The sequence below is a fragment of the Ruegeria sp. CDSC025 genome, assembly GCF_059610805.1.
In genome coordinates this window covers 511,501-624,357 of sequence record NZ_JBXWOJ010000001.1, presented here as the reverse complement: position 1 = coordinate 624,357, position 112,857 = coordinate 511,501, and the positions used below count along the sequence as shown (strand labels likewise).

At 56.0% G+C, this 112,857-nt stretch carries 109 protein-coding genes and 4 tRNA genes (2 of these 113 cut by a window edge); 64 read left to right on the top strand and 49 right to left on the bottom strand.

All coding sequences use genetic code 11. The annotated features are described in order from the left end of the window. A protein-coding gene (purN, locus tag AC2FH8_RS03130; RefSeq protein WP_142633582.1) for a phosphoribosylglycinamide formyltransferase crosses the window boundary here: on the top strand, positions 1-112 show its 3' end. Its footprint begins 485 nt before the window's first position; 112 of the gene's 597 nt are visible here — the last part of the coding sequence; its start codon lies off the left edge, out of view; it ends in the stop codon at positions 110-112. Positions 113-225: 113 nt separating this feature from the next. Then, complete coding sequence (gene rnd / locus AC2FH8_RS03125) at positions 226-1,383, top strand: ribonuclease D (RefSeq protein WP_496688199.1); 1,158 nt, start codon at positions 226-228, stop codon at positions 1,381-1,383. Between the two features lie 6 nt (positions 1,384-1,389). On the opposite strand, the gene AC2FH8_RS03120 is transcribed toward rnd, so the two are convergent. Then, positions 1,390-1,914 carry a hypothetical protein gene (locus tag AC2FH8_RS03120; protein WP_271947285.1) on the bottom strand — a complete coding sequence of 175 codons (525 nt, stop codon included), beginning with the start codon at positions 1,912-1,914 and terminating at the stop codon, positions 1,390-1,392. 139 nt (positions 1,915-2,053) lie between these two features. Here AC2FH8_RS03120 and AC2FH8_RS03115 point away from each other — a divergent pair, with 139 nt between their 5' ends. Next, positions 2,054-2,464 carry a SufE family protein gene (locus AC2FH8_RS03115; RefSeq protein WP_496688197.1) on the top strand — a complete coding sequence of 137 codons (411 nt, stop codon included), beginning with the start codon at positions 2,054-2,056 and terminating at the stop codon, positions 2,462-2,464. Here the strand turns inward: AC2FH8_RS03115 and AC2FH8_RS03110 are convergent. Beyond that, a complete protein-coding gene (locus tag AC2FH8_RS03110) occupies positions 2,461-3,123 on the bottom strand; it encodes a DUF1638 domain-containing protein (RefSeq protein ID WP_142633590.1) in 663 nt (220 codons plus the stop codon). The genes AC2FH8_RS03115 and AC2FH8_RS03110 overlap by 4 nt on opposite strands. A gap of 154 nt (positions 3,124-3,277) precedes the next feature. Further along, positions 3,278-3,976: a corrinoid protein gene (locus AC2FH8_RS03105; protein WP_271947279.1), complete on the bottom strand. Its 699-nt coding sequence runs from the start codon at positions 3,974-3,976 to the stop codon at positions 3,278-3,280. 280 nt (positions 3,977-4,256) lie between these two features. Here AC2FH8_RS03105 and AC2FH8_RS03100 point away from each other — a divergent pair, with 280 nt between their 5' ends. Further along, entirely contained in the window at positions 4,257-5,342 is a 1,086-nt protein-coding gene (locus AC2FH8_RS03100) for a PA0069 family radical SAM protein (protein ID WP_496688196.1), read from the top strand. A 53-nt stretch (positions 5,343-5,395) separates the two neighbouring features. Here the strand turns inward: AC2FH8_RS03100 and gltA are convergent, their stop codons facing one another. Continuing rightward, on the bottom strand, positions 5,396-6,691 hold the full coding sequence (gene gltA / locus AC2FH8_RS03095; RefSeq protein ID WP_142633596.1) for a citrate synthase: 1,296 nt from the start codon (positions 6,689-6,691) through the stop codon (positions 5,396-5,398). 121 nt (positions 6,692-6,812) lie between these two features. Then, positions 6,813-8,213 (bottom strand): glutamate--tRNA ligase, encoded by a 1,401-nt coding sequence (gene gltX / locus AC2FH8_RS03090; RefSeq protein WP_496688195.1) that lies wholly within the window; start codon positions 8,211-8,213, stop codon positions 6,813-6,815. Positions 8,214-8,291: 78 nt separating this feature from the next. Between gltX and AC2FH8_RS03085 the strand changes: the two genes are divergently transcribed. Beyond that, complete coding sequence (locus tag AC2FH8_RS03085) at positions 8,292-10,307, top strand: ComEC/Rec2 family competence protein (protein WP_496688193.1); 2,016 nt, start codon at positions 8,292-8,294, stop codon at positions 10,305-10,307. Positions 10,308-10,310: 3 nt separating this feature from the next. On the opposite strand, the gene lexA is transcribed toward AC2FH8_RS03085, so the two are convergent. The 6 genes from lexA to AC2FH8_RS03055 form a co-directional block, all read right to left on the bottom strand. Continuing rightward, positions 10,311-11,009 carry a transcriptional repressor LexA gene (gene lexA, locus AC2FH8_RS03080; protein WP_142633603.1) on the bottom strand — a complete coding sequence of 233 codons (699 nt, stop codon included), beginning with the start codon at positions 11,007-11,009 and terminating at the stop codon, positions 10,311-10,313. 77 nt (positions 11,010-11,086) lie between these two features. Continuing rightward, a complete protein-coding gene (locus tag AC2FH8_RS03075) occupies positions 11,087-12,259 on the bottom strand; it encodes a molybdopterin molybdotransferase MoeA (RefSeq protein ID WP_281994568.1) in 1,173 nt (390 codons plus the stop codon). Beyond that, positions 12,256-12,729, bottom strand: a complete 474-nt coding sequence (gene moaC / locus AC2FH8_RS03070) for a cyclic pyranopterin monophosphate synthase MoaC (protein WP_142633607.1) — start codon at positions 12,727-12,729, stop codon at positions 12,256-12,258. Before moaC ends, AC2FH8_RS03075 begins: the two co-directional genes overlap by 4 nt. Then, positions 12,729-13,541, bottom strand: coding sequence for an indole-3-glycerol phosphate synthase TrpC (gene trpC, locus AC2FH8_RS03065; protein ID WP_496688191.1), 813 nt, complete (start codon positions 13,539-13,541; stop codon positions 12,729-12,731). Before trpC ends, moaC begins: the two co-directional genes overlap by 1 nt. Next, complete coding sequence (gene trpD / locus AC2FH8_RS03060) at positions 13,538-14,557, bottom strand: anthranilate phosphoribosyltransferase (protein ID WP_142633610.1); 1,020 nt, start codon at positions 14,555-14,557, stop codon at positions 13,538-13,540. The genes trpC and trpD overlap by 4 nt, the downstream gene beginning before the upstream one ends. Beyond that, positions 14,554-15,135, bottom strand: a complete 582-nt coding sequence (locus AC2FH8_RS03055; protein WP_496688189.1) for an anthranilate synthase component II — start codon at positions 15,133-15,135, stop codon at positions 14,554-14,556. The genes trpD and AC2FH8_RS03055 overlap by 4 nt, the downstream gene beginning before the upstream one ends. 193 nt (positions 15,136-15,328) lie before the next feature. On the opposite strand from AC2FH8_RS03055, the gene AC2FH8_RS03050 reads away from it, so the two are divergent. Beyond that, positions 15,329-16,720, top strand: coding sequence for a divergent polysaccharide deacetylase family protein (locus AC2FH8_RS03050; protein WP_496688187.1), 1,392 nt, complete (start codon positions 15,329-15,331; stop codon positions 16,718-16,720). Between the two features lie 50 nt (positions 16,721-16,770). Here the strand turns inward: AC2FH8_RS03050 and trpE are convergent, their stop codons facing one another. The 5 genes from trpE to fabI form a co-directional block, all read right to left on the bottom strand. Beyond that, on the bottom strand, positions 16,771-18,282 hold the full coding sequence (gene trpE / locus AC2FH8_RS03045; RefSeq protein ID WP_142633617.1) for an anthranilate synthase component I: 1,512 nt from the start codon (positions 18,280-18,282) through the stop codon (positions 16,771-16,773). Positions 18,283-18,296: 14 nt separating this feature from the next. After that, on the bottom strand, positions 18,297-20,138 hold the full coding sequence (locus AC2FH8_RS03040) for a peptidylprolyl isomerase (protein WP_496688185.1): 1,842 nt from the start codon (positions 20,136-20,138) through the stop codon (positions 18,297-18,299). A gap of 81 nt (positions 20,139-20,219) precedes the next feature. Then, a complete protein-coding gene (locus tag AC2FH8_RS03035; RefSeq protein ID WP_496688183.1) occupies positions 20,220-21,395 on the bottom strand; it encodes an aminotransferase in 1,176 nt (391 codons plus the stop codon). A 36-nt stretch (positions 21,396-21,431) separates the two neighbouring features. Then, positions 21,432-21,941 carry a xanthine phosphoribosyltransferase gene (gene gpt, locus AC2FH8_RS03030; RefSeq protein ID WP_496688181.1) on the bottom strand — a complete coding sequence of 170 codons (510 nt, stop codon included), beginning with the start codon at positions 21,939-21,941 and terminating at the stop codon, positions 21,432-21,434. Positions 21,942-21,944: 3 nt separating this feature from the next. Continuing rightward, positions 21,945-22,751: an enoyl-ACP reductase FabI gene (gene fabI / locus AC2FH8_RS03025; protein ID WP_142633624.1), complete on the bottom strand. Its 807-nt coding sequence runs from the start codon at positions 22,749-22,751 to the stop codon at positions 21,945-21,947. Positions 22,752-22,886: 135 nt separating this feature from the next. Between fabI and pdxH the strand changes: the two genes are divergently transcribed. The 4 genes from pdxH to AC2FH8_RS03005 all read left to right on the top strand — a co-directional run bounded on the left by pdxH (position 22,887) and on the right by AC2FH8_RS03005 (position 24,735). Next, positions 22,887-23,492, top strand: a complete 606-nt coding sequence (gene pdxH / locus AC2FH8_RS03020) for a pyridoxamine 5'-phosphate oxidase (protein WP_496688179.1) — start codon at positions 22,887-22,889, stop codon at positions 23,490-23,492. 142 nt (positions 23,493-23,634) lie between these two features. Beyond that, positions 23,635-24,141 carry a cold-shock protein gene (locus AC2FH8_RS03015; RefSeq protein ID WP_282021219.1) on the top strand — a complete coding sequence of 169 codons (507 nt, stop codon included), beginning with the start codon at positions 23,635-23,637 and terminating at the stop codon, positions 24,139-24,141. Between the two features lie 6 nt (positions 24,142-24,147). Beyond that, entirely contained in the window at positions 24,148-24,615 is a 468-nt protein-coding gene (locus AC2FH8_RS03010; RefSeq protein WP_142633632.1) for a DUF192 domain-containing protein, read from the top strand. A gap of 43 nt (positions 24,616-24,658) precedes the next feature. Beyond that, a tRNA-Pro gene (locus AC2FH8_RS03005) sits at positions 24,659-24,735 on the top strand. Positions 24,736-24,747: 12 nt separating this feature from the next. On the opposite strand, the gene AC2FH8_RS03000 is transcribed toward AC2FH8_RS03005, so the two are convergent. After that, positions 24,748-25,182: a hypothetical protein gene (locus AC2FH8_RS03000; RefSeq protein ID WP_496675753.1), complete on the bottom strand. Its 435-nt coding sequence runs from the start codon at positions 25,180-25,182 to the stop codon at positions 24,748-24,750. A gap of 533 nt (positions 25,183-25,715) precedes the next feature. Between AC2FH8_RS03000 and AC2FH8_RS02995 the strand changes: the two genes are divergently transcribed. Together AC2FH8_RS02995 and AC2FH8_RS02990 are read left to right on the top strand one after the other, a co-directional pair. After that, positions 25,716-29,336: a vitamin B12-dependent ribonucleotide reductase gene (locus AC2FH8_RS02995; RefSeq protein WP_496688177.1), complete on the top strand. Its 3,621-nt coding sequence runs from the start codon at positions 25,716-25,718 to the stop codon at positions 29,334-29,336. A 539-nt stretch (positions 29,337-29,875) separates the two neighbouring features. Further along, a complete protein-coding gene (locus AC2FH8_RS02990) occupies positions 29,876-30,121 on the top strand; it encodes an EF-hand domain-containing protein (RefSeq protein ID WP_281972051.1) in 246 nt (81 codons plus the stop codon). A gap of 53 nt (positions 30,122-30,174) precedes the next feature. Here the strand turns inward: AC2FH8_RS02990 and AC2FH8_RS02985 are convergent, their stop codons facing one another. Then, the gene (locus AC2FH8_RS02985) at positions 30,175-31,719 is read right to left on the bottom strand and encodes a trimethylamine methyltransferase family protein (protein ID WP_142633641.1); all 1,545 of its coding nucleotides are present in this window, start codon (positions 31,717-31,719) and stop codon (positions 30,175-30,177) included. A gap of 394 nt (positions 31,720-32,113) precedes the next feature. On the opposite strand from AC2FH8_RS02985, the gene AC2FH8_RS02980 reads away from it, so the two are divergent. From AC2FH8_RS02980 to AC2FH8_RS02965, 4 genes are all read left to right on the top strand, one after another. Beyond that, positions 32,114-32,641: an outer membrane protein gene (locus tag AC2FH8_RS02980; protein WP_496688174.1), complete on the top strand. Its 528-nt coding sequence runs from the start codon at positions 32,114-32,116 to the stop codon at positions 32,639-32,641. 318 nt (positions 32,642-32,959) lie between these two features. Continuing rightward, positions 32,960-34,360 (top strand): cysteine--tRNA ligase, encoded by a 1,401-nt coding sequence (gene cysS, locus AC2FH8_RS02975; protein WP_496688172.1) that lies wholly within the window; start codon positions 32,960-32,962, stop codon positions 34,358-34,360. After that, positions 34,357-35,991, top strand: a complete 1,635-nt coding sequence (cimA, locus tag AC2FH8_RS02970) for a citramalate synthase (protein ID WP_496688170.1) — start codon at positions 34,357-34,359, stop codon at positions 35,989-35,991. The genes cysS and cimA overlap by 4 nt, the downstream gene beginning before the upstream one ends. 2 nt (positions 35,992-35,993) lie before the next feature. After that, positions 35,994-36,770, top strand: a complete 777-nt coding sequence (locus AC2FH8_RS02965; protein WP_282027478.1) for a squalene/phytoene synthase family protein — start codon at positions 35,994-35,996, stop codon at positions 36,768-36,770. A gap of 3 nt (positions 36,771-36,773) precedes the next feature. On the opposite strand, the gene AC2FH8_RS02960 is transcribed toward AC2FH8_RS02965, so the two are convergent. Then, positions 36,774-38,000 (bottom strand): MFS transporter, encoded by a 1,227-nt coding sequence (locus tag AC2FH8_RS02960; RefSeq protein WP_282027388.1) that lies wholly within the window; start codon positions 37,998-38,000, stop codon positions 36,774-36,776. A 96-nt stretch (positions 38,001-38,096) separates the two neighbouring features. Here AC2FH8_RS02960 and AC2FH8_RS02955 point away from each other — a divergent pair, with 96 nt between their 5' ends. Genes AC2FH8_RS02955 through AC2FH8_RS02940 form a run of 4 tightly spaced genes read left to right on the top strand, consistent with a single transcriptional unit; the run spans position 38,097 to position 40,194 of the window. Next, positions 38,097-38,729 (top strand): DNA-3-methyladenine glycosylase family protein, encoded by a 633-nt coding sequence (locus AC2FH8_RS02955; RefSeq protein WP_282021224.1) that lies wholly within the window; start codon positions 38,097-38,099, stop codon positions 38,727-38,729. After that, a complete protein-coding gene (locus tag AC2FH8_RS02950) occupies positions 38,726-39,391 on the top strand; it encodes an alpha/beta hydrolase (protein WP_142633653.1) in 666 nt (221 codons plus the stop codon). The genes AC2FH8_RS02955 and AC2FH8_RS02950 overlap by 4 nt, the downstream gene beginning before the upstream one ends. Before the next feature lie 3 nt (positions 39,392-39,394). After that, the gene (locus AC2FH8_RS02945) at positions 39,395-39,898 is read left to right on the top strand and encodes a GNAT family N-acetyltransferase (RefSeq protein WP_281972058.1); all 504 of its coding nucleotides are present in this window, start codon (positions 39,395-39,397) and stop codon (positions 39,896-39,898) included. Then, positions 39,892-40,194, top strand: coding sequence for a putative quinol monooxygenase (locus AC2FH8_RS02940; protein WP_496688167.1), 303 nt, complete (start codon positions 39,892-39,894; stop codon positions 40,192-40,194). Before AC2FH8_RS02945 ends, AC2FH8_RS02940 begins: the two co-directional genes overlap by 7 nt. Before the next feature lie 2 nt (positions 40,195-40,196). Here AC2FH8_RS02940 and AC2FH8_RS02935 read toward each other — a convergent pair whose 3' ends face one another. Then, a complete protein-coding gene (locus AC2FH8_RS02935) occupies positions 40,197-40,622 on the bottom strand; it encodes a VOC family protein (protein ID WP_281994582.1) in 426 nt (141 codons plus the stop codon). A 31-nt stretch (positions 40,623-40,653) separates the two neighbouring features. Beyond that, positions 40,654-41,259: a pseudouridine synthase gene (locus AC2FH8_RS02930; RefSeq protein WP_142633661.1), complete on the bottom strand. Its 606-nt coding sequence runs from the start codon at positions 41,257-41,259 to the stop codon at positions 40,654-40,656. Positions 41,260-41,469: 210 nt separating this feature from the next. On the opposite strand from AC2FH8_RS02930, the gene AC2FH8_RS02925 reads away from it, so the two are divergent. Further along, positions 41,470-42,057, top strand: a complete 588-nt coding sequence (locus tag AC2FH8_RS02925; RefSeq protein WP_142633663.1) for an HNH endonuclease — start codon at positions 41,470-41,472, stop codon at positions 42,055-42,057. On the opposite strand, the gene AC2FH8_RS02920 is transcribed toward AC2FH8_RS02925, so the two are convergent. Further along, entirely contained in the window at positions 42,054-42,521 is a 468-nt protein-coding gene (locus AC2FH8_RS02920) for a disulfide bond formation protein B (RefSeq protein WP_496688164.1), read from the bottom strand. The two genes, AC2FH8_RS02925 and AC2FH8_RS02920, sit on opposite strands and share 4 nt — an antisense overlap. Beyond that, on the bottom strand, positions 42,518-43,096 hold the full coding sequence (locus tag AC2FH8_RS02915) for a YqaA family protein (RefSeq protein ID WP_496688162.1): 579 nt from the start codon (positions 43,094-43,096) through the stop codon (positions 42,518-42,520). Before AC2FH8_RS02915 ends, AC2FH8_RS02920 begins: the two co-directional genes overlap by 4 nt. A gap of 145 nt (positions 43,097-43,241) precedes the next feature. Here AC2FH8_RS02915 and AC2FH8_RS02910 point away from each other — a divergent pair. From AC2FH8_RS02910 to AC2FH8_RS02895, 4 genes are all read left to right on the top strand, one after another. After that, a tRNA-Leu gene (locus tag AC2FH8_RS02910) sits at positions 43,242-43,327 on the top strand. Between the two features lie 398 nt (positions 43,328-43,725). Next, positions 43,726-44,694, top strand: a complete 969-nt coding sequence (locus AC2FH8_RS02905; RefSeq protein ID WP_281994583.1) for a TAXI family TRAP transporter solute-binding subunit — start codon at positions 43,726-43,728, stop codon at positions 44,692-44,694. Positions 44,695-44,795: 101 nt separating this feature from the next. After that, entirely contained in the window at positions 44,796-47,405 is a 2,610-nt protein-coding gene (locus tag AC2FH8_RS02900; protein ID WP_281972064.1) for a TRAP transporter permease, read from the top strand. Continuing rightward, positions 47,402-47,833: a universal stress protein gene (locus tag AC2FH8_RS02895; protein WP_142633674.1), complete on the top strand. Its 432-nt coding sequence runs from the start codon at positions 47,402-47,404 to the stop codon at positions 47,831-47,833. Before AC2FH8_RS02900 ends, AC2FH8_RS02895 begins: the two co-directional genes overlap by 4 nt. Before the next feature lies 1 nt (position 47,834). On the opposite strand, the gene AC2FH8_RS02890 is transcribed toward AC2FH8_RS02895, so the two are convergent. Genes AC2FH8_RS02890 through AC2FH8_RS02880 form a run of 3 tightly spaced genes read right to left on the bottom strand, consistent with a single transcriptional unit; the run spans position 47,835 to position 51,923 of the window. Further along, positions 47,835-48,875: a lipocalin-like domain-containing protein gene (locus tag AC2FH8_RS02890; RefSeq protein ID WP_142633676.1), complete on the bottom strand. Its 1,041-nt coding sequence runs from the start codon at positions 48,873-48,875 to the stop codon at positions 47,835-47,837. Further along, positions 48,865-51,279: an ABC transporter permease gene (locus AC2FH8_RS02885; RefSeq protein WP_496688159.1), complete on the bottom strand. Its 2,415-nt coding sequence runs from the start codon at positions 51,277-51,279 to the stop codon at positions 48,865-48,867. Before AC2FH8_RS02885 ends, AC2FH8_RS02890 begins: the two co-directional genes overlap by 11 nt. After that, positions 51,276-51,923, bottom strand: coding sequence for an ABC transporter ATP-binding protein (locus tag AC2FH8_RS02880; protein WP_496688157.1), 648 nt, complete (start codon positions 51,921-51,923; stop codon positions 51,276-51,278). The genes AC2FH8_RS02885 and AC2FH8_RS02880 overlap by 4 nt, the downstream gene beginning before the upstream one ends. 160 nt (positions 51,924-52,083) lie before the next feature. Here AC2FH8_RS02880 and AC2FH8_RS02875 point away from each other — a divergent pair, with 160 nt between their 5' ends. Further along, positions 52,084-52,518 (top strand): ion channel, encoded by a 435-nt coding sequence (locus AC2FH8_RS02875; RefSeq protein WP_142633682.1) that lies wholly within the window; start codon positions 52,084-52,086, stop codon positions 52,516-52,518. Here the strand turns inward: AC2FH8_RS02875 and cls are convergent. Then, complete coding sequence (gene cls / locus AC2FH8_RS02870; RefSeq protein ID WP_142633684.1) at positions 52,515-53,927, bottom strand: cardiolipin synthase; 1,413 nt, start codon at positions 53,925-53,927, stop codon at positions 52,515-52,517. The genes AC2FH8_RS02875 and cls overlap by 4 nt on opposite strands. A 59-nt stretch (positions 53,928-53,986) precedes the next feature. After that, positions 53,987-55,075 (bottom strand): AI-2E family transporter, encoded by a 1,089-nt coding sequence (locus AC2FH8_RS02865; RefSeq protein ID WP_142633686.1) that lies wholly within the window; start codon positions 55,073-55,075, stop codon positions 53,987-53,989. Between the two features lie 147 nt (positions 55,076-55,222). Here AC2FH8_RS02865 and AC2FH8_RS02860 point away from each other — a divergent pair, with 147 nt between their 5' ends. Beyond that, a complete protein-coding gene (locus AC2FH8_RS02860; RefSeq protein WP_142633688.1) occupies positions 55,223-56,086 on the top strand; it encodes a YihY/virulence factor BrkB family protein in 864 nt (287 codons plus the stop codon). Between the two features lie 121 nt (positions 56,087-56,207). Beyond that, positions 56,208-56,393, top strand: coding sequence for a hypothetical protein (locus tag AC2FH8_RS02855; RefSeq protein WP_142633690.1), 186 nt, complete (start codon positions 56,208-56,210; stop codon positions 56,391-56,393). A 2-nt stretch (positions 56,394-56,395) separates the two neighbouring features. Here the strand turns inward: AC2FH8_RS02855 and AC2FH8_RS02850 are convergent, their stop codons facing one another. Beyond that, positions 56,396-57,112: an RlmE family RNA methyltransferase gene (locus AC2FH8_RS02850; RefSeq protein ID WP_142633692.1), complete on the bottom strand. Its 717-nt coding sequence runs from the start codon at positions 57,110-57,112 to the stop codon at positions 56,396-56,398. Beyond that, positions 57,112-58,224 (bottom strand): Ppx/GppA phosphatase family protein, encoded by a 1,113-nt coding sequence (locus AC2FH8_RS02845; RefSeq protein WP_142633694.1) that lies wholly within the window; start codon positions 58,222-58,224, stop codon positions 57,112-57,114. The genes AC2FH8_RS02850 and AC2FH8_RS02845 overlap by 1 nt, the downstream gene beginning before the upstream one ends. Before the next feature lie 241 nt (positions 58,225-58,465). Between AC2FH8_RS02845 and AC2FH8_RS02840 the strand changes: the two genes are divergently transcribed. From AC2FH8_RS02840 to AC2FH8_RS02825, 4 genes are all read left to right on the top strand, one after another. Then, entirely contained in the window at positions 58,466-58,762 is a 297-nt protein-coding gene (locus AC2FH8_RS02840; protein ID WP_142633696.1) for a virulence factor, read from the top strand. A gap of 26 nt (positions 58,763-58,788) precedes the next feature. Next, complete coding sequence (locus AC2FH8_RS02835; protein ID WP_496688221.1) at positions 58,789-59,715, top strand: methylenetetrahydrofolate reductase; 927 nt, start codon at positions 58,789-58,791, stop codon at positions 59,713-59,715. Positions 59,716-59,724: 9 nt separating this feature from the next. Beyond that, a complete protein-coding gene (locus AC2FH8_RS02830; RefSeq protein ID WP_496688154.1) occupies positions 59,725-60,786 on the top strand; it encodes a methyltetrahydrofolate cobalamin methyltransferase in 1,062 nt (353 codons plus the stop codon). A gap of 132 nt (positions 60,787-60,918) precedes the next feature. Next, positions 60,919-60,992, top strand: a tRNA-Gly gene (locus AC2FH8_RS02825). A gap of 1 nt (position 60,993) precedes the next feature. Here the strand turns inward: AC2FH8_RS02825 and AC2FH8_RS02820 are convergent. Continuing rightward, on the bottom strand, positions 60,994-61,851 hold the full coding sequence (locus tag AC2FH8_RS02820) for a class I SAM-dependent methyltransferase (RefSeq protein WP_496688152.1): 858 nt from the start codon (positions 61,849-61,851) through the stop codon (positions 60,994-60,996). A gap of 24 nt (positions 61,852-61,875) precedes the next feature. After that, entirely contained in the window at positions 61,876-63,921 is a 2,046-nt protein-coding gene (locus AC2FH8_RS02815) for an ASKHA domain-containing protein (RefSeq protein WP_496688150.1), read from the bottom strand. A 217-nt stretch (positions 63,922-64,138) separates the two neighbouring features. Here AC2FH8_RS02815 and guaB point away from each other — a divergent pair, with 217 nt between their 5' ends. The 3 genes from guaB (at position 64,139) to AC2FH8_RS02800 (ending at position 69,221) form a co-directional block, all read left to right on the top strand. Then, positions 64,139-65,587, top strand: coding sequence for an IMP dehydrogenase (gene guaB, locus AC2FH8_RS02810; protein ID WP_496675678.1), 1,449 nt, complete (start codon positions 64,139-64,141; stop codon positions 65,585-65,587). Positions 65,588-65,665: 78 nt separating this feature from the next. Next, a complete protein-coding gene (locus tag AC2FH8_RS02805; RefSeq protein ID WP_496688148.1) occupies positions 65,666-66,823 on the top strand; it encodes an RsmB/NOP family class I SAM-dependent RNA methyltransferase in 1,158 nt (385 codons plus the stop codon). Positions 66,824-66,929: 106 nt separating this feature from the next. Then, entirely contained in the window at positions 66,930-69,221 is a 2,292-nt protein-coding gene (locus tag AC2FH8_RS02800; RefSeq protein WP_496688146.1) for a hybrid sensor histidine kinase/response regulator, read from the top strand. Between the two features lie 4 nt (positions 69,222-69,225). Here the strand turns inward: AC2FH8_RS02800 and AC2FH8_RS02795 are convergent, their stop codons facing one another. Beyond that, complete coding sequence (locus AC2FH8_RS02795; RefSeq protein WP_281994593.1) at positions 69,226-69,819, bottom strand: sulfotransferase family 2 domain-containing protein; 594 nt, start codon at positions 69,817-69,819, stop codon at positions 69,226-69,228. A gap of 192 nt (positions 69,820-70,011) precedes the next feature. Between AC2FH8_RS02795 and recA the strand changes: the two genes are divergently transcribed. The 6 genes from recA to AC2FH8_RS02765 all read left to right on the top strand — a co-directional run bounded on the left by recA (position 70,012) and on the right by AC2FH8_RS02765 (position 76,148). Then, the gene (gene recA / locus AC2FH8_RS02790; protein WP_142633714.1) at positions 70,012-71,076 is read left to right on the top strand and encodes a recombinase RecA; all 1,065 of its coding nucleotides are present in this window, start codon (positions 70,012-70,014) and stop codon (positions 71,074-71,076) included. 175 nt (positions 71,077-71,251) lie between these two features. Next, entirely contained in the window at positions 71,252-73,924 is a 2,673-nt protein-coding gene (gene alaS, locus AC2FH8_RS02785; protein WP_496688143.1) for an alanine--tRNA ligase, read from the top strand. A gap of 4 nt (positions 73,925-73,928) precedes the next feature. Next, positions 73,929-74,216, top strand: a complete 288-nt coding sequence (locus AC2FH8_RS02780) for a DUF1330 domain-containing protein (RefSeq protein WP_142633718.1) — start codon at positions 73,929-73,931, stop codon at positions 74,214-74,216. Between the two features lie 316 nt (positions 74,217-74,532). Continuing rightward, on the top strand, positions 74,533-75,207 hold the full coding sequence (locus tag AC2FH8_RS02775) for a transglutaminase-like cysteine peptidase (protein WP_496688141.1): 675 nt from the start codon (positions 74,533-74,535) through the stop codon (positions 75,205-75,207). Positions 75,208-75,331: 124 nt separating this feature from the next. Continuing rightward, positions 75,332-75,775, top strand: coding sequence for a hypothetical protein (locus tag AC2FH8_RS02770; protein ID WP_496688139.1), 444 nt, complete (start codon positions 75,332-75,334; stop codon positions 75,773-75,775). Between the two features lie 202 nt (positions 75,776-75,977). Next, a complete protein-coding gene (locus tag AC2FH8_RS02765; protein ID WP_185956608.1) occupies positions 75,978-76,148 on the top strand; it encodes a hypothetical protein in 171 nt (56 codons plus the stop codon). 190 nt (positions 76,149-76,338) lie between these two features. Here AC2FH8_RS02765 and typA read toward each other — a convergent pair whose 3' ends face one another. Both typA and AC2FH8_RS02755 read right to left on the bottom strand, forming a co-directional pair. After that, positions 76,339-78,156, bottom strand: a complete 1,818-nt coding sequence (gene typA / locus AC2FH8_RS02760) for a translational GTPase TypA (RefSeq protein WP_271947178.1) — start codon at positions 78,154-78,156, stop codon at positions 76,339-76,341. Positions 78,157-78,232: 76 nt separating this feature from the next. Continuing rightward, complete coding sequence (locus AC2FH8_RS02755; RefSeq protein ID WP_142633723.1) at positions 78,233-78,568, bottom strand: DMT family transporter; 336 nt, start codon at positions 78,566-78,568, stop codon at positions 78,233-78,235. Positions 78,569-78,743: 175 nt separating this feature from the next. Here AC2FH8_RS02755 and AC2FH8_RS02750 point away from each other — a divergent pair, with 175 nt between their 5' ends. Continuing rightward, entirely contained in the window at positions 78,744-78,875 is a 132-nt protein-coding gene (locus tag AC2FH8_RS02750; protein ID WP_271947174.1) for a hypothetical protein, read from the top strand. A 54-nt stretch (positions 78,876-78,929) separates the two neighbouring features. Here the strand turns inward: AC2FH8_RS02750 and AC2FH8_RS02745 are convergent, their stop codons facing one another. From AC2FH8_RS02745 to AC2FH8_RS02735, 3 genes are read right to left on the bottom strand one after another with little or no spacing between them, the layout of a single operon-like run. After that, the gene (locus AC2FH8_RS02745) at positions 78,930-80,087 is read right to left on the bottom strand and encodes an HD domain-containing protein (RefSeq protein ID WP_496688137.1); all 1,158 of its coding nucleotides are present in this window, start codon (positions 80,085-80,087) and stop codon (positions 78,930-78,932) included. Then, complete coding sequence (locus tag AC2FH8_RS02740) at positions 80,084-80,329, bottom strand: hypothetical protein (RefSeq protein ID WP_142633727.1); 246 nt, start codon at positions 80,327-80,329, stop codon at positions 80,084-80,086. Before AC2FH8_RS02740 ends, AC2FH8_RS02745 begins: the two co-directional genes overlap by 4 nt. Next, positions 80,329-80,982: an alpha/beta hydrolase gene (locus AC2FH8_RS02735; RefSeq protein ID WP_142633729.1), complete on the bottom strand. Its 654-nt coding sequence runs from the start codon at positions 80,980-80,982 to the stop codon at positions 80,329-80,331. The genes AC2FH8_RS02740 and AC2FH8_RS02735 overlap by 1 nt, the downstream gene beginning before the upstream one ends. Positions 80,983-81,160: 178 nt before the next feature. Here AC2FH8_RS02735 and iscR point away from each other — a divergent pair, with 178 nt between their 5' ends. The 9 genes from iscR to AC2FH8_RS02690 all read left to right on the top strand — a co-directional run bounded on the left by iscR (position 81,161) and on the right by AC2FH8_RS02690 (position 88,818). Further along, positions 81,161-81,619, top strand: coding sequence for a Fe-S cluster assembly transcriptional regulator IscR (iscR, locus tag AC2FH8_RS02730; RefSeq protein WP_142633731.1), 459 nt, complete (start codon positions 81,161-81,163; stop codon positions 81,617-81,619). Positions 81,620-81,667: 48 nt separating this feature from the next. Beyond that, entirely contained in the window at positions 81,668-82,747 is a 1,080-nt protein-coding gene (locus tag AC2FH8_RS02725) for a cysteine desulfurase family protein (RefSeq protein ID WP_271947168.1), read from the top strand. An 18-nt stretch (positions 82,748-82,765) separates the two neighbouring features. Further along, positions 82,766-84,286 carry a Fe-S cluster assembly protein SufB gene (gene sufB, locus AC2FH8_RS02720; protein ID WP_496688135.1) on the top strand — a complete coding sequence of 507 codons (1,521 nt, stop codon included), beginning with the start codon at positions 82,766-82,768 and terminating at the stop codon, positions 84,284-84,286. Between the two features lie 70 nt (positions 84,287-84,356). After that, the gene (gene sufC / locus AC2FH8_RS02715) at positions 84,357-85,112 is read left to right on the top strand and encodes a Fe-S cluster assembly ATPase SufC (RefSeq protein ID WP_142633737.1); all 756 of its coding nucleotides are present in this window, start codon (positions 84,357-84,359) and stop codon (positions 85,110-85,112) included. Then, entirely contained in the window at positions 85,112-86,392 is a 1,281-nt protein-coding gene (sufD, locus tag AC2FH8_RS02710; protein WP_282027396.1) for a Fe-S cluster assembly protein SufD, read from the top strand. Before sufC ends, sufD begins: the two co-directional genes overlap by 1 nt. Beyond that, the gene (locus tag AC2FH8_RS02705; RefSeq protein ID WP_282027397.1) at positions 86,392-86,877 is read left to right on the top strand and encodes a YIP1 family protein; all 486 of its coding nucleotides are present in this window, start codon (positions 86,392-86,394) and stop codon (positions 86,875-86,877) included. Before sufD ends, AC2FH8_RS02705 begins: the two co-directional genes overlap by 1 nt. After that, entirely contained in the window at positions 86,874-87,440 is a 567-nt protein-coding gene (locus AC2FH8_RS02700; RefSeq protein ID WP_142633743.1) for a YIP1 family protein, read from the top strand. Before AC2FH8_RS02705 ends, AC2FH8_RS02700 begins: the two co-directional genes overlap by 4 nt. A gap of 14 nt (positions 87,441-87,454) precedes the next feature. Beyond that, positions 87,455-88,675, top strand: coding sequence for a cysteine desulfurase (locus AC2FH8_RS02695; RefSeq protein WP_281972083.1), 1,221 nt, complete (start codon positions 87,455-87,457; stop codon positions 88,673-88,675). Between the two features lie 66 nt (positions 88,676-88,741). Next, positions 88,742-88,818 (top strand) — tRNA-Arg (locus tag AC2FH8_RS02690). 166 nt (positions 88,819-88,984) lie between these two features. Here the strand turns inward: AC2FH8_RS02690 and mepK are convergent. Then, entirely contained in the window at positions 88,985-89,554 is a 570-nt protein-coding gene (gene mepK / locus AC2FH8_RS02685; protein WP_142633747.1) for a peptidoglycan L,D-endopeptidase MepK, read from the bottom strand. Between the two features lie 355 nt (positions 89,555-89,909). Between mepK and AC2FH8_RS02680 the strand changes: the two genes are divergently transcribed. From AC2FH8_RS02680 to AC2FH8_RS02665, 4 genes are read left to right on the top strand one after another with little or no spacing between them, the layout of a single operon-like run. Then, positions 89,910-91,514, top strand: coding sequence for a L,D-transpeptidase family protein (locus tag AC2FH8_RS02680; RefSeq protein ID WP_496688131.1), 1,605 nt, complete (start codon positions 89,910-89,912; stop codon positions 91,512-91,514). A gap of 36 nt (positions 91,515-91,550) precedes the next feature. Beyond that, positions 91,551-92,642: a UDP-3-O-(3-hydroxymyristoyl)glucosamine N-acyltransferase gene (gene lpxD, locus AC2FH8_RS02675; RefSeq protein ID WP_271947158.1), complete on the top strand. Its 1,092-nt coding sequence runs from the start codon at positions 91,551-91,553 to the stop codon at positions 92,640-92,642. Positions 92,643-92,674: 32 nt separating this feature from the next. Beyond that, the gene (locus AC2FH8_RS02670; protein WP_142633752.1) at positions 92,675-92,932 is read left to right on the top strand and encodes an acyl carrier protein; all 258 of its coding nucleotides are present in this window, start codon (positions 92,675-92,677) and stop codon (positions 92,930-92,932) included. A 9-nt stretch (positions 92,933-92,941) separates the two neighbouring features. Then, positions 92,942-94,150, top strand: a complete 1,209-nt coding sequence (locus AC2FH8_RS02665; RefSeq protein ID WP_271947157.1) for a beta-ketoacyl-[acyl-carrier-protein] synthase family protein — start codon at positions 92,942-92,944, stop codon at positions 94,148-94,150. 40 nt (positions 94,151-94,190) lie between these two features. Here the strand turns inward: AC2FH8_RS02665 and AC2FH8_RS02660 are convergent, their stop codons facing one another. Further along, on the bottom strand, positions 94,191-94,808 hold the full coding sequence (locus AC2FH8_RS02660; protein WP_282027399.1) for an invasion associated locus B family protein: 618 nt from the start codon (positions 94,806-94,808) through the stop codon (positions 94,191-94,193). 433 nt (positions 94,809-95,241) lie between these two features. Between AC2FH8_RS02660 and AC2FH8_RS02655 the strand changes: the two genes are divergently transcribed. After that, positions 95,242-96,783 (top strand): helicase HerA-like domain-containing protein, encoded by a 1,542-nt coding sequence (locus AC2FH8_RS02655; protein ID WP_496688129.1) that lies wholly within the window; start codon positions 95,242-95,244, stop codon positions 96,781-96,783. Positions 96,784-96,819: 36 nt separating this feature from the next. Here the strand turns inward: AC2FH8_RS02655 and AC2FH8_RS02650 are convergent, their stop codons facing one another. The 7 genes from AC2FH8_RS02650 to AC2FH8_RS02620 all read right to left on the bottom strand — a co-directional run bounded on the left by AC2FH8_RS02650 (position 96,820) and on the right by AC2FH8_RS02620 (position 103,102). Further along, entirely contained in the window at positions 96,820-97,071 is a 252-nt protein-coding gene (locus AC2FH8_RS02650; RefSeq protein WP_142633761.1) for a hypothetical protein, read from the bottom strand. A gap of 176 nt (positions 97,072-97,247) precedes the next feature. Further along, positions 97,248-98,690, bottom strand: coding sequence for a branched-chain amino acid ABC transporter permease (locus AC2FH8_RS02645; RefSeq protein WP_496688127.1), 1,443 nt, complete (start codon positions 98,688-98,690; stop codon positions 97,248-97,250). Continuing rightward, positions 98,687-99,697 (bottom strand): branched-chain amino acid ABC transporter permease, encoded by a 1,011-nt coding sequence (locus AC2FH8_RS02640; RefSeq protein WP_496688125.1) that lies wholly within the window; start codon positions 99,695-99,697, stop codon positions 98,687-98,689. Before AC2FH8_RS02640 ends, AC2FH8_RS02645 begins: the two co-directional genes overlap by 4 nt. After that, positions 99,697-100,170, bottom strand: a complete 474-nt coding sequence (locus AC2FH8_RS02635; protein WP_496688123.1) for a hypothetical protein — start codon at positions 100,168-100,170, stop codon at positions 99,697-99,699. The genes AC2FH8_RS02640 and AC2FH8_RS02635 overlap by 1 nt, the downstream gene beginning before the upstream one ends. 4 nt (positions 100,171-100,174) lie before the next feature. Next, a complete protein-coding gene (locus AC2FH8_RS02630; protein WP_271947146.1) occupies positions 100,175-101,005 on the bottom strand; it encodes an ABC transporter ATP-binding protein in 831 nt (276 codons plus the stop codon). Then, a complete protein-coding gene (locus AC2FH8_RS02625) occupies positions 101,002-101,790 on the bottom strand; it encodes an ABC transporter ATP-binding protein (RefSeq protein ID WP_271947144.1) in 789 nt (262 codons plus the stop codon). The genes AC2FH8_RS02630 and AC2FH8_RS02625 overlap by 4 nt, the downstream gene beginning before the upstream one ends. Before the next feature lie 130 nt (positions 101,791-101,920). Next, positions 101,921-103,102 (bottom strand): ABC transporter substrate-binding protein, encoded by a 1,182-nt coding sequence (locus AC2FH8_RS02620; RefSeq protein WP_142633772.1) that lies wholly within the window; start codon positions 103,100-103,102, stop codon positions 101,921-101,923. A gap of 153 nt (positions 103,103-103,255) precedes the next feature. Between AC2FH8_RS02620 and AC2FH8_RS02615 the strand changes: the two genes are divergently transcribed. Continuing rightward, on the top strand, positions 103,256-104,353 hold the full coding sequence (locus AC2FH8_RS02615; protein ID WP_496688121.1) for a PQQ-dependent sugar dehydrogenase: 1,098 nt from the start codon (positions 103,256-103,258) through the stop codon (positions 104,351-104,353). Here AC2FH8_RS02615 and AC2FH8_RS02610 read toward each other — a convergent pair. Further along, positions 104,350-105,354, bottom strand: a complete 1,005-nt coding sequence (locus tag AC2FH8_RS02610; RefSeq protein WP_142633776.1) for a GlxA family transcriptional regulator — start codon at positions 105,352-105,354, stop codon at positions 104,350-104,352. The genes AC2FH8_RS02615 and AC2FH8_RS02610 overlap by 4 nt on opposite strands. Before the next feature lie 169 nt (positions 105,355-105,523). On the opposite strand from AC2FH8_RS02610, the gene AC2FH8_RS02605 reads away from it, so the two are divergent. Further along, the gene (locus AC2FH8_RS02605) at positions 105,524-106,894 is read left to right on the top strand and encodes a class II 3-deoxy-7-phosphoheptulonate synthase (RefSeq protein ID WP_142633778.1); all 1,371 of its coding nucleotides are present in this window, start codon (positions 105,524-105,526) and stop codon (positions 106,892-106,894) included. 73 nt (positions 106,895-106,967) lie between these two features. On the opposite strand, the gene AC2FH8_RS02600 is transcribed toward AC2FH8_RS02605, so the two are convergent. Then, positions 106,968-107,642, bottom strand: a complete 675-nt coding sequence (locus AC2FH8_RS02600) for a PAS domain-containing protein (protein ID WP_496688118.1) — start codon at positions 107,640-107,642, stop codon at positions 106,968-106,970. Positions 107,643-107,885: 243 nt separating this feature from the next. On the opposite strand from AC2FH8_RS02600, the gene AC2FH8_RS02595 reads away from it, so the two are divergent. The 6 genes from AC2FH8_RS02595 to pstC all read left to right on the top strand — a co-directional run. Then, on the top strand, positions 107,886-108,776 hold the full coding sequence (locus AC2FH8_RS02595; protein ID WP_142633782.1) for a YicC/YloC family endoribonuclease: 891 nt from the start codon (positions 107,886-107,888) through the stop codon (positions 108,774-108,776). A 16-nt stretch (positions 108,777-108,792) separates the two neighbouring features. Then, positions 108,793-109,434, top strand: a complete 642-nt coding sequence (gene gmk, locus AC2FH8_RS02590; protein ID WP_282027404.1) for a guanylate kinase — start codon at positions 108,793-108,795, stop codon at positions 109,432-109,434. Next, positions 109,431-109,955 carry a gamma carbonic anhydrase family protein gene (locus tag AC2FH8_RS02585; protein WP_282027405.1) on the top strand — a complete coding sequence of 175 codons (525 nt, stop codon included), beginning with the start codon at positions 109,431-109,433 and terminating at the stop codon, positions 109,953-109,955. The genes gmk and AC2FH8_RS02585 overlap by 4 nt, the downstream gene beginning before the upstream one ends. Positions 109,956-109,989: 34 nt before the next feature. Beyond that, a complete protein-coding gene (locus AC2FH8_RS02580) occupies positions 109,990-111,036 on the top strand; it encodes a sensor histidine kinase (RefSeq protein ID WP_282027406.1) in 1,047 nt (348 codons plus the stop codon). 195 nt (positions 111,037-111,231) lie between these two features. Further along, on the top strand, positions 111,232-112,272 hold the full coding sequence (locus AC2FH8_RS02575; RefSeq protein ID WP_282027407.1) for a substrate-binding domain-containing protein: 1,041 nt from the start codon (positions 111,232-111,234) through the stop codon (positions 112,270-112,272). Positions 112,273-112,350: 78 nt separating this feature from the next. Further along, on the top strand, positions 112,351-112,857 hold the start of the coding sequence (gene pstC / locus AC2FH8_RS02570) for a phosphate ABC transporter permease subunit PstC (protein ID WP_496688112.1). 966 nt of this gene lie beyond the right edge of the window; the window shows 507 of its 1,473 coding nt (coding positions 1-507); it begins with the start codon at positions 112,351-112,353; the stop codon falls past the right edge of the window.

Here is a 112,857-nt window from a genome sequence, read left to right as displayed (position 1 = left end):
AGACACTCCTGAGACTTTGGCGGCGCGCGTTCTGACCTACGAACACAGGCTTTATCCGGCCGTATTGCGCCGCTTTGCCGGAAATGACCGCACGCCGGTGCTTTTGCCGTGAATCCCGCGGGGTGATTTACACGCGGTTGCCATTCGGCCTATGGTTCGCCCGACGGCCCGGAAACGTGTAGGACTGACGGGTGATTAAAAACAAAAGCAAGAATAGCACCACGAATGAAAACCCTCACGACGACGCAAGAGCTGGCCGATTTCTGCAAAGCGGCTGCGGCCTTTGATTACGTAACCGTAGATACCGAGTTCCTGCGCGAACGGACCTACTATTCAAAACTTTGCCTGCTTCAACTGGCGGTCCCGTCGCCCGACGAAGACAGCGCCGTTTTGGTCGACCCGTTGGCCGAAGGGATGACTCTGGAGCCTTTGTACGAGCTCTTCGCCGATGAAAGCGTGGTCAAAGTATTTCACGCAGCCCGTCAGGATCTTGAGATTTTCTGGGTTGAGGCGGGTGTGTTCCCCAACCCTCTGTTCGACACGCAGGTCGCTGCTATGGTCTGCGGATTTGGCGAGCAGGTTGGCTATGAAACCCTGGTGCGCAAGATTTGTAAGGAAGGCGTGGACAAGACCTCTCGATTCACCGACTGGTCACGCCGTCCGCTGTCCGAGGCGCAAAAGACTTATGCGCTGGCGGATGTAACGCATCTGCGGAAAATCTATGAATATCTGGCGGCCGAGCTGACGAAAACCAAGCGCAGCCATTGGGTCGCGGAAGAGCTGCGCACGCTGACGCAATCCGGCACCTATGAGATCCAGCCCGAAAATGCGTGGAAGCGTATCAAAACCCGGACGAACTCGGCCAAGTTTTTGGCTGTTGTTCGCGAGTTGGCCGAGTTCCGCGAAGCCTATGCGCAGGAAAACAACGTACCGCGCAGCCGGGTGTTCAAAGATGACGCGCTGATCGAACTGGCATCGACCAAGCCGAAATCTTTCTCAGATTTGGGTGGATCGCGCCTGCTGCTGCGCGAGGCCCGCAAAGGGGTCATTGCGGATGGGATTCTGGCCGCCGTCAAAAAGGGTGTTAATTGCCCACCAGAAAAATTGCCCAAGATTGATACCAGCCGTGACAAGTTGAAGGTAAATCCTGCGCTTGCCGACCTATTGCGGGTGCTGCTGAAATCAAAAACGGAAAGCTCGGGCGTGGCCGCCAAACTGATTGCTACCAGTTCCGAACTGGATCAGATCGCAGCCGGTGAACGGGAGTTACCTGCAATGTCCGGTTGGCGGTTCGAGGTATTCGGCGAAGACGCCCTGAAACTGTGCGATGGCAAAATCGCCCTGGCAGCTAAAGGGCAGACCGTCACGGTCGTAGAGCTTTAGCAGGAATTACCTGCGGCGGGATTCCAGGGCATTTTGTTCCCCTTTGACGCGGACCAGCCGAATGTTAGCAAGCTCGTCTCGGCTGATATTGATTGCATTGGATACCCTTCGGGACCGTTCGGTCCCCTGGCTTGTCGCATATGACGGGTAGTCGACACGGAACGTGAATTCGAGAATGCCATTTTTCGCATTCTCTTCGCTTTCAACACGAACAAGCCGCGCATTATATGCACCCTGCCTTGCAGCAATCCCAGTCGTGTAAACGATAGCTCCATTCGGAATTGGATCGATCCGCAATTCTTCGATCTTGGCGATCGGGAAGCTCTTATCCTCGGGTGGCTTCTTGGAAAACAGGCCAACACCATCGTCTGTCTGGGGAACCAGCGCATTTGCATCGTTCACCGAGACTTCAGAGGGTGCCGGAGTACTGGACCCAAACCAGTTTGTCGGGTTGACCCGAGAATCACGCCAAGCGCTGCAAGCCGACAGGGTCAAGGCAGCAGCCAAAAGAACAGACAGTGATTTCTTCATCGTCACAACACCCAGAGCAGTCTATATGGCAATGAGTTATCGCACTTTTCCGGGTTTGAAAAGCCACGTGGGGGGCTGGACAGATGCTGGTCAGGATCATAGTTCAAAAATGTGAACCCAATGAGAGGACAGCCCCGAGATGGCGACACCTGCTTTTGAAGAAATCGTCGAAGATTTCGAATTCCTGGAGGACTGGGAAGACCGGTACCGCCATGTCATCGAGCAGGGGAAAGCGATGGCGCCAATGGATGATGCGTTGAAGGTGCCTGCAACCAAAGTACATGGTTGCGCCAGCCAGGTCTGGCTGCATCCCAGTGTCGAGGGAGGGATCTTTCATTTTGACGGCGACAGTGATGCTCTGATCGTGCGGGGGCTGATTGCGGTTCTGCGATCCCTATATAACGGCCTGCCGGTTCAAGAAGTCCCGCAGGTTGACGCAGGAGGCGAACTGGCGCGGCTGGGGTTAAACGATCATCTTTCCGCGCAACGATCTAACGGTTTGAGGGCGATGATCGACCGTATCCGCGAGGTCGCGATAGAGGCCGCCTAAAGCGGGCGGCTGGCCCAGTCGCTCAGCGTGGATTGCAGATCACCATAGCCGGTAAAACGGCGCTCGAAAGCTAGGCCCATTCGGTCTGCGCACTCCTTGGCCCGTTCGGTCAGAACCGCATCATCAGTCTGTGCCTGATAAACCAGTTTCGTGTAGTTGCCGAAATACATTTCCCTAAGCTCGGGGTGCCGATCCAGCCCCAGCGGCTTCCAGACGAAGGCATCGAATTGACGTGCCAGAAAATCTGTTAGGTAGAACGCTGTAGTTTCATCCTCGCCGCGATTTTCAAAGACCTGGTTCCCCTCGAAGAAAGAATAGCAGTGGGGCCCTTTAATCATCTCCACACCCATCTCCTCGCAGGCTTTCTGCAACAGGCCACCGGTGCCGCAATCTGCATAGACGACATAAACTTTATCGTATTGGTCGCGGTGTTTGGCAACGGCCTCTTCCACCGCCTGCGTGATTCGTTCCGGGTGGACGTGCAAGATGGCGGGCAGGCAGGTCAGTTCCATATGATCCCAGCCGTTACGACGCTTTAGGTCCAGGATTTCCCGCGCCAGCGCACCGCAGGCCAATAACAGAATTCGCCCTGCGCCGTGATGGTCTGAATAGCCCTGCGTTGTCAGGCTGGCGTCGTCGGGAAGTTGGTCCTGAGTCATTTCGCGCCTCTTTCTCGTTATCTAGAAAATCGGCATATTCGGTGGCTGGCAAGCCCGTATTCGACACATAATGTCGGCTTCGGATCAGGGTAGGGTGAATAAATGAAAAAGGCCGCCCGAAAACCGGACGGCCCTGAAATGGTCTAGACGTCGATCAACCCGCCAGCTGATTGTGCTTGCGCGAGACAAAATCCTTTGCGGTCTCAACCGCTACGGCTGCGTCACGGCAATAGGCATCAGCACCGATCGCCTTGCCGAACTCTTCGTTCAGGGGCGCGCCGCCAACCAGAACGATATAGTCGTCGCGCCGACCCTGTTCGATCAGTGTGTCGATCACGACTTTCATATATGGCATGGTCGTCGTCAGCAGGGCCGACATGCCCAGGATATCGGGCTGTTCGGTATCAAGCGCTTCCAGATAGTTTTCGACGGGGTTGTTGATGCCGATATCAACAACCTCGAATCCGGCGCCTTCCATCATCATTGACACCAGGTTTTTGCCAATGTCGTGAATGTCGCCCTTAACAGTGCCGATCACCATTTTTCCAACGCGCGGTGCGCCGGTTTCTGCCAGCAGTGGCTTGAGGATAAACATGCCGCCCTTCATTGCGTTTGCGGCCAGCAAGACCTCGGGTACGAACAGAATGCCGTCACGGAAGTCGTGGCCCACAACCGTCATGCCGCCGACCAGTGCCTTGGTCAGGATGTCATAAGGTGTCCATCCGCGCTCCAGCAGGATGTTCACACCTTCTTCGATTTCTTCTTTCAGACCGTCGTAAAGGTCATCGAACATCTGTTCGACCAGTTCGTCGTCGTTCAGTTCGGACAGGACGATGTCTTCTTCATCGGACATGGGGCGTTTCCCTGAGCTGTTCGGGCCTTGCGCCCGTGGTGGCATTTTTTCCGTTTTGGCCATTTCGCCGTAATACTACTGTGACGATTGCGACCTTGGCAGTTCCGAGACCGACCTATAGGCCAAATTTGTCGTTATCTCGACGTCATTTTACACATGAACATCCTGCAATTCGTTCAAATGCACCAAATGTCCAGGGCCTGATTGGGGCTCTGATGATGCCTCAGAAAGGTAAATGTGCCGCTTGCCGGACCGGTCGATATTCCATATACCAAATGGCATGAACAAAAGTAGAACAAACCTTCCTTCGGCCATTGCCAAGGGGCGAGCAGCCACGGAAAATACGGCAGGCAGATTCGAACGGTTTGACACAATCCCCTGCGATGACGGCTGGGGGTATGATGACGATCTTCCTCCGTTGCGGACTGAAGTCAGGCACGAGACGGCACGCAGCATAATCACTTATAACCGCTCTCCCGACTTGCCATTTGATCGTTCGATCAACCCCTACCGGGGGTGCGAGCACGGCTGCATCTATTGCTTTGCACGGCCCAGCCACGCCTATCTGGGTCTGTCGCCGGGGCTGGATTTTGAGACGCGCTTGATTGCCCGACCCAATGCGGCCGAGCTTCTTCGCAAAGAGCTTTCTGCGAAAGGTTACAGTGTTGCGCCGATTGCGATTGGAACCAATACCGACCCTTATCAGCCAGTTGAAAAAAACCTCGGAATCACAAGGTCTTGTTTGTCGGTGCTTACTGAGTTTCGCCATCCGGTTGCGATTGTGACCAAGGGGGCACTGATCGAACGTGACCTCGATCTGCTCGCACAGATGGCGGAACAGGGTTTGGTTCGGGTCGGGATATCTCTGACCACGTTGGATGCGGATTTATCGCGCCGAATGGAGCCACGGGCACCCGCGCCAAATCGGCGCCTGAAAATCATTCGCATGCTGACCGAAGCGGGGGTTCCGGTGCGGGTCATGACCTCACCTTCAATTCCCGGTTTGACAGATCATGAGATGGAAAGCCTGTTAGAGGCGGGCAGGGATGCCGGGGCGGATGCAGCAAGCTGGATTATGCTGCGGTTGCCGCGCGAAGTTTCGGAACTTTGGCAAACCTGGCTGCAAGAGCAAGAGCCAACGCGCGCCGAAAAAGTCATGTCCAAGCTTCGGCAAATGCACGGGGGCAGGGACTATGATCCGCGCTGGGGCCACCGAATGCGCGGTGAGGGCGAATATGCCGAGATGGTGGCTAAGCGGTTTTCACTGGCTGTAAAACGACTGGGCCTTGCAACGCGCACCCCGAAGCTGCGGTGCGATTTGTTCGATATCCCGCCCCAAGCCGGGGACCAGTTGACGCTGTTCTAACAAATCAGCCCCGGATTCTGGTCCGGGGCTGTTTGGTTTGTTGGGGATCGAAATCAGCGTTTTTCGATGTCCACGTAATCGCGACTGGTTTCGCCCAGATAGAGCTGGCGCGGGCGGCCGATTTTGTTCTGTGGATCTGCGATCATCTCTTTCCACTGACTGACCCAGCCAACGGTGCGCGACAGTGCGAAAATCGGGGTGAACATCGATGTCGGGAAACCCATCGCCTCGAGGATGATCCCTGAATAGAAGTCCACGTTCGGGAACAGTTTCTTTTCGGAGAAATACGGATCTTCCAGTGCCTGTTTTTCCAGCGCCTTGGCGACTTGCAGCTTGGGATTGTCCTCAATCCCCAGCAGATCCAACACTTCGTCGGCGGATTGCTTCATAACCTTGGCGCGCGGGTCAAAGTTCTTATAGACGCGGTGACCAAAGCCCATCAGGCGGAACGGATCAGCCTTGTCTTTGGCGCGGGCGATAAATTCCGGGATACGGTCAACCGTGCCAATTTCTTCCAGCATTTCAAGGCAGGCCTGGTTTGCGCCGCCATGGGCAGGGCCCCAAAGACACGCGATACCAGCGGCAATACACGCAAACGGGTTCGCCCCCGAGGACGAGGCCAAACGCACAGTCGAAGTCGAGGCATTCTGTTCGTGATCCGCGTGCAGAGTAAAGATGCGGTCCATCGCGCGGCTGAGGATTGGGTTCACCTCATATTCCTCGGCAGGGACGCTGAAGCACATGCGCAGGAAGTTTGACGCATAATCCAGATCGTTGCGCGGGTACACGAAAGGCTGACCGGTGTGATACTTGTAAGCCCAGGCAGCTATGGTCGGCATCTTGGCGATCAGACGATGGGATGCGACCTCACGCTGATGCGGGTCGGAAACATCGGTCGAATCGTGATAGAACGCAGACATCGCGCCCACGACACCAACCATGATCGCCATCGGATGCGCATCACGGCGGAAGCCACGATAGAAATATTGCATCTGTTCGTGCAGCATGGTGTGGCGGGTGATCGTGGTTTCAAACTTTTCCAGTTCCTTGGCCGCCGGCAGCTCTCCATAAAGCAACAGGTAGCACACTTCGAGGAAATGCGATTTCTCGGCCAACTGGTCGATCGGATAGCCACGGTGCAGCAGTTCACCTTTTTCGCCGTCGATATAGGTGATGGTGCTGTCGCAGCTGGCGGTCGATGTGAAGCCGGGGTCATAGGTGAACACATCCGCTTCGCTGTACAGCTTGCGGATGTCGATGACATCAGGTCCCACGGTAGGCGAATGAACCGGCAACTCGTATGTTTTACCATGTACGGTCAAAGTGGCTGATTTATTGCTGTCGGTCATAATGTCCCTTCCTCATTCATACGTGAAACGGATCGTCGTCCGTTTCGGCGGGCAACGGTTGCGCACAGGGGCGCAGCCCGGGTGTTAGCGGAGCAGCGTTACCCAAATGTGAAACCTTTGGTTATGTCGCTGCGTCGGAGAGCCGTGCCAGGGTTTCATCCCGCCCAAGCACAAGCATCATATCAAAAACCGAAGGCGTTACAGCCCGACCAGCCAATGCAGCGCGCAACGGCCCTGCCAGCTTGCCAAACTTTAGCCCTTTCGCTTCTGCAAACGAGTTCAGGGCACTCTCCAGTTCGTTCCGGGTCCAGCTAGCATTTTGCACGTGCGGCGTCAATTCACTCAGTATACCGTCGGATACAGAGGACAGCGCCTTTGCAGCCTTCTCATCAGGTTTAATCGGGCGTGACGTCAGCACAAAATGCGCTTTTTCAAGGAGTTCCGGGAATGTGCGTGCCCGATCCTTGAGGCAATACATCGCACGTTCCAGATCACCTGATTGTGCATTGGTGAGAGCGGGCAGTCCCGCCGCCGCCAAGTATCCCTGAATTTCCTGCCGCAACGCGGCATCGCCAGTGATTGGAATATGCTGACCACATAGATTCTCGAGCTTTTTCAGATCGAACCGTGCAGGGCTTTTACCAATTCCAGCCAGATCGAACCACTCTTTCGCCTGCTCATCTGTAAAGAATTCGTCATCCCCATGGCTCCAGCCGAGACGGGCTAGATAGTTGCGCATACCCGCGGCCGGGTACCCCATCGCCTGATATTCTTGGGCACCCAAAGCTCCGTGACGTTTGGATAGTTTCTTGCCGTCCGGACCATGAATCAACGGAATATGTGCCCAGACCGGAACATCCCAACCCATGGCTTCATAGATCATCATCTGGCGTGCGGCATTGTTCAGGTGATCGTCGCCCCGGATAACATGGGTCACACCCATGTCGTGATCATCCACAACAACCGCCAGCATATAAACCGGTGTTCCGTCCGAGCGCAGCAGGATCATGTCGTCCAACTGATCGTTGCGGATTGTCACGTCGCCCTGAACCTGATCGCGGATCACGGTGACCCCGTCCCGCGGTGCCTTTATGCGGATCGCATATGGGGCGTCAGGTTGGGTCGAAGGGTCAGCGTCGCGCCAGGGGCTCTGGAACAGCGTCGATTTTCCCTCTGCACGCGCCTGTTCGCGAAAGGCTGTGATTTCGTCCTGGGTCGAAAAACATTTGTAGGCTTTGCCGTCCGCCAGCAGCTGATGTGCCACTTCAGCATGACGCGGGGCGCCTTCGAATTGGCTGATCACATCGCCATCATGGTCCAGGCCCAACCAGGACATCCCCTGAAGAATTGCTGCAGTTGCCTCTGGCGTTGAGCGTTCGCGGTCCGTGTCCTCAATCCGCAACAAAAACTTGCCACCACGTCCCCGAGCAAAGAGCCAGTTGAACAATGCAGTGCGCGCGCCGCCGATGTGAAGAAAACCAGTGGGTGAAGGTGCAAAACGGGTGACGACCTGATCGGACATAGTGTGGATTAACCTTTTGGTAACCGTGTCGGGCTTAACTTGGCGCCTGTCTAACGAGCCCGAAGGACGGGGGCAACCATGCGTGTTCTGGCACGGGTCGAGACCGCATTACTGAACCAGACAGGCTATTTGTTTCAGTGGTCACCAGTGTGCTTGGCCATTGGCATCGGCCTGTATTTCGCGCTCCGGTTCGAGCCGGGGTGGCAGATTTACGTTTGTTTCAGCGCGGTGATTGTTGCAGCTATGGGGATGGCCCGCAAATCGCGGTCTGGCTGGGCTTCGTTGGCAATCGGGGGGGCGCTGATCGCTGCCGGGTTTATCCTGGCCGGCGCACGTGCCCATACGGTGGCAGAGCCGGTTCTGTCTTGGCGGTACTATGGCCCGGTCGAGGGACGTGTTGTCGCCATTGACCGCTCTGCGTCGGATGCGCTGCGGGTAACGCTCGATCGGGTGCGGTTAGGGGACGTGCCTTTGGATCGACGCCCGCGGCGCGTCCGACTTTCCCTGCATGGTGGGGATGTCGCACTGGTTCCCGGGCAAAGGATCATGACAACAGGTCATCTGTCGCCGCCTCAGGGGCCGGTAGAGCCCGGCGGTTTCGATTTCCGTCGCCACGCATGGTTTCAACGTTTAGGGGCGGTCGGGTACACGCGCGTACCGGTGTTGTCGGTTGCCCCGCCGGACAGGACCAATCTCCGCATCACGGCGTGGAGGATGGCGATCTCTGAGTATGTGCGCGCATTGCTGCCTGGAGAGGTCGGAGGTTTCGCCGCGGCTGTCACGACGGGTGATCGCAGCGGAATGGGGCAGGAAACGCTGAACAATCTACGGGCATCTAATCTGGCTCATCTGTTGGCGATATCCGGATTGCATATGGGGTTGCTGACAGGTTTCATTTATCTGATCTGCAGGGTCACGCTGTCTGCTGTCCCGGTGCTCGCTCTTAGACTTCCGGTCCGCAAGTTTGCAGCGGTTTGCGCCTTGGTCGCGGCGGTTGTTTATCTATTGCTGTCTGGCGGGAATGTCGCAACAGAGCGGGCCTTTATCATGGTCAGCGTAATGCTGGGGGCCATTTTGATCGACAGAAGGTCAATTTCGCTACGCGCGGTGGCCGTCGCTGCCCTTATCGTGCTGTCGTTGCGACCAGAATCTCTGTTAAGCCCCGGTTTTCAGATGTCTTTTGCTGCAACAACGGCACTTGTGGCCGTTTTCGGAGCCTTACGCGGTTTCGGTTCTGCTTTCGGGCCGAAATGGCTACGGCCCATTATCGGGGTATTGATGTCATCTGCCATAGCGGGGCTTGCCACCGCACCGATTGGGGCCGCGCATTTCAATTCACTGTCTCACTATGGGCTGGTTGCGAATATGCTGTCGGTCCCGGTGATGGGAACCGTCGTGGTTCCTGCGGCCGTTATTGCCGCAATCCTGGCGCCATTCGGGCTTGAGTGGATTGGGCTGGCGGTCATGGGGGCAGGGTTGGAATGGATTCTGGCGGTTTCAGACTGGATCTCGGGACTGGAAGGTGCGCAAGGATATGTGGTCAGTCCACCGTCCTACGTCTTGCCCATATTTGCATTGGGCGCGCTGTGGATCGCCTTGTGGCGCGGTGGGGCAAGGTGGGTCGGCGTCGCACCTTGCATGGTGGCGATTGCGCTTTGGGGGCAGGGTAACCGTCCGGAAGTTTTGGTCGCAGCTTCCGGTGGGTTGGTTGGTGTGATGACTGATCAGGGGCGCGCGCTGAGCAAGGAAAAGGGCAGCAAATTTATTGCAACCGTATGGCTTGAAAACGACGGAGACGGCGCGAGCCAGAAAACTGCCGCAAATCGCTGGCCCGATGGGAAAGATCTGTCGCAAAGATATTTCTGGCAGGGCAAAGAGCTGATTCACCTCACCGGCAAACGATCTGCGCGCGAATTCAGCGAATGTGGAGATGACCAAATCGTCATCTCTGCTGTTCCGGTCCAGCTGTCCGGCACCTGTATGGTGATTGATCCCGAGTTGCTGACCAAGACAGGAAGTATTGCACTGTCTAGCGGAAACGTAATGACCAGTGCCGAAGTCATAGGCAAAAGGCTGTGGTCGCCAGACAGCTAAAGATCAATAGCTTCGGATCAGCCCAACCAAACGGCCCTGAACCTTGACCTTATCTTCGGGCAGTACACGCGTTTCATAGGCCGGGTTGGCAGCCTCAAGCGCTATCGCCTGACCTCTCCGAAAGAACCGTTTGAGCGTTGCTTCCTGATCTTCGACCAGAGCGACAACGATATCGCCATTATCAGCCGCGGAGGTTTCGCGGATGACGACCACATCCCCGTCGTTGATGCCTGCGTCAATCATCGAATCGCCGCGTACTTCAAGTGCGTAGTGCTCGCCTCTGCCGGAAACCATGCTTCCGGGGACGGCAACGCGGTGCGAGACATGGCTGATCGCCTCGATCGGAACACCTGCTGCGATGCGTCCCATGACCGGCAATTCCATTGCGTCAACGGTCACTGGTTCGAAATTCGCGGGGCGTCTGCCTTCGGGTTTGTCACCTTCGATAACACGGGGCTTGAAAGCGACTGTAGGCTCTCCTCCCAGGCTTTCAGGAAGTTTGACGATTTCGATGGCCCGGGCACGATGGGCCAGACGACGGATAAAGCCGCGTTCTTCAAGCGCTGTGATCAACCGATGGATGCCGGATTTGGACCGCAGGTCCAGCGCAGCTTTCATTTCATCGAAACTTGGGGGGACGCCATCCGCCTGAACTCGTTTATGGATGAACTCCAACAAATCCAACTGCTTCTTGGTCAGCATTGCTCACACCTCGTCGCTCATACGTTTTCTTTTGTTCTACGCATGTTCACGTTTTGTGTCAATGGTTTTGCGCGGTCTCAGATCGGAAGGAACATCACTTCGTCACCGGCCAGGCGCGCCGGATCATTCGGTTGCCGAACCAAGAGCGCGTTTGCTTCGGCGAGGACGCTGAGCAGCGAGCTGTCCTGGTTTTGGCAGGCTTTTATCCCGTCCGCGGTCACGATGGCACGCATGTAATGCTCTCGCGGCCCATTCGCGGGGATAGCCTCGGTTAAATTGGCGCTTTGAAGCGGGGTCAGAACCTGTTCCAGGCCCAGCATCTTACGGATCATCGGGGCAAGAAACAGATAGCTGCAAACCATTGCGCTGACCGGATTACCCGGAAGTCCAACCATCACGCTATCGCCCAAGCGACCGGCCATCAGCGGTTTGCCGGGGCGCATGCGGATTTTGTAAAAACTCCGCTCCAACCCCAGTGCGGTGGAGACCTGAGAGACAAGATCATAATCCCCAACCGAGGCACCGCCGATCGTAACCACCAAATCAACGTCGGCTGCTAGAGCAAAGGCGGTCTCAAGGGACGAAACCGTGTCAGAGGCGATAGGCAGAACCCGAACATGCGCTCCAACATTCTCTAACAACGCTTTAATACCAAAGGTGTTTGAGGCGATTATCTGATCCGGTCCCGGTGTTTCGCCGGGCATGATCAATTCATCCCCGGTTGCGATCAGCGCGACCACGGGTTTACGTGCAACCGGCACCATGGGGATATTCATCGCCGCCAAAAGCGCCAGATCCTCGGGGCGCAAACGACGTGGAGCCGTAATCTTGGCGCCAATTTCGAAATCGACGCCTTTTGGACGAATGTTGGATTTAGGGCCCGGCAGATCAGAAATGGTGATTAGGTCACCTCGGCGATCAACATCCTCTTGAATGACAACAAAATCTGCACCTTCAGGAATAGGGGCGCCAGTGAAGATCCGAACCGCCTGTCCGGGTCCAACCTGACCGTCAAATCGCCGACCGGCCGCAGCCTCGCCAATGACTTTGAACATGGCGTGCGGCTCTACCTCGGTCGATTTTACCGCGTAGCCATCCATCGAAGACGAAGCGAATGGCGGCTGATCGCGTGTGGCTGCTACATCCTCGGCCAGTACTCTACCCGCCGCATCCATCAAGGGAGCCGTCTCTGAGGGGAGGGTGTTTACAAGATCGAATAACTGCGCCCGGGCGCTTTCAACGGTTATCATTTCGCCTCGTAACGGCCTGATTTACCACCATCTTTTAGCAAGACGCGAATGCCGCCAATTTCCATTGCCTTATCGACGGCTTTGGCCATGTCGTATATGGTCAGTGCGGCGGTTGAGGCCGCTGTCAGCGCCTCCATTTCCACGCCGGTTTGACCAGATGTCTTGACGGTTGCCTGTACCTGTATGCCGGGTAATTCTGGGTCCAGTGTCAGGTCTACGGTAACTTTAGTCACTGGCAGTGGGTGACATAGCGGGATCAGATCGGGTGTCTTCTTTGCCCCCATGATACCGGCCAGACGTGCAACCCCCAAGACGTCACCTTTTTTGGCGCGACCTTCTGCGATCAAGTCGAACGTATCTTGTGCCATCGTGATATGAGCCGCTGCGACGGCGACACGATCCGTGATGGGCTTGTTCGACACATCGACCATATGAGCCTGTCCCTGGGCATCAAAGTGAGTCAGCGGCATCACATCACACCCGGGCTGAGCGGACGCGACAGCAGATCGTGTGTCGCTGCTGCGACGTCATCCTGACGCATCAGGCTCTCGCCAATTAGAAAACAACGCGCACCGAAACGGGCGATATCGGCCAAGTCTGCTGGAGTGCTCAACCCGCTTTCGCAAACGATGGTCCGGTCAGCGGGTACAAGTTTTGACAGGCGGCGTGTGGTATCAAGAGTGGTCTCGAAGGTCTTGAGATTACGGTTGTTTATCCCAATCAACGGGCTTTTGAGCTGCGTTGCACGTTCCAGCTCGGCTTCATCATGAACTTCAATCAGAACGTCCATGCCCCAGTCAAAGGCGGTCTGTTCCAACTCAGACGCCTGGCTGTCATCAACCGATGCCATGATGATCAGAATACAATCCGCCCCAAGAGCGCGGGCTTCGGCCACCTGATAGGGATCGTACATGAAATCTTTGCGTAGAACCGGCAAAGAACAGGCTGCGCGTGCCTGAACCAGAAACTCTTTGGCACCCTGAAAGCTGGGCGTGTCGGTCAACACGGAAAGGCAGGCAGCGCCACCTTCTTCGTAAGCCAGTGCAAGTGCTGGTGGATCAAAGTCAGCGCGGATCAGACCTTTGGAGGGGCTGGCTTTTTTGACTTCTGCAATCAGCCCGTACCCAGTACGTACAGCCATTTGCAAGGCTGATGCGAATCCGCGTGGTTCAGAGGCTGATCTTGCTTCGTTTTCAATAGCTTCCAGAGACTTATTGGCCTTGTCCGAAGCGACCTCTTCGAGCTTGTAAGCTTTGATTTTGTCCAGAACCGTTTCGGTCATGCGGCCTCCTGAGTAATGCGGGCCAGGGCCGCGATCTTGTCTTTGGCTTTTCCGCTGTCGATACTTTCAGCGGCTTTTGCGACACCTTCGCGCAGATCAGCAGCGGCCTCTGCGACGACCAGGGCCGCTGCGGCATTCAACAATACCGCATCGCGATAGGCGGAGGCCTCGCCGTCTAGAAGAGCTCGGAAGGCTACTGCGTTTTCTTCGGGGGTTCCGCCGAGAATGTCCTCGAAGGGATGTACCGGCAGCCCTGCATCTTCGGGGTGAAGCTCGACCTCTTTGATTGTGCCGTCTTCGAGGGCCGCAATCCAACTGATACCCGTGATGGTCAATTCGTCTGTGCCGTCCGATCCGTGCACCAGCCATGCGCGTTCGGACCCAAGCAGGCCCAACGTTTCGGCCATCGGGCGGATCAACTCTCGGCTAAAGGCTCCGGTCAACTGCCGCTTGACGCCTGCCGGATTGGTCAGCGGACCGAGAATGTTAAAGATCGTCCGTGTCCCAAGCTCTTGCCGGGTGGGCATGACATGCGCAATCGCCGGGTGATGCATAGGGGCCATCATGAAACCGATGCCGACATCTTGCAGTGCATTTTCAACGGTTTGCGGGCCGACCATAACGTTGATACCCAGCTGACCTAGCGCATCTGCGGCTCCGGATTTAGAACTCAGGTTCCGGTTGCCGTGTTTGGCCACGGTGACACCGGCACCTGCAACCACAAAGGCGGTCGCTGTCGAGATATTCAGCGTTCCCTTGCCGTCACCGCCGGTGCCCACAATATCTATCGCGCCAGCTGGTGCCTGAACTGCATTGCATTTTGCACGCATCACGGCAGCGGCGGCGGCATATTCATCGACGGTCTCACCGCGTGTGCGCATGGCCATCAAAAGCCCGCCGATCTGGCTGGGTGTTGCGGCGCCGTCAAACAGGATCCCAAAGGCTTCTTCCGCTTCGGCGCGTGTCAGGGGGCGGTCGGCGGCAACTCCGATCAGCGGTTTCAGGGCGTCGCTCATGCGGGAACTTTCATCTCGGACAGGAAATTCTTGAGCAACGCGTGGCCGTGCTCGGAAGCGATGGATTCCGGGTGGAACTGTACGCCATGAATGGGCAGTTCGCGGTGCTGGAGGCCCATTATGGTGCCATCTTCCAATTCCGCCGTAATCTCCAGGCAATCGGGCAGGGTATCGCGATCCACAATCAGCGAATGATAGCGCGTCGCCTCAAACGGCGTGGGCAGGCCCGCGAACACACCTTTACCGGTGTGGTGCATTGTTCCCATTTTGCCATGCACAATCTCATGGCAACGCGTGACTTTTCCACCGAGAACCTGACCTATGGTCTGATGGCCAAGGCAGACACCCAACAAAGGCGTCCGTGTTTCGGCGGCTGCCTCGGTCAGGGCAAGGCAAATGCCTGCCCGGTCAGGGTCGCAAGGGCCAGGGCTGAGCAGGATGCCAGCGGGGTTCATGGCCATCGCTTCTTGCACGTCCAGCGCGTCATTCCTTCGAATGACCATTTCCGAGCCAAGTTCGCCTAAATAATGTACGAGGTTGTAGGTAAATGAGTCGTAGTTGTCGATCAGCAGCAGCATTTGGCTCTTGTCTCGTGTTGGTCATTTCGGGCTGGCGATGCAACCCAAGGCCACGGTATAGTGTTGGCACATACATGCTCAGGCTTGTGGGGCAGCGTCAAGGGTGCATCCCGAACTTGGCGGTCCTGCAGGCAGGTGCCACAACAGATGGTGCAAGGGCAAGGCAGCAGGACTAAGGCGAGAGGCAAATATTATGGGCGGATTTGTCGGCGGAATGATCGCAGGCGCAGTTGTCGTTGTGGTGCTGGGGGCAGTCTTATCGCTCAACGCGCCGCTGTCGAAAAAGCCGTCCATAGCGACAGTCGCACCAGAACCTGCACCGGTGCAGACGTCGGAGAGCTCCGAGGTTGTCGCTGAGGCGGGTGCAGATGCCGATCTGCTCAAACTCCCTGCGCAGACGCCCGAGAATGAAGTCGAAGAAGAGGATTCTCTGGCCGGTTTATCCGAAGCAGAGAACGCCCCGGACAGCCAGCCGGTAGTGAATGACGTAAGCGTTCCGGTCGAAGCGCCGACGCCGAGCGAGGCGGATTCCGTAAGCATCTCGAGTGAGGCCCCGGTCGTTCCGCGAATGCCTGTCCCCGTTCAGCCTGCGCCGCTTGCCGACCTCAGCCCAGATGCCGCAGAAGATGCCCCTGAGCCACCGGCTGATCAGGTTGCTCTTGCCGAGCCCTTGCCCGAAGTCTCGCCTTCGGAATCAATCGAGCTGGAGGTGAATCCGGAGGATAGCCCAATCGCAGTGGAAGGGGACGAGGACACGCTGCCCAGTCAGCCTCTACCGCGTATCGCCTCGGTTCCGCAGATCGGCGCAGAGGACAACTCTTCGGGAAATACCACTATCGGGCGTCGTGTAGTGCCTTTGACTGAACGAGATGATGAAGCAGCCCAAGATCCGCAGGAAGAGGTTCCTGTAGGTAAACCGATCGAGGCCTTCGCAGAGAAGTTTGACAATCCGGATTCCAAACCCCTCATGTCGATCATTCTGATTGACGATGAAGGTGCATATGGCGCCGAAGCGCTTCAGGATTTCCCATATCCGCTTACGTTTGCGGTGCGCCCATCAGACCCCGATGCAGCTGAGAAAATGGCTCGACATCGGGCGGCCGGGTTCGAAGTGATGGTCACTGCTGACCTGCCCAAGGCGGCCAGCGCACAGGATGCTGAGGTATCGCTTTCGGTGTGGCTAGAAGCGTTGCCCGAGACTGTAGGAATTCTTGAAGGTGATGGATCCGGCATCCAGGGTAACCGGAAACTGGCGGATCAGGTCGCCGCCATCGCCGGTGGAACGGGTCGAGGACTGATCACTCAGGATAACGGGCTCAACACGGTTCAGAAGCTGGCCTCCCGTAATGGAATTCCGTCTGCGGTAATTTTCAGAGATATCGACGGCGCGCGGCAGGATGCAAAAATCATGCGACGTTTCCTGGACCAGGCTGCGTTCCGGGCCGGGCAGGAAGGCACTGTTGTCATGTTGGGCCGGTTGCGCCCGGATACCATATCGGCCTTGCTGCTTTGGGGTCTGGAAGACCGCGGAGGCCGCGTTGCAATGGCGCCTATTTCGGCGGTGATGATGCAAGGGGCAAAATAGGCCCGGTCGCTTCCTTCCCCGAAACAGGCAGCCCAGACGGGCTGCCTTTATCAATTCTTGCCGGACAGCGTAAATCGGGCCGCGTCAGCCGCAGCGCGTCTGATGGCGTTGGACTTGTGGACGGTTTCCATGAATTCAGCCTCTGGATCGCTATCATACACAACGCCACCACCGGCCTGAATATATAGCTTTTGATCCTGAACGATGGCCGTTCGCAGGGCGATACACATGTCCATGTCTCCGCCGGCGCTGAAATAGCCGACGCCGCCGCCGTAGACACCGCGTTTTTCCGGCTCAAGCTCATCAATGATTTCCATGGCTCGTACCTTGGGCGCGCCCGAGACCGTCCCCGCAGGCATTCCCGCAAAAAAGGCGTCCAGCGCATCCTTACCCTCGGCCAGCTCACCCACAACGTTTGAAACGATGTGCATAACATGGCTGTACCGTTCAATGATGAACTCTTCGGTCGGGCGCACCGTTCCGATCTTTGAAACCCGCCCGGTGTCATTGCGGCCTAGATCCAACAGCATCAGATGTTCGGCCAGTTCTTTCTTGTCGGCCAGCAATTCAATCTCGTAAGCTTTGTCCTCTTCCGGGGTCGCTCCACGTGGACGCGTCCCGGCGATGGGTCGTATGGTGACTTCATTGCCAAACACGCGCACCAGGATTTCCGGGCTGGCGCCGATCACCTGAAACCCGCCAAAGTTAAAATAGAACATGAAGGGCGACGGGTTTGTTCGCCGAAGCGACCGGTACAGCGCAAATGGAGGCAGCGGGAAATCCTGCGTCCAGCGTTGCGCTGGCACTACCTGAAAGATATCGCCAGCTCGAATGTATTCCTTGGCTTTCTCGACTGCTTCCAGATAGCCGGACTTGGTAAAATTCGAGACGGGTGGAGCGACTTCGTACGCATCGCCAAGGTCGCGTGTTTCAGCAGGCATCGCCCGCTCCAGATCGCGCACTGCGTCCATGACGCGCTCGGCGGCCTGGGCATACGCAGCCTTGGCTGACTGGCCATCGCTGACCCAGGCGGGGGAAACGACCGTGACTTCGCCCTTCACACCATCCAGAACCGCGACGACAGAAGGACGCAGCATGACAGCATCCGGCAGGCCCAGAGGGTCGGGGTTGATGTTCGGCAGATGCTCGACCAAGCGCACCATGTCATAACCGAGATAGCCAAATAGTCCCGCCGCAGCTTGTGGAAGGTCGTCAGGCAGCTCAATCCGGCTTTCGGCCAGAAGCGTCCGAAGGTTGTCCATCGGATCGCCATCCTGCGCCGTGAAAGCGTCCGGGTCGAACCGGGCCGAGCGGTTCAGTTCCGAGGTCTCAGCGCGACAGCGCCAGATCAGGTCGGGTTTCATACCGATGATCGAATACCGTCCGCGGACCTCGCCACCAGTTACCGACTCGAGCATAAAGGCGTCTTTTTGCGCGCCGGTCAGTTTCAGCATCAAGGAGACAGGCGTATCAAGATCGGCTGCCAGACGGGTGTAAACGACCTGGTTCTCGCCGGCCTCATAAGCACGGGCGAAGCTGTCAAACTCGGGGGTCAGGGCCATATTCGGTCTCTTAATTAATAGCTCGCCTGAACGGCGTTCAGTGCTTGCTGATCCACCACAGGACGGGCGCGGGCCTGGGCGTCGCGAACATAGGCATCGAAAATGTTCTGTGCCAGAGCCTGATTCAGCTGAGCGGCCAGCGCTTGTTGAACCTGACGGCGTTCATCGGTCTCGGCAGGGGGCAACAATTCGTCAAGTCGAACGATCAACGCGACCCCGGCACCGGGAACGACACGATAGCTTCCTAGTTCCATGTCGAACACTTCCGGCATGAAACCTGCGGGTACATCTTCTAGAAATGCAGTTCGTGTCAGAGCGTTTTCCACGCGGTGAGGTAGGCCGGTCGTGGTGAAATCCCCGTTCTCCTGCAACTGCTCCAACACGGCATTCGCGTGGTCTTCCAACGCTTTGTCAGTTTGAACCTGTGTCCAGGCCGCCGCAACGCGATCACGCGCTGATTCCAGCGGTTCAGGCCGACGAGGCAGCGTTTCGTTCAGGCGCAGCGCAAAGATCGAACCGTCCTCCAGGAATGCAATCTCGGGAAAATCCCCGTCTTGCACGGCTTCGGCTGCACTGCGGAAACCGTCATATGCGGCCACGCCATCCTGACTGGCGCGAGTCCAGTCGATTTGTCCCAGCTCCATCCCGGTCTCGGCTGCTAACTCCTCGAGTGTTGCCCCGCCTGCAAGCAGGTCATTGATGTCTTCGGACTGAGCCTCGATCTGGCGGCGCGCACGGTCTGCGGCCAACTCTTCGCGCAGAGCTGGGGCGGCGTCTTCGAAGGGAGTGTTGTTCTCAGCCAGCGAGCCGTTGATACGAAAAAGGGCAGGGCCGAATACCGAGGGCAGAGGTCCAACAACAGTGTCCAGTTCAGCCGCGAAAATGGCCTCGGCCGCATCGCCTAGGTCGTCGCGGGTAACGTCGCCCAGATCCACGTCGCTCAGCTCAAGCTCACGGTCACGGACAAGTTGTTCGAAGGTTGTCCCGCCAACTTCAATCTGTGCCATGGCATCTTGCGCAGCGGCGTCATCAGAAAAAGAAAGGCGTTCAACAAGGCGGCGCTCGGGTTGCTGAAACTCGTCTGCGCGCTGTTCGAAAAGCCGGAGAACTGAATCTTCGTCCACCTCGACACTATCCAGCAGCATATTGGGCGACAGAATCGTATAGGTCAGCTTTTTGGTGCGGGGCAGGGAAAACTGGTCCTGGTTCTCGTCGTAATAGGCCTGGATTTGTTCATCGGTTGGGGTTGCAACCGGCTCTGCCAAAGCTTCGGGCGAAACGGTTGCAACAGTAAAGCTGCGGCGCGCACCGACAAAGTCTGTCAGAACTTCAGTCAGGATCGAGGGCATTTCTACTCCGCTGACCACGGCATCCTGCACGATGGTCCGTGCGGATTCTTTCCTCAGATCGGTTTCAAACTCGGTGTCGGTCATGCCAACCTGTTCAAGCTGAAAGCGATATGCCTCACGGTCGAAAGAACCATCAGGCCCCTGAAACGCAGGGATCGAGACGATTTCTTCCTGCAAATTTTCATCGCCGATCGAAATACCCAGCAGACCAACTTCGTTATCCAGAGCCGCCAGCGCGGTGAGGCGCGACAGAGCTAGCTGGTCCAAGCCAAAATCGCGGGCCTGTGACATTTGCAGGGGCTGGCCGGTCTGGCTTTCGACCGCGCGGATTTCTCGCTGAAGTTCGCGGACGTAATCGTCAATCGAGATATCTTCGTTGCCCACCTGCGCCACAGTGTGCACAGTTCCAGTCAGGCTGGTCGCGCCAAATCCTGCAAGGCCCAGCATCAAAAGACCCATGAGGATCCAGACAAAGGTCTTTGATAGATTTTTCATGCCTGCGGCCATGGTGCCCTCTTGTTTTATTCGGCAAGTATTTGCCCTGTCGGTTGCGGCCCTGAATACGACGCGCACCGCCGGGGGGCAAGCTTAGAAGGAGAGAGCGTGCAGGCGGTCAAACAATTCCGTAATTCCGTTGCGATCAAGATTGGCAAATGCGATGCGGACTTGTCGTTTCCCGGCCGGGTCGTGATCGGGCATGAACATCGTGCCTGGCAGCAACAGAATGCTGGCATCCGTGACCAGCCGACGGGCCAAATCATCCGAAGAGATGTCAAACGGGTGTTCGAAATAGGCAAAATAGGCGCCCAACCCAAGCAACCGCCATCCTTTACTGGTCAGTTTGGGAAGTTGTCTTGTAATGACAGCGCGACGGTCGAGGATTTCCCTTCGTTCATCGGCCAGCCAATGCGACAGGTTTTGCATCCCCCAAAACGCACCAAACTGACCGATTTGGTTTGGACAGATCGCGACGGTATCCAGAAATTTCTCAATCTCAGACAGCAGCGACGGACTGGTCGCAACAGCACCTACTCGGTGACCGGTCAGACGGTAGGCCTTTGAAAACGAATATAGATGAATCAGAGTGTCATCCCAGCCCGGCTGAGCGAACAGATCGTGGGGCGGGCCGCTGCGGCTGTCGAAATCGCGGTAGGTCTCATCAACCAAAAGCTTAATTCCGGTTTCGCGCGACAGTTCGAAAAACGCGCGCAGCAGCTCAGCCGGGTATTCGACACCGCCGGGATTGTTCGGGGTGACCAGAGCAATGGCGCGGGTCTTATCCGTTATCAAATCCCGCGCCGCGTTCACCTCTGGCAACAGTCCATCATCAGTTCTCAGATCAATGGCGTTAACACCTGTCATATCCAGCCACATTTTATGGTTGAAATACCACGGCGTGGGCAGAATGACTTCATCCCCTTGGTCTGTGATGGAGGAAATCGCAGCGGCGAAGGCCTGATTGCAGCCAGAGGTAATCGCAACCTGTTCCTGTACGACAGGTGCGCCATAATGAACCGTAATCTGGCTGGCCAGCTCAGACCTGAGGGCGCTGTTGCCCAGAACCGGGCCATAGAGATGAGCGGAATCCTCGGTCGACGCATAAGCCGCCATCGCCTGACGCATCTCAAGTGGAGGCGGATCGACGGGGGCCGCCTGACTTACGTTTATCAAGGGCCGCTCTTCAGGGAAGGTCACGCCTTCGATCCACCGGCGCGCCTCCATGACTGGGGGCGGAAAGGTGGCGGCGGTGCGTGTCCGGGTCATCTCTGCGCCCCAGTCAGTTGCTGCGCTTGGGCCGGATCAATCCGTGCCCCGGTAGGGTTCGACATATTGCAAAGCCATATCCCACGGGAAGAAAATCCAGGTGTCCTGGCTGACTTCGGTGATGAAAGTGTCAACCATCGGGCGGCCTTTCGGCTTGGCATAAACCGTCGCGAAATGCGCCTTGGGATACATCGCCCGTACCAGTTCCAGAGTTTTGCCACTGTCGACCAGATCGTCGACAATCAGGATTCCGGTGCCGTCGCCCATGAGGTCAGCGTCGGGCGCTTTGAGCACTTCGGCTTCGCCTTGATCCTGATGATGGTAGGAGCGCACGCTGATCGTGTCGACTGTGCGAATGTCCAGCTCGCGGCTGACAATCATCGCCGGTGCCATGCCGCCACGGGTAATGGCAACGACGCCACGCCAGGCTCCATCATCCGGACCTTGCCCATCCAGCCGCCAAGCGAGCGCTCGGGAATCGCGGTGAATCTGATCCCAGCTGATGTGAAAGCCTTTTTCGTGGGGCAGGCGGTCCTTGGCACTCATGATTCAACCCTTCTCAACGTCTGGAGCATCAACGGCTTTCATACCGACGATGTGGTATCCCGAATCCACATGCAGGTTCTCACCAGTGACACCGCCGCTTAGATCGGAAAGCAGATACAGCGCCGAGTTGCCCACATCGTCGATGGTCACATTGCGGCGCAGGGGTGAGTTATATTCGTTCCACTTCATGATATAGCGAAAGTCGCCGATGCCGCTGGCGGCCAGCGTCTTGATCGGCCCGGCCGAGATCGCATTTACACGAATGCCGTCCTTGCCTAAATCCTCGGCCAGATATTTGACCGATGCTTCCAGCGCGGCTTTGGCAACGCCCATGACATTATAATGCGGCATCACCTGTTCGGCACCGTAATAGGTCAGGGTGATGGCGCTGCCGCCTTCGGTCATCATCTTTTCGGCACGCTGCATCACGGCAGTAAAGGAATAAACCGACACGTCCATCGTGAGGTTGAAATTCGCCCGCGACGTATCAACGTAGCGCCCGCGTAGCTCATTCTTGTCTGAAAAACCGATTGCGTGGACAACAAAGTCCAGCTTTCCCCATTTCTCGGACAGCGCATCGAACAATCCGTCGATCGAGGCTTCATCGCTGACATCGCAGGGCAGGACGATTTCACTGCCCAGCTGTGCCGCCAGAGGGTCAACGCGCTTTTTCAAGGCATCCCCTTGATATGAGAATGCTAACTCGGCCCCGGCCTCGGACAAGGCGCGGGCGATTCCCCATGCGATTGATTTGTCATTGGCCAGTCCCATGATGAGGCCGCGCTTTCCGGCCATCAACTGATTTGACATGTTCGGTTCTCCGCCTGTCTTCGCGTTATGTTGCGTTGGTTTATGCCATTGGCTGGTCTGCTTCAAGGCCGTGCACTCTTGCCCGTGGCGGGAACTCGCCCTAGGGTATCCCTCAATAGTTTCCAGGGGATGGAAATGAGCGAACGTGATGGCATCTTCGCAGGAACCGACCCATTTGCAATAGCAGGGCGGTGGCTGGGCGAAGCTGTGAAGAGTGAACCCAACGATCCTAACGCGATTGCACTGGCAACCGTGGGCGAAGATGGTATGCCCAATGTACGAATGGTGCTGTTGAAAGAGATCGAAGCCGACGCCTTCGTTTTCTACACAAATTACGAAAGTGCCAAGGCAGGCGAGTTGGACAATGCTGGCAAGGCGGCCTTCGTGATGCATTGGAAATCTTTGCGGCGTCAAATCCGCGTTCGTGGTATAATCACGCGCGAGGATGGACCAAAGGCTGATGAATATTATGCCTCTAGGTCATTGAAAAGTCGGCTTGGTGCATGGGCGTCCAAGCAATCTCAGCCGCTTAGCAGCCGTTCCGCGCTGATGGCGGATGTGGCGAAAGTGACCGCAAGGCTTGGCCCTAACCCTCCGCGCCCTAAATTTTGGGGTGGTTACCGGCTTGTGCCGACGGAAATTGAATTCTGGGCAGACGGCGCATTTCGTCTGCATGACAGGTTCAGGTGGTGCCGGGATGACGCTGCTTCGGAATGGCAGATTCAGAGGTTGAATCCATGACGTTCACGTGTCGCGAATTGCAATGCGCAGATAACAAAGGGATTTTTCACCTTGAATTTGCGCGTCAATCCCATACACATCGGACCCTTAACAAAGTGAAAAAAAACGCAGTGGGACCACAGTGCCAGAAGATCTGAACAACATGTACCGCGTCCGAGGACACGTTAAATGGTTCGACCCTGCCAAAGGATACGGCTTTGTCGTCTCGGATGAAGGTGGGCCGGATATTCTGCTGCACGTAAACGTTTTGCGTAATTTCGGTCAAAGCTCGGTTGCAGACGGGGCGGGCATCGAAATTATGACGCATCGCACTGATCGCGGTGTGCAAGCTGTCGAAGTCATCAGCGTCGATCCGCCAGCGCGCGCCGATACGATGATGCTCGCGGATTTTGCTGAACTTGATCCAGTTGAGATTGCAGCGGCTCCTTTGGTGGCTGCGCGGGTTAAGTGGTTCGACAAGGGCAAAGGGTTTGGCTTCGCTAATGTATTCGGGCGTGGCGAAGATGTGTTCCTGCATATTGAGGTTCTACGCCGTTCGGGGCTTGCGGATCTGCAACCCGGTGAAGCATTGGCCATGCGGGTCATAGACGGACAGCGTGGTCGGATGGCGGCCCAGGTTATGGCCTGGGAAGCAGCCATGGATGACTGATCTGCCATGGCAGGGCTTTTCAAGGTTCTGACTGTCGTCTTGTTACTTTGGGCCGGTGGCGCAGAAGCCGCCTGTCGTACAGATCGTGTTAGCCTGAAAAATGATAAGTCCCAAATCGGCTTTGATATTGAACTCGCCGTGTCGCCACAGGAGCGATCGCGCGGACTCATGTTTCGAGAATCGCTTCCGGTACGTTCAGGGATGCTGTTTGTATTCGACCCGCCGCAACCTGTTGCGTTCTGGATGAAGAACACGCTGATTCCTCTGGACCTGATCTTCATAGATAAGACGGGTATGGTAACGAAAGTTCATCACAACGCGATTCCCGGTGATTTGACCCCCATCGGAGGGGGCGATTCGGTATTCGCGGTGTTGGAAATCAACGCTGGTCTCGCAGATCGTTATCTGATCACGCCTGGAACACAGATCCAGCACAAAGTTTTTTCACATGGTCCGGCGATTTGGCCCTGTTAGGGCTTTTCAAATCAGAACGGCACGGTTAGGAAGGCGCACGGTTCGGGGCGTGGCGCAGTCTGGTAGCGCACCTGTTTTGGGTACAGGGGGTCGTAGGTTCGAATCCTGCCGCCCCGACCACTTCTTCAAAAATTAAAATGGCGACCCACCCATCGTTCGATAGATGGCGCTAAGGGTTTTATCCAATTCTTTGCTTTCTACAGGGACTTTTGCAGCAGGCCCTGTTTCGCGCGGCACATTAAAAAACAGATCCGCTTCAACTAGATAGCCACCTGCGTTTTTTTCGGCGGTCAGCCGAGTCACACTTTTGGGTAGGTTCTGTGGATAGCCGTCATAGTTGAGAATCAGGTAGGCTGTGGTCTTCGGAGGCAGAAGTTCCTGACACTCGAACTGACGATTTCCGATTTTCCTAAATTCCTCACCCGGGCCGTTGCAAGATGTCTCGAACGTAGCAAACAACTTGTCGGGAAAGGCTGAGAACTGCGCGCTGCGCGATGTGGCGGGCGTTTCTTGTGGCGTGCAGGCCACGATCAGGGCAAACAGGGAAATTATTCGAAACGCGGTCATTGATCGGTCTGCCCTTTGTTGGATGTGCTTTTAAGCGCACCTCTGAGTAATGTCGAAATCGGCCGGATGCTGATTCTATTTCAACCTAGACATCTTAAGGCTGGTTTATCAAATCGCGATAAGTAAGCCGGAAAGAACGGTTAATCGTATTGCGGACTTGGCCAGGTGATGGCGAACCATGGCGGATAACTCTGTGGAGGAATCGGAAACTGTCCTTCACCAGTTTGTCTATGCGGATCGGTCAACATAAAAGATTCCAAAAATGGCGGAAAAAGGCCGTTGACGATCTATGTGTGAATACGCCAGATTGTATAGGCCGAAAGTGCTGCCACTAAATCTGGTAGAAAATCCAGAACGTGGCACAGGGCGAGGGCTGGAGAGCACATCATACTTACGTGCGTCCGTCGGAACGGGGTCACGCTGCTTCGGGCAGCGGCCGGTTTCCTGCGCCCAAGATTTTCGGTTAGGGCGGATGGTCCGTTTATTGGGATCAAAAGCCAAGGGACAAGTTGATTGAATCTAGGGCGGCGGACATGAAGATTGACAGAAAATTTACCAAATCGGGACAGGATGCTTATGCAGAGCTTAAGTTCGCTTCTGCGACGTCAGAAATCCGAAACCCGGATGGGACCATCGTTTTCCGCCTAGACGATATCGAGGTTCCAACCAGCTGGAGCCAGGTCGCAAGCGACGTCATCGCGCAGAAGTATTTCCGCAAGGCAGGCGTTCCAACCAAGCTGAAGAAGGTCAAGGAAAAGGATGTCCCAGAATTTCTGTGGCGTTCTGTTCCGGCTGAGGACGCTGAATTTGGGGGCGAAATCTCGTCCAAACAGGTGTTTGACCGTCTTGCCGGCGCCTGGGCCTATTGGGGCTGGAAAGGTGGCTATTTCTCGACCGAGGATGACGCGAGCGCCTATTTCGACGAGATGCGTTATATGCTGGCGACTCAGCGCGCTGCGCCGAACAGCCCGCAATGGTTCAATACCGGCCTGCACTGGGCTTACGGAATCGATGGCCCGGCACAGGGGCACCACTATGTCGATTATAAGTCAGGCAAGCTGACCAAATCGAAATCCGCCTATGAACATCCGCAGCCGCATGCGTGTTTCATCCAGTCCGTAGATGATGATTTGGTGAACGAGGGTGGCATTATGGACCTGTGGGTCCGCGAGGCGCGCCTGTTCAAATACGGAAGCGGAACCGGGACCAACTTTAGCCACCTGCGTGGCGAGGGCGAGGCACTGTCGGGTGGCGGTAAATCCTCGGGTTTGATGGGCTTTCTCAAGATCGGCGACCGCGCCGCTGGCGCGATTAAATCAGGCGGCACGACCCGTCGAGCAGCAAAGATGGTCATCGTCGATGCAGATCACCCAGACATCGAGAAATTCATCGAATGGAAGGTGATCGAAGAGCAGAAGGTGGCCTCGATCGTTGCCGGATCGAAGATGCACGAGAAGATGCTGAACGGCATTTTCGAGGCCATCCGCAGCTGGGACGGCGCGCAGGAAGACGCGTATGATCCCAAGACGAATGACAGCCTGAAAAAGGCGGTTCGCGAGGCGAAAAATGTTGCGATCCCAGAGACTTACATCAAACGCGTTCTGGATTACGCCAAGCAGGGCCACGATAGCATCGAATTCCCGACCTACGATACGGATTGGGATTCGGAAGCCTACAGCTCGGTTTCGGGCCAGAACTCGAACAACTCGATTCGCGTAACCAACGCCTTCCTGACCGCTGTCGAGAAGGACGCGGACTGGGAGCTTATCAACCGCACAAACGGGAAAGTCGCCAAGACCGTCAAGGCGCGCGACCTGTGGGAAAAGGTTGGCCACGCGGCCTGGGCCTGCGCCGATCCCGGCATCCAGTTTCACGACACAGTCAACGAGTGGCATACATGCCCCAAAGATGGGGAGATTCGCGGATCGAACCCATGTTCGGAATATATGTTCCTCGATGATACGGCCTGTAATCTTGCGTCGATGAACTTGCTGACTTTCCTCAAGGATGATGAGTTCCAGGCAGTGGACTATATGCATGCCTCGCGCTTGTGGACCCTAACGCTGGAAATCTCGGTGACCATGGCGCAGTTCCCGTCCAAGGAAATCGCGCAGCTGTCCTATGACTTCCGCACTTTGGGTTTGGGCTATGCCAATATCGGCGGTCTGCTGATGAACATGGGCTATAGCTATGACTCGGATGAAGGCCGCGCGATCTGTGGCGCGCTGACCGCGATCATGACCGGTGTAGCCTATGCAACCTCGGCCGAGATCGCCGGCGAATTGGGTCCGTTCAATGGCTATGAGCGCAACGCCGATAACATGCTTCGGGTCATCCGCAACCACCGACGCGCATCTCAGGGTGTGACTGAAGGGTATGAGAAACTGGCAGTGAAGCCTGTACCTCTGGACCATGGCAACTGCCCGGATAAACGTTTGGTTGATCTGGCGATGTCAGCTTGGGATGAAGCGCTGAGCCTGGGTGAGCAGAACGGTTATCGCAACGCGCAGGCCACTGTGATTGCGCCAACAGGAACCATCGGTCTGGTGATGGATTGCGACACCACTGGGATCGAGCCGGACTTTGCTTTGGTGAAGTTCAAGAAACTGGCCGGTGGCGGGTATTTCAAAATCATCAACCGCTCGGTGCCTGCAGCGCTGGAAAAGCAGGGGTATTCCTCGGCTCAGATTGAAGAGATCGTCAGCTACGCGGTTGGTCATGGCACCATCGGCAACGCTCCGGGGATCAACCACACCTCGCTGACGGGTCACGGCTTTGGCCCCAATGAACTGGCCAAAGTGGATGCCGCGCTCGAAAGCGCCTTCGACATCCGGTTCGTGTTCAACCAGTGGACTCTGGGCGAGGATTTCTGCACCGGTGTTCTCGGCATTCCTGCGACCAAGCTGAATGACCCGACCTTCGATCTGCTGCGCCATCTGGGCTTTACCAAAGCGGATATCGACGCGGCCAACGACCACGTTTGCGGAACCATGACGCTGGAAGGCGCGCCGCATCTGAAGGAAGAGCATTATTCGATCTTCGACTGTGCCAATCCGTGCGGCAAGAAAGGCAAGCGTTTCCTGGGTGTTGATAGCCACATCACGATGATGGCCGCCGCGCAGAGCTTTATTTCAGGCGCGATCAGCAAGACGATCAACATGCCGAATGACGCCACCATCGAAGACTGCCAGAAGGCCTATGAGCTTTCCTGGTCGCTGGGTGTGAAGGCCAACGCGCTGTATCGCGACGGCTCGAAACTGTCGCAGCCATTGGCAGCCGCGCTGGTCGAGGATGACGAAGAGGCAGCAGAAGTTCTGGAAACCGGGACGCCGCAGGAAAAAGCCGTCGTTCTGGCCGAGAAGGTGATCGAGAAGGTTGTGGTCAAGGAAATGATCCGCAGCCATCGTGAAAAACTGCCCCATCGCCGCAAGGGCTATACGCAAAAAGCGATTGTCGGCGGCCACAAGGTCTATCTGCGCACCGGTGAGTTCGAAGACGGCCAACTGGGTGAGATCTTCATCGACATGCACAAGGAAGGCGCGGGCTTCCGGGCGATGATGAACAACTTTGCCATCGCCGTGTCGGTTGGCCTGCAATATGGCGTGCCGCTGGAAGAGTTCGTGGATGCCTTTACCTTCACCAAGTTCGAGCCCGCCGGGATGGTACAAGGCAACGACTCGATCAAAAACGCGACGTCGATCCTGGATTACATCTTCCGCGAATTGGCTGTGTCCTATCTGGACCGCACCGATCTGGCCCATGTGAAACCCGAAGGCGCAAGCTTTGACGATCTGGGTCGGGGTGAGGAAGAGGGCGTCTCGAACGTGTCCGAGATCAGCGAAAGCGCGGCGTCCAAGTCTTTGGAAGTTCTGAAACAAATCAGCTCGTCCGGGTATCTGCGCAAACGGATGCCGCAGGAACTGATGGTTCTCAATGGCGGACAAACCGTAGTTAACGGCATGGCCGAAACCGCAGCCACTTTCGAAGCTTCGGTGGTTGAATCCGCCGCCGCAACCGGAATGGACGCCCGCACCAAAGCCAAGATGCAAGGCTATGAGGGCGATCCCTGCGGTGAATGCGGAAACTACACGTTGGTGCGCAACGGCACTTGCATGAAATGCAACACCTGCGGCTCAACAAGCGGGTGTAGCTGAGTTAAGCGCCCCGGCAACCCGGGGCGCAGGGGTCGGAAGCTGCCACAGTTGCCGGCCCCGACGAATACGGATCAAGGCGCAGAGACTTACCTTCGATGCCTTGGTCCACTCGGCCGACATGCCCGTGTTGGCCGGGAACAGGGTGGGGCGGAATATTTGCTCTTTCCCACTCTTTCACGGAACGGGTGCGCTCGTTCCATGCGACGTCCAGGCCGCAGGCAAACAAAACACCGGGCGGTCAACGAATGGAGCCTGGATGGCGAAACTGACAGGGGGCTTCGGCCCCCTTTCTTTTTGTCCTAAAGCCGTTAACTCGGCAGAGCCTCGCCATATTGCCTGTTTCCCATCGGGCAAGAACCGCCGACCGTGTTTGGGGGAGTTTTACCCAGCGACAGACCGCGGATGCGACTCTGGCAAACACGCGGAGTTTGGCGCGAAATCAAAGCGATGGTACTCAGTGGCTGACAACTGGTGGTGATTGCGTGTTCTTGATGCTTGTCCGGACACAAAACACACAAACTCTATCAGGAGGCATCACAATGAAACTGAATACTCTGGTCACATTTTCCACACTTGCTTTTGCTCTGCCGACTTTGGCTGTCGCGCAGTCTGCGGCGGATACCAATGGGGACGGCGTTCTGACAATCGAAGAAGTTCAGGCCGTCGTGCCAGACGTTGATGCAAACGGATTTGCAGCAATGGATGCAAATGGCGACGGCGCGCTGGATCAGGATGAAATTGCAATCGCGCAGGAAGCCGGGTTGCTGCCATCTACAAACGGCTGATCAACAAATTATCAAGGCGGCCAGACGAAAATTCTGGCCGCCTTTCTAGGTGTTTATCTGGGTAGGTGAATGTTGAATTTACTGCGAATCTGCGCATCCAATGCCGGATCGAACTGTGCCGGAGAAGAGGTCGACAGGATTTCCAGTTTTCGCGCGGTCGCTTTTTCGATCAAGTCAGGTTTGCCAAGCTCGACCCATTCTTTCGGAGACGTTCGATCTCCATGTGCGGGATACACATAATCGGCCTGCATGCGCCCAAGTGTGGCATCGGTTCCCAAATAGTGACCGGGCCCACCAAGGCAAACCTCGGCCATCTGATCCAATGCCAGTGTTTCGTCAGATACTTCGATCCCGCGGACGCAGCGCATCGCCTGTCCGATAAGATCATCCCCTAAGATCAAGCTTTCAAAGCAAAAACCCAACAGAGACGAGTGCATCCCGGCGGATTCATAAACCATATTCAGGCCCGACAGGCCGGCCATGACGTTCGAGCACATCTGCTCCCATCCCGCTTGCATATCGGGCAATTTGGAATCCGACGCGCCTGCGGCGGCTCCGCCTGGCAGATCATAAAACTTGTGCATTTGGGCACAGCCTGCGCTGAGCAGAGCCTGTTCACCTGATCCTACGGACATGGCGCCTGTCCGAAGGTCCAACCCAAAGGGCCAGGTTCCAAAAATCGCCGGTGCACCTGGCTTTACGGCATTTACATAAACCAAACCGGCAAGACATTCTGCTGTCGCCTGGGCAATGGCGCCTGCGATTGTGGACGGAGCAGTTGCACCTGCCATTCCGGCCGAAAGAAGAAGAACAGGCATTCCTGCCTTGATGCATTCCTCCATCACCTGACAGCTTTCAGTGGCAAACTTCATGGGCGGTACGACAAAGCAGTTCGAGTTCGAGATGAATGGCCGCTCGCGCCACTTGTCTTCACCGCCTGCGATCATGTGGATTAGTTCCATCGCTGGCGCGACATAACTAGGATCGGTGAACGATGTGCCGATATGCTTGTAAGTGCCAGAACTACAAGCATAAATCGTGTTCAGGTCCATCTCGAGATTGTCGGAAATATCGCGACAAACCATCGGGCGTTGGACAAAATGGATGTTATCCAGCTGTTGGCAAATCCGCGCGGCATCGTGCAGATCCTGCACAGTCGAATCGCGGTATTCGCGGCCGTTGACTTCAACCATACTGACAGCGGCACCGGCGGTCCCATAGTGAACCTTTGCCCCCGACAATTCCAGGTCAGTTTGACCATCCCGGCTGAACAATGTGACCGAGCGGTTGGCTTTGGCAATGGTGTCTTCAACCAGCGCGCGCGGAAACCGGATGCGTCCGTCGTCGCCAAGTGTGCAGCCCGCGCCAACCAGATAGTCGATCCCGCTTTGCGGAGCATCCGCCAGACCTATGGTTTCAAGCGCCTGCAGCGCGGCCTCGTGAATGCGTTCGACTTGTGGCTGAGTCAGTGGCTTGTAGCGTCCGCCCTCCATTCCCGGGCGGATAGGGCGCAGATGATCAGGCAGAGCAGATGCGCGGGCAGCACGACGCGCAGCACGTCCGCCACTGCGGGAAGAGTTACGGGGTTGGTCGTTCATGTTTAGGATCCAATAGTGAGAAACGTATTTTGAGAGGCCTTACAAAAAGCCTGAAGGACGCCCCCTGGCAGCACGTCCCCGATCCGCGCCGATTGTGCGGCTGATCAGGTGGATTTTCCAAAATTCGTTCTGCATTTGGTTCCTCATCCAGTGGCCGCAGTGTTCCAATTCAGAACGGCATTATCTGTTCTATTTGCGACCTTGATGCCGAAAAGCGAAGCAAATTCTCAAGTGATTGTTGCCTAAAGATATTTTTCCCCGAGGCGGTCGAAATCTGCTATAATTTCTCTGCTTACTTGAATTGGGCCACTAGGCTAAACACTTTTTTAACGAATGCGGCCCAGTTTGTAGCAAATTGATCTGAATACTCGAAAGCATTTCTGAAAGGTTTTTGGTGAATCGTAGGAAGGTGCATATCGCATTAATTGTTGCTCTGGCGACATCCGGCTTCTCACCGGCTTTGGCCGAGGATTGGAGCGGTGCCTATGCGGGATTCAGCTTTGGCTATGCTGATGCAGACGGGCCGAATGGTTCAAGCGGCAGCGACACCAGCTTTGGTCCTCATCTCGGGTATGACTTTGATTTCGGCAAGTTCGTGTTGGGTGGTGAGCTTGAGTATAACCGGCTGTCGCTGAATCTTGGTCAGGGCGAAGGCAGTCTGGATAGCATGACCCGGCTGAAACTGCGCGGCGGATACGATTTCGGTAATGCGTTGGGATATGTAGTTATCGGTGCGGCGCGCGTGGATTCCACGGTCGAAAACGATACCGCAGCGGTTTATGGCATTGGTGTCGCTTATCCGATTGGCAATAATTTCGTCATCAGCGGTGAGGCGCTGCGCCAGAATTTCAATGACGTTACCCGATCGAATGGGGGGCTGGATTCGAATGTGTTCAATCTGCGTACGACATTTCGGTTCTAGCAAGATTTCCAGATTGAATCTGATCTGAGCTGCCGAATTCACGACTATGAAGGTCTGGCGTTTGCGGAGCATGGCGTCGATTTCCTGTTCCAATTCAGGGCGTTCGCCAATCACTCCCCGGTCATGATAGAACGTAAGGCTTGGCGCGGCGGGATAGCCGTGCTAGAGGATGATCCATGAACCAGATGACCTGCATCATTATCTGCTGCATTACCTGCTGATTTATCAAGCGGGCCGGTTTCTTTCGTTTTCTTCCCTGAGACAAGTTGCTAAGCCCGCGCCAACGCGAGACGCTATGCCGTTCTTAGGAGCCGACAGATGAAGACGATCAAACTGCACAACACACGGACACGGACAAAAGAGGATTTCGTTCCGATCAGCGCCGACAATGTGCGGATGTATGTCTGTGGACCTACCGTCTATGACCGTGCCCATCTGGGTAACGCGCGGCCCGTGGTCGTGTTTGATGTGCTCTATCGTTTGCTGCGGCATGTTTATGGCGCAGATCATGTGACCTATGTGCGCAATTTCACCGATGTGGATGACAAGATCAACGCGACCGCGTTGTCTCGACAGAAGGCCGGGGCCAAAGGGTCGCTGGAGGATTTGGTGCAGGAACGATCGGATGAAACCATTGGCTGGTATCTGCACGACATGGGCGCGCTGGGGGCGTTGGAGCCGACCGAGATGCCGCGCGCGACGCAATATATTACTCAAATGGTCGCGATGATCGAGGATCTGATTGCCAAGGGTCACGCCTATGCGGCCGAAGGGCATGTTCTGTTCGCGGTGGACAGTTGGAAAGAGCAGTACGGAGCCCTGTCCGGTCGGTCCGTGGATGATATGATCGCGGGTGCTCGGGTCGAAGTTGCGCCGTATAAGAAGAACCCGATGGATTTCGTTCTGTGGAAACCGTCTACCGACGAGTTGCCCGGGTGGGAGTCTCCTTGGGGTCGAGGGCGTCCGGGTTGGCATATCGAATGCTCGGCCATGAGCTATGAGCTGTTGGGTGAGAGCTTTGACATTCACGGTGGTGGCAACGATCTGATGTTTCCGCACCATGAAAACGAGATCGCCCAGAGCAAATGCGCCCACCCGCATGGCGAGTTTGCGCGCGTTTGGCTGCACAATGAGATGTTGCAGGTCGAAGGCAAGAAAATGTCCAAATCGCTGGGCAACTTCTTCACCGTGCACGATCTTCTGGAGCAGGGCGTGCCCGGTGAGGTGATCCGCTTTGTCTTTTTGCAGACCCATTATCGCAAGCCGATGGACTGGACCGAGAAAAAGGCGCGTGAAGCCGAGGCAACGCTGCGCAAGTGGCGGGCGCTGACAGCAGACATCGAGCCCGCCGCCAGCGCGGCGCCCGCGGTCATCGCTGCGCTGAGCGATGATCTGAACACAGCGGGCGCCATCACCGAGCTATACCGGCTGGCGTCCGAAGGTGACCATGCAAGCCTGTTGGCTGGCGCCCAGGTTATGGGGCTGTTGATGCCCGAAATGGGTGCATGGGCCGATCTGGCCTCAGTGGATTTGGGGTCGTATGCGGATAAACTGGCAGAAGCGCGGGCCGGGGCGATGCAGAGCAAGGATTTCTCAGAGGTGGATCGCCTGAAAGCAGTATATGTGGCAGCTGGCCTTGAAGTGCGGATGAGCAAAGAAGGTGTAGAGTTGGTTCCTGGTACCGGCTTTGACCTTACCAAGTTGGAGGGAGTGTTATGACAAAAACTCGCCTCTACCTCTACGACACCACCTTGCGCGATGGGCAGCAGACGCAGGGCGTGCAGTTCTCGACCGCTGAGAAGGTGCAGATCGCGCAGGCGCTGGACGAGTTGGGTGTGGATTACATCGAAGGTGGTTGGCCCGGTGCGAACCCGACTGACAGTGCGTTTTTTGATGCCGCGCCGAAAACTGCGGCGCGGTTGACCGCTTTTGGGATGACCAAACGCGCGGGTCGGTCGGCTGAGAATGACGATGTTCTTGCGGCGGTGATGAACGCTGGCACGAAGGCAGTGTGTCTTGTGGGCAAGTCGCATGATTACCACGTGACCCAGGCGCTGGGGATCACTCTGGAGGAGAATGTCGAGAACGTGCGCGCCTCGGTTGCGCATATCGTGGCGCAGGGGCGTGAGGCGCTTTTTGACGCCGAGCATTTCTTTGATGGCTACAGGGACAATCCCGGATATGCGGTCCAGGTTTGCAAGGCCGCTTTAGAGGCCGGAGCTCGCTGGGTTGTTCTGTGTGACACCAATGGGGGCGCATTGCCCGGTGAAGTGTCGCGGGTTGTGGCCGAGGTGATTGCCGCAGGCCTGCCCGGGGATCGTTTGGGCATTCATACGCATAATGATACGGAAAATGCGGTTGCATGCTCTCTGGCTGCTGTGGATGCGGGCGTGCGTCAGGTTCAGGGAACGCTGAACGGGTTGGGCGAGCGTTGCGGGAATGCAAATCTGACCGCCTTGATCCCGACCTTGTTGCTGAAAGAGCCTTATGTGTCGCAGTTTGATATCGGGGTCAGCGTCGGGGCCTTGGCGGGTCTGACTCGGGTCAGCCGTATGTTGGACGAAATCCTGAACCGGGTGCCCAGCAAGCAGGCGGCCTATGTGGGTGCGTCGGCTTTTGCACATAAGGCGGGGCTGCATGCCAGCGCGATCCTGAAGGATCCGTCGACATACGAACATGTCGATCCGGCGACTGTCGGCAATGCACGGATCATCCCGATGTCGAACCAGGCGGGGCAGTCGAATCTGCGTAAACGCCTGACTGAGGCCGGCCTGAGCGTGGAAAGTGGTGATCCGGCGCTGGGGCGCATTCTTGACCGGATCAAGCAACGCGAGGCCGAAGGCTATTCTTATGACACCGCCCAGGCCAGTTTTGAGCTGTTGGCGCGCGATGAGCTGGGCCAGTTGCCCGCGTTTTTCGAGGTCAAACGCTATAAGGTCACGGTCGAGCGGCGTAAGAACAAATACGACAAGATGGTCAGCCTGTCCGAGGCCGTTGTCGTGGTAAAAGTCGACGGGGAAAAGAAGCTGTCGGTCAGTGAATCTCTGGACGAAGATGGCAGCGACCGGGGTCCGGTGAACGCTTTGGCCAAGGCTCTGGCCAAGGATCTGGGGCAATATTCGCGGATATTGGACGACATGCATCTGGTCGATTTCAAGGTGCGGATCACCCAAGGCGGAACCGAGGCCGTGACGCGGGTCATCATCGACAGCGAAGACGGGCAGGGGCGGCGCTGGTCAACTGTCGGGGTCAGCGCGAACATAGTGGATGCGTCGTTTGAGGCCCTATTGGATGCGATCCAGTGGAAGCTTGTACGGGATTGCCGTCCTCGGGCGGTGGTGGCCGAGTGACGGTGCAGTTCAATGACGATCTGAAGGCCTGTGCTGCATTGGTGCATCGCGCCGATCCGGACCGGTTCATGGCGGCGATGGCCGCGCCGGTTGCCGCACGTTCGGTTCTGTTTCCGATCTATGCCCTGAATGTCGAGGTCGCCCGAGCGCCCTGGGTCACGCAAGAGGCGATGATTGCCGAAATGCGCCTGCAATGGTGGCGCGATGCATTGCAGGAAATTGCTGAAGGTCCGACTGTGCGTCGACATGAGGTCGTGACGCCGTTATCGCAGGTTCTTTCCCCACATCTGGCGGTGATGCTGGATGAATACGTGGCCGTAAGGCGCTGGGATATTTATCGCGATCCTTTCGAGGACGAGGCCCATTTCGAGGCCTACCTCAATCACAGCTCAGCCAGTTTGATGGTCGCGTCGGCGCAATCTTTGGGTGAGGCCGACGAGCCTGTGTTGCGAGATTTCGGCTATGCCGTTGGCGTGGCGAACTGGTTGCGCGCAATCCCGGATCTTGAAGCGCGCAGGCGTATTCCTTTGTTGGATGGAACACCCGATGCAGTGCGCGCTCTGGCGCAAAAGGCTCTGAACCGGTTACGGCGCGCACAGGGACAGCGTCTGGCGATTTCACCAGAGGCGCGCCCGGCGCTTTTGGCGGGTTGGCAATCTGAATGGGTGTTGCGCAAGGCGATTGCTCAGCCAGATCGCGTGGCCGCAGGGAATTTGATGCAGGGTGAGGTTCGGCGCCGGGTTTCCCTGATGTGGAAGGTGGTCCGGGGTCGCTGGTAGACCTCAGACCGTTTCGGGCTCGGACGGGCGCAGAACCAACCAAAGCAATGCGCCCCCGGCCAGAGTCAACAATGGAACCATGGCAAGGTTTACCGCGGTCCAGCCTTCAACCGGTGAGCCGCCAGAGCAGTTCATCAATCCACCCGAAGCAAGCGAAGCCAGTGTTACGCCACCGAATACCAGCAGGTCGTTCAGACCCTGCATGCGGCCACGCTCGTTGATGTCATGCGATGCCGCCAACATGGTGGTCGCGCCAATAAAGCCAAAATTCCATCCGACGCCCAGCAAGATCAGAGCGATGAAGAAGTTCTCAAGCTCAACCCCTTGCAAGGCGACAACGCCAGCACCGGCAAGGATTGCCAGACCAAGAGCTACGATCTTTTCGACGCCAAAACGGGCAATCAACTGGCCGGTGAAGAAACTGGGGATGTACATGGCGAGAACGTGAAAAGAGACCACATCTGCCGCGTCATTGGCTGTGTAGCCACAACCAACCACTGCCAGCGGAGTGGATGTCATGACCAGATTCATCAACGCATAAGAAACCATTGCGCAGATGATGGCCACGGCGATGCGCGGCGTCTTTAGCATCTCAAGCCGGGTGCGTCCGGTCGGGGCCCCCTCAGCGGCTTTTGCAGGCGTGGGGATGTCCAGAAAGAAAAACAAGACCGAACCCAGAATGTTGAGCACAATCACCGCCAGATAGGTGCCCAGGAATGGGATCACATAGGCGGTCGAGGTCAGCTTAACGATTTGGGGGCCAATGAGCGCGGCGGCCAGACCGCCGGCCATGACGTATGAGATTGCCTTAGGGCGAAAGGCGTCCGAGGCTGTGTCCGCGGCGGCAAAGCGATAGAATCCGTGCGCGCTCATATAGATGCCGGTCAGCAGACTGCCCGCCAGGAAGACCGGGAACGAGGCCAGATACAAACCGTAGGCCCCAACCAGCCCCCCGCAGGCACCTGCCGTTGCCCCAACCAGAAACCCTGCGCGCCGTCCCCAGCGTTGCATTATGGCCGAAATCGGTGTTGCCGCCAGCATTGACCCCAGCACGATCAGCGAGATGGGCAGGGTTGCTAGACAGGCATTGGTGGCCAGCGACTGCCCGGCCAGACCGCCAACAATAAAGATCATCGGCATCTGCGATCCCAGAATGGCCTGAGCTGCGACCAGAACAGCGACATTACGCTTGGCCTGACTGTTATCCGGGATCGTGGGTGTCATTGTCATGCGCCAATGCGTAGCGATGAAAGCAGGGTCATACAAGACGGTTGCATCTGCGACAAAGCACCCTAACGTGCTGCTGACCAATTTGCCGGAGCGCGCATGTCCGTCGGACGTATCATTGAAACCCCCGATTGCGTGGCCGAGGGGGCCAAGTGGCTGGCCGAGACCTGTCCGCGCATGGCCTATGCGATGGACCAGACCGGGCCTTTGCCGCTGCGCCGTAAGCCTGACGGGTTTGCCCAGCTGCTAAGTGCGATTGTCAGCCAACAGGTCAGTGTGGCCTCGGCGAACGCCATCTGGAAACGACTGCAAGATGCAAAACTGACGGGCCCACGCAAAATCATGTGGGCCACCGATGAGGATTTGCGTGCGGTGGGCCTTAGCCGCCAAAAGGTCAGATATGCCCGAGCGCTTGCGGAGGCTCGTATTGATTACAAGGCGTTACGCGACGCACCTGATGAGGATGTTGTGGCGATCCTGACCGAAATTTCAGGCATAGGCGTCTGGACTGCCGAGATTTACGCGATGTTTTCTCTGGGCCGTGCCGATGTGATTGCACCGGGCGACCTTGCGCTGCAAGAGGCCGCGCGCATCCTCTATGATTTACCCAAGCGCCCTACGGATAAAGAACTGCGCCGGATGGCCGAAGCGTGGTCACCCTGGCGGTCGGTTGCAGCGCGGGTGTTGTGGGCCTATTACCGGGTCGCAAAAGAACGAGAAGGGATCAGATGACACGGGTTTTGAATGCGCTCCGAAAAGAGCCGGTTTCGGGCGATACGCGCTCGGTCGTGGTGTTCGTGCATGGCTATGGCGCCAACGGGGCCGACTTGCTGGGGCTGGCCGATGTGTTGGGCGAGCACTTGCCGGACACGCTGTTCGTTGCCCCTGACGCGCCCGAGCAGATCCCGGGTATGCCCAATGGCTTTCAGTGGTTCCCGATCCCGTGGATTGATGGCTCTTCCGAAGAAGAATCGCGCCGCGGGATGGAAATGGCGGCGGATGACTTCGACGCTTTCCTCGATGCGTTGATGGTGGACGAAGACGTTCTGCCCGAGCAGGTGGTTCTGTTCGGATTTTCGCAAGGCACGATGATGAGCCTGCATGTCGCCCCGCGCCGCGAGGACCCAGTGGCCGGGATAGTAGCCATTTCAGGACGCCTTCTGGAACCCGATTTGCTGCCGGATGAAACAGTCAGCCGCATGCCGGTCCTACTGGTACATGGCGACGCCGATGACGTCGTGCCGCCACAATCATTGCCCGAAGCCGCCGAGGCCCTGCAAGCGGCTGAGTTCAAAGAGGTCTATGCCCATGTCATGAAGGGCACCGGCCACGGTATTGCCCCGGATGGTCTTAGCGTCGCACTGGCTTTCATGCGTGACAAGCTGAGCCTTTAAGCAATGATTGCGGTCCGCCCCATGATGCCCGAGGATGTCGCAGCAGCTTGCGATTTGCTCAACCAGATCATCGCCATTGGTGGTACGACCGCGTTCGAAACCCCTTTCTCCGAGGCGCAGTTTGCGCAGAGTTATCTATTGGGTCTCGATAAGATTTGCAGCCATGTGGCGATGGACGCGCAAGGTGAGGTTGCCGGGTTTCAATGGCTTGGGGTGAATGACGCACTGCCCGACGATTGTGCTGACATTGCGACCTTCACCCGCCGCGAACCGGTTTTGAAGGGGGCAGGGCGTGCCTTGTTTGAAGAAACCGCCAAATTTGCCGTAGGGGTTGGGCTCGGTTCCATCAGCGCGACAATAAGGGCTGATAACCGGATGGGCCTGAACTATTACGAGAAGATGGGATTCCAAGATTACTCGGTTGATTTTGGTGTGCCCCTTCGTGACGGCACGCCGGTCGACAGGATTACCAAACGGATTGATCTGAGATTGGAGATACCATGCTGATCGTAACCGGAACTATCGAAATTACGCCGGAAGGTGTCGAAGCTGCCAGAAAAGCTGCGCAGGAAATGGTTGCCAAGACGGTGAAGGAAGCAGGCTGCACGGTCTATGAATTCAGCCAGATTCTGGGTCATGCCAATCGGTTTCGGATCTACGAAGAATGGGAAAGTCAGGCCGCGCTCGAGGAGCATTTTGCCACACCGCACATGGCAACATTTCAGGCGGTGCTGGGCAAGGTCGGAGTGACTGAAAGTCTAATCTATCGGATCACGGGAGGTGACAAGAAACCGCTGCGGTGATCCTAGTCCCATAAGGAAGGCTCGGCGAATTCGATGGAATTCCCGGACGGGTCGCGAACGTATAGAGACAGTATTCCGTTCGGCCATTCAAATTCAGCGTCTACGGGCACGTTCCAGTCTATAAGATGTTTTCGCATCACCGCGATTTGCGCGCGCGCCATGCCAAAGCAGGCATGACCCGGACCTTGGGCGCCATGGGCGGGAACAGGCAGGCGCGGGTTGCCCGGAGGTTTTTCGGTCTCTGCCGCATTGAATAGCAGCAACACTGAACCACCCACCTTGTAGAACACATGCCGGTTGGCGACACGCTGGATTTGCTCAAGCGCCAGAACGTCCCCATAGAAATGCTCTGCAGCATCCAGGTCGTCGACATAAAGTGACGCTTCTAAAAGGCCGGTTGGCTGCGGAATGTCAGGTGATACCTTCATTCCTCTATCCTATCACAATTAGGCGTATCGGTCACCGACGTGGGCGCCGGTCCCGTTTGCGCGAAGAAGATGGCGCGAGGGCAGGCATAGATAGGCTATCCCATTGCCCCGGCTCAAGCCCGTCCAATGTCCAGTCGCCAATCCGGGCGCGGATCAGTCGAAGGGTCGGGTGCCCAACGGCCGCCGTCATCCGGCGCACTTGCCTGTTTCGACCTTCTCGAAGGACCAGTTCGACCCAACAATCCGACACCGTCTGCCGCACTCTGATCGGCGGGTCGCGCGGCCATAATGCCTCGGGCTGATCCATCAATCGCGCCTTGGCAGGGCGGGTCAAGCCCTCCTTCAGCTCAACACCATCGCGCAGGGCTTTTAGGGCGGAGGCGTCTGGCTCTCCTTCGACCTGCACCCAATAGGTCTTAGCCATTTTATGCTTGGGATCGGCTATCTGCGCCTGAAGGCGACCATTGTCGGTCAACAGCATCAAACCTTCGCTATCGCGGTCCAATCGCCCGGCCGGATACACATCCGGCAGATCAATGAAATCCGACAGCGTCCTGCGCGGAGACTCCGCATTCGCGCGATCCGTGAACTGTGGCAATACATCGAATGGTTTATTGAAGCGGATGAACCAGGACATTACCCGCCATAGCCCGGCGATCGAATTGGTGCAACCTGTGGATAACTGTCATCGGCCTGTTACGGATTCGGAATACTCAATCCCCGAGATATTGTGGAAACTCAGGGCTTGTCAGAGCTTTAACACGATATATAGTAAAGCTAAGGCCGGGGCGGGGGTTCTCCGCTCTGATGTCAAAATAGGCAGAGCAGAGCGTGGAGCGATTCTGATATGGACGGAGACTTCAGGACCGAATTTGTCAGGGAACCCGGTGCGCTCAAGCATCATCCGGCATTGGTTTTGAACGCCGATTACCGCCCCTTGTCCTACTATCCACTATCGCTCTGGCCGTGGCAGGAGGCCATAAAAGCTGCCTGGCTGGACAGGGTGGATATCGTCGCCGAATATGACGAAGTTGTCCGAAGCCCGAGCACCGAAATACGAATACCCTCGGTCGTTGTGCTGAAAGATTATGTAAAACCCAGAAAGCGCGTGGCCTTCACGCGCTTTAATTTATTTCTGAGGGATGAATTCCGCTGCCAATACTGTGGCAGCCGTGGGGATCTGACCTTTGATCACGTGATCCCGCGCGCGGCGGGCGGGGTGACAAGCTGGCAGAACGTTGTTGCGGCCTGTAGCCCATGTAACTTGCGCAAAGGGTCTAAATCACTGCGGCAAGCAGGAATGACATTGCGCAAGCCTCCGCGGCAGCCGGATGCCGAGGCTTTGCGCAACGTTGGACGAAAATTCCCACCGAACCACCTGCATGACAGTTGGATCGACTTTCTCTATTGGGATGCGGAACTGGACGAGCTCTAACGGCCTTCACGCAACGCGGCGGACCAGAGCAGAACCAGAACGAAAGACAAAGCGGCATTCCATCCGGCCATTGAAACACCAAATAACTCCCATGGAATATCATCACAGCGTACCAGTGGTGCCGACATGATCTGATCCAGCAGTTCTTCTGCCGACAGACCGCCGATGCTGCTTGATGTGCAGCTTGACGGACCTTCCCACAAACCGCGTTCTACACCAGCGTGATAGACACCAATGACCGCAGTAGACAGCGCCGCCAGTGCACCCAATAGGGGCAAGACAGACTGTCGTGGCAATGCCAGCGCCACAGCGCCGATCAGGATGGCGACGCCATGTGGATAGCGTTGCCAAATGCACAGTTTGCAAGGTGGAAGCCCGCCAAGATACTGAAAGGCAAAGGCGCCAAGTAACAACGCCATAGACCCAAGCGTCGCAATCAGGATCAGTAAATTTCGTCGTGTCATAAGAATTTCACCGCTAGGAAACCGCCAAACAGAAGGATGATAAACAGGGAAAACATTAGGCCCAGCCGCTTTTCTATAAAGCTGCGGATCGGCTCTCCGAAGCCCCAAAGCAAACCTGCGACAATGAAAAACCGTATCGCTCGGGCCAGAATCGAGGTGGCAATGAAGGTGCCCAGGGGCATCCCTGTCCAGCCGGACATGATGGTGATGACCTTATAGGGAAAAGGCGTAACCCCAGCGGCCAGAACAGCCCAGAAACCAAAGTCATTGAACCGTGTGTTGAACTCTTCCATGGCGTGGGCTTTGCCCATGGATTCAAGGATGGGCTGGCCGAGGCTTTCATAAAAGAACGCGCCGATTGCATAGCCTAACATTCCGCCCAAAACCGAAGCTACCAGTGCTACAGAAGCAATCAGCCAGGCCCGGGAGGGTCGGGCAAGGATCATGGGAATCATCAGAACGTCCGGCGGTATCGGAAAGAAAGAGCTTTCGATGAAGGAAACAATAGCCAGCACCCACAAGGCATTCGGGTGTTCTGCCAGGCGAATGGTCCAGTCATAAAGAGGTCGCAGCATCAGGTGCAATTTCCCTGTACATGTGTTGGGTAAGCCAAATCATGCGCCCCGCAGGCCGTCAACCTTGCAGGCTGGAACATTCCTCAATCAGGGTGTTTTTTGCCTCTGGACCTTCTCGATTTTGAACGCTAATTCAGTGTCCGTGGCCCAAGTGGCGGAATGGTAGACGCAGGGGATTCAAAATCCCCCGGTAGTGATACCGTGCCGGTTCGAGTCCGGCCTTGGGTACCAAAGTAAAAACAGAGGGTTAGGGGAACCTGCCTTCTGTTTTTTCTTTCCGGTAGTTCTAATTGCTCGCATTCCCAACTCACACGTTCGCGTTTTGGTCAGAGTTCCCGATGTCAAAAGCGCATAATTGGATTTGTTTGCGGTCACTGCGGGGCAGATGCGCAAGAAAAGCGTCAAAGGCGGGGAAAATTCAGGGGGGCTTGTCAAATCTGAGGATACGCCTGCTTTGGTGACCTGCTGGCCTTGACAAGCTAATGCTCAGAATGAAACCTCTTACGGGTTGGGAGATTCTGAAAAATCAAAGATATGCCTGCTGCATAGCGGGCGTTATTGCATATCGCAGGGCCATTTATCCGGCGCTTTGATGTGTCTCCCACCAGAAAAATAATGGGAGTTCACTTATGAAAAACAGCAGCAAGCTTAGCCTCGGCGCGGTTGTCACGGCGGCTCTGATGGCGCCTGCGGCCTATGCCGAAGAGTTTATCACGATCGGCACAGGTGGCGTGACCGGGGTGTATTACCCAACTGGCGGTGCAATCTGTCGTCTGGTCAACAAAGGGCGTAAGGAACATGGTGTGCGCTGCTCGGTCGAATCGACCGGCGGTTCTGTGTACAACATCAACACCATTCGCGAAGGCGAGCTGGAGTTTGGTGTTGCGCAGTCCGACTGGCAGTACCATGCCTATAACGGCAGCTCGAAATTCGAAGAGGCAGGCCCGTTTGAAAACCTGCGCGCCGTCTTCTCGGTTCACCCCGAACCGTTTACCGTTGTGGCCCGTGCCGATTCCGGTGTGACCAATTTCGAAGACCTGAAAGGCAAGCGCGTAAATATCGGTAACCCCGGATCCGGTCAGCGTGGCACCATGGAGGTTCTGCTGGGCGAAATGGGCTGGTCCACTGACGATTTCGAACTGGCGACCGAGTTGAAGGCGGCGGAACAGTCTGCGGCGCTTTGCGACAATCAGATTGACGCAATGGTCTATACCGTGGGTCACCCCTCGGGCTCGATTCAAGAAGCCACCACGGCTTGCGACTCGGTTCTGGTCAATGTCAGCGGCGAGGCCGTGGACAAGCTGGTCAACGACAACTCGTTCTACCGTACTGCTACCATTCCCGGCGGCATGTACCGCGGGTCGGATGGTGAGACCGCGACATTCGGCGTTGGCGCGACCTTCGTGACTTCGGCGGATGTGTCGGATGATGCGGTTTATGCGGTTGTCAGCTCGGTTTTCGAGAACTTCGATGACTTCAAAAAGCTTCACCCGGCATTTGCCAACCTCAAGCCCGAAGAGATGATCGCGGACGGCTTGTCGGCTCCGCTGCATCCGGGTGCCGAGAAGTACTATAAAGAAAAAGGCTGGATTCAATAAGCCAGACCTGACGCGGGGTGCCCGTCGGGCGCCCCGCACAAAACCCGTATCAAGCGGGTGATTCAGAAGGCCGCAAATGGCCACGACGGGGAGACATTTTCATGAGTTCCGAGACACAATCGAACCGCCCGCTATCCGAAGAAGAACTACAGGATCTGGTCGCATCTTCAGATGCCGGAGGGCGTAATCCGGTTGGGAATGTAGGCGTTTTCCTTGCGATCGTGGCGGCGATCTGGTCGATCTTTCAGGTCGTACTTGCTTCGCCCCTGGCGAACTATGTGTTGCCCGGCAGCGTGGTTAACAATTCGCGTCAGTTTCACCTGGCCTTTGCGATGTTTCTGGCCTTTGCAGCCTATCCGGCGCTGAAATCCAGCCCACGGGATTATATCCCTGTGCAGGATTGGATCATGGGGCTGCTAGGCGCGTTTGTGGCGCTGTACGGATATTTCTTCTACACCAAGATCGTTGATGCCGGAGGGCTGGCAGACGATACAGACAAATGGATCGCCCTGGGTGGGCTATTACTGTTGTTCGAGGCCGCGCGCCGCGCGCTTGGCCCGGCGATGGCGATTATTGCGACGATCTTTTTGGCCTATGTCTTCTTTGGATCATCCGAATGGGTGCCCGAAGTCATCCGCTGGAAGGGCGCCAGCCTGAAAAAGGCGATGAGCCATATGTGGATCACCTCCGAGGGCGTGTTCGGAATCGCCTTGGGTGTTTCGACCAAGTTTGTATTCCTGTTCGTTCTGTTTGGCGCCTTGCTGGATAAGGCCGGGGCAGGGAACTATTTCATCAAGATGGCCTTTGGCGCGCTGGGTCACCTGCGCGGCGGCCCCGCCAAGGCGGCGGTTGTGGGCTCAGCTGCGACCGGCCTGATCTCGGGCTCGTCCATCGCAAACGTTGTGACCACTGGTACCTTCACCATTCCATTGATGAAACGCGTTGGGTTCAGCAGCGAACAGGCAGGTTCGGTCGAGGTTGCCTCTTCGGTGAACGGGCAGATCATGCCACCCGTCATGGGCGCTGCAGCCTTCTTGATGGTAGAATATGTGGGAATTTCCTATGTCGAGGTGATCACCCACGCCTTCCTGCCAGCGGCGATCTCGTACATTGCTTTGGTCTATATCGTGCATCTCGAAGCCGTAAAGCGGAACATGCCTACGTTGGGCGACCGCGAAGTGAAACTGGCACGTACCGTGGTTGGTATGTTCTCGTTCTTCATTGTCTTTGCTGGGCTCTGCTATGGCTCTCAATTCCCTGTGGAAGCAGTGACAAATTGGATGCCGAACTCGGCCGGTCTGGTCCTCAGCCTGATCATCTGCGCAATTTACGTGGCGCTGCTGTACCTGGCCGCACAGGTGCCCGATCTGGAACCCGATGACCCGAATGCCAAAGAGGTGACGCTGCCGGTCATTAGCGAGATCTACAAGGCGGGCCTGCACTACCTTCTGCCGATCATCGTGCTGGTCTATTTCCTGATGATTGAACAGAAATCGCCCGGTCTTTCGGCCTTTTGGGCCACGTCCTTGCTGTTTGTGATCCTGCTGACGCAGAAACCGCTGAAGGCGATGTTCCGGGGGCAAAGCAACCTCTACAACGCGTTCATCGACGGTGTCGCGGATCTGTGGCAGGGCATGATCGACGGCGCGCGCAACATGATCGGTATCGCGCTGGCGACGGCCACGGCGGGTGTGATCGTTGGTACCGTGACCCTGACCGGTGTGGGCCAGGTGATGGCCGATCTGGTCGAGTTCCTGTCGGGTGGCAATCTGATCCTGATGCTGATCATGGTCGGTATCCTCAGCCTGATCCTGGGCATGGGCCTGCCGACCACTGCGAACTATATCGTCGTCAGTTCTTTGATGGCCGGTGTGGTCGTGGAGCTGGGCGCGCAGAGCGGGCTGATTGTGCCGCTGATCGCGGTGCATCTGTTCGTCTTCTACTTTGGCATCATGGCGGATGTGACACCGCCCGTGGGGCTGGCCAGTTTCGCGGCTGCGGCTGTATCGGGGGGCGATGCGATCAAGACCGGATTCATCGCCTTCTTCTATAGCCTGCGCACGGTCGCGTTGCCGTTTGTCTTCATCTTCAACACAGACCTTCTGTTGATTGATGTGACCTGGGTCGAAGGGATAATCGTTGCGATATTTGCGACGATAGCGATCCTTGTCTTTACGGCGGGCACGATGGGCTACTTCCTGACCCGCAGCCGGATCTATGAAAGCGTTGCCTTGGTCGCGGTTGCTTTCGCACTATTCCGTCCGGATTACTTTATGGACAGGATTTCACCCCCATATCAGACCGTTGAACCGGCTGCATTCACCGAAACGATCGGGGAAACACCGCCCGGAACCGAGGTGCGTCTGGTCATCAGCGGCCCGGATTTCGACACGCTTGAGATGGTGGATACCACGGTTGTCGTCTCTGTCGGTGACGAAGACGGCGGTCCTGCACGGGTTGATGCGATGGGTCTACTGCTGATCGAAGAGGACGGTCTGATCAAACTGGAAGAGCCGCTGTTCGGCGCGCCTGTTGCAGATGATCTGAGCATCTTCGACTATTACGGGGATGAGGCCGTGCGCCTGACCTCGGTCAGCCTGCCGTCAAGCCAGCCACCCAAGCAACTGGTCTATATCCCGGCGATGATCCTGTTGGGTCTGATCGCCTTCCTGCAACGCGGCCGTGCCGCCAGACAAGGGGTGCCCGCATGACACGTTCTGTTCTGTGTGCTGTTGATATCAGCAATGGCAAAATTGATGGCCCGGTCCTTCAAAAGGCCGCTGCATTGGCCGATTTGGAGGGGGCGCAGCTGGATGTGGTCAGTGTTCTGCCCGATTTTGGAGAAAGCTGGGTGTCCGGCTTTTTCCAGGCGGATTTCCATGAAAAGGCATTGGCTGAGGCGCAGAAACAACTGACCGAGCTGTGCGCATCAACATTGGGCAGTGAGCGCAATGAAAAGATCCGCCATGTGGTGGCCACGGGCACGGCCTATCAGGAGATCCTGAGAACCGCAGAAAGCGCCGGATCTGACCTGATCGTCATTGGGGCGCATAAGCCGGACTTCAAGGATTACCTGCTGGGTCCGAATGCTGCGCGCGTCGTGCGGCATTCGACAGTCTCGGTCTACGTGGTGCGATGATCTAATACCCGGTCATTTCAAGATAGCCACGGCCTGAATGGCTGCCTGAGACCGTAACGGGGCCCTCCCAATAGGCAAAGCTGGTTGCCATCCAGGCTTTGGGTGTCAGGGCGCTGACGACAATATCCACCCCGCGGGCGGGGAGTGTGACACGCCATTCAATCGGGATATCCCGGTCAGCGACATGAGCGGTCTGAAGCGGTTCAAAAGAAACGGAGCCATCGGCAAGCGCGGTGGTTTCGCCATCCTTGCCGATCCACGTGGCAGAGGTGAAATCCTCAGCCTCTCCGCGCAGGCGAAAGGCCATTAACTTATCGCCGCCTTCAAAGCTGAGCGAGAACCAATCCCATCCGCTTTGATCCTCGGCCAAGGGCTGCGAGGACCATTCCCGATCCAGCCAACCCTGTCCGGTTACCGCAACATCCCCATCCGGCAGATGCACTGTGCCTGTCAGGTCGAAAAACGGCTGTGAATAGTAATGACTTGCCTGCCCCTGCGTAGACTTGACCGAATACCCGGCATCCCCGTGAAAGACCAAAGGTCCCGTTGCGCGCATTGACAGATCGTATCCGAACTCAGAACCGTTGGCCCTAATCTTCAGCGCATTAAAGTCGGGTCCGCGCATGTACCATTCGTCGATCCAGGCTTCGAATGGGGTGGCGGTTACCCCGGCCTGACCGATACCGCCCCGCGACAGGCGTTCAGCAAAGTAATGGGCATCAGGGGTGGTCAAGGCGGCATGGCCCAACCACAACTGCGGACTTTGCCAGGATTGCTCTTCATAGGGTTTCAGCGCCGAGCGGAACAAAGTCCATTGTACTCCGTAATCGCGCCCGTCTTCTCCTTTCAGGTTCGCGGTCAGATACCACCATTCGATCTTGAAAGTGGGATGGGGACCGTGATCCTGCGGAAAGCTCAACTGATACCCAAGCTGGGGGACGTCGAACCCGTCGGCCTCACCTCCAAGACCGGCAAAGCCCTGCGCCCGAAGTTGGGCGGGCAATAGCAGGGCCAGAATTAGGAACCAGACTTTAGCGTTCATTGGCAAACACTCTTAACAACTCGGCAGGCGGGATGCTCAGCAACCGAAGGGCTGGAACCGCAGCGGCGATAACAGCGGCCAGTAAGGTCAGAAGAAATAGATAGAACCAGTCGCTTGGGAATAGGTACATTGGTAACCGCCAGCCAAACGCCTCGACATTGATGACCGTCAGCAACGTCCAGGCCAGAACTAACCCAAGCGGCAAGGCCAGCGCGGCGGTCAGAGAGGCGAGAAGCACGCTCTGCGTCAGTTCAAACCGCGCCAGTTGCGCCCGCGTCAGGCCAAGCGCCCAGACCGGTGCGATCTGAGGCAGCCGTTGTGTCCAAAGCGTCAGCAGGCTGGTCAGAATTGCAAATCCAGCAACCCCGAGCGTCAGGATATTCAGCGCAGAGGTCACCACAAATGTGTCTTCGAAGATTTCCGTGGATCGGGCCTTCATGTCTGCTTGATGAACGACTGCCTGCGGAGGAAGGTCAAATTCCGCCCGAAGCCTTTCGGCAACATCGCTGGCCTGATCAGGGGGCATGCGAACGCCATATCGCCGTTCCTCGGTATTGGGTGCGATATCTTCCAAAAGCTCCATCGACACGATGGCCTGTCCGGTTGGATTGCCATAATCAGAATAGACTCCTGCAATGACCAGCTTGTGACCCGGGCGGAGCGTGATTTGATCTCCGGGCCACAAATTGGATCTGCGCGCAAGCTGTTCGTTGATCAGAACGGCGGTTCCGGACATCACCTGATCCCATACTCCGGGCACTGAGGCGATCAGCGGCCAGTTTTCTTGATAAACCGGATTGTTCACCACCCCGTAAAGAAACAAGGGGCCGCTTCCGTGCGCCAGCTCGACGCTGCGGATCGGCAAAACGGCGTCGACCTGAGGCAGCAGCCATTTCTTGATGTCCTGCGCCTGTTGTTCGTCGGCTGCGGTTATGTACAGTTCTGATGTCAGTCGTTGGTCAAGCCACCCAGTAAATGTCAGCCGGAAACTCGACACCATGGTTCCAACGCCGATATTTGCGGCCAACGCCAACATCAATGCCATCAGGGCCAAAGAGAGACCGGGCAGTTGCGCCTGCATGTCGGCGAATACCCATTGTCTGACCGGACCGTTCTGTAGCTTCTGAAGTCCGGTTACTGCGATCAGCAAGAGAAACGGTAAAATCAACGCAGAACCCGTCAGGATTCCGGCAACCAGCACGAACCCTGCGACCAAACCGTCGGCCACAAAGATTGAAACGATCCCCAACCCAATCAGGAATACTCCGATCAGAGCCAATCTTTTGGTTGCAGTGTCATCCCCCCGCCAGGCCTGCGGACCCGGGCTGGATAACAGCGGCAGCCGAGCCAATCGGAACAAAGCCTGAGAGCTGGCCAACAGCGTTCCAAACAGGGCCATGGCCAAGCCCGCGAGAACCCAGTGCAGTTGAAGCGAAAGCTGACCTTCAACTGGTGCACCATACAACCCGCGTAGGGTCGATGCCACGTCGGGCAGCAAGGCCCCGGCCAGCAGGAAACCCAGTACCAGACCGGCGCCCCCTCCAATCAGGGCCAGCAGCGAAAGTTCGGCCAGAATGATCCATACGATCTGACGCATCGGAACGCCCAGCGCACGTATTGTTCTGATAATTGCTCGGCGCTGTGCAAAGGCCAGCCCGACGGTGCCATGGACGATGAACAGCCCGACGGCAAAGGACAAAAGAGCAAAGGCAGACAGGTTGAGGTGGAAGCTCTCTGTCAGTTGCGCCGTGTCCAATCTGGTCGAGGCTGCAACGCGTGTCAGATCGGGGGCGATCTGCTCAAGCGATGGGATCGCTCGGGGCTGCTCTGGCAAGACGACCAGACGTGAAATCTGCCCCTTTTTGTCAAGCAGCTGTTCGGCAACGCCAATATCGGTAAAGACCAGATCCGGTGGCAGCGCGTCGCTGGACAGGATCGGGGGCAGGTTGCTGGCCTGCTGCAGAATCTGGGCCAGTTCCGGCGCGACCAGTATCCTGCCGGGCGCGGTCAGCATGTCTGCGGGATCAGGCGGCGTATCGCTTTGTTCCAGACGGCTGAGGGCGGGCAGGGGTGGAAAGGCGACCATGTCGACCCCCATGACCTGCAGATTGTGACCGCTATGGCGCCAACGCCCCTCAAGCACCGCGGCGATCTGCCAGCCAGCCCGACGCAAGCTGACATAATGGTCGATCGTCAAATTCCCCGAGGTGGCGTGCAATTCATCGTATTGACCAAATGAGAGTTGATCATTGGCCCGTTGATAGCTTGCCCGCGCCTCGGAATTTATGGCTTGAACTGCCGACCACAGCCCGGTCGCAAGCGCAATGCCGGTCAACAAGGTTAACAGCTGAAGCCAATGGGCACGCCAGTGCGACACCAACGCCTGTATGATGGCCAAAGTCACGAGATAAGGCCGCCGGACAGGCGAACCTGTTGGTCCAGACGGGCTGCTATGTCCTGCGAATGTGTCACCAAAAGCAGGGCTGCGCTGGTTTCGGCGACCAGCGCAAGCATCAAATCCAATACATTGGTACTTGCGACCTCATCCAGATTTCCTGTTGGTTCATCCGCGAGCAAAAGACTGGGGCGCGGCGCAAGGGCGCGTCCGATGGCAACGCGTTGCTGCTGGCCGCCTGACAGGTTCTCGGGAAAGCGGTCCAGCAGGTCCCGCAATCCCAGTTTGTCAGCAAGATGATCGCACCAGTCCGGATCATGTTTACTGGCAAGCCGGGCATGGAAGGACAGGTTTTGGCCGACCGTCAACGACGGGATCAGATTGAACTGTTGGAATACCAGGGCCACACGCTCGCGCCGAAGGGCTGCGCGCCCGGTATCGTCTAGTTTGGACAGGTTGGTTCCGCCCAGTGAGATTTCGCCCGCATCGAATATGTCCAGCGCACCTGCGAGATTTAGAAGCGTGCTTTTGCCACTGCCACTTTCCCCGGTTAGGGCAAGCGTTTGGCCATGGTCCAACGACAGAGATACTCCGTTCAAAATCGGTCGACCGTTTGCATATGATTTATGGACATCAGTTATTTTAAGCAGCATTCATAGGCGCCCTGTATTCTGCCACTCACAATTTGCAGCCGACCGAAGCCGTGTCCAGTTCAATGGCGCTATCGTTTCCATTCGTCGCAGACGCAGGGTTGCCCAATCCTGCAATTGAAGCGATTGTGACGAGACTTAAAAACAGAGGGGATGGGCACCGGTGACCTTATCCGAGCAGATTATCTGGGGAAGCGTTTATTTGGGTATCTGCTTTTTGATCGAAATTGCCCTGCTGACCTGGTGCATGCAGATCATCCGCGTGATGTCGATCAAACTGGAAAAAAGCAAAAGGTTTGTCACAATCGCCAGTCCGCTCTGTATCGCACTGATTTTTATCGTGATGATCCATACCTTTCAGGTCTGGCTTTGGGCGATTGTCTGGGTCTTTGGGGATGTTCTGGCGGACTGGAATTCGGCGCTGTATTTTTCCTTGGTGACGTTCACTACGCTGGGTTACGGCGACATTGTGTTAGGAGAGGGGCTGCGCATCTTTGGTGCATTTGCGTCGGTCACCGGGCTTTTGGCATTTGGGCTGTCCACAGCCTTTTTGGTCGCGGTCATGTCGCGGGTGCTGCAGGAAGAGTCGATCCTTTAAAGGATTGGTGCGAACAACCGCGCCAGAGGCGAGCCGAACCGAATATAGGCCGGTTGTTCGGGTAAGGTTTTGACCAGCTCATAGCTGGATTCAAAGTCCATTAGCAGCATGTCGTGAACTGCATGGGCCGCGTCCTTGTCAAAGAACAGGGCCATCGCCTCAAAATTCAGGCGGAAAGAGCGGTTGTCCAGATTGGTGGTGCCAACAGCGGTCAGGGTGTCGTCCACCAGAAATACTTTTTGATGCATGAATCCATCAGTGTACCGGTAGACCCGCGCGCCGCATTCCCTGATCTCGTCGAAATAGGCAAAGGCCGCCAGCCAAGGCAAGCGGTGATCAATCACGTCGGGAACCAGAATGCGAACATCTACCCCGCGCATTGCGGCGTGGCGTAGTGCGGTCATGATGTCGATATCAGGAACGAAATAGGGGGATGCGATCCACAATCGTTCCTTTGCTTCCGTGATTGCAGAAAAGAACATCATGGCGCCGGTTTCGGTTTCGTCCCCCGGACCTGTGGCGACGAGAAGGGCGTTCATGTCCTGATCAGATTCCTGACCCGCCCAGGCCAGTTGATCTATCAGGTCTTCTTGATGCGCCCAGTACCAGTCCTCTGTAAAGATCAGTTGTAGTTGGCGCACGATATGTCCAGTCAGCCTTATGTGTGTGTCCCGCCAATGTCCGAACTTTGCGGACTGACCGAGATATTCGTCGCCGACATTGTGGCCGCCGATAAAGCCGATTTCTCCGTCTATGATCACCGTTTTCCTGTGATTGCGATAGTTTAGCTGAAATCGCTGTCCTGGATGACGCTTTTCATGCTGACCGGCAACGTGAATTCCCGCCGCGCGCAGCGACGTGATGTAGCTTGTCGGTAGGCCATAACTGCCTACGGCGTCGGTCATAAAGCGAACTTGCACGCCGCGCTCTGCGGCAGCGATCAGTTTGCTTTGCAGTTGCCGCCCCAATCCGTCATCACGCACGATGTAGAACTGGACAAGCACATAGTCCTGAGCCGCGTCGATAGCCTGAAAGATAGCGTCAAAGGTTGCCTGCCCATCGACAAGCAAATCTGCACCGTTGCCGCGTGATATGGGAAGATGCGCAAGCTCTTCGAAAGGGAGCGGATTGATCGTGATCATGCCCGGATCTGGGCGCGAAAAATCCGCAAAGCTTTTTATCCCTTCGACAACAGTCTCAGCGTGCTTTCGGGCCAGGCGATACCCGCGAAAACGATGATGTCCCAGAAACAAGTACAGCGGTACGCCAGCTATCGGCGCCGAGATCAAAAAGACCACCCATCCCACGGCACCCTGCGGTGTGCGCGCTGTTTGAGCGGCGCGTATCGAAAAGACCGCGGCGGTCAGGTACAAACATAGGACAAAGAGGGAAACAAAGAGTGTCAGCATGGAGGATTCGATCCTGGCATTTTCCTTAGTGTTTCAAGTTGCATTGGGGATTGGCCTGTTCAGACTGTATTCCCCGATGGCGGCCCTTCGTCGCCGAGTTCACCATTCAGGGACATTAAAATTGCGATCGGGCGCAATGCGGGAATATGGCTGAAGATGATCAGGATGCAGACGGTCAGCGGAACGCTCAGGAAGGCTCCGATCAGACCCCAGACCGTAGTCCAGAACATAAGTGCCAGAATGACCAGAAATGTCGACATGTTCAGCGATCGGCCCAGCATGGCCGGGTCCAGAAAATTACCGATCATGAACTGAAGCGTGCCACAGCCGAAAACTATGATCAGAAACGGCCCGATACTTTCAAATTGAACCAGTGCAATCGCCGCTGGAAACAGAACCGCAATAATTGACCCAATCGAGGGTATGAAATTCAGGGCAAAGGTCAGCACTGCCCATGTCTCGGAATACTCAAGACCAAGGGTCTTGAAGACCACATAGCTGATTCCAGCCGTTATCAGGCTGATAAAGGTCTTCACTCCGACATAACGCTGCAGACTAAAGGAAATCGCGTCCAGAACCAAAGCGAACTCGGCACCGGTTTTAGGGTCACCGGCGGCCATACGGATCTTTTTGCGGAACGCCAGACGTTCGGCCATCAGGAAGGCAACGTAAAGGCTGATGAGGAAAAACTGGTTCAGCAAGGACGTTGCGCTGCCCAGCAACATCCGGGCGACGAAAGACATATCAATGTTGACCAGATTGTCCCTGATGAAGGCCGTGATATCGTTGCCCACAAGGTCGTTTATGCGGTTAACGGCCTCGTCGAACTGGCTTTCGTATGTATTGATCGAGCGTGCAAACTGCGTCGCCTGATTGCCCAGAATATACATGATCATGAACAACCCGACCAAAACCACGGTCACTCCAGCCAGGTTAGCCAACCAGACCGGAGCCTTGGTCAGCGCAATAACCCGGTCACTCAGCGCGATGATCAGGACGTTGATCAGCAAGGCCATGGTCAGCGGGATCAGAAAAGCGGAACCTGCATAAAGCCCCAATACGACCAGTGACACGACAATCGCGGTGTCGCGGACAACCGAAAGGCGCAACCTGTTCGGCATGCTTGGGTTCTGGTCGCTGGTTGGCATTTTTCGCCCGGCTTTGTGTAGGTTCCGTTTCGATCCTGCACGGGACAAAGGGATTATGCAATGCAACCAAACATTTGGAGTTGGTTAATTGCGTCCAGTCGGGTTTTGCCGGTTCTGGTTCGAATACAGTCAGGGTAGAGTTTTCGGATGACGACAAGTTTGATTCCCCTGACTGGAAGAGTAATTCGAGCCCTTTGGCTGGCCTTGGGTCGATTTGGGGCCAAAAACGGCATGGTCATGAGCAGCCACGTTGCCATGTCCCTGATGCTGGCCCTGTTTCCGTTTGTTCTGTTCACTGTAGCACTGGCTGGTACGCTGTCTCAGGATTATGTCACGGACGAGCTGATCGAACTGATCTTTGGCGCCTGGCCAAAAGATGTCGCCGGCCCGATTGTGGGAGAGTTGCGCTCGGTCCTGGCGGAATCAGGTTCGGGGGTAATCACCCTGGGCGGTTTGCTGGCCATTTTCTTTGCCTCAAACGGCGTAGTTGCGGTGCGGGCAGCCATGAATCAGGCCTATCATGATCATGACGCCTGGCCATTCTGGAAGACACGCTTGCTGTGCCTGGGATTGGTGATTGTTGGCGGGGCGGCCATTCTGGCCATCGCCGCCGTCGAAGTCGTCTTGCCGGTCTACACGCGCCTCGTGTCCGAAAAAACTGACGTCAACGTATCAGACTGGTTGTCTGTGGATCGATTGCGTTGGACCTTTACCGTGGCGGTTCCTGCGGGCACGGTTATCGTTGCACATCTTGTGCTGCCGACGCGCCGCCATCGGCTGTGGCAGATCCTTCCGGGCGTTGTTCTGACACTCGCTCTGTGGGCGATGGGCGGTTGGGGCTTTTCGATCTATATCGGACAGTTCGCCTCGTACAGCGCTACTTATGCTGGTCTTGCGGGGGCGATGGCTGCGTTGATTTTCCTGTATCTATGCGCGGCCATCCTGATTCTGGGCGCTGAATTCAACGGCGCGCTGATGGATTTGCAGGATCAAAGTAACGGACAAACCTGAAGGGCAGGGTGGCTGGGGCTGTAAAATAGCAATTCAAAGCCCGGTTTGCGTCATGAAATCGGCACTTTTCTTACCAAAACTGCATGGGACTGTGACCCCATACGCATCAAGGTGAGGCCTCATGACCAAACTGCCCGAAAGCGCGAAATCGCAAAATCCATCGTCGCTGACCCGGCGGATTGAAGAATTACGGGCCAAACCGGCGACGGATATCAGTCACGGTGAGGCATTGTTGTTGCAAGGAAACGCAATATCTTCGCTGCGTGAACAGCGCCTTGCGCGTTCTCTGGCTGACTTCGCAGATTAACTTCAGCCGCGAAATCCTGTTGCCACAACGAATTTTTCCGAACTGTCGGCGCGGGATGCCGGTGGTTTAACATGCGCTACCTTGTCAAACTTCTGTTTCAGAATCTTCTGCAGATCCCCTTCGGCTCCTCCGGCCAGAACCTTGGCGACAAATGTGCCGCCCTGTTCAAGCACATCAAAGGCGAAATAGGCGGCGGTTTCGCACAAGGCCATGATCCGCAAATGGTCGGTTTGTTTATGCCCCGAGGACGCAGCAGCCATATCTGACATCACCACGTCAGCTTTGCCACCCAACCAGTCTTTGACCTTCTGGTCGGCATCGTCCTCCATAAAGTCCAACTGGTGAACCTCGGACCCGGCCACCGGTTCGACCTCTTGTATGTCGACACCCAGAACAGTGCCGATTTTCTTACCGCTTTTCTCACCCAATGCATTAACGCGCTGGACCGCAACCTGCAGCCAGCCGCCTGGGGCGCAACCCAGATCGACGATGCGCGCACCTGGAACCAGGAAGCGAAATTTATCGTCCAGTTCCAATATCTTGAAAGCCGCACGCCCACGATAGCCTTCGACCTGCGCGCGCTTGACATAGGGGTCATTCAGCTGACGTTCCAACCACCGGGTCGAGCTGATTTTGCGCCCGCGGGCGGTTTTGACCTTAACCTTCAGGTCGCGCTGCCCGCGGCCCGAATTGTTTTTGCCAGTAGGTGTCTTCGCCATCAGAACGGTCCGTCTTCCAATACACCGTCCGCGCTCATCTGCGCATAAAGCAGGCCTTCGCGCAGCCCCCGGTCCGCCACTGAAAGACGGTCGGTTGGCCAACATCGTAACAAAGCCTGCAATATGGCCGAGCCGGACATGATCAGGGCCTGGCGGTCATCGCCGATACGCGGATCTCTCCGCCGCCCCAGTGGGCCGAGTTCTAGATACCCGCGTATCACTTTGTCAATCTGATCGCTTGTCATGCGCAAACCGTCTACCTTGGTCCGGTCATACCGCTTCAATCCCAGATGTGAGGCTGCGACTGTCGTAACCGTGCCACTGGTGCCGACGATCTGAAAACCTTCGCGGGCTTGTTCATCCTTATAAGGCGCAAAATCGGCCAAGTTTTCTTCGAAAAACCAGCTCATCAAAGCAAACCGCGCCGCATCATCTTCGACATCATGGAACTGATCGCGCAGCGTCGCAACGCCGAGGGGAACACTGATCCAATCCACAACCTTGGCTGCAGGAAACGGGCTGTCTGTTGTATGAAATCCATTATGCAGACGCATAATCGCCGCCGGGCGATCCCGACGCGGAAGCGAGGATATGTCGATCCAGACAAGCTCTGTCGAACCGCCGCCAATATCCACAACCAACAACTGTTCTGTCTTAGTGGACACCAGCGGGGCACAGGATATTACGGCCAGACGCGCTTCTTCCTCGGGCTGGATGATCTCAAGCGTCAACCCGGTTTCACCCTTTACCTGGCGAATGAATTCACGTGAATTTTTTGCACGGCGACAAGCCTCGGTTGCGACTAGACGCATGCGCTTGACCTTGTTGCGTTTCAGCTTTTGCTGGCAAATGCGCAACGCCTGAATGGTGCGCGCCATCGACGACCGAGACAAACGCCCCGTCCGCTCTAAGCCCGCGCCCAACTGCACGGATTTAGAGAAACTGTCCACCACATGAAACCCGCTGCCCTTGGGCTGGGCAATTAACATGCGACAGCTATTTGTTCCCAAATCCAGCGCGGCATAAAGCGCATCAGGATCGGGTCTTGCCGGCGCGGGGCTTTCGACCGCCTTCGGGAACGCGCCCGCACCTTTGGGACGCTTGGGCGCCATCTTCAACGCCCTCCGATTTACGAGTTACCCCGACCATAGGTCGGCCTTTTGGTTCGTGCAAGATACTCATTAAAGTGATGAGAATTTTGAGGTGAGGTTTACAGGAACAATTCGTTACAAGCCGTGTATCCCGTTGTAGGTGAAAACGTCGTTTGAAATGCGCCTTGTGTCGAAAATCGACCGACCTGCGACCACATTGAAGTTTAGAACCGGTCCATCTGGTTAGGAGGAATCAAAGCAGATGCCTGACGTCACCATCGTATACTGGCGCGACATTCCCGCCCAAGTCATCGTCGGCAAGGGCCGCCGGGGCGCAAAACGGCAGTTGGAAGAACGGTTCGAGCAAGCCATTGACCGCGCCGCCATGAAGGTGAACGCCAAGGACAGCGATGCCTATCTGGCCGAATGGCGCAAGGCCGCGCCTTTCGCGGTTGAGGGCGATCCGTCCGAAATTGCCGAACAGCAGGCTGTGCGTTTGGAAACGGAATATGATCAGGACCGTATCAAGGCTCTGATCGCCAATGACGGTTGGGCATGAGCTCGAAATCTATATGGGAGGCCGCTATGGCTTTGCTGAACTTCAAGAAACGTGATGCCGCCGAAAACGGTCCGGTAAATCCAACCGTCGAAGCCTTCCTGCAGGGCTATTCGATTGAGGTGATGCCGCGCACCGCCGAGAAGGTCGAGGATTTTCGCGCTTTGTTGCCTGAAGGCACACGCGTCTATATTGCCCATATCGAAGGCACTCCGATCGAAGACATGGTCAAGACCGCCAAGCGCATCGCGGCGGACGGCTATCCTGTTATGCCGCATTTCCCGGCGCGGATCATTAAAGACACGGCGACGCTGGAAAACTGGATTTCTATGTACCAGGGTGAAGCAGGTGTGGATCAGGCGCTGTTGCTGGCCGGTGGTGTCGCGAATCCTCATGGTGATTTCGACAGCTCGATGCAGCTGCTGGAATCCGGCCTGTTCGACAAAGCGGGCTTCAAGCGTCTGCACGTCGCTGGCCACCCCGAGGGCAACAAGGACATCGATCCCGACGGCTCGACCAAGAATGTCGATGACGCGCTACGCTGGAAACAGAAGTTCTCTGAGACCACGGATGCCGAAATGGCGCTGGCCACTCAGTTTGCCTTTGACGCCAAGCCGATCATCGCCTGGGCCGACAGCCTGAAAGAGGCGGGGATCGACATTCCGGTGCATATCGGGATCGCGGGTCCGGCCAAGCTGCAAACGCTGATCAAATTCGCCATCGCTTGCGGCGTTGGCCCGTCACTGAAGGTCCTGCAAAAGCGCGCCTTGGACGTGTCCAAGCTGCTGCTGCCTTATGAGCCCACGGATGTGATCACCGAGCTGGCCAACCACAAAGCGGCCAACCCGGATTTCAACATCACAAACGTACACTTCTTCCCGCTTGGCGGCATCAAGACCAACGCCAACTGGGCCATCAACAACGGCGGCGCTTCGGCAAAGCCTGTAACCTCCTAAGGATCGGACATGACCCGTACAGTCGTAGAATCAAAAACAAAAACCGCCGTCCTGGGCTTTGACGAACCGTTCTGCGTGATCGGTGAGCGGATCAACCCGACAGGCCGCAAGAAACTGGCGGCGGAACTGGAAGCAGGCGATTTTTCGACCGTTGAAAAGGACGCCCTCGCGCAGGTTGCCGCTGGCGCGACCGTTCTGGATATCAACGCGGGCGTTGTCTACAACTCGAACCCCAACCCGAACGAGACCGAACCGCCGCTGATGCGCAAGATCGTCGAAATGGTGCAGGGGCTGGTGGATGTTCCGCTGTGCGTCGATTCCTCGGTTCCCGGTGCTTTGGAGGCCGGTCTTGAGGCGGCAGAGGGCCGTCCGCTGCTGAACTCGGTCACCGGCGAAGAAGATCGTCTGGAACTGGTTTTGCCGCTGGTCAAAAAATATAATGTCCCTGTGGTGGCGATCTCAAATGACGATACGGGGATTTCGGAAGATCCCGATGTGCGGTTCGAAGTGGCCAAAAAGATTGTCGAACGGGCCGCTGATTTCGGGATCCCGGCCCATGACATCGTGGTCGATCCACTGGTGATGCCTATCGGCGCAATGGCAACTGCCGGTCAGCAGGTGTTTGCTCTGGTTCGTCGTTTGCGTGAGGAACTGGGCGTGAACACCACTTGCGGGGCGTCCAATGTCTCGTTCGGTCTGCCGAACCGCCATGGTATCAACAACGCCTTCCTGCCAATGGCTATGGGCGCCGGCATGACCTCGGCGATCATGAACCCCGTTGCCTTGCCGGTTGGTCCCAAGAAGCTGGCCGAGAAGAAGGCTGAGGTTGAAGCAAAGGGCATCATCCTGCCGGCGGACATGGATGATGAGACCTTCTGCCAGCTGTTTGGCATGGGTTCGACCTTGCCGCGCGCCGGTAAAGAGATGGAGGCCATCCGCGCCGCCAACTTGCTGACCAATAACGATCCGCATGGCGGGGCTTGGATCAAATTCAACAAAGCCCCCAGCGAAGCCGGTGCTGAAGGGGCTGGAGGTGGTCGTCGCGGCGGTGGCCGTCGTCGCCGCGCATAAACGTTATAAAACAACATTCTGGCCGGATCTTTTGATCCGGCCTTTTTTGTCTTCGCCGTCGCAAATAGCCTGACGGTTTGGATCAAAACCGCTTGAACCTGATCTTGTACCGGTGATATTCAGCTAGCAGTGGCGGGTATGATGTAATGGTAGCCTGTCAGCTTCCCAAGCTGAACGCGCGGGTTCGATTCCCGCTACCCGCTCCATTCAGTTCGATCGACGCGCTTGGTACAGGTTTATCACCGCCGGGATGTGCAGGCCGGTTTCGGATGTGAACTGGGCGAATTCCTGACAGACCTCGTGCTGGATTGCTGCTGCGTCCTGTTCGGTGCCTTCGAAATGCGCGATGGTTCGCGCGGCGGGGCCGACGTGGGTGCACAAAGCGGCTATTTCCTCTGACCCGCCAGCGCCGGGCAGGTTTACGGAGATGGCTTGGGCCTGAATGTCCGACAGCCCCGCCTGTTGCATCATGCCGGTGACGTGATCCAGATCGTGAAACGCCAGCGGACCCGGCGCATAACGATCTACCCGAGGCGGCTGCCCAAGGCGTTTTACCGCAGCAATATGGGGTATTTTGAACCACGGGTTGTCATCCAATGGCCCCCAAGCTGCAAATGTCATCTGCCCGCCGGGTTTAAGTGCGCGGGCGATATTGGCGAATGCAGCAACCGTATCGTCAAAGAACATCACGCCGAACCGTGAAATCGCGGAGTCCAACTGATTGGCAGGAAACCCGAATATCTGCGCGTCAGCATGTTGGAAGCTGATGTTGCTCAGCCCGTTTTCCGAGGCTCGGGCGCTGGCACGATCAAGAAACGCTTGCGATATATCGGCGGCCAGAACATCGCCATCCGGCCCGACCAATCGCGCGGCTGCAAGAGAGCTTTCGCCAGTGCCACAGCCGATGTCGAGCACATGCATTCCTAGTTTAAGCTGGGCATTCTCCAGCACAAGGTCCAGAACCGAAGCCATCAGTTGATCCAACTGATCCTGATATGTCAGCCATTTGGCCCCGGATTCGGATTTTCCCCAGTATTCTGCCTGTTCCTCATTCACCGACTGCATCGTACCCCTCCGTTGTTGCCGCGACTATGACCTCCGGCGACGGCGGCGGCCAGAGTTTTCCTGATCTCCACCACCGGTGTTGAACGAGGGCGAGGGCAGGGTCGTCACTTTGGCCAATTCCGGGAATGGATCCGTCTTATGGGGGATCGCGTTCGCTGCCACGAAATGATCCTGAAACTTGGGCTCGATGGCGGTTTCAACCTTGGTGATTTCGCGCACTACGCGTTCAATCTCACTCCGCGATCCGATATTGCACAGTGCGATCCGAGCACCTGTACCGGCGGCGTTGCCCGCGCTTGAGACCTTGTTCAAGGGCGCATCCGGGATCATTCCCAGAACCATGGCATGTTTGGTCGAGATATGCGCGCCGAAGGCACCAGCAAGAACAATGCGGTCGACAGTATCCACGTTCATTTCGTCCATCAAAAGCCGCGCGCCTGCATAAAGCGCGGATTTCGCCAGTTGAATCGCGCGAATATCGCCCTGAGTGACTGTGATACGTGGGCCGCCTTCGGCGCTTGCGTCGTGGATCAGATAGGAATGGGTGCGCCCCTCGGGGACGTTGCGTGATGTGCCCGTTTGTTCTGCGGATCCGATCAAGCCGCTTTCATCCAGCAAACCCGCCATACGCATTTCCGCCACGGCTTCAATAATGCCTGATCCACAGATGCCACTGATGCCAGTGGTTGCGATGTCTTGATCAAAACCCTCTTCATCCGACCATTTCTCGGACCCGATGACGCGAAAACGGGGTTCTTTAGTGACAGGATCAATCTCGATCCGTTCAATCGCACCGGGGGCGGCACGCTGACCAGAGCTAATCTGCGCGCCTTCAAAGGCCGGGCCGGTCGGTGAGGAGCACGCCAGAACCCGGCTGGTATTGCCCAGCAAAATCTCGGCATTGGTGCCTACATCTACGATCAGAACCAGATCTTCGGATTTGCCGGGCTCTTCCGACAAGGCAACCGCCGCACAATCCGCACCCACATGACCCGCAATGCAGGGCAGGATGTAGACCTGCGCACGTGGGTTCATGTTGGTCAGATCCATCTCGCGCGCGGGCAAAGACATGCTTTCGGACGTAGCCAAGGCAAAGGGCGCTTGGCCCAGCTCGACCGGATCCAGCCCAAGCAGCAGATGGTGCATGACCGGGTTACAGACGAACACCGTTTCGACAATCAGGTTAGCGTCAATCCCGGCCTCATCCGCGATGGAAGTTGTCAGATCGTTTATCGCTTCGCGAACGGCTCGGGTCATCTCTTTGTCGCCGCCGGGGTTCATCATCGAATAGGACACGCGGCTCATCAGGTCTTCGCCAAAGCGGATTTGGGGGTTCATAAGGCCCGAAGATGCCTTGACCTCGCCTGTGTCCAGATCGGTCAGGTGAGCTGCAATCGTGGTAGAGCCGAGGTCGATGGCCAGACCGAAAAGTCCGTTCTCGTGCAATCCAGGCCAGATTTCCACGATCCGTGCGACATCGTCCTTGTGACCTTTGTGCACCGCTACGGTGACCTCCCACTTACCCTTGCGCAATATAGGCTGCAGTTTGGACAACAAGGAAAGATCAGCGGTTACGGCGTCGACGTTCCATTGCTCGCGCAGCGCGCGTTCCAGACGTTCCAGATCGCCGGTTGGTGAATGCATGTCGGGTTCTTCTACCGCAACAAAATACAGCCGGGTGGCCGGATCCATTGTGATGGTGCGTGCTGTGGCGGCCTTGCGTACGACCTGACGGTGCACCTGGCTTTCTGGTGGCACGTCGATCACCACATCCCCCTGAACCGTGGCCTGACATCCAAGACGGCGGCCGGGTTTCAATCCGCGCTTGTCGTCATAGCGCTGTTCAACCGCGTTCCATTCGCTTAGTGCACCGTCGGCTACGGTCACGCCGTGCTTGGGAAACTCGCCATAGCTTGGCGTGATCTGGCATTTCGAACAAATCCCGCGTCCACCGCAAACGGAATCCAGATCCACACCCAGTTGCCGTGCCGCAGTCAGAACCGGAGTGCCTACGGGAAAGTGCCCGCGTTTGCCCGATGGGGTAAAGACAACAAGAGGGTCGGTGGTCATGATTGGCCTGCCTTTTATATTCGCGCCTATGTCGGGCAAGATATGGTTTTGTACGCAAAGGGAAAGGCCATTCAGCGGCACGTTTTGTGTGCGTTGCGTCGTTTTTTGCCGCAGCACCGACCAGCAGGTAAAAACTAGTTTATGTCGGGGGCTTTTCCTTAGATGCAATCCATGCAATAGGGTCACCGTCAAACGGGCTTTTGCATGGGGTTAACAGATGCAGATTCGTGAGGCACTCACCTTTGACGACGTTCTTCTGGTTCCGGGCGCATCTTCTGTGCTGCCGGCCACGGCGGATACGACCACGCGCGTGACGCGGGAAATCACCATGAACATCCCACTGCTCAGCTCGGCGATGGACACGGTGACCGAGGCGCGCATGGCCATCGCCATGGCGCAGGCGGGTGGCATCGGCGTGGTTCACAAGAATCTGACGGTGGATGAACAGGCCCGCGAAGTGCGCCGGGTCAAACGGTTTGAATCCGGTATTGTTTACAACCCGGTGACACTGCGGGTGGATCAGACGCTGGCGGACGCCAACGCGTTGGTGCAGCGTTATAACTTCACCGGCTTTCCCGTGGTGGACGAAGAAGGCCGCGTGGTCGGTATTCTGACCAACCGTGATATGCGTTTTGCGACCTCGGATGATACGCCGGTTCACGCGATGATGACCTCGGACAATCTGGCGATGCTTCAGGAACCCGCCGATCTGGAAGAGGCCAAAAGCCTGATGCGCGCGCGTCGGATCGAAAAGCTTCTGGTTGTGGACGGGGCGGGCAAGCTGACGGGTCTGCTGACTTTAAAAGATACCGAACAGGCGGTGCTGAACCCAACGGCCTGCAAAGACCGGTTGGGGCGTCTGCGAGTCGCGGCAGCGACGTCGGTTGGAGACTCTGGTTTCGAACGATCCGAACAACTGGTGGATTCCGGTGTCGACATTATCGTTGTAGACACCGCTCATGGGCATTCTCAAGGGGTGCTGGACGCGGTGAAGCGGGTCAAGACCCTGTCGAACGAGGTGCAGATCATTGCCGGTAACGTCGCCACTGGGGACGCAACCAAGGCGCTGATCGACGCAGGCGCGGATGCCATCAAGGTGGGGATAGGGCCGGGTTCGATCTGTACTACGCGGATGGTTGCCGGTGTGGGCGTGCCGCAGCTGACTGCGATCATGGATTGCGCCGCGGCCGCCGGCGATGTGCCGGTTATCGCAGATGGTGGTATCAAATTCTCGGGCGATTTTGCCAAGGCGATTGCTGCGGGTGCGTCCTGTGCCATGGTTGGCTCAATGATCGCCGGAACAGATGAAAGCCCGGGCGAAGTGATCCTGTATCAGGGCCGGTCGTTCAAATCTTATCGCGGCATGGGCAGCCTAGGCGCGATGGCACGTGGCTCTGCGGATCGCTATTTCCAGAAGGATGCCGCCAGCGACAAGCTGGTGCCCGAAGGGATCGAAGGGCAGGTGCCTTACAAGGGCTCGGCCAGCGCGGTTGTGCATCAACTGGTCGGCGGCCTGCGCGCAGCCATGGGTTATACCGGCTGCGCCACGGTCGAAGAGATGCGAAAGAACTGCAACTTCGTCAGAATCACAGGGGCTGGCCTGAAGGAGAGCCATGTGCATGACGTGCAAATCACACGCGAAAGCCCGAATTATCGAGTGATGTAAATTGCCGGAACCTGAACTGCGGCGCCCCGGCGAGGGCGCCGCTTTGCGTTTTTGCCCTGCACCATATCGGAGAATAAAATGACCCCCGCCGCACGTGTTCAGGCCTCCATCGAAATTCTTGATCAGATTCTTTCGGGTGCCCCGGTCGAAAAGGCCCTGACCGGTTGGGCGCGGCGCAGCCGTTTCGCCGGTTCCAAAGACAGGGCTGCTATTCGCGACCATGTGTTTGGTGCTTTGCGGTGCAAAAGGTCATTTGCAGCGGCAGGTGGGACGGAAACCGGTAGGGGTTTGATGATTGGCGCGATGCGCATGCAAGAAGTCGATCTGGATCAGATATTCAATGGCGAAGGGTACGCACCAGCCAGTTTGGAAGAACACGAACAGGCTAAACCATGTGAATCCGACGCCCAGAAATACGACATACCGGAATGGCTTTGGCCAACCTTTCAAGAGTCTTTGGGTGATTTGACCCTTCCAGTGGCCGAGGCATTGCGAGCTCGGGCCCCGGTTCATTTGCGGGTCAATCTGATTAAGTCGAGTGTCGATCAGGCGGTCTCGGTCTTGCTGGCGGACGGCATCCAAGCGAGGCCACATCCCGCTTGTTCGACCGCACTCGAAGTTGTCGAGGGCGAGCGGAAAATCTCAGGAAGCCGCGCCTATACTGATGGGTTGGTCGAACTGCAGGATGCGGCGAGCCAGGCCGTAGTTGAATCATTGGACCTAAACCCCGGAATGCGGGTTCTGGACTATTGTTCCGGTGGTGGCGGCAAAGCCTTGGCCTTGGCCGCGCATCACGGTGTAGATGTTTTCGCGCATGACGTTAATGCGGCGCGAATGCGTGATTTGCCCGCCCGGGCCGAAAGAGCGGGTGCACAGATAACGCTCCTGACCAATGACGAGATCTCTGCGCAGGCGCCATTCGACATTGTGCTGACGGATGCCCCCTGTTCAGGCAGCGGATCCTGGCGTCGCGCCCCGGCGGGAAAATGGTCTCTTACACAAGATGGACTGAATCGGCTTACGGAAACGCAGCGGACGATCCTTGATGATGTCGCGCTTTTGGTGGGGCCAGCGGGTGTTCTTGCCTATGCAACATGTTCCATGCTCGAGGTCGAAAACGGTGCATTGGTCGATGCGTTCGTGGCGGCGCACTCCGAATGGACCGAGAAGTTTCGCAAAACGTGGTATGTATCACACGGTACTGACGGGTTTTTCACGTCACACTTGACGCGGTAGTTGACGGACAAATAGCAACCTAAAGGAGAATTGCTCACTTTGTTAATTAAGTGGGCGTTAACCCTTTTGCGTTGGGTTACACCTAGCCCGGCAAGTTGAGTATTTAATGTCCGATACCGCAGATTTCTATTCTGATCCAAAGTTACGAAATTCACCAAGCGGTTTGCGTCTAGCACCATTGGTTGCGCTAGGGGTGTTGCTCTCACTGCTGCCGCTGGCAGGAATCATTCCCCAAGCCTGGAATCTCGGCCTTGTGGTGGCAGGTGTGTCTTTGCTTGCTGCATCACTGTTGGTCGTGGTGAGGGCGCTGATTTCCGACGACTCGGTACGTCGTGAGCTTAGGGTTATGGAGGTTTTTGCCGAAGAAGAGCTGTACCCCTGCGCGATTGCCAATGCACAGGGTGATGTTCTGATTTGCAATTCTCATGCCCGGGCTCAGCTCCATGTTTTTCCCGGCAACCGGCTGGATGAAGGTCTAAAGTCTATTTTTGCGAACCCGTCGGCAATTTTGCTGCGCCTACAGTCTTTGGCCGAGATCCATGGCCGTGCAAGAGAAGACGTTGTCACTTTAGAGACAACCGTACCGATTTCTGTTCTCGGTGTTGGGAAAAACTTTTTCTTTTGGCGGTTTCATCTGGATGGAACAGGTCAGTGGGATGCTGTGCCTGTGCCCATTTTGACCGAAGGCAGAAACGGAGCATTGCTGCGGATCAACGGGGCGGCGGAACAAATCCTGGGGCAACGACCCGACAACCTTGCACAGGTTCTGACTGGCGCGCAGCCCGAATTGGGTGAGGTTGTGCAGGTACAGACGGCACAGGGGCCAATTCCGGCTACGATGGCCGAACTGTCTCGGTCGGGAACCACGCGCGATCTGCTTGTTCTACCGCTCGATCGTGCACAGGAAAGTGGAATTGGCGCGTCATTTGTGGATCTTCCGGTCCCGGTAATGACCCTGTCTCCCGACGGGAGCATCCTTGAGGCCAACAGGCTGGCAACGCGTCTTGTCGGAAACATAGAGCCCGGAGAATCCAATGTTGTGCATATCATGCATGGTCTGGGATATCCGGTTCTGGATTGGCTGACGCAGGCTTCAAATGAGGGCGCCGTTCCACGATCTGAATTCCTGAGGCTGACACGGGAAGACCGCGAGATATTCGTACAGGTCACATTGAAACGTGTGCTGAGCGAGGGAGAAGTCAGACTGATTGCGGTTCTGAATGATGCTACCGAACTCAAGACTTTAGAAGCGCAATTTGTGCAGGGACAAAAAATGCAGGCCGTTGGCCAACTGGCTGGCGGTGTAGCGCATGATTTCAACAATTTGCTAACGGCGATTTCCGGACATTGCGATCTTCTGCTTTTGCGGCACGACCAGAATGACCCTGACTACGGGGATCTTGTACAAATCAATCAGAACGCAAACCGTGCTGCAGCTTTGGTGAGCCAACTGCTGGCCTTTTCGCGCAAACAGACTTTGCAGCCGGAAATCCTGGATCTCAGAGATACGATCTCAGACCTTATTCATCTGCTAAATCGTCTGGTCGGAGAAAAGATTAAGCTGACACTCAGCCACGATCCCGTTCTGAAAGCGGTTCGTGCGGATAAACGCCAGCTAGAGCAGGTGTTGATGAATCTTGTCGTAAATGCCCGCGATGCAATGCCTGAAGGTGGTGAGGTCAGGATCGAAACCGAAGTGGTCGTGCTGACAGAACGCTTCACAAGGGATCGCGCTACGGTAAAACCTGGTGAATACGTCACCGTCAAAGTCATTGATAGCGGTACGGGGATTGCCCCCGATAAGCTACAGAAAGTGTTCGAGCCTTTCTTTACAACCAAACGCACGGGTGAGGGGACAGGTTTGGGCCTGTCGACTGTCTACGGAATTGTAAAGCAAACCGGCGGTTTTATTTTTGTCGACAGCATTCAGGGGAGAGGGACCGAGTTTATTATGTACCTGCCGGTTTCAACCGCCCCCAAAAAAACCGAGGCAGCGCCTGCGCAATCCCCTGAGAAACCAACGGTTCGCCAGGGTGAGGGTGTCGTGCTGCTGGTCGAAGACGAAGCCCCGGTTCGGGCCTTCGCGACCCGCGCACTGAGGTTGAAAGGCTACACTGTGCTCGAGGCCGATTCGGGAGAAGAGGCTCTAAGGCTTCTCGAAGATGGCACATTGAATGTTGACGCATTCGTCACCGATGTGGTCATGCCCGGATTGGATGGTCCGACCTGGGTTCGTATCGCTAAGCAGAACAGGCCAGATGTCCGGGTCATATTCATGTCTGGATACACAGAGGGTGCGTTTGGCGATTCCGGACCAGAGATTTCCGATTCAACTTTCCTGCCCAAACCATTTTCACTAAACCAACTGACCGAAGCTGTTTTTCAGCAGATCAATTAGGGTTTCAAAGTGCCGAGGCGTGGCAATCGAATTCCGCGGAGTGGGTATTGCGGAACTTGGTCAATGTCTCTGCACCCAGTGTTAGGTCTCGTGTGGGTGACACGTTTTCGCGTTGCAGCCGGATATCCATATTCAAGCGGTTTTGCAGGAAATCGAGAATTTTGTCCTGGTTTTCATATTTGAAGACATGGGTGGCGCCACGCCCGTTGTTGCGGGTGCGAAAAAATTGGCTTTGACTGCCGACATCGGCGAATTCAGGTCGGGGTGTGCGCATATAGGCCTGGACGAAATCATCAAAGCTCAGGTCATGTGTTGAATGCGGGTGGTCAAGACGCTCTTGGCGGCCGCGAAACCTATACCAACTGCCTAGCCAATCGACCGGTTCACGAACAACCGCCATGATTTCCATCTCAGTATCGTACATTTTACGGAAAATGTTCTGGAAAAACCGATCATACCGGCGGACAGGTGCGTGTTTCAGATCTGGCGGATCGGTGACAACCAGATCGGCACGGTCCCGCAAAGCCGTATGATAAGCGGTGCTGCCGGTTTTTGGGACAGCCAGAAACGCAAGGCGTTCTTCATAAAAAACAAGCATTTATTCGTCCATCGGCAGTAATTATCTCCAGCGCAGATTGGCGTAAACGACTCCTTAATACAATTACAGAACAGTAAGTAATGTAAGTTTTAGTTGAAATGTTCTCTTTTTGGTCCCATAAGGAACAAGAGGCGAACAAAGCAGCGATTGCCGCCCGTTCAAGGGTGTGACAAAAGGGAAGGCGACAGGACAATGGCGGATCTTCTGACGATGAGCGACAAGAAAAACGCAGATAAGCAAAAGGCGCTCGACAGCGCGCTGGCACAGATCGAACGGCAGTTCGGCAAAGGCTCGATCATGAAGCTGGGCGAGGATTCCAAGCAGGACATCGACGCCAGTTCGACCGGATCGCTGGGTCTGGATATCGCTCTGGGAATCGGCGGCCTGCCGATGGGCCGGATCGTAGAAATCTATGGCCCGGAAAGTTCAGGCAAAACAACGCTGACACTGCACTGCATCGCAGAACAGCAGAAACATGGCGGTGTATGCGCATTTGTCGATGCGGAACATGCGTTGGACCCGCAATATGCGCGCAAACTGGGCGTCGATCTGGACGAGTTGCTGATTTCGCAACCTGACACTGGCGAACAGGCGCTTGAGATTACCGATACGCTGGTCCGTTCGGGCGCGGTGAACATGGTCGTGGTTGACTCGGTCGCGGCGCTGACGCCAAAATCTGAACTCGAAGGCGATATGGGCGACAGCAGCGTTGGTGTGCAGGCCCGGCTGATGAGCCAGGCAATGCGTAAACTGACGGGTTCGATCAGCCGCTCGAACTGTATGGTGATCTTCATCAACCAAATCCGGATGAAAATCGGCGTGATGTTCGGCAGCCCGGAAACCACCACCGGTGGTAACGCCCTGAAATTCTACAGCTCGGTCCGTTTGGATATTCGTCGGATCGGTGCGATCAAGGACCGGGATGAGGTTGTTGGCAACCAGACCCGTGTGAAGGTCGTTAAAAACAAAGTGGCACCGCCCTTCAAGCAAGTTGAATTCGACATCATGTATGGCGAAGGCATCAGTAAAATGGGCGAGCTGCTGGATCTGGGCGTCAAGGCCGGTGTGGTCGAGAAGTCGGGCTCATGGTTCAGCTATGGTGATGAGCGGATCGGGCAGGGGCGTGAGAATGCCAAGCAGTATCTGCGCGACAACAACCGCATCGCGTTTGAGATCGAGGACAAGATTCGCGCGGCACATGGGCTGGAATTCGATGTGCCGCCCGGCGCGGAAGAGGATGATATCCTCGAGGCATAAGTGGTTCGGGAAGAAAGCGATTTTCGCTGCTCTTTCCTAAGAACGAACCATATTCCGAACAAGGCGGTCCGTCGGGGCCGCCTTGTTCCGTTCTGCGACGCTCGCCTGTGGACTATCCCGGGGGAGGCGGATAAACCCTTTTTGAAACAAACTGATCGCGCGCCGAGAGAGCCCTATGTCAACGTTGAACGAAATCCGATCGACCTTTTTGAACTACTTTGCCAAACAGGGGCACGAAGTAGTGGCATCCAGTCCCCTGGTGCCACGCAACGACCCGACATTGATGTTCGTCAACTCGGGTATGGTGCAGTTCAAAAACCTGTTCACCGGGGTCGAAACCCGTGACTATCAGCGCGCGACGACAGCACAGAAATGTGTTCGGGCCGGTGGCAAGCACAACGACTTGGACAATGTCGGCTATACTGCGCGTCACCACACATTCTTTGAGATGTTGGGCAATTTTTCGTTCGGCGATTACTTCAAGCCCGAAGCAATTCCATTCGCATGGGAATTGATCACCAAAGAATTCGGGGTCGATAAAAACCGCCTTCTGACAACGGTTTACCACACCGATGACGAAGCGTTCGAGATGTGGAAGAAGGTGGGCGTTCCCGAAGATCGGATCATCCGTATCGCAACCAGTGACAATTTCTGGCAGATGGGTCCGACCGGCCCGTGCGGTCCCTGCACCGAGATTTTCTACGACCACGGGGATCATATCTGGGGCGGCCCTCCGGGTTCACCTGAGGAAGACGGTGATCGGTTCATCGAGATCTGGAACATCGTTTTCATGCAGAACGAACAGTTCGAAGACGGCTCGATGGTCGAGCTCGACATGCAGTCAATCGACACCGGGATGGGGCTGGAGCGGATTGGTGCCCTGTTGCAAGGAAGCCATGACAATTACGACACCGATCTGTTCAAGACCCTAATCGAGGCCTCGGCGAGTGCCACCAATGTCGATCCTTATGGGGATCAGAACGTACATCACCGCGTGATTGCGGATCACCTGCGGTCGACCTCGTTCCTGATTGCAGACGGGGTAATGCCCAGCAATGACGGGCGCGGCTATGTGCTGCGGCGGATCATGCGTCGTGCGATGCGGCATGCACATCTGTTGGGTGCGAAGGATCCGGTGATGTATCAGCTGGTACCGACATTGGTCCAACTGATGGGTGCCCAGTACACCGAACTTGGCCAGGCTCAGTCGCTGATCGAAGAGACGCTGTTGCTGGAAGAAACCCGCTTTAAGCAAACATTGGATCGCGGCCTGAAGTTGTTGGATGACGAGGTCTCTGACCTGCCAGAGGGTGCGGCACTGTCTGGAGAAGCCGCTTTCAAGCTGTATGATACATATGGTTTTCCGCTTGATCTGACGCAGGATGCACTGCGTGAGAAGGGCCGGACGGTTGATACCGACGGGTTTGATACGGCGATGGCCGAGCAAAAGGCCAAGGCACGCGCTGCCTGGGCTGGATCGGGGGAAGCAGCGGATCAAGCCGTTTGGTTTGACGTTCTGGATATTGCGGGCGCTACGGATTTTCTTGGATACGATACAGAAAAGGCTGAAGGACAGGTCGCGGCAATGGTCGTGGATGGCGCTTTGGTCGACAAGATCGAGACAGGTTGTTCCGGCTGGGTCGTTGTGAACCAAACCCCGTTTTATGGTGAATCCGGTGGTCAGATAGGCGACACCGGCGAAATTCGTCGTCTGGAAGAGCGTGATGATGTCGCGCGGGTCGAGGACACCCGGAAATTTGCGGATGGCAAAATCTATGCGCATCGGGTCAGGGTCGATCACGGTACCTTGTCCAAGGGAGACGCAGTTGAGCTTGAGGTAGACCATGTTCGCCGCACCGCCATCCGGGCCAACCATTCGGCCACACATTTGCTGCACGAAGCATTGCGGGAAACATTGGGTGACCACGTTGCGCAGCGTGGTTCTTTGAATGCGGCTGACCGGCTGCGGTTCGACTTTAGCCACGCGAAGGCGATGAGCCCCGAGGAAATTCGGCAAGTTGAACGCTCGGTCAACGCTTTCATCCGCCAGAACTCGACCGTCGAGACCCGGATCATGACACCGGATGATGCCCGGGAACTGGGTGCGCAGGCCCTTTTCGGTGAGAAATATGGCGACGAAGTTCGCGTGGTTTCGATGGGCAAAGCGCCAACCGGCAAAGGCCAGGATGGTGAGACCTGGTCGATCGAACTGTGTGGTGGAACGCATGTTCGCCAGACCGGTGATATTGGCGCGCTTGTTGTATTGGGGGATAGCGCCAGCAGTGCCGGTGTCCGGCGGATCGAAGCGCTTACCGGTGACGAAGCCATGGTTTACCTGACCGAACAGGACCAACGTTTGGGGCAGATCGCATCTGAACTGAAAGCGCAACCGGATGACGTTGTATCTCGTGTCAAAGCTCTGTTGGATGAACGTAAATCCCTTCAAAATGAAGTTGCGCAGCTGCGCCGCGATCTCGCGATGGCTGGTGGTTCGGGGCAGGGCGGTAGCGCTGAGGCCAAAACGGTAAACGGTATCTCGTTCCTGGCTCAGTCCCTTACTGGCGTATCTGGCAAGGACTTACCCGCGCTGATCGACGAACACAAAAGCCGACTTGGATCGGGTGCTGTGTTGCTGATAGCGGATACGGGCGGCAAAGCAGCCGTCGCGGCCGGTGTCACAGCTGATCTGACGGATGCAATCTCGGCCGTGGATCTGGTTCGGGCGGCGGTTGCTGAACTTGGTGGAAAAGGTGGCGGTGGACGCCCTGATATGGCGCAAGGTGGTGGCAAGGACGCTTCGAATGCTGATGCCGCGATCAAGGCTGCAGAGAATATTCTTGGAGGTTAACAAAATGTCCGCACTTTGGATTGCACATGTCAGTGTTACTGACGCCGAATCCTATGGAAAATATGCCGAGCTCGCCGGGCCAGCGATTGCCAAACACGGTGGTGCGTTTATCGCGCGTGCTGCGCGATACGTGCAGTTGGAAGGCAAAGAACGGCCGCGCAACGTTGTCGCCAAATTCCCCTCATTGGAAGCCGCTGTAGAGTGTTATAATTCGGTGGAATATCAGCAAGCACTGGATCACGCGCGTGGTGCAAGTGAGCGGGAATTGGTGGTCGTAGAGATCACAGATTAGAATCACCCCGTGCGATCAGGGATTTAATACCCCTGTCAGCTTATTCATTGGGCGGTTTTCAGCCAAAAGATGGCCGCCCAATTATGACGTTGCGGCAAGCGTCGACCTGAAGTCCCATAAATTTTTTATTTACAAGTAGTTAGCGGGTCTTGATGTCGGGCCTGCCAAGGGGTTCGTGTTTCGAATGTGGCGAGCAGCGCCAGATTCTTACCCAAAAATGCCATTTTCAATGACGGAATTCCGCCTCTTTTAGTTGCAAGATTTGAGACAGATTGCACAATTAGGCGTGTTTACCGATAGTTTCGGAAAACGGAATATGGTCCTGTTTTGCGGCAATCGCGGGGAAAACACGGATCGAGGGACAGGCATGGCGACCATGGGTACGGAATTTAGGGCCGTTAATGCGCGGATCTGGACTGGTTTTGGTAGAACTTTAGGAATCCTCGCATTGGCGTTGGGGTCCTCGGTTATGGCACCAGATGCGCAAGCGCGGGAAGGCAACTTTATCCGCACAGTCGCATCTTCGCCCCCGCCGTCTGGAGCGCGGCAACTGTGCCGTCAATACTCTTGGGCATGTTCCAGCAAGGCTTCGAATTCAATGTCGAGCCAGCAAGAGATGCAGATCATCAAAAAGGTCAACCGGCAGGTAAACGCAACCACCCGCTCGGTTACTGACCAAGCCCAATATAGAACTCGGGAACGTTGGGCGCTGCCGACTTCGCGCGGTGGGGATTGCGAAGACTTTGCTCTGCTGAAGAAAAGGGATCTTATCCGTGCGGGCGTCGATCCGAGCAAACTTTTGATCGCAACTGTTCTGGATACGCAGCGAAATTCTCATGCGGTTTTGGTTTATCGCTCGGCCAGTGGCGATCTGGTTCTGGATAACTTGACCAACCGCATCAAACCCTGGTCGGCGACGCGATATCTGTTTCTGCGGATGCAGGACCCACGGCGGCCCAGTAAATGGGTCGGGGTCTTCGGCAGAAGCTGAGGAAAGCTAATCTCAGCTGGTTAGAATGCGAAAATGGCGAAGCTGTTGCTTCGCCATTTTCTGTAGTGCCTAAATTTGCTTACTTGGGGTTGCCCGGATTGTTGGTACCGTTCGGGTTCTGAGATTGGCCGCCTGGATTGGTTCCGTCGCTATGGCCAGAACGGTTGCCCTTGGGTCCACCGTCACCACCTTCGCCGCCGTCGCCACCTTCGCCGCCGTCACCACCTTCGCCGCCGTCGCCACCTTCGCCGCCGTCGCCACCTTCGCCGCCGTCACCACCTTCGCCGCCGTCACCACCTTCGCCGCCGTCACCACCTTCGCCGCCGTCGCCACCGTCGCCGCCGTCGCCACCTTCGCCGCCGTCGCCGCCGTCGCCACCTTCGCCGCCGTCGCCGCCGTCGCCACCTTCGCCGCCGTCACCACCGTCGTCATCATCGTTGCCGTCACCATTGCCGCCACCGCCGCCGCGGGTATCACCGCCGCCGCCACCGCCGCCGGTACCACCGCCGCCGCCACCGCCGCCGCCGGAACCACCACCGCCATTTTCATCAGCAGCGCCGTCTCCTGATCGTTGCTCATTTCCGAGAATAGATGCGGTTGGAAAGTCAGTCAGAACTGCTGCAAAAGCTGGGCAACTCTCCAATGTACGGGACAAGATGTCCTCGAAATCTGAGCGTCGCTGCAAATAGCGCAGCATCCGGGCGTCTACAACAGAACATGCACAAAGCGTTTCAGTCGATACCGACTGTTTGGCTGTTCGTATTGTACACATGTCTGAAGCTGAAGCGGATACAGCTGAAATAACTGGGAACGTTGCTGAAACAAATACTATTGAAAGTAAGCGAGACTTAATGCGCATGGCGCTACTCCTTGATACTCATTACTCAAAACTTGGCAGGCAAACAGGTGCCATACTTTGGACACAAATACATCCCTTTTGAGCCAGAATTACAAGTTTCCTAAAATTGTGAATGTTAAAAGTGAAACAACTTAAAGAGGAAAGTGTAGGTAAAACAAAAAGAAGGCCCGCTTTGAGAGCGAGCCTTCCAGGATGGGCCTTAATACGCGTGTGCGCAAATATGTCACGATTGTGTTATTGTTTCCAATCTGTGAACTGCATCACTGCAATGATCAGGCGGATCTTGCCATACGCTTGCGCTCGTGCGGATCCAGAAAGCGTTTGCGCAGACGGATTGCGTTCGGGGTCACTTCGACAAGTTCGTCATCGTCGATATAGGCGATCGCCTCTTCCAACGAGAACTGAATATGGGGTGTCAGGCGCACAGCGTCATCCGATCCGCTGGCCCGGACGTTGGTCAGCTTTTTCCCCTTCAGCGGGTTAACCTCAAGATCGTTGTCGCGCGAATGCTCGCCGATAACCATACCCTGATATACATCGGTCTGAGGGCCAACAAACATGCGGCCACGCTCTTCGAGGTTCCAAAGGGCATAGGCAACTGCCTGTCCGTTCTCCATCGAGATCAGAACGCCTGCGCGGCGGCCCGGAATTTGTCCTTTATGCGGTGCCCAGTCGTGGAACACACGGTTCAAAACGCCAGTACCGCGTGTATCTGTCAGGAATTCACCGTGATAACCGATCAACCCGCGTGACGGCACATGGGCGATGATGCGGGTTTTGCCTGTACCAGCAGGCCGCATCTCGGCCAGTTCACCTTTGCGGACACCTGTTATCTTTTCAATGACCGAGCCGGAATACTCGTCGTCCACGTCAATGGTGACTTCTTCGATGGGCTCCAGGCGCTGACCGTCTTCTTCGCGGAACAGGACCTGTGGGCGAGAGATACTCAGCTCGAACCCTTCGCGGCGCATGTTTTCGATCAGAACACCCATCTGCAATTCGCCGCGTCCCGCAACTTCGAAGGCCTCACCGCCCGGAGTGTCGGTAATGCGAATGGCGACGTTTGATTCTGCTTCTTTCATCAAACGGTCGCGAATGACACGGGACTGAACCTTTTTACCGTCTCGGCCGGCAAGGGGCGAATCGTTGATACCAAAGGTCACTGTGATGGTCGGCGGGTCGATCGGCTGCGCAGGCAGAGCGTCTTCGACTTGTGGGGCAACAAGCGAATCTGCCACGGTCGCTTTGCTCATACCTGCGATGGTGACGATATCGCCCGCCTCGGCCACATCAATGGGTTGCTGCCCCAAACCGCGGAAAGCCAGGATTTTAGAGGCGCGAAAGTTCTCGATAAGTGTTCCGTCCCGGCTGAGCGCCTTGAGGGTGTCACCTGCCTTGAGCGTACCACTTTCGACACGGCCAGTCAGAATGCGGCCGATGAACGGGTCGCTGCCCAGTGTCGTGGCAAGCATCCGGAAGGGTTCGTCCTTGCGTTCGATCTGTTTGGGAGCAGGGACGTGGTCAACGATCAGGTCGAACAGTGCTGACAGATCCTTGCGGGGTCCTTCCAGCTCCATATCTGCCCAGCCCGACCGGCCTGAGGCGTACATTGAAGGGAAATCAAGCTGATCGTCATCCGCACCGAGGTTTGCGAACAGATCAAAGCATTCGTCCAGCGCACGGTCTGGTTCGGCGTCGGGTTTGTCGACTTTGTTCAGCACCACAATCGGACGCAGACCCAGCGCCAGCGCCTTGGAGGTCACGAATTTGGTCTGCGGCATTGGACCTTCGGCAGCATCGACCAGCAGGACAACGCCGTCGACCATGCTAAGGATGCGTTCAACCTCTCCGCCGAAATCGGCGTGGCCCGGTGTATCGACGATATTGATCCGCGTGCCTTTCCACTCCACCGAAGTGGCCTTTGCAAGGATGGTGATACCACGCTCACGCTCGAGGTCATTGCTGTCCATGGCGCGTTCTGCGACAGCCTGATTTTCCCGGAACGCACCGGATTGTTTTAGCAGCTCATCGACCAGCGTTGTTTTGCCGTGGTCCACGTGAGCGATGATTGCGATATTGCGCAGGTCCATGAGAGGTCAGCCTTTGAACGGGAAGTTGACGCGCGCATAACGCGGCTCGGCGAAATATGCCAGCCCTAACCGATCGTCAGTGTCCTGCTGTACCGGAAAAGAGGTGTATGATTAGTATTCCACCCAAAATCATGCTGAGTCCAGCTATCCCGGGTAAATCCAACCTCTGACCAAAGACAATGAAACCGATGATGGCAATCAGCACGATTCCAAGACCGGACCAGATCGCATAGACGATACCAACCGGCATGTATTTGAGCGTGAGGGCCATCAGATAAAAGGCAATTCCATAGCCAACAACCACAAGCACTGACGGCCAGAACCGGCTGAATTGCTGGCTGGCCTGAAGTGCAGTTGTACCAATCGTTTCGGCAACAACTGCCAACAGCAGTAGAAGATATGCTTTGGGCACGGGGGTCTCGCATTCAATAAGGTTGCATTGGGTTGAGCACGAAATGACCGATACCCGCAAGCGATAGCAGGAGTTTACTGGCATCCGTCAGGGGTCAGGATTACCCGACTATGTGGACTTTCGGCAATGTTATACTTTGTCCGCGTTTTATCGTGTTTTTTTTATGAGTATCGCCATGACGAAATTTGCAAAATACGTCATCGCTCTTTCGGCACTTATTGTTGCGCTTGGGTGGCTTGCTGGCGGGGGGTCCGTCGAAACAAAAGCAGCCCGAAATGTTGAGCGATTGATTGGTACATCGGTTTAAGCGACTGCCGAATACAGGAAAAAGGGGTGTTATGCTCCTTTTTCCGCTGTGTTTTCAGCCTTCTGCAGTCTCAGAAAAGTAACCCCGAAGCAACGGATCCAGCCATGCCCACAGGGCTGGTGCACCGGGAATAATCACCGTGCCGACACGGCTGTGGATTTGCTCGTATGTGACGTTGTAATCAATCCAGGAACCGCCTCCTGTCTCGAGGTTGCCAACCGGGGTTTGGAAGCGATCAATCGCTTTGGCGAAACAGGCATCGGGGCTTTCGGCCTGTTCAAACTCCTGCCAGATCGACATGAATTCTTGATTTTGGACCTCTGGGAGAATTCCAAACAACCTTTGCGCCGCAGCAAGTTCCTCGGCGGCTTGTGCCGCGTGGTCGACCTGCCCATGAATTGGGTGATCACCGGCGTCAATTTCAACAATGTCGTGCAGCAAAAGCATCCTGAGGGCGCGGTTCACAGAAACGGAAGGGGCTGCATATTCGGACAGGACCCAGGCAAAAAGCATGATGTGCCAGGAATGTTCGGCTGAATTCTCAAACCGGTCATCATAGAGCAGACGAGATGCGCGCTGAACCGATTTGAGTTGGTCAGTTTCGGACAAGAAACCCAAACGCAAAGAAAGCTCGGAGGTTTCGAGTTTGCCTCCATTCAGCAGTGCTTGGGCAAGATTATATGCGTCCGGGAAAGCTTGTTGCAGATAGGCAGCGCGACCACGTTTTAGGTTGTCATTCACGACAGCTAAATGCTCTGGGTTTGGCCGTTCTGCACACAGCACCTGAAACATCGGTTGCGACCGATCCAGAATCTTGGCGAATTTCGCGTCCGGAGTGGTGTCGGCCTCGAATTCTTGCCACAGAGCCAGAAACGTCGTGGCCTGATCCGCAGGCAGCATGCCAAACAGCTCTTCAGCAGCTGTTTGTTCCGCCAATTCCAGTGCTTTCCAATCTGTTTTCAAGTGAATTGGGTGATCGCCTACGATGATTTCGACCAGATCATGCAGCAGTAGCATTTTGATCACGCGGTCGATATTTACGTCTGACCCGGCAAGCGGTTCCAAAACCAGGGCCCAAAGCGCCAGTTGCCAACTATGCTCAGCCGCGTTCTCTGGGCGGGACTGATCCAACAAGGCGTTGGCGCGATTGACAGATTTCAGCCTGTCCGCGCGTTTAAGGAAGTCGATTTGCGCGGACAATCTTTGCGTCATTGTTTTTCTATAGCTTTCAGTTTTGACCGATGTTCGGTCAATTTCTCGACGACAAACTTGCGGGCCTTACGTTCGGCCATCCGGACACGGATCTCGGTCAGGAATGCTTCTTCCAATGTTTGTGAGGACGCCCCGATCACTTCGCCAACTTCCATGAAGAAGCGGTCGTTACCGGTTTCGTCCATCACTTTCATTGTGTCTTCGGCCAGCTTGGAAGCAAGCCTGATGATCGTGTCGGACATTAGCGCGTGTTCTCTGTCAGCCGCCGTTTCACATAGTCACTTACATCAGTGATCAGCGTATCCATGTGGCGATCCTGAAAGAAGTGGTCAGCACCCTCAACTTCGTTATGGGTGATTGTGATGCCCTTCTGTTCATGCAGCTTGTTAACCAATGCAGTGGTGTCTGCAGGCGGGGCTACCCGATCAGAGGATCCGTTGATAATCAGACCCGAAGAGGGGCAGGGCGCCAGGAACGAGAAATCATACATGTTGGCTGGCGGAGAAACGCTGATGAAACCGGTAATCTCAGGGCGGCGCATAAGCAGTTGCATCCCGATCCAGGCTCCGAACGAGAACCCTGCGACCCAGCAGTGTTTCGAATTGTTGTTCATCGACTGCAGGTAGTCCAGTGCCGATGCCGCATCACTCAGCTCGCCTACGCCCTGGTCATATTCTCCCTGGCTGCGGCCAACACCGCGGAAGTTGAACCGCAAGACAGTGAAACCCATGTTGTAGAACGCATAGTGCAGATTATAGACCACCTTGTTGTTCATGGTCCCGCCAAATTGAGGATGCGGGTGCAACACGATGGCGATCGGTGCGTCTTTTTCCTTTTGCGGGTGGTAGCGGCCTTCCAGGCGGCCTTCGGGTCCGGGAAAAATCACCTCGGGCATGTGTGCATAGGTCCTGTCTTTTTCTTCTGGGTGTCCGGAAATACTTGACGATAATCGTCGGACACCTTAGAACGGTTCTAATTGTGATAGTCGGCGCAAGGGCGCTGTCAGTCGGAGATACGCACTGGCAGCGGCGGCGTCAATGATTTCGCGCGTTAACTGCCATAAGGGAATGAGAATGAAGCTTTCGACCAAGGGTCGTTACGCGATGGTGGCCTTGGCTGATATCGCTCTTCAGTCTTCTGACGGACTGGTAACGCTGAGCGAAATTTCCGAACGGCAGGACATCTCGTTGCCTTATCTTGAACAGCTGTTCGTAAAGCTGCGCCGGGCCGAGCTTGTCTCGTCAGTGCGCGGTCCGGGCGGAGGTTATCGGTTGGCGCGCCCTGCGTCGGAAATCCGTGTAGTCGAAATTCTGTCCGCCGTCGACGAAACTGTAGACGCGTTGAAAAAAGGGGCAGGGGCTTCGGGGGCCTCATCGGGCAGTCGTGCGCAATCGCTGACCAACCGATTGTGGGAAGGGCTGAGTGCCCATGTTTATGTGTTTCTGCATCAAACGCGGCTTTCTGATGTGATCAGGAACGACTTGGCGCCCTGTCCGGCTGTTCCTAATCTGTTTGCGGTCGTGGACGAGTAAGATGAATTTGCTTTGTCCAAGTCCCTTTGGCTGCCAAAAGGTGCATCCATGAATCGTGTTTATCTGGATCATAACGCCACAACGCCAATTCGCCCCGAAGCGCGCGATGCGATGATCACGTCAATGGATCAGATCGGTAACCCTTCCTCGGTTCACGCTGAAGGACGAGCGGCAAAGGCCATGGTCGAGCGTGCACGGGCGCAGGTGGCCGAAGCTGTCGGGTGCCGACCGCAGGAAGTTATTTTCACCTCTGGTGCGACCGAAGCGGCTCGGGTCCTGCAGAATAGACCGAATAATTGCGATGTGTTCGTCGATGCAACGGCGCATGACGCGCTTTGGTCGCATCTTGATCTATCGAACTGCAACGAACGCCCGTTCGGTCCTGGTCACATCTTAGCAATGGGGTTGGCGAATTCGGAAACAGGTATCGTTACCTTGCCACCGAAAAAGGTCGAAGGTCAGTGGCCCTATGGCGCACGGCGCGCCGATTGGTTGTTGCTGGATATTACACAGGCTGTTGGCCGTATTCCCTTTTCCTTCGCCTGGAGCGATGCGGATATGGCGGTTCTTTCGGCGCATAAAATCGGCGGTCCTAAGGGTGTTGGCGCTCTGATCCTAAAACAAGGGCTGGACATCAACCCGCTTGCGGTTGGTGGCGGGCAGGAAATGGGCCGGCGCTCCGGGACGGAAAACGTTGTTGGAATCGCGGGTTTTGGTGCCGCTGCCGAGGCCGCAGTGAAAGATCTGGCTAACGGTGTTTGGGAAAATGTTGCTAAATTTAGAAATATTCTAGAGAACGCACTTGAGGCCGGATCGAAAGCGACTATTTTTGTCGGGAAAGATCAGGAGCGACTCCCCAACACTTTGTGTTTTGCAACTCCCGGATGGAAAGGGGAGACGCAGGTTATGCAGATGGATCTGGCTGGATTTGCGATCAGCGCAGGTTCGGCCTGTTCAAGTGGCAAGGTAAAAACCAGCCGAGTTCTGACGGCAATGGGATATGACGAGGTAACGGCAGCCAGCGCAATTCGCGTATCGCTCGGCCCTTGGACGACAGAAGATGATGTGCTGCGTTTCGCGGATACGTGGCTGGAAAAAGAGAAAAAGCATCGCGCGCGTGCCGCGTGATCTGACGGAGGATAAGTCATGGCCGCTTTGGACCAGACTCAGGTAAAAGAAGGTGTCGATCAGGAAACCGTTGATGCGGTGCGCGAGGCCGGAACCTATAAATACGGCTGGAACACCGATATCGAGATGGAATACGCCCCAAAAGGCGTGAACCCCGATATCGTCCGTCTGATCTCGGACAAGAATGAAGAACCGGAATGGATGACCGAATGGCGTCTGGCCGCGTTCGAACGCTGGACCAAGATGGAAGAGCCGAAATGGGCGATGGTCAGCTATCCTGAAATTGACTTTCAGAACCAGTATTACTATGCCCGTCCGAAATCGATGGAGGTAAAGCCGAAATCGCTGGATGAAGTGGATCCGAAGCTGCTGGCTACTTACGAAAAGCTTGGTATCCCACTGAAAGAACAGATGATTCTGGCTGGCGTCGAAGGCGCCGAGGATATGCCTGCTGAGGGCCGCAAGGTGGCCGTGGATGCGGTGTTCGACTCGGTGTCCGTTGGCACAACTTTTCAGGCCGAACTGAAAAAGGCAGGTGTGATCTTCTGTTCGATTTCTGAAGCGATCAGGGAACACCCCGAGCTGGTCAAGAAATACCTGGGCACTGTGGTTCCGGTATCCGATAATTTCTATGCCACGCTGAACTCGGCCGTGTTCTCGGACGGGTCATTTGTCTACATCCCGCCGGGCGTACGCTGCCCGATGGAGCTGAGCACCTATTTCCGCATCAATGCGGAGAACACCGGTCAGTTTGAACGTACCCTGATCATTGCCGATAAAGGCAGCTATGTCAGCTACTTGGAAGGCTGTACTGCGCCTCAGCGCGACACTACGCAGCTGCATGCTGCCGTGGTCGAAATCATTATCGAGGAAGATGCCGAGGTAAAATACTCGACCGTTCAGAACTGGTACCCCGGGGATGAGAATGGCAAGGGCGGCATCTATAACTTTGTGACCAAGCGCGCGGATTGCCGCGGCGACCGGTCCAAGGTGATGTGGACGCAGGTTGAAACCGGCTCGGCCGTGACGTGGAAATACCCGTCCTGCATCCTGCGCGGCAATGAAAGCCAGGGTGAGTTCTATTCGATCGCGATTGCCAACAATTATCAGCAGGCCGATACTGGCACCAAGATGATCCACCTGGGCAAGAACACCAAGTCGCGGATCGTGTCCAAAGGCATCAGTGCGGGCAGGGCGCAGAACACCTATCGCGGGCTGGTCTCGATGCACCCGAAAGCCAAGGACAGCCGGAATTACACCCAATGTGACAGCCTGCTGATCGGCGATAAATGCGGGGCGCACACGGTTCCCTATATCGAAGTCAAGAACAACTCCTCGCGGGTCGAGCATGAGGCGACGACCTCGAAGGTCGATGATGATCAGCTGTTCTATTGCCGTCAACGCGGAATGGACGAGGAAGAGGCCGTGGCCCTGGTCGTCAACGGGTTCTGCAAGGACGTGCTCCAGGCGCTGCCGATGGAATTTGCGATGGAAGCCCAGCAGTTGGTGGCCATCAGCCTTGAGGGATCTGTGGGTTAATCCCAACCTTACCTGAATTCAGAACATACGAGGGGGCATGACCCCTTGCGATACGTCAAAGGAATAAAACATGCTGGAAATCAAAAACCTGCACGTCAAACTTGAAGAAGAAGACAAGCAAATCCTCAAAGGTGTCGACCTGAAGGTTGAGGCTGGCAAGGTACATGCGATCATGGGGCCAAATGGCTCGGGCAAATCGACGCTCAGCTATGTGCTGTCCGGTCGGGATGGGTATGAAGTGACCGAAGGCTCGGCGACCCTTGGTGGTGAGAACCTGTTCGAGATGGAACCGGAAGAGCGCGCAGCAGCCGGTGTTTTCCTGGCGTTCCAATATCCGGTTGAAATCCCAGGCGTTGGCAACATGACCTTTCTGCGCACCGCTGTGAATTCACAGCGCAAGGCCCGCGGGGAAGAAGAGCTTTCGGCAGCCGATTTCCTGAAAGAGGTGCGCGCCAAGGCCAAATCGTTAAAGATCGATGCGGATATGCTGAAGCGCCCTGTGAATGTTGGCTTTTCTGGCGGTGAGAAAAAGCGCAACGAAATACTGCAAATGGCCATGCTCGAGCCCAAAATGTGCATTCTGGACGAGACAGATTCCGGTTTGGATGTAGACGCGATGAAACTGGTTGCCGAGGGCGTGAACGCGCTGCGCGACGAAGCGCGTGGTTTCCTTGTTATCACGCATTATCAGCGCCTTCTGGACCACATCAAACCTGATGTCGTGCATATCATGGCCGATGGGCGGATTGTAAAAACTGGCGGTCCCGAGTTGGCACTTGAGGTTGAAAACAACGGTTATGCCGACATTCTGGCCGAGGTGAACTGATGGCGTTGCCCCAAGCAAAACAGACTGCGACGGAGGAGCGGCTGGCCGTCCTGTCGTTGCCCGATGCCGGATGTACTCGCGCTGCGCGCGAGGACGCGATTGCCCGTGTGCGCCAAATGGGCTTGCCCAGCCGGCGCGACGAGTACTGGAAATACACCCAACCCGATACGCTCGTATCGGCTGATGCAGCGCATGCGGCGCTGTTCGAGTCGGACGAGCCGCAAATGTTCGACGAATTCGACCGCTTGAAGATTGTCTTCGTTGACGGAGTGTTCAATCCCGAAGAGTCCGATGATCTGACACTCGAAGGTGTTTCGATCGACCGGCTTGAAGATATTTGCTGCAAAGATATCCATTGGGCCAAAGACTTGTACGGCGTTCTTGAAGCAAATGGACAAGTCCCGGTTCAGCGCCCGCTGGCCGCATTGAACACCGCATTTGCATCAGACGGCGTGGCCATCCATGTGACCGGTAAGCCATCGAAACCGATCAGCCTGATCTATCGCCATGCGTCCGAGGATTCGGATGCGATCCTGCATCACGTAGTGCGGGTCGAAACAGACGCCGAGGTTACCATTCTCGAAAACGGGCCGGCGGCATCGCGTTTCAACAAATGTATGGAAATTGACATTGCCGATGGTGGCTCGCTGCACCATGTGCGGGCCCAGGGTCGTGACCACGAGCGTCGTGCGGCGACGCATATGTTTACACGGTTGGGTGCCAATTCGGTCTACAAATCCTTCACCCTGACCATGAACGGTGTTCTGACCCGGAACGAACAGGTGATCGAATTGACCGGCGATGATGCGGTGGCGCACGTGGCCGGTGCCTGCGTCGGAGATGGCGACTTTCACCATGACGACACGGTATTCGTCACCCATGACGCGGTTGGTTGCGAAAGCCGCCAGGTGTTCAAGAAGGTGCTGCGGAACGGCGCGACCGGCGTGTTTCAGGGCAAGATCCTTGTGAAAGAGGGCGCCCAGAAAACAGACGGGTATCAGATCAGCCAGTCTTTGTTACTGGATGATGATAGTCAGTTCCTCGCCAAGCCCGAGCTTGAGATCTATGCCGATGACGTTGTCTGTTCGCACGGTTCGACATCAGGTGCGCTTGATGAAACGGCTCTGTTCTACCTGCGGTCTCGGGGTGTGCCCGTCAAAGAGGCAACAAATTTGCTGACCTTGTCGTTCCTGGCCGAGGCTGTGGAAGAGATCGAGGATGAAAGCCTTGCGGAGGCTGTGGTTGACCGCCTTGAAGGCTGGCTTTCTCGGCGAAGCTGATGCCGGTAACGTCGGATATAGTGGCCACATACCGTGGACCAGGCCGGGTTGTAAGCCGGCTTTTGGATTTGGGCGAACGTGAGGACCGCGCTTTGGTCTTTGTAATGGCGTTCTGCGTGGTGGCATTCATTGCGCAACTGCCACGTTTGTCCCGACAGGCGCATCTCGAAGATCTCGAGCTTAACATGCTGTTGGGCGGTGCCTTGCTTGGAACTGTCATTATCTTGCCGCTGTTCTTCTACCTTCTGGCCTTCGTGTCCCACGGTGCGGCGCGTCTGTTCGGCGGAAAGGGGACTGCCTATGGCGCAAGGTTAGCTCTGTTCTGGGCGTTGCTATCTTCGACGCCGTTGATTTTGCTGAACGGCCTTGTCGCTGGTTTTATTGGTCCGGGGACAACCATGACCACTGTCGGGTTGGTTTGGTTCGTCGTATTCCTGTGGTTCTGGTTTTCGGGCCTTAGGCAAGCGCAAAGGTATGCGGAATGAATCCGGCCGTGCTGAGTCAGATTGCTGTTCTGACCCTGACCAACCCTGCCGAAGCGGCAAGACGGTTGCTGGATCTGCGTCCCGGGCGTGAAGTTGTCTGGCTGGCATTCTTTCTGGCTGTCGTTCTGAACGGTGCCATCCAAATTGGTATCGAACAGATGGTCCCTGTCCCCCAGGGTGAACCGCTTCCCGTTTCTGATCCTGTTATTCTGAACCTTCTGCGTTCGTCAGGCGCGATGCTGCTCAGCGTGGTGGCTCTTCTTTTTGTTGGTCGTACTATCGGGGGCGTTGCGACATTCAAAGATATCCTGATCCTGACGATCTGGCTGCAATTCCTTCAGATCGCAGCGATGTCGGTGACGCTGATCGTTTCGATGGTTGTTCCATTTATGATGGTCATGTTTTTGCTGGCGACCGCACTTGTCAGCCTTTACGTCTCAATGCATTTCCTGAATGAAGCTCATAAGTTCAACTCGATGCTGAAATCTTTTGGGGTCATTCTGTTATCCGCACTGATTTCAATCTCATTTGTCCTCATGTTCACACCCAGCGGCCCGGTCTAGGGAAGAAAAATACGATGTTCGATCTGCAGAAAATTCGCGCTGACTTTCCGATCCTGTCCCGAGAGGTAAACGGCAAGCCGCTGACCTATCTGGACAATGGAGCATCAGCTCAGAAGCCACAGGTTGTCATTGACGCTGTGACGCGGGCTTATACCGAAGAATATGCAAATGTGCATCGCGGGCTGCACTATCTGTCCAATCTGGCGACCGAGAAATACGAATCCGTTCGTGGAACTATTGCCCGATTTCTGGGCGTAACGGATGAAGATGAAATTGTTCTGAACTCGGGCACGACTGAAGGCATCAATCTGGTCGCCTATGGCTGGGCGATGCCGCGTCTTCAGGCCGGGGACGAGATCGTCCTGAGTGTGATGGAGCATCATGCAAACATCGTACCCTGGCATTTCCTGCGCGAGCGTCAGGGAGTGGTGTTGAAATGGGTGGATGTGGATGCGGATGGTGGGCTTGATCCGCAAGCTGTCATTGATGCCATCGGTCCAAAAACCAAGCTGGTCGCGGTGACCCATTGTTCGAACGTGTTGGGCACGGTTGTGGATGTCAAAGCAATCACCGAAGGCGCCCATGCCAAAGGCGTCCCGGTGCTGGTGGATGGCAGTCAAGGCGCCGTGCATATGCCGGTCGATGTCCAGGATATCGGCTGCGATTTCTACGCCATCACCGGGCATAAGCTTTATGGCCCATCAGGATCGGGAGCGATTTACATCAAATCTGACCGAATGGCCGAAATGCGCCCGTTTATCGGTGGCGGTGACATGATCAAAGAGGTCAGCAAGGATCAGGTGATCTACAATGATCCACCGATGAAATTCGAGGCGGGAACTCCTGGTATCGTGCAAACCATCGGACTGGGCGTCGCTCTGGACTATCTGATGGATTTGGGGATGGACAACGTTGCTGCTCATGAGGCCGAGATCCGAGACTATGCGATGCAGAGGTTTGCAGGGCTGAACTGGATTCAGCTTCAGGGGACACGGCCGGACAAAGCGGCGATCTTTAGCTTCACTTTGGACGGTGCAGGCCACGCACATGACATTTCGACGATTTTGGATAAAAAGGGCGTCGCTGTTCGGGCCGGGCACCATTGTGCTGGACCATTGATGGATTTCCTCGGAGTCACCGCGACATGCCGCGCCAGTTTTGGTCTCTATAACTCGAAAGATGAGGTCGATACCCTGATCGAAGCGCTTGAACTTGCGCATGATCTGTTCGCGTGAAACCTGTTTGATCCGGGTCGATTTTCAGTTGCACCCGGACCGGAACAAGGTTAGCTAACGGCTCAGGCACCTGTAGCTCAGCTGGATAGAGCGCTGCCCTCCGAAGGCAGAGGCCAGAGGTTCGAATCCTCTCAGGTGCGCCATTTCTTGAATATTTGGGCTCGTATTGAAAATCACCTGCGACAGCCGGTTTGCGCAGGGTTTATGAGGCTGCCTGAGTAGAATAGGCACCTCCACAATGGCAGATAAATCTGCTCATTCAAACGGTTAGGTGACCGACAAAGTTCTCTTGACGACAGGCGGGGCGGATCAACCGCCCCAGCTTCTTACCACACCGCAATCCATATGCACGAAGTTCGAGCGGTGGTATTTGCCAACACCACCAGCACGGCAAGACATCGCCGCTTTGGCCATTTGCGAGACCGAACGAGATGACAGGCGGAGGTCGGCTGCCTGGCCTTTCATGTGCAACGAATTCTTGGCAACACGGCGCGACCGTGACCGCAGCATCGCGTTGGTCTGCGGCGAGCGATAGCCCGACAGCAGCATATAGGGTTCGTTGACATCCAACAGATTATGCGACGCCGCCATGATGTCGATCGTGCGGAGGTCCATATCCTTGGCCTGGTCGGTGCGCCAATCGCGCATGAAGTGGTTCACTTCTTTGACCGCGTCTTTGATGTATTTACCGTCAACCCAATAGATCATATCGATCCGCTCGCCAGTGCGTCCGGAATACATGCGAATACGGCGAATATCACCACCGCCACGAAGGAATCCTGCTGCATTGGAGTAGGTTGGAGTTGCTACAACTGCTGTAGCTGCGAATGCGCCCAATAAAGCACGCCGGGTCAAACCCGAGGAACTGCTCGTCGTCATTTTGTGTTTCGTCCCGTACTGTTCCTGCCTGCACACGATGTTACGCGCGCTGTATTAATTTATTCCCATCCCAGATGAGGGATTTATGACACAGTCGTGAAGGGCGGCCAAGAAGTCTTTCAAATTCATCTTTTCAAGGGGGAATTTTCGGCAGTTTTTTGCGCAGGTGGTGCAAAATGGCAAAGATCCAACGTCTTAGGCCGTCGCGGAAATCTGTCCGATGCAAACAAGCATCACGCTTGGGTATAAGCACGAAATTGATGCATTTGTGAATAGACAATGGGTTTCAAGCAAAACCATAATTGTTCGGCATTGCCTGAAACGGCGTATTATATTGAAAATTCAAGGGCTCCAAATGTTCTCTGTTCTTCGTGCAAGCACCGGTATTGCTTTGGCCGCATGTTTTCTGACGACTTCGGCGATGGCGAACACTGAGGCCAAGCCTGACACCGCATTCCAGATGGCGGTTGCCGAATTTGCACCTTCCGGGTCTGAGATTGCCGATTTCTACCGTGAAAGAGGATTCGTGCCTGTTTGGATTGGCGACACGGCTGCACATGCTGAACGTCGTCAACGGTTGATTGAGGGGCTTTCTGCGGTCGAATTACACGGGCTACCCGCGAACGCCTATGATGCGCAGGGCTTGGTTGACCGGCTTCAATCAGCAAAATCAGCGCGTGAGCTTGGGGCGATTGAGGTCGAGCTGACGCGCGTTTTTGCGGCCTATGCACAAGACATGAGGACAGGCCTTTTACGACCATCCGATATAGACGATGGATTGGTCAGGAAGGTCGAGCCGACCTCGACAGCAGGGCATCTGCGTGGACTGACGACCTCGGAGGATGCAGCCTATTTCGATCAGTTGGCGCCAAGCTCGACCCAGTATCGGGCTTTGATGAAGCAGAAACTTGCGCTGGAAGAATTGGTTCGCCAAGGCGGTTGGGGAACTACTGTTCCGCAGGCTAAGCTCGAACTGGGAGATACGGGACCCGCCGTAATAGCGATGCGTAACCGACTGGTTGAAATGGGTTTTATGAATCCAACAGCCAGCCCTGTTTTTGACGATGCCTTGCTGGCAGGCGTTCAGCGGTTTCAGATCGCACATGGTCTTGCCGCAGATGGCGTCGCGGGGCCGGGCACAATTACTGAGCTGAACCGCACTGCTTCGGATCGTCTGAAGGCCGTCTATGTCGCGCTGGAGCGTGAGCGCTGGTTGCCGCGCGAGCGCGGTGAACGCCACATTCTGGTCAATCAGGCTGATTTCTCAGCCAAGATTGTTGATGACGGCTTTATTACCTTTGAAACCCGCGCCGTGATCGGCAAGAACACCCATGATCGTCGCAGCCCTGAGTTTTCGGACAAGATGGAGCATATGGTCATTAACCCCAGCTGGTATGTCCCACGCTCGATCATCACCAAGGAATACCTGCCGCAGCTGCAGTCCAACCCAAATGCCGTTGGGCATATTCAGATTACCGATCGCAGTGGTCGCCAGGTCAATCGCGGGGCAGTAGATTTCACCCAGTTCACCGCAAGCAACTTTCCATTTGCGATGCGCCAACCGCCCAGCAAAAGCAATGCCCTGGGGCTGGTGAAGTTCATGTTCCCCAACAAGCACAACATTTATCTGCATGATACACCGCAGAAAAGTCTGTTTGCTCGGGAATCTCGTGCCTTCTCGCATGGTTGTATCAGATTGGCTCAGCCTTTCGAATTCGCTTACGCACTGTTGGCGAAGCAAGAAGAAAACCCAAAGGCATTTTTCCATCGGATTCTCGCGACAGGAAAAGAGACCACTGTGAAGCTTGAGCAGCATGTTCCTGTCCACTTGATTTACCGCACTGCCTTTATTGGCCCGAAAGGTGAGGTACAGTACCGTCGCGACGTCTATGGCCGTGATCAGAAAATCTGGAATGCTCTGCAGAAAGCAGGGGTGGCCCTGCCGGACGTTCAGGGGTAATCACCGGGGGAAGGTCCTAGTTCCGGGAAGCCCCACATGAAATATACAGTTCAACAAATCGCAGATGCCCTTGACGCTGAGTTCCAGGGCGATGCCAGCTTGGTCGTACATGCTGCTGCTGAACCGTCGGATGCAACTGCCACTGATCTGGCGATGGCGATGTCGCCGAAATATGCCGAGGATCTGGGATCGGGTTCGGCGCAGGTCGCCATCCTTTGGGAAGGTGCTGACTGGCAGGCGTTGGGGCTTAAGGCAGCAATATTCGTTCGACGACCGCGCATGGCGATGGCCGGGATCACATCCATGCTGGATAAAGGGCAGGGCTTTGGATCCGGGGTTCACCCTTCTGCAGTCATCGACCCAACTGCGGATGTAGCAGATGGGGTCTCAATCGGCCCTCTGGCAGTCATTGGTGCACGGGCCCGGGTCGGCAGAGGGGCGAATATCGGACCGCATTGCGTCATCGGTATGGATGCTGTGTTGGGCGAAGACGCGGTTCTGCGCGAAATGGTCAGCATTGGTGCCCGTGTACAGATCGGGGATCGTTTTATCGCGCAACCAGGGGCAAGGATCGGTAGCGACGGGTTCAGTTTTGTTACGCCCGAAGTTTCGGGGGTAGAGAACGCGCGCAAGACCTTGGGGGATGCAGGAGACGCCAGCGCGCAAAGCTGGCTGCGCATTCATTCGCTTGGTTCTGTGGAAATTGGCGACGATGTCGAGATCGGTGCGAATTGCACGATCGACAACGGGACCATTCGTAATACTCGCATCGGGAATGGCACAAAACTGGATAATCAGGTCCATATCGGCCACAACACGCGCGTTGGTAATGACTGTCTGCTGTGTGGTCAGTCTGGTATTTCCGGTTCGGTTGAGCTTGGCAATAACGTGGTTCTGGGTGGGCAATCAGGCGTCTCGGACAATATTTTCGTTGGCGACGGGGTGATTGTCGGCGGTGGTACCAAAATCCTGTCAAACGTACCTGCCGGTCGTGTGTTGATGGGCTACCCGGCTGTGAAGATGGAAACCTTTACTGATGTCTATAAGGCGCAGCGTAGATTGCCGCGGATGCTTCGTGACGTGGAGGCGTTGAAAAAGGCTGTTTCCAAACAGCCTCCGAGCGATTAAATCACATTCAACGTGATAATCAGAGGATCGATATGAGCATCACCGACCGCGTCATTGCCATCATTGCCGAACAAGCCGTGTTGGAGCCTTCGGATGTGACGCCCGAAAGTACGCTCGAAGATCTGGGGATCGACAGCCTGGGGCTGGTCGAGAGTATCTTTGCCATCGAAGAAGAGTTCGACATAACCGTTCCGTTCAATGCCAATGAACCAACGGCCAGTGACTTTGACATCTCAAATGTCGCCGCGATCATTGCTGGGATCGAAAAGCTTGTGGCAGAAAAGGTCTGACCCAAGCAAATGAAACGGGTAGTAATAACCGGGGCAGGCACGATCAATTCGCTTGGTCATTCAGTTCCAGATACGCTTGAGGCGATGCGGGAAGGCCGTTGTGGCATTTCGGAACTTGAATTTCGAGACGTCGACAGGTTGGCGATCAAGATCGGTGGCCAGGTCCGGGGGTTCGAAGCCGAGGGCCGGTTCAACCGCCAACAGATGACTCTGTATGACAGGTTTACACAGTTTACCCTGACCGCGGCCAAAGAGGCCATAGATCAGTCCGGGATCGAATTCCACGGTGAGTTGGCTGCACGATCTGGCGTGGTTCTGGGAACAGCAGGTGGTGGCGTTTCGACCTGGGACGACAACTACCGTTCAGTCTATGAGGACGGGAAGAACAGGGTCCATCCATTTGTTGTTCCTAAACTTATGAACAACGCGGCGGCAAGCCACGTATCGATGGAACATAACCTCAAAGGTCCCAGCTTTACGGTATCGACTGCTTGTGCCTCATCGAACCATGCGATGGCGCAAGCCTTTCAGATGGTGCGCAGCGGGGCGGCCCCTGCGATGATCACCGGCGGCTCAGAATCCATGTTGTGCTTTGGTGGCGTTAAGGCCTGGGAAGGGCTGCGGGTGATGTCCAAGGATGCCTGTCGTCCCTTTAGCGCCAACCGAAACGGTATGGTGCAAGGAGAGGGAGCGGGCATCTTCGTGTTCGAGGAATACGAACACGCGAAGGCGCGTGGGGCAGAAATTTTGTGCGAAGTTGTTGGTTTCGCGATGACCTCGGATGCATCAGACATTGTAATGCCCAGCAAGCAGGGCGCTGCCCGTGCGATGTCAGGGGCGTTGTCTGATGCTGGCCTGAATGCCAATCAGGTGGGTTATATCAACGCCCATGGCACAGGTACTGCGGCCAATGACAAAACGGAATGTGCCGCTGTAGCTGGCGTTTTCGGCCCGCATGCGGACGAACTTTTGATCTCATCCACCAAGTCGATGCATGGTCACTTGATTGGCGGAACCGGCGCGGTAGAGCTTTTGGCCTGTATCATGGCCCTGCGAGATGGGGTGATTGCACCGACGATTGGCTACGAAGAACCAGATCCGGAATGTGCTTTGGACGTTGTGCCCAACGAGGCACGCGATGCGAAAGTCGAGGTTGCGCTAAGCAACGCTTTCGCTTTCGGAGGTCTGAACGCAGTACTTGCCTTGAAGCGGGTTTGAGAAAGCCGCTGGGTTAAACGGCTTTCTCGAAATGTAGTCTTCAGTTGGTTGCGACATCAACAATGTCGTAACCTGCAGTAAACCCGGACAAAGATAGGTCAAGTTCGATCACCTGATCCGGCGCGGGCGCTGGAACGATGGTCAAAGTCGCCTTGCTGCCCTGCTTCATTGCGTCGATATCCCCTTGGGTCAGGCCGATTTGGGCAACGCAGCCAACAGGGTTACAAAACGAATAGTTGTAGCGTTTGGCAGGCGCCCCGTCGATTGAGAGGGTCAGCTGCGCTTGCAACAGTGTTTCAAGCGGAACCAAGATATTTGCTCCGGCTACAGCCGAACCGCCTTCGGGTAGGCGGAACATGGAAAACTCAGCCATAGGCACATCTTGCGGGCCATTTATGACCTGCAGCAGCGAACACAGATCTTTGCCCGCGTTCATCTTCAAACAGTTCAGGCTCCAGTCGCCGAATTTTTCTTTGTCATAGCGCTGTCCGACCTTGACGGTTTCATCGACCGGCTGCCCCAGGTCGAGACCATTGTCCACCTGCTCGGTCGTAGGGGATTCGGTGGCAGGTTCTGCCGTGTCGGTGGTCTCTTGCGCCAGTGCGGCGCCGTTGAAAAGAAAAGCTGCCGCAACAAGCTTTATCGGTGTCCTGAACATAATTGCCTCGTGATTGTTGATGTGGCTTTTCGCCGGGTCTAGCACCACTGGCGCGCAGTGTCAGGCATTATGCAGCATAAAAAGGCAGAAGTGATCGGAATCTCGCCTGAGGCCCCGTGGGCAACACGTGTGGCCAAGATAAAAGGGAGCCGGTGGAGCGGCTCCCTTTCATGAATTTTTCTCCCCGTCGGACCGGCCGACTTAATTATGAGCAGACGTTACGAGAGGGCGGCGCGGTGGTCAACTGCTAACCTGAAAATTTAATTATGAAGCTATGGTGGAAAAAGGGCCGCGCGTGAACGCGCGGCCAGTCGACAGGGAGGAAGTTTGTTGACCGCGCAATTCTCATACACGAACAACCAGAAAACTATCGCAGCCAAAGGTTAACTTTGTATGCTGGGCGGAGATCGGTAGGAAACAGGGCCTTAAGCATATGAGTGAGAACATATTTCTTGGCGGTGGTGGCGCAGATTACAGCCAACCGCAGACGTTGTCGTTGAAATACGCCAACCGCCACGGCCTGATCGCCGGTGCGACCGGTACTGGCAAGACCGTGACGCTTCAGATCCTGGCCGAGGGGTTTTCCAAGGCTGGGGTGCCGGTGTTTCTGTCTGACGTCAAAGGTGATCTGTCTGGGTTGGCGCTGGCGGGCAGTGAAAGTCACAAGCTACATGGGGCATTTCAGAAGCGTGCCGAAACCATCGGATTCACGGATTACGAATATGCCGCTTGCCCGGTCACTTTCTGGGATCTGTTCGGTCAGCAAGGCCATCCGGTTCGAACCACAGTATCCGAGATGGGACCTTTGTTGTTGTCCAGGCTGATGGACCTGAGCGAAGCACAAGAAGGCATTGTAAACATTGCATTTCGGGTTGCCGATGAAGAAGGTATGCCCCTGTTGGATATGAAAGATCTGCAAGCCCTGTTGGTCTGGATCGGAGAGAACAGAGCAAATCTTTCGCTGCGCTATGGGAATGTCTCAACCGCCTCGATCGGTGCCATCCAGCGACGGTTGTTGGTTCTTGAAAATCAAGGGGGCACCAATCTGTTTGGCGAACCTGCCCTGGAACTGGCCGATCTTATGCGCACCGATGTCAACGGGAATGGCATGGTAAACATCCTGGCCTCTGACAAGCTGATGGGATCACCTCGGCTGTATGCGACGTTCTTGTTATGGCTGCTGAGCGAACTGTTTGAAGAGTTGCCCGAAGTCGGCGATCCGGACAAACCCAAGCTGGTATTTTTCTTTGACGAAGCGCATCTGTTGTTCGAAGACGCGCCCAAAGTGCTTGTGGACAAGGTCGAGCAGGTCGCCCGCCTTATCCGATCAAAGGGCGTAGGGGTTTATTTCATCTCGCAAAACCCGGCAGACATACCAGAAGATATTCTGGGTCAGTTGGGTAACCGGGTACAGCATGCTTTGCGAGCCTTCACCGCCCGAGACAGGAAAAACCTTCGCCTTGCGGCTGAAACCTACCGCGAGAATCCAACCTTTGATACAGAGGCCGCCATCCGTGAGGTTGGCGTGGGCGAGGCGGTTACCTCCATGCTGCAAAAGAAAGGGGTTCCGGGCATCGTCGAACGCACTTTGATCCGTCCCCCTGGGTCACAGTTGGGGCCGATTACCGCTGCCGAACGGCAAACGGTAATGAATGCGTCTCCGATGAAAGGCAAATACGAAACCCGCATAGATCGCAGATCAGCCTTTGAGATGCTCCAGGCGCGGACTGATGCCGCAGCACAGGCCGCAGCCGAGGCAGAAGAACAGCTTGAGTCTCAATCGATTGCAGAACGCGAATTTGCCACGGCTCGCCGATACTCAGGTAGCAAAGTATCGCGGTCTTCTTCGCGGATCGTGCGAAAGAAAGACACCTTTGCCACCGCCATGAGCGAGGCCGTCATTAAAGAGCTTAAGGGAACAACCGGGCGCAGGATCGTCCGAGGCATTCTGGGCGGGTTATTTCGTAATCGTTGAATGGCGGGCCGGGCTAATTGCCCGGCCTCACAACGGTCACTTCAGGCGGCGTTGGCCTTCTTGTCTGCAATATGCATCAGCCTCGGGGACGGACATTTTTGTTGCCGGAAAGTCGATTGCCCGGTCCCAGTCCACGCGGTTCTGCCGGTAGAGCTGGCATGTTACCACGCCCTTGGGGGTCTGGACTTTGACCGGAGTGGTTTCCAGATCTTTTGGTGACGGAATACATGCGGTCAAAGAGGCAAGAACCGGCAACAGAATGAGTGTCTTTGTAAGAGTGGTTTTCATCGGTGTTTTCTATTCCCTGCGGGCAAATGGTAGTAGTCTGCACAAAGGCAAATATTTGGTGAACACGACTGTGAAACTTGTCAGGCCGATGAGTTGCTCTAGTAAGTTCCTCACTCAAAAGCAAGAAACCGCACCAATTTCTTGACGCGGTTCCATATATTGGAGGTTCTGTGGCCCTATTTCTCGGGGATCAACCCTCTTGGGCTGAATCTAAGAACAATCAGCAGAATCATCCCCATCGTGAACAGTCGCATATGGGCCGCGCTGTCGATCAGATGCGTCTTGAGCGCACTGCCATCGGGCATTCCGGACGTGATCAGGTTCATAAGCCACAACCCAATCGGTTCGACCTGGACCCACAGGAACCAGATGAGGAACGCGCCCAGCACCGCACCAAAGTTGTTGCCCGATCCGCCCACGATCACCATGACCCAGACCAGAAATGTAAAGCGCAGAGGGTTGTAGGTACCCGGCGTCAACTGCCCGTCCAGCGTTGTCATCATTGCGCCCGCGATACCGCAGATGGCAGAGCCCAGAACGAAGATTTGCAAATGGCGGCGGGTGACATCTTTACCCATCGCCTCGGCTGCAACCTCGTTGTCACGGATGGCGCGCATCATGCGGCCCCAGGGGCTGCGCAGCGCCATCTGGGCCATCCACAGCAGGATCAGAAGAACAACCATGAACAGCAGGGAATAGCCCAGCTTGACCGACAGGGTCGAGGCGATGACAGGGTCCAGCCCAAACCAATCGGCACGGGCAATGAAGGATGGATCCTGCTGCAGCTCAACCTCATAGCCGACCACGGGCGAGGGGCGTGGGATGCCGTAGACATTCTTGACACCTCGGGCCAGCCAGTCCTCGTTTTTCATGATTGCGATGATGATTTCGGCAATCCCAAGCGTCGCAATCGCCAGATAGTCCGAGCGCAGGCCAAGGGCTGTTTTGCCGATCAGCCAAGCGGCACCGGCGGCCAGCACGCCGCCCGCGGGCCAGGCCAGCAGAACCGGCAGATTCAACCCGCCAAGGTTGCCCGCAACGGCTGGGTCAATGGTTTCGACACCAGCAACGCTGGGGTCAAACACCGCACGGTAAATGAAAAACCCGGCGATCAGAATGGCGACGATGGCAATCGTCTGTACACGGCCCCTAGGCATTTTTGTTGCCACCAGAACCGCCGCAACGACGGTCGCAGCCCCCAACAGCAACGAAAGGACGATCCCGTATCCTCCGGATGACCACGCGCCGGGTGTCGGCGGGGTTGAGACCAGCACAACCGCCAGCCCGCCCAGCGCAACAAAGCCCATAACACCAACGTTGAACAGGCCCGCAAAGCCCCATTGCAAGTTCACCCCAAGCGCCATGATGGCCGAGATCAACCCCATGTTCAGGATCAGGATTGCTGTGTTCCATCCCTGCACCAAGCCAGTTGCCAGAATTAGAACGGCGACCGCAGCAAAAAGAACCGAGTTTTTCAGCCGCTCGTTGTCCGTTTGCACAGCATATCGGTACGTCCATCCTAGGGCGACCTCCGCGATTCCGGCAATCAGTCCGACGGTGCCAATAGTTGCTCCGGCGATCAGAGGAATAGCAATCGATGCAATGAGACTCAGGATCATACTGCTTTCCCCTTAAACAGACCTGTGGGCTTAAACAGAAGCACGATGAGCAAGATAACAAAGCTGACCGCGAATTTGTAATCGGTGGACAGGAGTTGGACCAACCCCGAGGGCTCTAGATGTTCCGGTGCCACATAGGTCAGCACCTTTTTCCACGCATAGGTGATCGTCACCTCGGAAAACGCGATGATGAACCCGCCCGCGATAGCGCCCAACGGGTTGCCGAGGCCGCCGACGATGGCCGAAGCGAAGATCGGCAGCAGAAGCTGGAAATAGACAAAGGGCTTAAAGCTCTTGTCCAACCCGTAAAGCACACCCGCAGTTGTCGCCAGCGCCGCGACAAGGATCCAGGTGATCATCACCACACGTTCAGGGTTGATGCCGGACAGCAGCGCCAGATCCTCGTTATCCGAATAAGCGCGCATCGACTTGCCGGTGCGGGTTTTGTTCAAAAACCAGAACAAAAGTGCCACGGCGACAACGGCCACAACCACGGTAATGCCCTGAGAGGTCTTGATCGCCAGCCCCTCACGCAGCCCGGTCATCGCCTTGAATTCCCGCGCTGAAACGATGAACCGCTCACCGTCCGAGAACCTTTGATCATCCGGCCCGATTATGAACCGCACCAGCCCGTTCATGATGAACATCACGCCCATCGAGACGATCACCAGAATGACCGGCTTGGCCTTTTGTTCCCGGTAGAAACGGTAAACCATCCGATCCGTGATCAGAACCAGAACGATACAGCCGAGAATGGCAAAGGGCAGGGCCAGCAGAGCGGTCGGTAACGGCCCGAAACTGACACCGGCGGCCTGCAGACCCCATGTGACCAGCACCGCGATCATCGCACCAAAGGCCATCGTGTCGCCATGGGCAAAATTCGAGAACCGCAGGATGCCATAGATCAGCGTCACCCCCAACGCGCCCAGCGCCAACTGGCTGCCATAGGCGATTGCGGGAACAAGGACGAAGTTGGAGAGCGCCACAAGGGCGTTGAGGAAGTCCATTAGTTTACCGCCTCGCATGAACCGTAGTGGTTGGATACACCAAATGTAGCTGACAAATGCTCAGAGTACGCAATTTCATTTGAAGTCAAATCAATCGATGCCATCGCAACTGAGTCGCCGAACCCCGGTAAGATGATCGTGATTTGATTGCCAATTTTAGTACCTGTTGCATCACTTTGCTTTGTAGCTTCGATCCAGCTACCTTTTTGCACCGAGTAAGCTGATCCGTCGTCCGCACCAGCGTTACCGTTAATATTGCTGAGCGCGATTTCGACCAGTTTCTCGGTATTTGCACACCTTCCTCTTTCACATGCCTCAGTTATCGAACACCTGAGCACGTTTCCGCCTTGGGCGAGAATTTCGGTCGCTGCGCTGGATAATTCTTGTTCTGCGGCGAGTGCTGGAGTTTTACAAACCAGAAGTAAAATAAGTAGGTACGGCACCAAGTACTTAAGAGAAGATGCTTTTTTCATCAACTTATCCCCCCAAGAAACTCTTACGAACCTCTGGATCGGCCAGCAGTTCCTTTCCCGTGCCGGTATAGGCATTCCGCCCCTGAACTAGCACATATCCCTTATCCGCGATCTCCAAAGCCTGGCGAGCGTTCTGCTCAACCATCAGGATCGGCAAACCGGTGCGCGACACCTCGATGATCCGGTCGAACAGCTCATCCATCACGATTGGTGAAACACCGGCGGTGGGTTCGTCCAACATCAGCACTTTGGGCTGGGTCATCAAGGCGCGGCCCACGGCGACCTGTTGGCGTTGACCACCTGATAGCTCCCCGGCAGCTTGATTGCGTTTGTCACGGAGAATGGGAAAGAGGTCATAGACCTGTTCCATCGTGTCTGAAAAGTCGTCACGACGGATGAAGGCACCCATCTCAAGGTTTTCTTCGACCGTCATCGATGTGAAGATGTTCGAGGTCTGCGGAACAAAGCCCATCCCCTTGATCACCCGATCCTGGGGCGACAGGTTGGTGATGTCTTCTCCGTCCAGTCGCACAGATCCCGCGCGGACATCCAGCATCCCAAACACGGCCTTCATTGCAGTGGATTTACCGGCGCCGTTGGGGCCAACGATTACAGCGATTTCACCGGCATCGACTGAAATCGTGCAATCATGCAGGATATCCGGGCCCTTGCCATAGCCGCCGGTCATGGTGTCGCCGATCAGGAATGGGCCACCTTCGACGCGGTGCGTCTTTCCGCTTTTGCGATGTGCGGGCGTCATCGTGCCCATGCCTTGGGTATTGGTGATCGAGGCATCCTTGTTGCCGTGGTCATCCTGATAAGGATTATCGCTCATGCCCCGGCCTCCAGCTTGTCTTTGTTCTTCAGGCCGGTGCCCAGATAGGCTTCGATCACATGCTCATTGGCTTTGATCTCGTCCAGAGTGCCCTGGGCCAGAACCTTGCCCTCGGCCATACAAATGACCGGGTCGCAGATTTTGCCGATGAAATCCATGTCGTGTTCAATGACCACAAACGTATAGCCGCGTTCCTTGTTCAGGCGCAGGATTGTGTCGGCGATAGTCATCAGCAGAGTGCGGTTCACACCCGCGCCGACCTCGTCCAGAAACACGATCTTGGCGTCGACCATCATGGTACGGCCAAGTTCCAGCAGCTTTTTCTGCCCGCCCGAGACCTGACCGGCCTTGTGATCGGCCAGATGTTCGATGGTCAGAAACTCCAACACCTCATCAGCCTTAGCCTTTAACGCGCGCTCTTCATTAGCGATGCGTTTGCGGCCGAACCAGGTGTTCCAAAGCGATTCCCCGGATTGCGCGCCGGGCACCATCATCAGGTTCTCTCGGCAACTCATCGAGGAGAACTCATGCGCGATCTGAAAAGTGCGCAGCAGACCTTTGTGAAATAGATCATGCGGTGGCAAGCCGGTTATGTCCTCGCCATCCATGAACACGCGCCCAGAGGTGGGCGGGAGCACACCCGCGATCACGTTGAACAGAGTTGTCTTTCCGGCCCCGTTCGGCCCAATCAGGCCGGTGATCGAACCCTTCTGGATTTCCAGCGATGCCCCATCCACCGCATGAAACCCGCCGAAATGCTTATGCACGTCCTCGACGACGATCATCTTTTCCCCTAGCCGCCGTTTTCGGCGTTCTTGTTTTCACACCCTCATTGAAGAGGTGCGGTCTTTTTTCACTGAAGCAGCCCGGACACAAGGTCCGGGCTGCTTATTTTCAGGTCTTCTTAGGCCAAAATCAACGGAAGTTGACGGTCTTGTTTTCGCCGTCGGTGACTTCGATCTCGCGATACGAACCTGCGCTTTCGCCGGGGCCGATCAGCTCAACGCCGGACGCGCCGACATAGTCGATGTCTTGACCAGCGGCCAACAGTTCCAGACCTTTGGCCAGCTCACCCGGATAGATCTTCTCTCCTGGAGCGTTGGCAACATCTAGGATCTTGCTGCCGTAGTCGGCCGGGTTGGTCGAACCAGCGGCCTGCATCGCCAGCATGAACAGCGCTGCGGCGTCATAGCTTTCAGGCGAATAGGGCGACGATCCGTCAAAACCGGCGGCTTCGGCCATGGCAAAGTACTTTTCAGCACCTTCACCACCTGAACCGGCGATCTGACCGAACGAGCCGTTCAGGTCGGGACCGACATTTGCGGGCAGCGAGTCACCGATCATGCCGCCCGGCAAGCCGAACGTGTCGAATGCACCGCTGTCCAGCGCTGACTGAATGATGCCCAGTCCGCCCTGATCGAGATACCCGGCTACAACCAGAATGTCGCCACCGGCCGAGGCCAGCGCGCCAACTTCGGCCGAGTAGTCCGCTTTGCCATCTTCATGCGCTGCCACGATTGTGACTTCGCCGCCCGATGCCTCGAACGAGGACTGGATCGCGTCTGCCAGACCCTTGCCATAGTCGTTGTTGGTGTAGGTCAGTGCGATTGAAGTGATACCGCGATCATTCAGGATATCTGCCATCACTTGACCTTCACGCGCATCCGAAGGGGCGGTGCGGAAGAACAGGCCGTTATCCTCCATGGTCGACAGGCCGGGCGAGGTCGCCGAGGGCGAGATCATGACCATCCCGTTCGGGATCGCGACATTCTGCAGGATCGCTCCGGTCACGCCAGAGCAGTCACCGCCAATGATGCCGGCAACGCCGTCGGCAATCATGCGTTCACCGTTCGAGGTGGACAGGCCGTTGTCGATACAGCCGGTATCAGCGCGCGATGCGGTGACGGTCGAGCCATCCAGCAGTTTGCCGGATTCGGTGACTTCGGCCATCGCCATCTCGGCGCCTGAACCCATAGCGGGTGCCAGCGATTCAATCGGTCCGGTAAAGCCGAACAGAACACCCAATGTGACGTCTTCGGCCATAGCTGCGCCCGAAAGAAGGGCGGTTGCTGCAGTTGCTGTAAGCAGCTTTTTCATATGGTTACTCCCAGTTGTGAACGTATTCGTTCTGGGCATGACCCTAGGCAAGCTGTTCGAAAAAGAAAAGTCCTAACGCAAACGTGTTTTTGTGGCGCACAGTTCTAGTTGTTCAGATGTGCCCGGCGCGGTGTTTTCGGTAAGGAGAACGAGATGTTTAGACTAGCTTTGATCTTCATCTTTTCTGTTGTTTCAGGGTTGGCAGGGGCAGAATCGCTAACTACCAACTCCGGATCGGCGCGTGTGACGGCGATGGTGAAGGGGCTCGATACGCCCTGGGCAATCGGCATCCTGCCTGACATGTCCTTTCTGGTAACTGAGCGCGAAGGTGAACTTCTGTTTGTGTCGGAGGGAAACATAGTTCGCGTCAAAGGCACTCCCAATGTGGTTGCAAAGGGGCAGGGCGGTTTGCTGGACGTAACCGTTGCCAGGGATTTTTCGCAAAGCCGTGAGGTTTTCCTGACCTATTCCAAGCCTCAACCAAAGGGGGCAGGCACTGCACTTGCGATTGCGCGCCTGTCCGAAGACGGATCAGAGCTGACCGATCTGCGCACGATTTTCGAAGCTGAAAATGGTGGGGATTCTGGGCGTCATTTTGGCTCTCGTATTGTCGAGGCAAAGGACGGGACATTACTTGTCACTATCGGCGATCGTGGTGATCGCCCGACCGCACAGGATCAATCGAGTCACAACGGCTCGGTGATCCGTGTGAACCGGGACGGCTCGGTGCCGGCTGATAATCCATTTGTCGGACAACCGGGAATTCAGCCAGAGATATGGTCTTATGGCCACCGGAATCCCCAAGGTGCAGGGCTGGATGCACGGGGGCATCTATGGGTATCGGAACATGGAGCCAAGGGCGGTGATGAAGTGAACCTAATCCGGCCGGGGCGGAACTATGGCTGGCCGGTGATTTCCTATGGCAAGCACTATTCCGGACAAACAATCGGCGAGGGGACGGCGAAACCGGGGATGGTGCAGCCTGAATTCTATTGGGACCCTTCCATCGCCCCATCCGGCCTTTTGATTTATTCAGGCAAGCTTTGGCCCGAATGGAAGGGTGATCTATTCGTCGGGTCGCTCAAATTCGACTATATCGCTCGGCTTGAAGGCACTCCATTGACTGAGGTCGAGCAGATCAAGGGCCCTCAGACGGAACGCGTCCGCGACATTGTCGAGGCACCAGATGGATCAATCTGGTTTGTTTCCGTCGGGCAGGGCGCTGTCTTTCGCATGACCCCCAGCGATTAAACAGACAAGCGCCCGCTTTGCGCACCGCGCTCACGATAGGGCGTGGTGTTGTAATGCGCCCGGTAGCATTTCGAGAAATGGCTCGGCGAGGCAAACCCGCATGCCAGCGCCACGTTGATCACGCTCATGTCGGTCTGCATCAGCAGGTTCCGGGCTTTATGCAGGCGCAGCTCCATATAATAGCGTTTAGGTGACCGGCTGAGGTAACGGCGAAACAGACGCTCTAGCTGCCGCGTGGACATGCCGACCTCTTTGGCCAGAAGCGAAGGCGAGATCGGCTCTTCGATGTTCTTCTCCATCATCAGGATGACCTGGCTCAGCTTGGGATGGCGCACCCCAATCCGTGTCGGGGTCGACAGACGCTGGGTGTCCTGATCAGTACGGATCGAGGAATAGATCAGCTGATCGGCCACCGCGTTCGCAAGATCTTCGCCAAAATCCTCGGCGATGATTTTCAGCATCAGGTCGATAGAGGAAGTACCACCGGCTGTTGTCATCCGGTTTCCGTCAATCTGGAATACGGATTTGGTCAGTTCGACCTCATCAAATTCTTCGGTGAAACTGTCTGAGTTTTCCCAGTGAATTGTCGCACGCTTGCCATCCAGTAAACCGGCCTTGGCCAAGGTATAAGCTGCCGTACACAGCCCACCAATGCGCAATCCCCGGCGTGCTTCGCGGCGGACCCAGTTCAGAATTTTCTTGGTGGTAGCGGCTTGAACATCGACACCGCCGCAGATCAGCACGACGTCATCACGCTGCAGCTCGGCTAGATCTGCGTCCAGTTTGAACTCGGTTCCTGCGGAACATCTGATTGTCTCGCCGCCTTCTCCAGACAGACTCCAACTGTAAAGCTCTTTGTCGGCCATTCGGTTTGCGATGCGCAGGCTATCCAGCGCAGAGGCAAAACACAGCAGCGAGAATTTGTCCAACAGGACAAACACGAAATGACGAGGGCTGGCCGCAGTGGTTTCCACCGTGACAACTTGGCGTTGCTCTTGCATGGCGAGGTGTCCTTGATTCGGCGCCGTTTGACCCTACGTCCGGCGACAGATTTGACCGCCACCATGATCAAAGCTTGTTTGCGACGTCAAGAGGTCCAAATCGTATATGGCCTCTCACCAAACGTTTTTGTATAGAGGCGACTTGAATACTTCAGCGGAGATCAAAGCTATGACCGAATGGCAAAAAACGAACTGGCGCAACAAGCCCCGGGTTCAGATGCCAGACTATACCGACGCAGCCGCGCTGGCAAAAGTCGAGGCTCAGCTTTCGCAGTATCCGCCGCTGGTGTTTGCAGGTGAGGCACGTCGGCTCAAGCAACATCTTGGTGCTGCGGGGCGGGGTGAGGCTTTCCTGCTGCAGGGCGGCGACTGTGCTGAAAGCTTTGAACAATTCAGCGCGGATGCGATCCGCGACACCTTTAAGGTGATGCTGCAGATGGCCATGGTTCTGACCTATGGCGCAAAGGTGCCGGTGGTCAAAGTGGGCCGTATGGCTGGACAGTTCGCCAAACCGCGCAGCGCACCGACAGAGGTGGTGGATGGCATTGAGCTGCCCAGCTATCGCGGCGATATTATCAACGAGCTGGATTTCACGCCCGAGGCGCGGATTCCGAATCCGTCCAAGATGTTGCAAGCCTATACGCAGGCAGCGGCAACATTGAACTTGTTGCGCGCCTTTTCGACCGGTGGTTTCGCCGATATGAGCCATGTGCATTCGTGGACACTCGGCTTTGCCGATGGCCAGGATGTTCAGAAATACTCTGAAATTGCTGACCGAATTCAGGATTCGATTGATTTCATGGGGGCTGCGGGCATCACCGCGGACACAACGCATGAATTCTCGTCGGTTGAATTCTATACCAGCCACGAAGGTCTGCTGCTTGAATACGAAGAGGCGCTGACCCGTCTTGATTCTACATCGGGCAACTGGTTGGCCGGGTCCGGCCACATGATTTGGATTGGCGACCGCACCCGTCAGCCTGATGGCGCGCATGTTGAATTCTGTTCCGGCGTTCTGAACCCGATCGGTCTGAAATGCGGTCCGACGACATCTGCCGAAGACCTCAAAGTTCTGATGGCCAAACTGAACCCGGAAAACGAAGAAGGGCGTCTGACCCTGATCGCGCGGTTTGGTGCAGGCAAGGCGGGAGAGCATCTGCCGCGTCTGGTCAAAGCCGTCAAGGAAGAGGGCGCCAAGGTGACCTGGGTCTGTGACCCAATGCACGGCAATACGATCAAATCGGCCACCGGCTATAAGACCCGGCCCTTTGATTCCGTGCTGCGCGAAGTTCGCGACTTCTTTGGTGTGCATCAGGCCGAGGGCACGATCCCTGGCGGTGTGCATTTTGAGATGACGGGGCTAGACGTGACCGAATGCACTGGAGGTGTACGCGCTGTAACAGAAGAAGATCTGTCAGACCGTTACCATACAGCCTGCGATCCACGTTTGAACGCGTCGCAGTCGTTGGAACTGGCCTTCCTTGTTGCGGAAGAACTGACAGATCTGCGCCGGAACCGCGGCAAACGCGCAGCCTCCTAACCACTTGGTCAGACGGTTTTAAAAAGGCGGGTCTAATAGGCCCGCCTTCTTTACATTTAATACGCGTTACTCGTTACTTATCCCGTGATACGACCAATCGAAGGTGAGATCCGGGACGTTTGAACTCTTGTTGTTCTTCGGCAAATCCTTCGACAACAGGCTGAACCGGTTGTTGAGGCGCCTGTATTTCTGACACAGCACGCAGTTTATGATGGCTTACATCAAAGCGCCGGGGGGTTGCCCCAATCGCCCCGTCACTGACCATGACGCCAAGAACACGGCTGACATCGCCCAAATCGCTTTTCAGCGGCAAAAGGATCATTCGCGCCTGAAGATCCGTGCGCCCAAACCCACCGGTCGAGGCCAATTCAAGTTCAGCAATGGCAGGACCGGCAAAAACCTGTTCAAGGATTTCCGTAACCTGAGTTCGCGCGCTGGGTTCGAAAAAAGCGGTCAGCGGCATTCCCCGGACCTCCATACCCGCCAGTGTGTTCAAGTGACTGCCGGCCAGACGAAACCGGGCCAGACCGGGTGCAATGCGTTCAAGGATGAAGGTGTTAGGCAGGATATTCTCAAGCCCGCGCGGGTCGATCTGAGATCGCATAGGAACACCATCGCCGGAAAGCAAGGCTGTCCAGTACGCTTCGGCCTGTTGTATGGGCGATAGACTGCGCCCACTGTCAAAACGATCCATTGCGACGATCTTTCCAAATTTAGTCCCGGAACCGTTACCGAAAAAGATCTTCATTTTCATCACCCTAACTGCAATCGACCGTCATTTTCATAAAATGCAAGATACCGGAAGCTTTTGCGCCTTGTCGGTACTTGCCTAGACGAGATTGGCACGGGTTGAGTCAATTTTGGAGTAATTCTTTAATGAATGGTTAACCTCTGTCCGACGCTGTCATTCTCAGCAAACTCTTGCCCTGCACACGAGGATGGCATTAGGTGCGGACAAGAACACTGGGCGGGCAAAGCGGAGAAGATAGGCATGATCAGATCCATGACCGGATTTGCCTCGGGCAAGGGAACACATGGTCCACACAGCTGGACCTGGGAGCTGCGCAGCGTAAATGGCAAAGGGCTGGATATGCGTCTGCGGGTGCCTGAATGGCTCACGGGGCTTGAGGCTGCGCTGCGGTCACGGATGTCCAAAGGTCTGGGCCGGGGGAATGTGACGCTGTCGCTCAAGCTGAGCCGCGAGGAAGCGACCGCCGATTTGGTGCTGAACCCGGTTGCGATGGCTGCCGCGCTTGATGCGATGGCACGAACGCAGACGATGGCAGAAGAACGGGGGATAGTGCTGGCCCCCTCAACAGCGGCCGAACTGATTGCGGTCAAAGGCATGTTGGAAACGGGTGGGGATGCCGATGATCCCGAACCTTTGGTCAAACATCTGATAGCTGCGTTTGACGCATTGCTGCGCGATTTTATTCAGATGCGTGAATCCGAGGGCCGCGCCTTGGCCGATGTGCTGGACGGACAGCTAACGCAGGTCTCAACCCTTACGGAACAGGCCGCCCAGCTGGCTGAAGAGCGTCGGGATAAGATCGCAGAAAACCTCCGAGAAAACCTGCAGCGCGTGATGGACAACGCTCAGGGCGCCGATCCAGACCGGGTTGCACAGGAACTGGCCTTGATCGCGGTCAAGTCTGATATAACCGAAGAAATTGACCGGCTGAAAGCCCATGTCACAGCCGCGCGCGATCTGTTTGCGCAGGATGTCGCCGTGGGGCGCAAGCTTGATTTCCTGATGCAAGAGTTCAACCGCGAGGCCAATACGCTGTGTTCCAAGGCACAAAGCGCTGATCTGACAACAGTGGGGCTTGAGTTGAAGGCGGTAATAGATCAGATGCGCGAGCAAGTGCAGAACGTAGAATAATGACAGGAGCGCCCTGATGGCGGATCGACGCGGCCTATTAATCATTCTGTCCTCGCCTTCGGGCGCAGGGAAATCCACGTTGGCCAAGCGTCTGATGCAATGGGACACGGATCTGGAGTTCTCGGTTTCGGCCACAACACGCGCGCCCCGGCCTGGGGAAGAACATGGGCGTGAGTATTATTTCCTGACCGAAGATACCTTTCGACAGCAAGTGTCCGAGGGACAGATGCTGGAACATGCCCATGTGTTTGGCAATTTCTACGGCTCTCCGGCTGGGCCAGTCCGCGAATCCATCAATGACGGCAAGGACGTTCTGTTCGATGTCGACTGGCAGGGCGAGGTGCAAATTAGGAACTCGGACCTGGGCAAACACGCCCTGTCAATTTTCATCCTGCCACCGTCGATCCCCGAATTGCGCCGCCGTCTGGAAAGCCGCGGTCAGGACAGTGAAGATGTTATTTCCAAGCGGATGCTCAAAAGCTGGGATGAGATCAGTCATTGGGGATATTACGACTATGTGCTGGTCAATGACGATCTGGACGAGACCGAAGAAAAGCTGAAAACCATCGTCAGTGCCGAGCGAATGCGGCGTATCCAGCAACCCAAGCTTCAGGATCATGTCCGTACGCTGCAAAACGAATTCGAGGATCAGTCATGACCATCTATGCCCTTGGCTCTGATGTACCGGAAATCCACGAGGACACTTGGGTCGCCCCAGACGCCAATCTGATCGGCAAAGTCGTGCTTGAACAGGGGGCCTCGGTCTGGTTCGGCTGCACGATCCGCGCTGATCACGAAGAAATTCGGGTTGGTGAGGGCAGCAATGTTCAGGAAAACTGCGTGATGCATATTGATGCGGGGTATCCTCTGACCATCGGGAAGAACTGCACGATTGGGCATAAGGTCATGCTGCATGGCTGTACGATCGGGGATAATACCCTGATCGGAATGGGGGCCATTGTGTTGAACGGTGCCAAGATCGGCAAAAACTGTCTGATCGGGGCGGGGGCTTTGGTGACCGAAGGAAAAGAGATACCGGATAACTCTTTGGTTATGGGCTCACCGGGTAAAGTGGTGCGCGAGATCGACAATGCGACCGCCCAGAAACTGACCTTCAGCGCCTTGCATTATCAAGAAAACATGCGTCATTTTCGCGATACAATGCGAGAGCTATCCTAGCGTCCAACTGCGTTGCTAAGAGAACTGCCCCTTTATGACCAACGACCAGCTTGAAGAAATTGTAACCGCCATCCCGATGCCCGCGCTGATGGTAGACCAGACGGAACGGATTATTGCGGTCAATACCGAAGCAAAGACGTTGTTGGGCCAGAATATCCTGCAGCGGCATTTCGCGACCATCCTCAGACAGCCGCAGGTGATCGAGGCGATTGAACAAAGCCTGCGCACGAAGGGAACGTCTAACACTCGGCACCTGTCCAATGACGGTGCCCAGGATACAACATTCGAAGTTCAGTGCCGGTATATGAATGGGGTCGGTGCAGTATCCGGCGGTGCGTTGCTTGCTGTATTTCAGGACGTTACGCATGTTGAGCAAGCAAATCAGATGCGACGTGATTTCGTCGCGAATGTCAGCCATGAATTGCGGACCCCGCTGACGGCATTAATGGGCTTTATTGAAACCTTGCGCGGTCCGGCCCGAGATGACGAGGCCGCCCGGGATCGTTTTCTTCAGATCATGAACGACGAGGCAAATCGCATGAACCGGCTTGTCGGCGATCTTCTGTCTTTGAACCGCGTCGAAAGCGAAGAGCGGGTTCGCCCGAAAGAACAACTTGAGCTGACGGCACTTCTTAAATCGACCCTCAATTCTCTGCGCCCATTGGCAGATGACGCGGATGTAGTGCTGAGCCTGGATGCGCCCGACGACAAAATAATGCTAGTTGGCGACAGCGACCAGTTGCTCCAAGTATTTACCAACCTGATCGAGAACGGAATTAAATACGGCGGCAGCGGTGGTCGGGTAGAAGTTCGCGTCAAATCTTCGGATCACGACACCGCCATGCGCGGTCCCGGTGTTCGCGTTCAGATCGTGGATAGGGGACCTGGAATCGACCCGAAGCATGTATCGCGTTTGACCGAACGATTCTATCGCGCGGACAGTCATAGGTCACGGCAACTGGGTGGAACCGGGTTGGGCCTGGCGATTGTAAAACATATTCTAAACCGCCATCGCGGCAGATTGCGGGTGGAAAGCGATCTTGGAAAAGGCTCTGTTTTTACAGTGATTTTACCGCGCTGATCACTCGGATCAAGCCGGTTGTTGGATCTGTTTTGTTTCTTTCACAGCATATGTTCCGTGGCGTATCGGCTGAAAATCCAAACGTGTCATGAAACCGTTACACACTTGTCACAAAAGGCTTACGCACGACTTTTAGAGGTTCGGCCAAGATCATCATGAGGATGATCCAGAAACATATTTCTCAAGGAGACTGAAATGTCCTTTGTAAAACTGTCGGCTTCGGTTCTGGCTATCGCTGCTGTTTCGGCCACTGCGGCCACCGCGCGTGATCAAGTTCAGGTTGCTGGTTCTTCCACCGTTCTGCCCTATGCTTCGATCGTTGCAGAAGCCTTTGGCGAAAACTTTGACTTCCAGACCCCGGTTGTTGAATCGGGCGGATCTTCGGCCGGCCTCAAGCGGTTCTGTGAAGGTGTTGGTGAAAACACCATCGACGTAGCGAACGCTTCGCGCCAGATCCGTGAAAAAGAGATCAAAGCCTGTGCCGAAAACGGTGTTACCGACATCATCGAAGTTCAGATCGGCTATGACGGCATCGTTTTCGCATCCGACATCAACGGTAACTCTTTCGAGTTCACGCCGGAAGATTGGTACAAAGCGCTGTCCGCTCAGATCGTGGTTGATGGCCAGCTGGTCGACAATCCCAACAAGACCTGGGCCGACGTGAACCCAGCATTCCCGCCGCAGCCGATCGCTGCCTTCATCCCCGGCACCAAGCACGGCACGCGTGAAGTGTTCGAAGACAAGGTGATCCTGGCCGGTTGTGAGCATCTGGGTGACTTTGATGTCTACAAAGCCGCAAATGGCGACGACAAAAAGGCCGCTGAAAAAGCCTGTATCGCTCTGCGTACCGATGGCGTTTCGGTCGATATCGACGGCGACTATACCGAGACCCTGGCGCGTATCGACAGCAACAAAGACGGCATCGGCGTCTTTGGTCTGGCGTTCTACGAGAACAACACCGACAAGCTGCAGGTTGCGACCATGTCGGGCATCGTGCCTTCGACCGAATCCATCGCAACTGGCGAATACCCGGTATCGCGCCCGCTGTTTTTCTATGTGAAAAAAGCACATATCGGCGTTATCCCCGGGCTGAAAGAATATGCAGAGTTCTTCGTCGCTGATGAGGTTGCAGGCCCCGATGGCCCTCTGGCTGCATACGGTCTGGTATCAGACCCTGAGCTGGTCAAGGTTCAGGAAATCGTAGCCAGCGAAACCACTTTGGGCGGCGGTTCCTAAGCTTTCACACGACTGAACCGGGGCGGTGTCTACGCCCCGGTTTTCTTAAATCCACTCCTGCCGCTTGACGGAGTTCTCATGGCACTAACCTGGCTGCTGCTCATTTTGCTGGCGATTGCTGTTCTTGGCTATTTTGCGGGCCGGTCCCGCGCGATGGCCAGCGCGGACGGAAACCTGCGCAATCTGCACTCTCTTCCTTCCTACTACGGCTACAACGTCGCGCTGACGGCTCTGATACCGGGGTTCGTTTTGCTGGTCACCTGGTTGCTGGTGCAGCCCTTGGTCGTAAGCAGCTCTGCCTCGGGATTGCTCCCGGATTCGGCAATCCCCGAGGGGTCAACCCGCGGTTTGCTGATGAGTGAGGTGCGCCGAGTTGCCAACGGCCTGGATGGCGCTGTCGCCGCAGGCACCATGACCGAAGATTTTGCCCGCAGCGCGCATGAGGATTTTGCCGATGTGACCGCTCGATTGAAAGGGGCTGGTCAGATCATTACGCAAGAGGTAACCGCACCTATTCTGCTGGCGGCGCAGAAATATCGCTCGATGAGCGCAAGCGGAACCATTGCGATGCAGATCGCGGTTTTG

Coding starts and splice junctions, on each gene's coding strand:
- rnd (WP_496688199.1), top strand. CDS start 226: ATGAAAACCCTCACGACGACGCAAGAGCTGGCCGATTTCTGCAAAGCG.
- AC2FH8_RS03120 (WP_271947285.1), bottom strand. CDS start 1,914: ATGAAGAAATCACTGTCTGTTCTTTTGGCTGCTGCCTTGACCCTGTCG.
- AC2FH8_RS03115 (WP_496688197.1), top strand. CDS start 2,054: ATGGCGACACCTGCTTTTGAAGAAATCGTCGAAGATTTCGAATTCCTG.
- AC2FH8_RS03110 (WP_142633590.1), bottom strand. CDS start 3,123: ATGACTCAGGACCAACTTCCCGACGACGCCAGCCTGACAACGCAGGGC.
- AC2FH8_RS03105 (WP_271947279.1), bottom strand. CDS start 3,976: ATGTCCGATGAAGAAGACATCGTCCTGTCCGAACTGAACGACGACGAA.
- AC2FH8_RS03100 (WP_496688196.1), top strand. CDS start 4,257: ATGAACAAAAGTAGAACAAACCTTCCTTCGGCCATTGCCAAGGGGCGA.
- gltA (WP_142633596.1), bottom strand. CDS start 6,691: ATGACCGACAGCAATAAATCAGCCACTTTGACCGTACATGGTAAAACA.
- gltX (WP_496688195.1), bottom strand. CDS start 8,213: ATGTCCGATCAGGTCGTCACCCGTTTTGCACCTTCACCCACTGGTTTT.
- AC2FH8_RS03085 (WP_496688193.1), top strand. CDS start 8,292: ATGCGTGTTCTGGCACGGGTCGAGACCGCATTACTGAACCAGACAGGC.
- lexA (WP_142633603.1), bottom strand. CDS start 11,009: ATGCTGACCAAGAAGCAGTTGGATTTGTTGGAGTTCATCCATAAACGA.
- AC2FH8_RS03075 (WP_281994568.1), bottom strand. CDS start 12,259: ATGATAACCGTTGAAAGCGCCCGGGCGCAGTTATTCGATCTTGTAAAC.
- moaC (WP_142633607.1), bottom strand. CDS start 12,729: ATGCCGCTGACTCACTTTGATGCCCAGGGACAGGCTCATATGGTCGAT.
- trpC (WP_496688191.1), bottom strand. CDS start 13,541: ATGACCGAAACGGTTCTGGACAAAATCAAAGCTTACAAGCTCGAAGAG.
- trpD (WP_142633610.1), bottom strand. CDS start 14,557: ATGAGCGACGCCCTGAAACCGCTGATCGGAGTTGCCGCCGACCGCCCC.
- AC2FH8_RS03055 (WP_496688189.1), bottom strand. CDS start 15,135: ATGCTGCTGCTGATCGACAACTACGACTCATTTACCTACAACCTCGTA.
- AC2FH8_RS03050 (WP_496688187.1), top strand. CDS start 15,329: ATGGGCGGATTTGTCGGCGGAATGATCGCAGGCGCAGTTGTCGTTGTG.
- trpE (WP_142633617.1), bottom strand. CDS start 18,282: ATGGCCCTGACCCCCGAGTTTGACAGCTTCGCCCGTGCTTATGAGGCC.
- AC2FH8_RS03040 (WP_496688185.1), bottom strand. CDS start 20,138: ATGGCCGCAGGCATGAAAAATCTATCAAAGACCTTTGTCTGGATCCTC.
- AC2FH8_RS03035 (WP_496688183.1), bottom strand. CDS start 21,395: ATGACCCGGACACGCACCGCCGCCACCTTTCCGCCCCCAGTCATGGAG.
- gpt (WP_496688181.1), bottom strand. CDS start 21,941: ATGAGTGCCAAGGACCGCCTGCCCCACGAAAAAGGCTTTCACATCAGC.
- fabI (WP_142633624.1), bottom strand. CDS start 22,751: ATGTCAAATCAGTTGATGGCCGGAAAGCGCGGCCTCATCATGGGACTG.
- pdxH (WP_496688179.1), top strand. CDS start 22,887: ATGAGCGAACGTGATGGCATCTTCGCAGGAACCGACCCATTTGCAATA.
- AC2FH8_RS03015 (WP_282021219.1), top strand. CDS start 23,635: ATGTACCGCGTCCGAGGACACGTTAAATGGTTCGACCCTGCCAAAGGA.
- AC2FH8_RS03010 (WP_142633632.1), top strand. CDS start 24,148: ATGGCAGGGCTTTTCAAGGTTCTGACTGTCGTCTTGTTACTTTGGGCC.
- AC2FH8_RS03000 (WP_496675753.1), bottom strand. CDS start 25,182: ATGACCGCGTTTCGAATAATTTCCCTGTTTGCCCTGATCGTGGCCTGC.
- AC2FH8_RS02995 (WP_496688177.1), top strand. CDS start 25,716: ATGAAGATTGACAGAAAATTTACCAAATCGGGACAGGATGCTTATGCA.
- AC2FH8_RS02990 (WP_281972051.1), top strand. CDS start 29,876: ATGAAACTGAATACTCTGGTCACATTTTCCACACTTGCTTTTGCTCTG.
- AC2FH8_RS02985 (WP_142633641.1), bottom strand. CDS start 31,719: ATGAACGACCAACCCCGTAACTCTTCCCGCAGTGGCGGACGTGCTGCG.
- cysS (WP_496688172.1), top strand. CDS start 32,960: ATGAAGACGATCAAACTGCACAACACACGGACACGGACAAAAGAGGAT.
- cimA (WP_496688170.1), top strand. CDS start 34,357: ATGACAAAAACTCGCCTCTACCTCTACGACACCACCTTGCGCGATGGG.
- AC2FH8_RS02960 (WP_282027388.1), bottom strand. CDS start 38,000: ATGACAATGACACCCACGATCCCGGATAACAGTCAGGCCAAGCGTAAT.
- AC2FH8_RS02955 (WP_282021224.1), top strand. CDS start 38,097: ATGTCCGTCGGACGTATCATTGAAACCCCCGATTGCGTGGCCGAGGGG.
- AC2FH8_RS02950 (WP_142633653.1), top strand. CDS start 38,726: ATGACACGGGTTTTGAATGCGCTCCGAAAAGAGCCGGTTTCGGGCGAT.
- AC2FH8_RS02945 (WP_281972058.1), top strand. CDS start 39,395: ATGATTGCGGTCCGCCCCATGATGCCCGAGGATGTCGCAGCAGCTTGC.
- AC2FH8_RS02940 (WP_496688167.1), top strand. CDS start 39,892: ATGCTGATCGTAACCGGAACTATCGAAATTACGCCGGAAGGTGTCGAA.
- AC2FH8_RS02935 (WP_281994582.1), bottom strand. CDS start 40,622: ATGAAGGTATCACCTGACATTCCGCAGCCAACCGGCCTTTTAGAAGCG.
- AC2FH8_RS02930 (WP_142633661.1), bottom strand. CDS start 41,259: ATGTCCTGGTTCATCCGCTTCAATAAACCATTCGATGTATTGCCACAG.
- AC2FH8_RS02925 (WP_142633663.1), top strand. CDS start 41,470: ATGGACGGAGACTTCAGGACCGAATTTGTCAGGGAACCCGGTGCGCTC.
- AC2FH8_RS02920 (WP_496688164.1), bottom strand. CDS start 42,521: ATGACACGACGAAATTTACTGATCCTGATTGCGACGCTTGGGTCTATG.
- AC2FH8_RS02915 (WP_496688162.1), bottom strand. CDS start 43,096: ATGCTGCGACCTCTTTATGACTGGACCATTCGCCTGGCAGAACACCCG.
- AC2FH8_RS02905 (WP_281994583.1), top strand. CDS start 43,726: ATGAAAAACAGCAGCAAGCTTAGCCTCGGCGCGGTTGTCACGGCGGCT.
- AC2FH8_RS02900 (WP_281972064.1), top strand. CDS start 44,796: ATGAGTTCCGAGACACAATCGAACCGCCCGCTATCCGAAGAAGAACTA.
- AC2FH8_RS02895 (WP_142633674.1), top strand. CDS start 47,402: ATGACACGTTCTGTTCTGTGTGCTGTTGATATCAGCAATGGCAAAATT.
- AC2FH8_RS02890 (WP_142633676.1), bottom strand. CDS start 48,875: ATGAACGCTAAAGTCTGGTTCCTAATTCTGGCCCTGCTATTGCCCGCC.
- AC2FH8_RS02880 (WP_496688157.1), bottom strand. CDS start 51,923: ATGCTGCTTAAAATAACTGATGTCCATAAATCATATGCAAACGGTCGA.
- cls (WP_142633684.1), bottom strand. CDS start 53,927: ATGCTGACACTCTTTGTTTCCCTCTTTGTCCTATGTTTGTACCTGACC.
- AC2FH8_RS02865 (WP_142633686.1), bottom strand. CDS start 55,075: ATGCCAACCAGCGACCAGAACCCAAGCATGCCGAACAGGTTGCGCCTT.
- AC2FH8_RS02860 (WP_142633688.1), top strand. CDS start 55,223: ATGACGACAAGTTTGATTCCCCTGACTGGAAGAGTAATTCGAGCCCTT.
- AC2FH8_RS02855 (WP_142633690.1), top strand. CDS start 56,208: ATGACCAAACTGCCCGAAAGCGCGAAATCGCAAAATCCATCGTCGCTG.
- AC2FH8_RS02850 (WP_142633692.1), bottom strand. CDS start 57,112: ATGGCGAAGACACCTACTGGCAAAAACAATTCGGGCCGCGGGCAGCGC.
- AC2FH8_RS02845 (WP_142633694.1), bottom strand. CDS start 58,224: ATGGCGCCCAAGCGTCCCAAAGGTGCGGGCGCGTTCCCGAAGGCGGTC.
- AC2FH8_RS02840 (WP_142633696.1), top strand. CDS start 58,466: ATGCCTGACGTCACCATCGTATACTGGCGCGACATTCCCGCCCAAGTC.
- AC2FH8_RS02835 (WP_496688221.1), top strand. CDS start 58,789: ATGGCTTTGCTGAACTTCAAGAAACGTGATGCCGCCGAAAACGGTCCG.
- AC2FH8_RS02830 (WP_496688154.1), top strand. CDS start 59,725: ATGACCCGTACAGTCGTAGAATCAAAAACAAAAACCGCCGTCCTGGGC.
- AC2FH8_RS02820 (WP_496688152.1), bottom strand. CDS start 61,851: ATGCAGTCGGTGAATGAGGAACAGGCAGAATACTGGGGAAAATCCGAA.
- AC2FH8_RS02815 (WP_496688150.1), bottom strand. CDS start 63,921: ATGACCACCGACCCTCTTGTTGTCTTTACCCCATCGGGCAAACGCGGG.
- guaB (WP_496675678.1), top strand. CDS start 64,139: ATGCAGATTCGTGAGGCACTCACCTTTGACGACGTTCTTCTGGTTCCG.
- AC2FH8_RS02805 (WP_496688148.1), top strand. CDS start 65,666: ATGACCCCCGCCGCACGTGTTCAGGCCTCCATCGAAATTCTTGATCAG.
- AC2FH8_RS02800 (WP_496688146.1), top strand. CDS start 66,930: ATGTCCGATACCGCAGATTTCTATTCTGATCCAAAGTTACGAAATTCA.
- AC2FH8_RS02795 (WP_281994593.1), bottom strand. CDS start 69,819: ATGCTTGTTTTTTATGAAGAACGCCTTGCGTTTCTGGCTGTCCCAAAA.
- recA (WP_142633714.1), top strand. CDS start 70,012: ATGGCGGATCTTCTGACGATGAGCGACAAGAAAAACGCAGATAAGCAA.
- alaS (WP_496688143.1), top strand. CDS start 71,252: ATGTCAACGTTGAACGAAATCCGATCGACCTTTTTGAACTACTTTGCC.
- AC2FH8_RS02780 (WP_142633718.1), top strand. CDS start 73,929: ATGTCCGCACTTTGGATTGCACATGTCAGTGTTACTGACGCCGAATCC.
- AC2FH8_RS02775 (WP_496688141.1), top strand. CDS start 74,533: ATGGTCCTGTTTTGCGGCAATCGCGGGGAAAACACGGATCGAGGGACA.
- AC2FH8_RS02765 (WP_185956608.1), top strand. CDS start 75,978: ATGTCTGAAGCTGAAGCGGATACAGCTGAAATAACTGGGAACGTTGCT.
- typA (WP_271947178.1), bottom strand. CDS start 78,156: ATGGACCTGCGCAATATCGCAATCATCGCTCACGTGGACCACGGCAAA.
- AC2FH8_RS02750 (WP_271947174.1), top strand. CDS start 78,744: ATGACGAAATTTGCAAAATACGTCATCGCTCTTTCGGCACTTATTGTT.
- AC2FH8_RS02745 (WP_496688137.1), bottom strand. CDS start 80,087: ATGACGCAAAGATTGTCCGCGCAAATCGACTTCCTTAAACGCGCGGAC.
- AC2FH8_RS02740 (WP_142633727.1), bottom strand. CDS start 80,329: ATGTCCGACACGATCATCAGGCTTGCTTCCAAGCTGGCCGAAGACACA.
- AC2FH8_RS02735 (WP_142633729.1), bottom strand. CDS start 80,982: ATGCCCGAGGTGATTTTTCCCGGACCCGAAGGCCGCCTGGAAGGCCGC.
- iscR (WP_142633731.1), top strand. CDS start 81,161: ATGAAGCTTTCGACCAAGGGTCGTTACGCGATGGTGGCCTTGGCTGAT.
- AC2FH8_RS02725 (WP_271947168.1), top strand. CDS start 81,668: ATGAATCGTGTTTATCTGGATCATAACGCCACAACGCCAATTCGCCCC.
- sufB (WP_496688135.1), top strand. CDS start 82,766: ATGGCCGCTTTGGACCAGACTCAGGTAAAAGAAGGTGTCGATCAGGAA.
- sufC (WP_142633737.1), top strand. CDS start 84,357: ATGCTGGAAATCAAAAACCTGCACGTCAAACTTGAAGAAGAAGACAAG.
- sufD (WP_282027396.1), top strand. CDS start 85,112: ATGGCGTTGCCCCAAGCAAAACAGACTGCGACGGAGGAGCGGCTGGCC.
- AC2FH8_RS02705 (WP_282027397.1), top strand. CDS start 86,392: ATGCCGGTAACGTCGGATATAGTGGCCACATACCGTGGACCAGGCCGG.
- AC2FH8_RS02700 (WP_142633743.1), top strand. CDS start 86,874: ATGAATCCGGCCGTGCTGAGTCAGATTGCTGTTCTGACCCTGACCAAC.
- AC2FH8_RS02695 (WP_281972083.1), top strand. CDS start 87,455: ATGTTCGATCTGCAGAAAATTCGCGCTGACTTTCCGATCCTGTCCCGA.
- mepK (WP_142633747.1), bottom strand. CDS start 89,554: ATGACGACGAGCAGTTCCTCGGGTTTGACCCGGCGTGCTTTATTGGGC.
- AC2FH8_RS02680 (WP_496688131.1), top strand. CDS start 89,910: ATGTTCTCTGTTCTTCGTGCAAGCACCGGTATTGCTTTGGCCGCATGT.
- lpxD (WP_271947158.1), top strand. CDS start 91,551: ATGAAATATACAGTTCAACAAATCGCAGATGCCCTTGACGCTGAGTTC.
- AC2FH8_RS02670 (WP_142633752.1), top strand. CDS start 92,675: ATGAGCATCACCGACCGCGTCATTGCCATCATTGCCGAACAAGCCGTG.
- AC2FH8_RS02665 (WP_271947157.1), top strand. CDS start 92,942: ATGAAACGGGTAGTAATAACCGGGGCAGGCACGATCAATTCGCTTGGT.
- AC2FH8_RS02660 (WP_282027399.1), bottom strand. CDS start 94,808: ATGTTCAGGACACCGATAAAGCTTGTTGCGGCAGCTTTTCTTTTCAAC.
- AC2FH8_RS02655 (WP_496688129.1), top strand. CDS start 95,242: ATGAGTGAGAACATATTTCTTGGCGGTGGTGGCGCAGATTACAGCCAA.
- AC2FH8_RS02650 (WP_142633761.1), bottom strand. CDS start 97,071: ATGAAAACCACTCTTACAAAGACACTCATTCTGTTGCCGGTTCTTGCC.
- AC2FH8_RS02645 (WP_496688127.1), bottom strand. CDS start 98,690: ATGATCCTGAGTCTCATTGCATCGATTGCTATTCCTCTGATCGCCGGA.
- AC2FH8_RS02640 (WP_496688125.1), bottom strand. CDS start 99,697: ATGGACTTCCTCAACGCCCTTGTGGCGCTCTCCAACTTCGTCCTTGTT.
- AC2FH8_RS02635 (WP_496688123.1), bottom strand. CDS start 100,170: ATGAAAAAAGCATCTTCTCTTAAGTACTTGGTGCCGTACCTACTTATT.
- AC2FH8_RS02630 (WP_271947146.1), bottom strand. CDS start 101,005: ATGAGCGATAATCCTTATCAGGATGACCACGGCAACAAGGATGCCTCG.
- AC2FH8_RS02625 (WP_271947144.1), bottom strand. CDS start 101,790: ATGATCGTCGTCGAGGACGTGCATAAGCATTTCGGCGGGTTTCATGCG.
- AC2FH8_RS02620 (WP_142633772.1), bottom strand. CDS start 103,102: ATGAAAAAGCTGCTTACAGCAACTGCAGCAACCGCCCTTCTTTCGGGC.
- AC2FH8_RS02615 (WP_496688121.1), top strand. CDS start 103,256: ATGTTTAGACTAGCTTTGATCTTCATCTTTTCTGTTGTTTCAGGGTTG.
- AC2FH8_RS02610 (WP_142633776.1), bottom strand. CDS start 105,354: ATGCAAGAGCAACGCCAAGTTGTCACGGTGGAAACCACTGCGGCCAGC.
- AC2FH8_RS02605 (WP_142633778.1), top strand. CDS start 105,524: ATGACCGAATGGCAAAAAACGAACTGGCGCAACAAGCCCCGGGTTCAG.
- AC2FH8_RS02600 (WP_496688118.1), bottom strand. CDS start 107,642: ATGAAGATCTTTTTCGGTAACGGTTCCGGGACTAAATTTGGAAAGATC.
- AC2FH8_RS02595 (WP_142633782.1), top strand. CDS start 107,886: ATGATCAGATCCATGACCGGATTTGCCTCGGGCAAGGGAACACATGGT.
- gmk (WP_282027404.1), top strand. CDS start 108,793: ATGGCGGATCGACGCGGCCTATTAATCATTCTGTCCTCGCCTTCGGGC.
- AC2FH8_RS02585 (WP_282027405.1), top strand. CDS start 109,431: ATGACCATCTATGCCCTTGGCTCTGATGTACCGGAAATCCACGAGGAC.
- AC2FH8_RS02580 (WP_282027406.1), top strand. CDS start 109,990: ATGACCAACGACCAGCTTGAAGAAATTGTAACCGCCATCCCGATGCCC.
- AC2FH8_RS02575 (WP_282027407.1), top strand. CDS start 111,232: ATGTCCTTTGTAAAACTGTCGGCTTCGGTTCTGGCTATCGCTGCTGTT.